The organism is Marseilla massiliensis (assembly GCF_023336985.1).
Taxonomy (GTDB): domain Bacteria; phylum Bacteroidota; class Bacteroidia; order Bacteroidales; family Bacteroidaceae; genus Prevotella; species Prevotella intestinigallinarum.
The window spans coordinates 1-115343 of record NZ_JAMBLP010000009.1; the positions used below are offsets into that span (position 1 = coordinate 1).

Genomic DNA, 115343 nt, shown 5'->3' on the forward strand with positions numbered 1-115343 from the left:
CACCCGATAAACATTGGGGCTTTTTAGGAGTACAGGAGTACAGGAGTTCAGGAGTACAGACAATAGTATTTGACTATCTTCCTGCAACACTTTCCCCCATGCTCCCAGAGCTCCCATGTTTCCATAACTATTGTCTGCACTCCGAGCAAAGAATTAAAAATTAAGAAAGGGCTGCACGATGATAGTCTATGCTATCGTCCTCTAACTCCATATAACTTCTTCTAACTCTCTCTAACTCCTTGCCTCTTTAACTTCAAAATATACACTAAACTATTGTCTTAACTCCTTAACTTCCTAACTTCTTAACTCCTAAAAAGGCTCCTTGAATTATCTGGTGAGCCGTGTTGTCATCCTGTGTGTTACGCAGTGCCGCAGGTGGCGGCGTACCGACGTGCCCTGGGGTGCTTTCGGCAAGGGCCCTCTCGTGCCGGTGGGGTGGGGACGGTGGTTCACTACACCCCGCGTAGGGCACATGGCGGCAGTTTCGGTCTCAGTCGGGTCTCGGTGGCATCTGTTGTTTGGCCAATGCTTCGCGTGTGTCGTCGCGTGCCCCTTTGCTTGTTGGTGTCGATGTGGTTGCGTTGCGAAACTTTTTCGGCGCAATCTCCTTTTGGTTGGCAATCGTTTTGTGTTTTCTTCGATTTGATGTAACTTTGCCGCCGTATTAGCAATGGATATCAAGGAAATAAATCAATTATACGCGGGGATGCCACAGGCTGGCGCCCTCGTGGCGGCTTTCGGCAAGGGCGGCGTGCGCTCGCTGGCCCTTGAGGGTCTGGTAGGCTCGGCGGCCCCAGTGGTGTTTGCCTCGGTGGCCGGCAGGTTGCCGTCGGTGCTTCTGTTTGTGCTGGCCGATGCCGACGACGCCGGTTATTTCTACCACGACCTCGTTCAGTTGCTCGGCGACGGCAACGTGCTCTTTTTCCCATCGTCATACCGCAGGGCCGTGAAGTACGGGCAGCGCGATGCCGCCAGCGAGATACTGCGCACAGAAGTGCTGGCGCGCGTGGCCGGCGGCACTGGCGAAGGCCCCTCTGTTGGGGGTGGCTTTCTTTACATAGTGTCTTATCCCGACGCCGTGGCCGAGCTCGTGGTGTCGCGCAAGCGCCTCGACAGCCGGCGCGTAGAGCTTTCCGTGGGGCAGTCGGCCGATGTGGGCCAGCTGTCGAAGACCCTCGTCGGTTTTGGTTTCAAAGAAGTAGACTATGTTTACGAGCCGGGCCAGTTTGCCCGCCGCGGCAGCATCTTCGACGTCTATTCATACAGTTGCGAGTTTCCGTTCCGCATCGATTTCTTTGGCGACGACATCGACTCCATACGTACTTTCGAGGTGGAGACGCAGTTGTCGCGCGAGACGCGCGACCGCATAGAGATAGTGCCCGAGCTGGCAGGGCTCGTAGAGGGCCGTGTGCCGCTGCTGTCGTTTTTGCCCGCCGACGCCGTGTTGGTGGCTCGCAACTTTGCCTTTGTGCGCGATTCGGTGGCCCGCATCTACGACGAGGGCTTTTCGCGCCAGGCCGTGGCCGAGCGCATGGAGGGCCTCACCGAGATGGAGCAGAAGGCCGTGCGCGAGCAGATGCGCAAGGATGTGCAGCTGGTTAGCCCCTCGGTGTTTGCCGATTCGGCCTCGGGGTTCAGGCAGATAGAGCTTGGGCGGCGCCACGCCACGCTGCCCGAGGCCACCATAACGTTTGACACTACGCCACAGCCGCTGTTCCACAAGAATTTCAACCTGCTGCACCGTTCGCTCGAAGACTATGTGCTCAAGGGCTACAGGCTGTTTATACTTGCCGACAGCCAGAAGCAAAACGAGCGCCTGAAAGAGATTCTCGGCGCACGCAACGATGCCGGCGGAGGCACGGCTGCCGCTGTTGAGGCCGGCCATGAGGGCGCTGCCCACGGCGCCGGGGCGGCAACAGTGGCGCCGGGGCAGGCATGCGCGCCTGTGTCGGGCATCGACTTCACGCCCGTCAACCGCACCCTGCACGAGGGGTTTGCCGACAACAGCCTGCGGATGTGCTTCTTCACCGACCACCAGATATTCGACCGCTTCCACAAATACAGTCTCCGTTCCGACAAGGCCCGTGGCGGCAAGGTGGCCCTGACGCTCAAGGAGATAAAGCAGTTTGAGGTGGGCGACTACGTGGTTCACGTCGACCATGGCATCGGCCGCTTCGGCGGGCTGGTGCGGATGCCGCAGGGCGACGGTTACCAAGAGATGATAAAGATACAGTATCAGCACGGCGACGCCATCTATGTATCTATACATTCGCTCTACAAAGTGTCGAAGTACAAGGCGCAGGACAACGGTGAGCCGCCGCGGCTGAGCCATCTCGGCACCGGGCAGTGGGAGCACCTGAAGGAGCGGACGAAGAAGAAGATAAAGGACATTGCCCGCGACCTAATAAAGCTATACGCCAAGCGGCGCCACGAGAAGGGCTTTGCCTACAGCGCAGACACATTCATGCAACACGAGCTCGAGGCCAGTTTCCTCTACGAGGACACCCCCGACCAGCTCAAGGCAACCAACGACGTCAAGGCCGACATGGAGCGGCAGCGCCCCATGGACCGCCTTGTGTGCGGCGACGTGGGCTTTGGCAAGACCGAGGTGGCCGTGCGGGCGGCGTTCAAGGCGGCATGCGACTCAAAGCAGGTGGCCGTGCTTGTGCCCACCACGGTGCTGGCCTACCAGCACTACCAGACGTTCAGCAAGAGGCTGAAAGACTTTCCCGTGAGGGTCGACTACCTCACGCGGGCGCGCAGTCCGAAGCAGACAAAGGCCGTGCTTGCCGACCTTGAGGCCGGTAAGATAGACATACTGATAGGCACCCACAAGCTGATAGGCAAGTCGGTGAAGTTCCACGACCTTGGGCTTCTCATCATCGACGAGGAGCAGAAGTTTGGCGTGGCCACGAAAGAGAAGCTGCGCCAGATGAAGGTCAACGTCGACACGCTCACCATGTCGGCCACGCCGATACCGCGCACGCTGCAGTTCTCGCTCGTTGGGGCGCGCGACATGAGCATCATACAGACCCCGCCGCCCAACCGTTACCCCATCCAGACGGAGATACACACCTTCGGGCCGGAGATAATCACCGACGCTATAAACTTTGAGATGAGCCGCAACGGGCAGGTGTATTTTGTAAACAACCGCATCAGCGAGCTGACACACATAGCCGAGATGATACGCAAATACATACCCGACGTGCGCATTGCCATTGGCCACGGGCAGATGAAGCCCGACGAACTGGAGCAAATCATCATGGACTTTGCCAACTATGACTACGACGTGCTGCTGTCGACAACCATCGTGGAAAACGGCATCGACATCCCCAACGCCAACACCATTATAATAAACGGTGCCCACAACTTCGGGCTTAGCGACCTCCACCAGATGCGCGGGCGCGTGGGCAGGGGCAACCGCAAGGCCTTCTGCTACCTACTCGCCCCGCCGCTGGCCGACCTCAACCCCGAGTCGCGCCGCAGGCTCGAGGCCCTTGAAAACTTCTCAGACCTGGGGTCGGGCATCAACATTGCCATGCAAGACCTCGACATACGCGGGGCCGGCAACCTGCTCGGGGCCGAGCAGAGCGGGTTTATAGCCGACCTGGGTTACGAGACATACCAGAAGATACTCAACCAGGCCGTGACAGAGCTGAAAAACGACGAGTTTGCCGACCTCTACAGCGAAGAGGCGGCTGCGGGCGAGGCCGGTGGCGACGCCTTTGTCGACGACTGTGCGCTCGAAAGTGACATCGAGATGTACTTCCCCGACCGCTACGTGCCCAGCGACAGCGAGCGAATGCTGCTCTATCGCGAACTCGACAGCCTGAAGGGCGACGATGAACTGGAGCGCTTCCGCGCCCGCATGGTCGACCGTTTCGGGCCGGTGCCGCAAGTGGGCGAAGAGCTCATGCGTGTCGTTCCGCTGCGCAGGCTCGGCAAGAGCCTGGGTTGCGAGAAGGTGATGCTCAAGCAGGGGCGCATGACTCTCTTCTTTGTGAGCAACCCGCAGAGTGCCTACTACAGGAGCAAGACGTTCGACAGGGTGCTTGAATACATAGCCGCAAACCCTCGGCGTTGCAACTTGCGCGAGCAGAACGGCAAGCGTTCGATGGTCGTCACCGGCGTGAATACGGTGGAAGAGGGGGTGGGCGTGCTCAAGGCCATGGCCGGCCCGGAGGCCTGACCCGGCCCCTGACGTGCCGCCAGTAGACTCGCCGGGCGTGGCCCCCGATGGTTTGTCGCTGGCCATGCACCCGGTATTGTTTTACCGCCAAGTCGGTGGCTTTCGGCCAAAAGGCCAATCCGTGATAGCGCGAAAGGCGCATCCCGGGCGGTATGAAGGCCTATTGGGGGTTGACAAAGGCCCGCAGGCAATTGCCTGCGGGCCTTTTTGCATGTCCGACGGCCGGAATGCGTGGTCTGCCAGGCCGTTTTTCTTTACGTTTTGGCCACCGAAAAGAGGGCCGTGAAGGGATTGCCGCCACAGTGGAGAGGCATCGGGGCGGCAGCAGGGAGGTTTGCTTCAACATGCCGCCGCTGTCATTCTGTCTTGCTGTTGCGTCAAAACGTCACACTTTTCGGCGCTGGTATGCTTGTTGCACTATCATGAGTGAAAGCCGAAGCGAAAGCTGAGGCAACAGTCAACAAGAACATTAACAACATAAATGATAGGAGATTAGATTATGACACCAGTTAGAAGAAGCTCAGAATGGATACCGGCAGTGTTCAACGATTTCTTTGATACAGACTTCATGCCGAAGGCAAATGCCACCGCCCCGGCCATCAACGTGAAGGAAAGCGACAGGGGCTATGTTGTAGAGCTCGCCGCTCCGGGTTTGAAGAAAGAAGACTTTGCCGTTCACATCAACGATGAAGGCAACCTCACGATAAAGATGGAGAGCAAAGACGAGAAGAAAGAGGAGGACAAGAACACCCGTTACCTGCGCCACGAGTTTTCATACTCGAAGTATGAGCAGACGCTGATATTGCCCGACGACGTAGACAAGGACAAGATTTCTGCAAAGGTTGAGCACGGTGTTCTCACCGTCGACCTGCCCAAGATAGAGGCCAGCAAGGCCAAGGTGGCCCGGCAGATAACCATCGGTTGATGGTGACGGCGGCTTGCCTGTACACTGACGGGGCATTGCAGCATGTTGATAGAGAATTGATGTATTGCCATGGGGGCCTGCAGCAAATGCGGCGGGCTTCCATGGTTTTTTTGTGCGCAGGCGTCGGCAAGGGCTTGCCGTTGCATGCCCGCCGTGTGTTCAGGCTGCGGCTGTGGCTGGCTTTGCCACATGGGCCGTGTGCCGGCGGCTTGGGCGGTGGGTTCAGACAATGTGCAGCAGGCGTGTCTCGGCGTTCTCCATGCGTGGTATCTCGTGCATGGCTTTGCCGTAGTGAACGGCCTGTATGGCCTTGTTTATAATGCCGTGGCCCACGGCCAGCACCGTCTTTCCGGCATAGTCGCGTCGCAGCATGCCGATGAATTCGGCTGCCCGCTGCTTAAGTTGTTCAATCGTCTCGATGTCGTCGGGCCACACCTCGTCTTTCAGTTCGGGTATGTGGCGGCCGGTGAAGCTGCCCCAGTCGCGTTCGCGCAGCAGCTTTGTGGTTGCTACGGGCAGACGGTGGGGCTCGGCAATGATGGTGGCCGTGTCGACGGCGCGCTTCAGGTCGCTGGATATTACAGCGTCGATTGTTGCCGATGCCATCTCGTCGCGCAAGGCCTCGGCCTGTCGTATGCCGTTGTCGGTCAGCCGGCCTTGTGTCTGTCCTTGCATTATCTGGTTTACGTTGTCAACGGTCTCGCCGTGTCTCGCTAAATACAGAGTGGTCATTTGTGGTGTTGCAAAGTATAAATGTTGCGAAAAAATTGTTCCTTACAGTTTTTATCCGTATATTTGCAATACGTTAAATCCATAGAATCATGAAAATATTAAGAAGTTCATTGTTGCGTGCCGTGTGCGCCATCATCGTCGGGGTGCTGCTCATCCAGTATCCGGGCGGCACCGTGACATGGATAACGGTGGCCATAGGCGTGCTCTTCCTGCTGTCGGGCGTGATTTCGTGTGCCACCTATCTCAATGCCGCGCGCAATGCCTCAACGTATAAGATTACCGATGCCGAGGGGCGCGTTATCAGTGGGGGCAAGCCCCCGTTACCCATCGTCGGCGTTGGCAGCGTGGTATTTGGCGCGTTGCTGGCCATAAAGCCCGACATGTTTGTGGCCGGGTTGATGTATGTGCTGGGCGCCATACTCATACTCGGGGCGCTCAACCAGTTTATGGCCCTGCTCGCCGCACGCCGCCTTGGGCGCGTGGCTTTTGTTTATTGGGTGTGCCCTTCGTTGGTGCTCCTTGTGGGGCTCTACGTCATCATCAAGCCAATGGAGAGCGCTGCGCTGCCGTTGGTCATACTGGGGTGGTGCAGCCTGCTCTATGGGGTGACGGAGATAATAAACTCGTGGAAGATTTATTCGTGGAAGAAACAGGTGGAGAAGTCGGCCAACAACGACCTCATCGACCCGTCATGACACGCCGCCCGCCACGGCATGGCGCTTTTTCAGCCATGCCGTGGCGGCTCACTCGTTGACGGCTATCCCCTCGATGTACTTTCTCAGTATGCGTATGCCGATGTTGTTTTCGCCGCCTTGCGGTATGATGAGGTCGGCGTACTTCTTCGTGGGCTCGATGAACTGCTCGTGCATGGGCTTTTTCATGCGCAGGTAGCGGTCGATGACCATCTCCACGGTGCGCCCGCGCTCGATCACGTCGCGCTGAAGGTTGCGTATGAACCGCTCGTCGGAGTCGGTGTCTACGAATATCTTCAGGTCCATCATGTCGCGTAGCTTCTTGTTGAGCAGCACCATTATGCCCTCGACAATCACCACCGGGCGGGGCTCCACGTGCTCTGTCTGGGGCAGGCGGCTGAACTCCGAGTATGAGTAGACGGGCATTTCTATGGGGCGCCCGGCGCGGAGTGCCTGCACGTGCTCTACGAGCAGTTTCCAGTCGAAGGCATCCGGGTGGTCTACGTTGATTGACTTGCGTTCTTCAGGCGTGGCCTGCGACTCGTCGTTGTAATACGAGTCGAGGGGAACCACCGACACGAAGTGGGGCGGCAGCGACTCTACTATCTTCTTTACTACGGTGGTCTTGCCCGAACCGGTGCCACCGGCAACTCCTATTATTGTCATCTTTGAATATTGTTATGCTGGCCCCGGGGTGGCTGCGCGGCATCAGCCTTGCAGCCGGATTGCGCCCGGGTGGTGCCGTTTGTTATAAATTGAGGTAATCGAACACTATTTTGTATTGCTTGGCTTTGTCTTCGGGGCTCATGGGATAGGCCCTCGATGAACTGGGCATGCGGTATAGCCGTATGCTCCGGCCGTTGAAGTCGAACTCCTTGTAATCGCCGACCTTGGGCTGCCCGATGCCGAAGTGGCGGCAGAATACATCGGTGGCCAGCTGCCCTGCCGTGATTACGGCCTTGCAGCACGGCAGCCGGTTGAGCATGTCGTCGAGGTCGGTGGGCTGCAGTATTTGCAGGTCTTTGTCGGAAGCCGTGTTTTTCGTCCTGTTCACTTTCACTGCCGTGTCGTACATGGCTATGCCTTTTTCAATGAGGAACGGCTTTATCAGCCCGAGATTGAAGCGCTTCTCTTCTTCCAGCAGGAAGTGGGTCTTGTCGCCGAAGAAGCATATCCCGAAGATGCGCCACATGTCGTTCTGGTAGTTTGGGTAGTAGAATGGCATGCACCAGCGCTTGGGGGCGGGTGGGAACGTGCCGAGCATGAGCAACCTGGCGTGCTCCGGCAGGAAGGGTTCGAATGGATGTTCTTCCATGATGCTGCTGTAGTTGTGTTATGTTTGCGTTGGCCGCTGTGTGATGGCCCGCCGCAATGGGGCGGCATGGCCTGCCGCAGGGCATATTCCTAAATTGTCGCTGTGCGGCCAGGTGAAATGCAGTGAAGCGGCGGCCACGTGGGCCCCGGGCCTTACGGCCGTTATCCTGCAATCCTTGGTCGTACAGCGACAATTGCCTGCCGCTACATGTTTGCGGTCGGCTTTATTTCTGTTGCTTCACGAGATATACCACTGTGGGAAGGTGGTCGCTGTATCCGTTGAGCCAAACCCCGCCGGCGTGAGTGCGCTTGGGGTTGCCTTTGTAGCGGCCTTCCTGTTGGAACATGTAGTCGCGGCGGAATATCTGGTGCTTGAAGTACTTCAGTGTGGAATAGTCTTTCTTGCCGTCGCGGTTGATGAGCGATGGCGAGAGGATGATTTGGTCGAACAGGTTCCAGCTGCCGTTGTAGAACAACGTGCCTTTGCCGGCCTTCAGTGTGTTCCACCACGGGTTGTACATGTCGTCGTCGCCCACTTCAGATATCTCGCGCTTGGCTCCCAGTTCTACGGCCATCGAGCGGTTCATCGGGTCGTCGTTCATGTCGCCCATCACAATGACTTTGACGTCGGGGTCTTCTTTAATGAGCGAGTCTTTCACTGCCTTTATCTGCTTGGCGCCCTGTTCGCGGTAGAACGAGCCGTTGAAGCGGCTGGGCAGGTGGTTTACTATGATTGCCACGTGCTCGCCGCCGAGCGTGCCGCTGACTGTAAGGAAGCCGCGTGTCTTGTAAGAGCTGTCCTTGGCCAGGGCCTGTACGTATGGCACGAGCTTGACGTTGCGCACGGTGAACATCTTAGGGTTGTAGAGCAGGGCGCAGTCAACGCCTCGTTTGTCTTCGCCTTCTATGTGGCAGAACTTATAGCCGCGCGCGGCGAGGGCCGGCTGGGCAACGAGGTCGGTCAGCGCCTTTGCATTCTCCACCTCGCTCACTCCGATGGCGGCGCATCCAACCTTGGGCAGCATGTCGGTGCCCATCTCAGACAACACGCGTGACATGTTGCGCAGCTTGTTTGAGTATTTCCGTCCGTTCCACTTCATGGAGCCTTCAGGCAGGTACTCATAATCGTTCTTACCTTCGTCATGGCAGGTGTCGAACAGGTTTTCAAGGTTATAGAAACCGATGGCGTAGACAGAGAACTTCTTCTCGCCTTGCGCCAGCCCGCGACTGCCTATGAACAGTAGTAGGGCAAAGAGAAACACGTATTTCTTCATGTCTAAACTGATTTTTCTGCAAATATCGCAATTTTTGTCGACATTACCATGCTGTTAACGTTTTATTCTTGCAACTTTAATGAAAAATTAAACGCGCCGCGGGCTGCTGTCGACGGCAAATTGCCGGGCTCTCATTTTTGTAAGAAAAAGTTGCAGCAAGGGGCATCTCCCTTAACTGTTTGGGCCCCAGTGTATTAAGGTGCATGCCGCTTTGGCGTGCCCTACGGCCTTTGCCGGTTTCCTGCCTGGGGCGTTATGTGCGGCCGTATGTCCCCGGCAGCATTGCAAAACAAGGGGGCTTACAATTGTGCGAGCTGCATTGTGAACAATTATCTGGCATGTCCGTCATTGCGCGCGCGAACATATATTTTTATGCCTTGTGCCATGCCAATGAATGCATTAGGCCCGGCATCGTCGATATTAATAAAAAATTATCGTCTTTTTCTTCTTTTATTAGAATTTATTTTGTTACTTTGCAATTTGGAATCATTTATAACTAAACATTCACAACCTATGCAGAAAAAGCTGAAATTAGCGGTGGCCGCCCTGTGTTGCGCCACGTCGGCAGCAGCCCAAGTGACAGGACAGACGGGGCATACTACCGACATGGAGAGCGAGCAGGCGTTCACTTTCACTGAAGCTCAGCTGGGAGAAGACGCCGACATGACCGACAATGTCATCATCGTCAACTCTAACAGCAACATCTATGCTTCGGAGGTGGGTTATCTGTTCAGCCCGGCGCGGTTCAGGTACCGTGCCCTTGACCAGAAGTACAACGAGATTTTCATCAACGGAGCGCCGATGAACGATGCCGAGTCGGGCCAGTTCAGATATTCGCAGATAGGCGGATTGAACAACCAGTCGCGCGACGTGGAGTACTCGCTGCCCTTCGAGAGCAACAAATTCGCCATGCCTGCACTGGCCGGTTCAAACAATTACAACTTCCGCCCCAGCCACTATGCAGCCGGCCACCGCTTTGCCCTGAGCGGCGCCAACCGCAACTATGTGGTGCGCGGAATGTATACCTACAACTCAGGCTTGTCAGAGAAGGGATGGGCCTTCACCGGGAATGTGACCTACCGCTGGGCAAACAGGGGGTATGTTGAGGGCACATTCTACAACTCCCTGTCGTATTTCCTTGGCGTGGAGAAGGTGTTCAACGACAAGCACAGCCTTGCCTTGGTAACATGGGGCAACCCAACCGAGCGCTCGTCGCAGGGCCCCGCCACCGACGAGAGCTACTGGATAGCCAACAGCAACTATTACAACCCATACTGGGGATATCAGGATGGCAAGGTGCGCAACTCGCGAGTGGTCAACGACTTTGCGCCAACGGCATTGCTGACATGGGACTGGAACATTAATGAGTCGATGAAACTGACCACTGCCCTCAGCGGTAAGTACGGCATGTACAAGAGCACCAAGCTTAACTACAACAACAGTGAGAACCCCCAGCCCGACTATTGGAAGAACCTGCCGAGCAGCTATTACAACGTTTGGGAGGCAGGCGACGAGGCCAACACCGACGAGGCGCTGGCCAACTGGAACAAGGCATACAACTTCCTTACGGCTTCAAAAGCCAACAGGCAGATAAACTGGAACAGGCTGTATGCGGCCAACAGGGGCGCATCGGCACAGGGCGCCGACGCCATGTACTACATTCAGGCAAAGAACAACGACCAGCTGGCCTTCTCACTCGCTTCGTCGCTGAAGACTGACCTGACCAAAAACACATCACTCGACATGGGCTTTGTGCTCTCTACCACGAAGGGAATGCACTACCAGACCATGGAGGATATGCTTGGGGCAAGCATTTACCATAATATAAACACCTACGCCCTTGGCACGTATGCTGCCGATGCGGAGCAGGTGCAGTACGACCTCAACAACCCCAACGCCGTTGTGCGCGAGGGCGACCGCTTTGGCTACGACTACAACATCAACGTCAACAAGGCCAACGTTTGGGCTACATACACATTCAAGAACGACGTGCTGACGGGATTCATCAGCGGTCGGGTAGGTGGCACGGCCATGCAGCGCGACGGCAAGATGCGCAACGGTATGGCCAAGGACAACTCGTTTGGCAAGAGTGGCACGGCCCGCTTCCTTGACGGTGGAGGCAAGGTGGGCGTGGCAGCCGACCTCGGCGGGGGTAGCATGCTTACGCTCGGCTTCGGATACGAGGCCAAGTCGCCTACGGCATCAGAGTCTTTCCAGGCTCCCGAAATAAACAACAACTTTGTTAAGAACCTTAAGAACGAGAAGGTGATGAGCAGCGAGATAGGCTACCAGCTCGACTGTTCGTGGCTCCATGCAAACATCAACGCATACTATTACAACATGACCGACGTGACAGAGTGGCAGCAGTTCTACTTCGACAACATCAATGCCTTCTCATACGTTTCGCTCACCGACATACGCAAAGAGGCATACGGAGTGGAGTGGGGCCTCGACTTCAAGATTACGTCTGCGTTCAGCATCAAGTCGTTTGGTACGATAAGCGAGGCGAAGAACCTCAATAACTCGGCCGTGCGTTACATGAACTCAAACCTCGGGGTGATGTATGACGACATCTGCATGAACAAAGGCATGCGCGAATATGGCACGCCGCTGTCTGTATACAACGTCGGGCTGAGCTACCACGCCGGCGGATGGTTCATCGACCTCAACGGTAACTACTACGACCGCATATACCTCAGCTACGCACCAAACCTGAGATACCAGAGCACGCTCGAGGCCAACGGCTACTTTGATGGCACCGACTATACCGTGCCGGAGCAGCTTGAGGGCAAGGGCGGGTTCATGCTCGACGCGTCAATAGGCAAGAGCATCTACCTCAAGCACGGGCAGCTGTCGGTAAACCTCATGCTTACCAACATCCTCAACAACACCAAGATAACCACAGGCGGATTCGAGCAGAGCCGCAGCGACGTGTCTTACAAGGACGACGGAAGCGTGAACAAGGAGCGCACTTATAAGTTCTCACGCAATCCTAAGCTCTACTACGCTTATGGAATCAACGGAATGCTGAACATCACTTATCGATTCTAAACACAAAGAACAATGGAAAAAGCAAAATATCTCTTACTGGCCATCGTGTGCCTGGCGTTCGCCGGATGCATGGACGGCGATTGGGATGAACCCTCGACGACGCCTTCGCCATGGGGAAACAACAGCATTGAGGAGACCAACGTCATCACCATTGCACAGTTGAAAGACAAATACTCGAGCGTGTTTAACGCCAGTGTAGACCAGGCTGTCAAGGTGGATGAGGATTTGCAGATCAAGGCTTGGGTGACAGGCAACGATGTCACAGGCAACATCTATCAGCAGATTTCGGTTCAAGACGAGACCGGGGCAATACTCATAGGCATCTCGCAGGGAGGCCTGAACGGCTATCTGCCCATCGGCCAGCAAATACTTGTCAACCTCAAAGACCTGTATGTGGGCGGCTACCGCAAGCAGTGCCAGATAGGGGCGCCATATAACAGCGGCATAGGACGCATGGACAAGTTCACCTGGCAGGAGCACTTCAAGATCATTGGAGACATCGACACAGCCAAGGTCAACTCATTGATAACAGACTTCTCGGCTGACATGGACATGTTTGAGAACTGCACCAAGCTGATGACCTTCCGTGGCGTCACCCTGTCGGAAGCCGACGGAAGGGCGGCTTTCGCCCCAAAGGACGGCAGCGTGGCCCTCACCGCCAACTGCGCCAACCGCAACATAGACGAAGCAAGCAACGTGGTGGTGCGCACAAGCACTTACGCTGACTTTGCCGCCATGCCCATGCCAACAGGCAAGGTAAACATTACCGGCATCTTCACACGGTTTAACAACACTTGGCAGATATTGCTAAGATCAGACAAAGACATTCAACCAGCAGAATAATATTACAACAACCAGACGATTATGAAAAAGATATTCAGAACTATAATGGCCGTGGCCATTGCCGCGCTCACGTTTACTGCTTGTGAGGACGTGCCTGCGCCTTACGAGAATCCTAACGGCCAGGGGACAAAAGACCCTGTGGAGGGCGAATACATCAACGAGACTTTCGCCAGCAACTTCGGCAAGTTCACTGTGCATACCGTCACCGGCACGCCGTGGGTGATAGACTTCGGAACTGCCAAGGCAAGCGGTTATGACAACTCTTCGCAAGTGACCACCCCGTCGGAAAGCTACCTCGTGTCGCCAATGATCGACCTGAGCAACTCCAAGGGTGCCCACATCGAGTTTGAATACATACTCCGCTACATCACAAACTATGGCACGGCCGACCCGTCGAAGATTGTTAGCGTGCTCATTACCGACGCTTATACCGGCGACCCCACCACAACCAATTGGGAGAACATCACCGGTACGCTGACCGAGGGCCGCGACTGGTCCACATTCTCTGACTACAGCTACAACATAGGCGAGAGCTATATAGGCAAGCCCGACGTGCGCGTTGCGCTGTATTACAAGTGTGGCGACGACTCACCAACATGGGAGGTGAAAAACCTCAAGGTGCTCGAGGGTACTGCAGGCGAGAATCCTGACACGCCGCAACAGGGCGAAGGCGACGGCACCGAGGCATCGCCTTACAACGTGACGGCTGCAATAGCCAAGGGAGCAGCTTCGGGCGTGTTTGTAAAGGGATACATCGTGGGCTATGTGTCGGGCGTAAGCTATGACCAGGGCGCTGTGTTCTCAGCCGACACCTGCACTGTGATGACCAACCTGCTCATCGCTGCCAGCGCAACAGAGACGGCTGCTGCCAACTGCATGCCGGTGCAGTTGCCTGCCGGCGAGGTGCGCGAGGCTCTCAACCTTGTGCAGAACAAGGCCAACCTGGGCCAGGAAGTGACACTCTACGGCAACATAGAAAACTACTTCCGCGTGCCCGGTGTGAAGACCGTGACTTACGCCAAGATTGGCGACAAGGAGGTTGGCACAAAGCCGTCGCAGGGCGGTGAGGGCGAATACCTCAACGAATCGTTCAGCAGCAGCTTTGGAAAATTTAATGTAAGCACGGTGAAGGGAACGCCGTGGGTAATCGATTTCGGCACTGCCAAGGCCAGCGGCTACGACAACGCCTCGAAGGTGACAACCCCGTCGGAGAGCTATCTCGTGTCGCCTGCCATCGACTTGACGTCGGCAAAGGCCGTCAGCGTTGAATTTGACTACATACTCCGCTATGTGACCAACAACGGGGAGCCTGTCGGAGGAGTGAACAACAAGGTGCTCATCACCGACAACTATACCGGCAACCCTGCCACAACCGAGTGGACCGACATCACCGGCACGCTCACCGAAGGCCGCGACTGGACTACGTTCTCTAAGTATTCGGCAGCAGTGCCGGCCAAGTTCATCGGCAAGAGCGGCGTGGTCATCGCCCTGTATTATTCTTGTGACTCAAGCTCGGGCACATGGGAGGTAAAGAACCTCGTTGTTGCCGAAGGCGAGCCCGGCGGTGGCGATAACCCCGGTGGCGGCGAGGTGAGCGGCGACACGTTTGTGGCCGACCTCAGCACCTTTGGTTATGAGAATGCCGTAGACGTTGAAAACGTCAACCTCAGCGACGGCACTGTGCTTACGTTTGCACAGGAAGGCGGCAACAACCATCCGAAGTATTACAACGCCACAAAGGGTGTGCGCATGTATGCGCTCAATTCGCTCACTGTGAAGGCTTCGGGCAAGACCATCGTTGGCATCAAGCTGCAGTGCGACTCCTATAACGGCACCGACTATGTGGGCAATCCGCAGCTTTATGCTGAGGCCGGCTCAACCAAGGTGAAGCCGAATGTGAGTGGCACCACTGTGACGTTCAGCGGCTTGAGCGGCAACTCGGTGAAGATTGTCAATGACTGGACAGGAAACAGCGGCGGCACGCAGCTCCGCGTCAAGGTGGTAGAGATAACTTACGCCGAATAACCAATAATATTTTCATTTAATTTTTTTCATAGCATATTTGTTTTCCCCATCCCCGTTAGTTCGGGGGTGGGGTTTTCTTTTGATGCGCTTGCCGATGCCGCCATGCCGACGCAGCAGCCAACCTACGGAAACGTTGGTGGTAGGGCGAAATGCGATGATGGGTGGCGGGCTTGCTTAGGGACGGCCGTTTTGTTTTGTCGTTTTTAGATGTTTAATTGTTGCCTGTGCATGTCTTTTTTCAACAAGGCAAACCGCCACAGGCATCATGTGTGGTTTTTGCATTGTTCCAGTGCGCATTATTTTCCGACAAGACAATAAGCTGCCGTGATGCCGTCGTAAACATACTTCTGGCTCGTTTGGATTGGCGGGCAAGCCCGACGTGAGCGCTCGCCCGTCGAATAGGCGAGAGCTGTTGGTTGCTTGGCCATGTAGGGCATGAGCACTTGGCTAAATGGTCGTGGCGTTCAATAAAACTTATTCCCGGTTTACCCGACAGCGTCCTGCCTGCGCAGGCAGAGCAGTGAGTGCGGTGGCGGCGGTGCCATTGCCGTTGTGCGGGCCATGGTGCGCCAGGTGTCTGCAAGTGGTGCGTGTAGTGGCGGGCGTTGTGACGGCATAAGAAAATGAGGCACAGTGGCGTCGGTGGCCCTGTATGGGCCTTTAGGCGTACACTCCAGACAACAGTGTGCGAAAGCACGGGGAAAAAGAAATAATGAATGCGTACAATATGATTGTGGTTGCAAATATGCAACTAAATTCAGCATCAACATTCTAGCCCTTCCTTGTATGCCACATCGGGCAGTCAAACAGGCCGTATGGCGCTTCGATATGGCCTGTTTCCGAATCCAAAACGGCCCGTTTCGTGGGCCCGAACGATGGCTGTTGCAAGTGGCTGGATGCCAGGCGGTTGGCCACAACGTGAGTTGCCGCTGCATTTAAGCATGAAAATGTTAACGGCAGCGCGAGCCAGCCAGACGCCGTAAGGCCAAATTGCAGATAGCCGGCATGCAAAAACTAAAAAATGGCGCCTGAAATTTTGGTATGCCGAAATTTATTTGTAACTTTGCAGCCCAAAGCGAATATATTCAATAACAAACAATAATTTAAAGTTAAAATGAAAAAAGGTATTCACCCAGAAAACTATCGCCCCGTCGTATTCAAGGATATGTCCAACGGCGATATGTTCCTTTCACGTTCTACGTGCAAGACAAACGACACTGTGGAATTTGAAGGCGAGACTTACCCGGTCGTAAAATTGGAAATCTCGAGCACCTCGCACCCGTTCTATACCGGCAAGAGCAAGCTCGTTGACACTGCGGGTCGTGTTGATAAGTTCATGAGCCGTTACGGTAAGGCTGCTAAGAAATAAGATACATCCTACCTTAATATATAAAAGGCGCGCCCGTGTAGTTGCAGATTCCCGGGAGCGCCTTTTTTACGTGCAATTGTTCCATTGATGATTAAAACATATTATTTCGCGTCATTGGCTCTTGCCTTGGCGGTGTCTGCAGCCTCGTGCAGCTCCGACGATGCCAACGGTGGTTCGGGTGAAGCGTCAGGCAATGCCAATGCAAACAGCACAATATTGACTGGCGAAGCCGGAAGGCTTGAGTTTCCAAAAGTACGCAACGACGGGCACAGCATGGTTGTTGTGCATTATACCGACGGTTACGGGCTCAACTATTCTGTCGAATGGGATTGTGAGAAACGGGCGCAACGCTGGACATGCTATGCCATGTACAATGCCAACAGCGTGACAAACTGGAACCGAAACAACTGGAAGAATGCCACATGGCAGGGAAAACAGTGGCATTCCGACCCGTTCCAGGAAGACCCCGACCTGCCGGAATACTGCCGTACCACGCTATCCGACTACCGTGGGTCGGGATTTAACCGCGGCCACATCTGCCCTTCGGCCGACCGCCTGTGCTCCATGGATGCCAACGGGCAGACGTTCTACCTGTCGAACATGCAGCCACAGTACTACAACTTCAACGCCGGGCTTTGGGAAAAGATGGAGGAGCAGGTGCGCTCGTGGAACCGAAGCTCATTCAGAGACACGCTATATGTTTGCAAGGGCGGCACCATCGAAGACTATGGGGCTACCAAGGGAGTGATGCGGCATACCTCGTCGGGCCTCATCGTTCCTCGCTATTTCTTCATGGCCCTGCTTTGCAAGAAAGGCGACACGTACAAGGCCATCGGATTGTGGGCCGAGCACATCAACGCAGACCATTCTTCCGACAAGCTGAGCGACTATGCCGTGTCTATAGACGAACTGGAGCAGCTCACCGGGATTGATTTCTTCTGCAACCTGCCCGACGACACCGAGAGGCGTGTCGAGTCAATATCAAGTGACAATGCAATCAGGGCCTGGGGGCTGAGGTGAGTGCTTCATTCAGGGCTCGCAGTGGGGCAGACGCAAAGGGTTGATATTAATAAAATGCTTAATTTGTCTGTCCAAAGTTTGGTTTTGAGCGGGAAAATCAGTATTTTTGCGTCACCTAACAACATGACACAAACTATTGTAATAAAGAAATGAAGACTGTTTATGATTTCTCTGTCAAAGACAGAAAAGGAAAAGACGTATCGTTGAAAGAGTATTCCAACGAAGTGCTCCTCATTGTAAATACCGCCACCAAGTGCGGATTTACACCGCAGTATGAGGAACTGGAGAAACTCTACGAGAAATACCATGGCCAGGGATTTGAGATATTGGATTTCCCGTGTAATCAGTTTGGCCAGCAGGCTCCCGGAACAGACGAGGCCATCCACAGTTTCTGTAAGCTGACCTATGGCACGGAGTTCCCACGGTTCAAGAAGGTGAAGGTAAACGGTGACGACGCAGACCCGTTGTTCAAGTTCCTCAAGGAGCAGAAGGGCTTTGCCGGCTGGGACATGAGCCATCCGCTGGCCCCGGTGCTCGACGACATGCTGTCGAAGGAAGACCCTGACTACAAGGAGAAGGCCGACATAAAATGGAACTTCACAAAGTTCCTGACAAACAAGCTGGGCATGGTGGTAGAGCGTTTCGAGCCCACCGAGAGCATCGACAACATTGCCGCCAAGATAGAGGAGCTGCTGAAAAAATAACCGGCTGAGGCCAAAAAACCGTAAAACAAGTATATGGAACAGAATACAGAGCACGTACGTTGCCTAATCGTGGGCAGTGGACCGGCGGGGTACACTGCTGCCATATATGCCGCGCGGGCCAACCTCAAGCCCGTTGAGTATTGCGGTATCCAACCCGGCGGACAGCTGACCCAGACCACAACGGTGGAGAATTTTCCCGGTTACCCGCAAGGGGTCGACGGAAACCAGATGATGATGGACTTGCGCGAGCAGGCCGAGAGCTTCGGAACCGACATTCGCGACGGGGCCATCGTAAAGGCCGACTTGTCGAAGGCTCCCTACAGGCTTACAGCCGAAGACGGCCATGAGATACTTGCCGATACCGTGATTATTGCGACGGGGGCTTCTGCAAAATATCTTGGGCTTGACGACGAAAAGAAGTACAACGGGCAAGGTGTGTCGGCTTGTGCCACTTGCGACGGCTTTTTCTACCGCAAGAAGACTGTTGCTGTAGTGGGAGGCGGCGACACTGCCTGTGAGGATGCGCTCTACCTGGCCGGCCTTGCCAAGAAGGTGTACATGATAGTGCGCAAGCCTTATCTGCGCGCTTCGAAGGTTATGCAGGAGCGTGTGCTTTCAACCGAGAACATCGAAGTGCTCTTTGAGCACAACACACTGGGGCTGTTTGGCGAAAACGGGGTAGAGGGCGCCCATCTGGTAAAGCGCAAGGGCGAGCCCGACGAAGAGAAGGTGGACATCAGCATCGATGGCTTCTTCCTTGCCATAGGGCATACCCCGAACAGCGAAGTGTTCCGTGAATGGCTTGACACCGACGAGGTGGGATATCTAAAGAAGATCGACGGTACGCCGCGTACGAAGGTTCCCGGAGTATTCGTGGCAGGCGACGTGGCCGATCCTGTATATCGCCAGGCCATTACGGCTGCCGGCTCAGGTTGCCAGGCTGCCATAGAGGCAGAGCGCTACTTGCTCAATGCATGACGGCAGGCAGCCTGTCGTGGCTGTATAAAATATGGAAGCGGCCCCACAGACAAGAGTGTCTGTGGGGCCGCTTTGCAATCGTGCGATGTGAAGGCGCTGCCTTTTCCCGGGGATTGTCGCAACCTTCAGCTGTTCAGTTTGTTTATTATGCCCGCCAGTTGCGAAAAGTCGCTTATGCGGTAGTCGGCTTCTCTCAGCTCTTCAATCTTTCCATTGCCGTAAGTCACGGCACAGGTAACGGCACCGGCTGCGCGTCCCATGTCAATGTCATACCTCGTGTCGCCAACCATGATGGCTTCATCGGCCCTGCTTCCTGTTTCACCAAGTATTTTTATTATCATGTCGGGAGCCGGCTTTGGGTGCTCTACATCATTAGCTGCCACCACGATTTCCACATAGCCATCGAGGGCCATGTCGTCAAGGAAAGCCAGCAGCGAATGGCGGCTGCGGCTGCTGGCTATGCATATCTTCATCCCGGAGTTGTGAAGTTGCTTTATTGTTTCGACAACGTTGGGGAACACTTGCACCTTGTAGTCGGCATTGTTGCGTGCAAATATCTCACGGTATGTCGACTCACACCGTGCTGCGGTAACGTCGTCCATGGGCATCAGCTGGCTGAAACACTGCCTCAGCGGCAGGCCAATCATAGCTGCGCATTGTGCGTCCGACTGCATGGGCAACCCGACTGCGTCCAAAGTTTGCTGCATTGTCCTCACTATCAGGCCGCAGGTGTCCCCTATGGTTCCGTCAAAATCAAGAATAACTGTATTAATCATTGTTCGTTGTTAAAGTGGTTGTTATGCTCTTTGGCTATGGTTGCTGCCTTGCCATCCCTCTGCCTGAAAAGCACAGAAGCCCTGCAAAGGTGAGGGCACCGTTGAGCAGCAGGAGTTCGTAGCCGAAGTGGTAGCCCGTAAGCACAGGCACCAAGTGGTCTATGGCAAGGCACACCAGAGGCGATGCGATGGCGATGTATGGCACGGCTGCGTCGAGCGTCTGCCGTTTGGTTAGCATGCCAAAGGCAAATAGACCGAGCAGAGGGCCGTAAGTGTAAGAGCACAGAGTGTATATCGCATTGAGCACGCTGGTAGAGTTGATTGCGCGGAAAAGCAAGATAAAGGCTATGAACACCACGCAGACTGCAATGTGCGCCCGGCGTCTGAGGCGTTCGTCGCCGCCTCGCCCGGCAATGTCGATGCAAAAGCTGGTGGTCAGTGCCGTCAGTGCCGAGTCGGCACTGCTGAACGCGGCAGCTACAATGCCTATGGTGAAAAGCACAACGACTGCAGTGCCGAGCTGGCCGGTGGCCGCAAACATGGGCAGGAGCTCGTCGCCGTTTGCCGGCAGTGGCACTCCCTTCTGTGAAGCCAATTGCACAAGCAACACACCCAAGGCCAGGAAAAGAAGGTTGGCGGGGAAGAAAGCGAAGCCATAGGTACACATGTCTTTCTGCGCCTCGCGCAAAGTCTTGCACGTCAGGTTCTTTTGCATCATGTCTTGGTCTAGCCCCGTCATCACGACAACGATGAAAGCACCGCTTACAAATTGCTTCCAGAAGTTCTGTGTCGACATCCAGTCGTCAAACACAAATATGCGGCTCATGGGGTCGAGGGCCACTGAGCGTGCCGCCTCGCCCATGTTCATGTCCATTGATGAGGCAACATTGGCTATGATAAGCATTAGTGACGTGAAAAGGCAAACGGTCTGGAACGAGTCTGTCCAGACCAAGGTCTTGATGCCTCCGCGGTGTGTGTACAGCCATATCAGGGCCACCATGCACGATGCCGTGGCAAAGAATGGTATGCCAAAGTCGTCGCACACGAATGCCTGGACGATGAGACATACCACATAAAACCGCAACGAGGCACCCAGAATCTTTGAAAGCAGGAAATACCAGGCCCCGGTCTTGTAGGCCATCTTGCCTATGCGCGATTCGAGATATGAATATATCGTGGTCAGGTTGAGCCGGTAATAGAGCGGCAGCAGTATGAATGCCACAATGAAGTAGCCGGGTATGAACCCGAGGCATGTCTGAAGGTAGGTCATGCCAGACGTTGTGACCATGCCCGGAACAGACACGTAGGTGACGCCAGATATGGATGCCCCAACCATGCCGAACGCTACCATGTACCATGGCGAACGTCGGTCGGCCCGGTAGAAAGTGTTGTTTGTTGCCCTCCGTCCGGTTACCCTGCTTACGGCAAAGAGCGCGGCGAAATACGCCAAGAGCGTAATTATTATTATCATGATGCAAAGTTACGAAAAAACTGCGTAATTGTGCGTTCGCTATTTTGCAAACTTCAATATGAGGGATAAACAAACTTGCTTTCATTTGGTGCCCTTGCATGGCTTGCAACTGGGTCTGGCGTTTATTCTGAAATCTCTATGCAGTTGCCTTCCGGGTCGGCCACGGTGCTCTCATAGTATCCGTCGCCCGTGGTCCTTGGGTTGCTCAGTATGGCGTATCCGTCGTTTCTCAGCCTTTCGGTTAATTCGTCTACCGCTTCTTTGCTGCCCACGGAGATTGAAAAATGGGCGAGGCCAGCCATGCCACAGCCCTGTTCTTTGACATACCTGCCGGGTGTGTGCATTAGTTCTATGCGCGTAGTGCCATCGCCAAAAGACAAGAAGTAAGATGTAAATCTCTTCGTCGGGTTGATGTATTTGTCGCCGCATGCCAAGTGAAAGTATCTTGTATAAAATGCCTTGAGCCTTTCGATGTCTGCTGCCCAAATCGCAATGTGGTCTATTCTCATGCCTCGATGTTCTTGTTTGTATGCTCTAATGAAACGTGCAAACAGCCTTATGCAATCGTGTGTCTCAACCGTTGGGGTTGCAACAGGCAATTAATGCCATGGTGCATAGGGCTGTTTGCCAGATGTTTTTATTGAAGTTCGCCGTGCTCTATCGCCGTCCGCTGAATCCGTTGCCGGAGCTTGTGGCGCCTTGGCGCGTGCCTGCGCTTCGCGTAGATGCGCCGGAGTTGCCACGTGTAGAGCGGAAAGAGCCGCTTTGCATGCTGCTTGAAGGCCTCGAGCTGCGGAAGTTGCTTGAAGGCGTATTGCTTCTTATTGTATTTGTTGTCGACGTGTTGTTGCGCCTCGTGTTGCTGAACGACCCGCTGTTCCTGGCTCCGCCGAATGTCGTAGTGCGCATCGTTGAGTTGGGCTGCCGTGTGGTTGTTGTGACGTCCGGCCTGCGGAACCCCGAGCTTCCGGTGCTTACTTTGTTGGCGTTGAACGTGTTCGACTTGCTTGAGTTGTCGCCAATGCGGAATGTGCCATTAGAAGAAGGGCGGTTGGCAGTGGTGTTTGTCCTGCTGTCTCTGAACGAACCGCTGCGGCGGCTGTTGCCGAATCGGTTGTTGTCGTTGCCGTTATTCACTGTGACGCGGGTCGAACTGTTGCCTCCGGCACGCTTGCCCCTGAAGTCACCCCTGTCCCAGCTGTCGCGCATTCCGCCGCGATGAGCCGAATTGTGGTAGTGGTCGCGGTGAGCGTGGTAATAACTTCGTCCGCCGTTGCTTCTCCAGCTGTGTCCTCCCCGGTATGATATATAAATGGTGGGCCGGCTGAAGTAGAAGTAGTTCCGCCTGGGATAGCGCGCATAGATGGCAAAGTGCCAGAAGCCGTCAGACCAGTACAGTGGGCGGTAGAAATAGGTTGCAGCGCAGAAGGCATCCCATTGCCATTGCAGCAGGATGTAGCTCATGTCGAGGTTTCGCCTGCGCCAGTAGTCGCTGTATACGTCGTCTACAGTTGCAACGCCCATGAGGTAGTCGAGGTTTATTTCGTAGGCGGCGTCATACTGGTCGGGAGTTAGGTTGAGTTCGTAAGCCATCTTGTCGGTAAGGAAGTAGGCTTCGCGACGTGCCTGCTCATAACTCATGGCCTTTGTCGAGGCTGTGATGCAGAGCATTGCTATGAGAGTCATTATTAACTTTTTCATGTCCTGACGTGTTTAATTCGTAAATCATGTTGCCTGATAGGAACGAACGGTATGCCGTGTGAAGTTTTCCACCATGGACAACCTGTTCTTCCATGGTGCAAAGTAAGAAGAAAATGCTGAAAAAAACAAGGGATTTCCCCTAAGCGTTACAGGGGGAATCCCTAATGGAAAATGTTTTCTGTCTAGAATTTCTTGCCGAAGACTATGCTTACAAACGTTTTCACCAGTATGGTGAAGTCCATTCGCAGCGAATGGTGCTCGAGGTAATAGAGGTCGAGCTCGAGACGTTTGAGCATTTTCTCCATGGTGTCGGTATATCCGTTATACAGCGTGGCGTATGATGTCACTCCCGGCCTGATCTTGTAGAGCAGTTCATATCGCGTGTCGTGCTCCATTATTTTGTCTATGAAATATTTTCGCTCAGGGCGGTAGCCTATGAAAGACATGTCGCCTTTCAGCACATTCCACAATTGTGGCAGTTCGTCAAGATGGTGTGCTCGCAAGAACTTCCCCACTTTGGTAAGCCTGTTGTCGTTTTCATTTTGGCAAAGAGCCGGCCCGTCTTTCTCGGCGTCAACCCTCATGCTTCTGAATTTGTAGATCATGAACGGCTTGCCCCCTTTGCCTATTCGCTCTTGGCTGAATGTTGCAGGTCCGCCGTCTTCCATTCTAATTGCGATGAAGCAAATTAAGAATAGAGGTGAGAAGACTATGATGGATATGGCCGCTATGATGAAGTCCAGGATGCGTTTTATGTAATCTCCCATTGCGAATGTTTGTCTCTGCTTGTTGATTTTGCTCTTTTCTTGTAATAAAGAACGTCGCGAGCGTGATAATATTGCTTATTAATGTTGAAAAAATTAAATTAATTTATTTTAGCCATTGTGCAGCCGCAAACATGGCGCAACAAATGTAATCGGGCCGTTGCGCTGCCGCCTCACGTCATATTGGGCGCTTGGTTTTCATATACCGGTTGCTCGTGGCTTTTACTTTGGTTACCTTCACGAAATAGCAAGGCAGGAAAACGAGGAAGAAATAGAGGCAAGACTTGGCGTGTGAATAACCCAGAATCTTGTTGTATACATTTAAATTGTATTTAATCAGTGATATTTTGTTGCGCGAAAGCGAGTCTTGCCGTATGCGGTATGACGCCAATGGCTTTTGTATGCCATAAGCTACAGTGCATTTCTTAAGTATGGTTAGCAGCAGGGCCCAGTCCTGGCGCTTGCGCAAGAGGGGGAAATAAAACTTTCCGTATTGCTGTGTGTCGTAAAGCAGTGTGAGGCAACCAATCTTGTTGTCGCGCTTCATCATGCCGAAGGTGACTTTCTTGGGAGATATGACAATGCCTTTCTCGTTGTTGTGCTGGTCGCACAGGATGTATGAAGAGTAGGTGAGGCAGCCTCCTTTTTGTTTCAGGAAGCTGACCTGCCTTTCGAGTTTGTCGGGAAACCACTTGTCGTCGCTGTCGCAGAATGCGATGTATTGGCCCTGTGCGTTCTTTATGGAGTTGTTTCTTGCATAGCCAGTGCCCTTGTTCTCGTCGAGAAAGAACACCTTCACCCTCTCGTCTTTAAGCATGTACGACCTTAAGATGGCCAATGTGGTCTCATCATCAGACTTGTCGTCTGTAATGATGAGCTCCAGATTCTTGTATGTTTGGTTGAGGATGCTGTCAATGCTCTCCGTCAAGATGCTTCCTGTGTTATAGGTGGGCATAATGACTGAAACAAGGTCTGTTTTCATTCGACTGGCTTATTTTTGCTGCAAAGTTAGTTATTTTTTTTGTACCGAGCCAACAAAAGGTTGAAAATTTGGCAAAGCCTTTGTTGTTGGCATTTCGCCGTTAGCCGGGCCTTGGCATGGTTGCATGTTTATTCGGATAAAGGCATAAAGCCCGTGCATTCAGACGCCAAGACAAGACGGCCGCTGTAGGCTCCGTTTTCCGTATGTTCCCGGTTGTGGCGCAAAACCTGCCGTTTGGCGCTGCGATACGGCCCGTTTCGGAGTGCGATACAGCCTGTTTGGGGAGTGGATATGTCACGTTTTGCAACCCATTGTAAGTCAGATGGTTGCCGTGCGCAGCCATTGCCGCTGACATTTCGTTAGACAGTTGGTGGCAGTGGGTGCCTGTCGGCGGGCGCGCAGGGCAAATGGTGTGGCGTTTGCAGGTGCCAATATAAGCATGCCGGGCCGTATTTGTCGGCACCGGCATAATAAAAGTATTGTTTTTGCGTTTATATTCTATCATACTAATATTGTAGGTCAATGTATCGTAAGTTGCTTGTTTTAATGGTGTGCGGCCTCGCGTCACAGCATTTGCGTGCCAACGGCATCGAGTGGTTGGACGGGTTGCAATACAAGGCAGAGCTGCAGACATCGCTCTCAGACGGCCATACGCCATTGTGGCTCAACGCCAATAAGTTCGGGCTTAGCTCTTTATCCTCATCAAACGGATATGTGCGTGCGGCGGTAGAGCGTCCGCTTGCTGTCGATTCGGCAAGGAAGTGGGGGATAGGCTATGGCGTCGACTTGGCTGCAGCTTATAATTACACAAGTTCGTTTATCGTGCAGCAGGCTTTCGCAGAGGTGAGGTGGCTAAAGGGAGTGCTGACGGTTGGCAGCAAGGAATGGCCCATGGAACTGAAAAACAACAGCCTGAGCAGCGGCTCGCAGACGCTTGGCATCAATGCCCGGCCTGTGCCCCAGGCAAGGATAGCGCTGCCGGAATATTGGGACATACCTTTTACCAAAGGCTGGGTTGGCATAAAAGGCCATGTGGCATTTGGCAGGATGACCGACGACGGGTGGCAGCACGAGTTTACTTCACGTGAGAAAAAGTATGCCGACGATGTGCTTTACCATAGCAAGGCAGGCTATTTGCGCATAGGAAACGCGTCGAAGGGCTTTCCGGTAGTGATAGAGATGGGCCTTGAGATGGCCTCGCTCTTCGGCGGGACCATGTATCGTCCGGATGGCGAGGGCGGCATGGAAGTGTTTCATGGGGGCACAAGCCTGAAGGATTATTGGAATGTTTTTATACCCGGAGGTGCCGAAGCCAACGAGGACATATACAGGAATGTTGCCGGCGACATGCTCGGCAGCTGGGTGATGCGCGTCAGTTATGATGCCGACAAATGGCGCCTGGGGCTGTATGCCGACCATTTCTTCGAGGACCATTCGCAAATGTTTTTCCTTGACTACAATGGATATGGGCAGGGCGACAACTGGAATGTAAGGCAAGACAACCGCTATTTCCTATATTATCTGAAAGACATCATGCTGGGGGCGGAATTGAACCTGAAGCACGGAACACTGTTGCGTGACATTGTTTTTGAATACTTATATTCAAAATATCAGAGCGGACCGGTGTATCACGACCGCACTCCGTCGATGAGCGAGCATATCGGCGGGCTTGACGACTACTACAATCACAGCTTGTATACGGGGTGGCAACATTGGGGACAGGTAATGGGTAACCCGTTATACCAGTCTCCCATATACAACGACGATGGCACCATCGGAGTAAAGAACAACCGTTTTTATGCTTTCCACCTGGGCATAGGCGGGCGCCCGCTCGCCAACCTGGGCTACCGGCTTCTGCTGACATGGCAGGAAGGATTGGGCACATACCGCGATCCTTACACCGAACCCAGGCACAACACCAGCTTCCTGGTTGAGGCAACATACGACTTCAAGGGGAAGACGCTCGGCGGTTTTGGCGTGACGTGTGGCTATGGCATGGACTTCGGCAGCATATTGGGCAATAACTATGGATTCCAGCTTACTGTCAGGAAAACAGGGTTGCTCGGGCTATGATAAACAATATGGAAATGAAAGACAGAATAAAGACCTTGGGGCTGGTTGCCGTCATGGCGTCGGTGATGGGGGCGTGTACACTTGAGACTTCGGGAAATGGCGACCTCGATGGCTTCTGGCATCTTGTCGCTGTCGACACTGTAGATACCGGCGGAGTATTGAATTTGTCGGACGAGCGGCTGTTTTGGTCGTTCCAGGGCAACCTGCTCAGCCATCGTGATGCAGACGGCAGGTGTGACGAGTTGATATCCTATTTTGAACGTCCCGGCGATTCGCTTTTCGTAACCAGGACATTCTTTTACGACAGACCGAACTCAGACCCGGCCGTAGAAGATGTGGGCGTGTTGCGGCCCTACGGCATCAACAAGCTGGGCGAGCATTTTTATGTGCAGCATCTTGACGGCGGGACAATGATTCTGCTTTCAGACAAGTTGAGGCTTTACTTGAAGAAAATGTAACGATACGGCGCTTCGTGCGATTGTGCATGTCCGTGAGGGTGCAACACTTTGCATTCCGCGGAATAATAAACCGCATTGTTTGGTCGTTGTAATATTAATAACGCTTTATGATATGAACAAGATAGAATCTTTTGTATATAGGCTGGTAAAGAACAATTATGTTGTAAAGAATGCGGTGAGGAACATATACCAGGGCTTTTACGACATACTGCCCAATTATGACTCCGACTTCGTTTCGCAGCCTATAGTCAGGAAGAACTGCTTCTTCGGATTCCACGACCTCGACCCCTTCAGTGCCGACGACAAGTGTGTGCTGTCCAACAGGCTTACCATACCCTTGCGCATGCCTACAAAAGACGATGTACTGGAAGTGGGGATGTGGGCCGGGCCCGATTTCGGCGAATGGACAAAGATAGGCGAGACACGTGCGTGGAATTACCACAAGGGGTGCCGGCTTCAGTGGGCCGGGCGTGGCAGGTGCATTTACAATGTTGCCGACGGAAGCCGTGTGAAGTCGGAGATGGTGGATGTGGCAAGCAGAGAAAGCCGCCGGATTGACTGGCCCATCGACTCGGTAAGCCCCGACGGACGTTTTGCGACATCGTTCAGCTACGAGCGCCTGCAGCAGTTTATGCCGGGTTATGGCTACGTGTATGGCGACGCCGACTCGTTTCTGGGCGAGCTGGCCCCGGCGTCGACCGGCCTGTTCCTTGTTGACCTTGAGGGCAACAGCCGCACGCTGTTGGTCGACTTGGCAGAGCTTGCCGCTTTCCGGCATGAGGCAGACATGGGCGACGCCCACCATTTTGTGACGCATACGGAGTTTTCGCACGACGGCCGCTATGTGGCCTTCCTTCACAGGTGGTATAAAGGTGTGAGGCGCAAGACCAGGCTGATAGTGTATGACCTGCATGAGAAGCAGATGTACGTGTCGCCTACAACCGGCATGGTGTCGCACTATTGCTGGAACAACGCCAACGGCATTGTAGCTTACTGCCGTATAGACGATGTCGATTCTCATGTTTATTTTTATGGGCCCGCCATGGATAGATACAAGCGGTGTGGCTATCCGAAGCTGAACTCCGACGGGCATCACCACTTTGTCACAGACAAGGAGTTTGTGGTTGACACATATCCCGATAAGTACAGGCATGCGCGGATATACAAAGTGAATGTTGAAACCGATGAGGTTTGCCTGTTGGCCAATGTGAGGAGTTACAAGAAGTTTGCCTCGCCAACGATATATAAGCATTGGTCGTGCGACCTTCATCCCCGTTGCAGCTCAGACGGCAAGTGGTTGTGTTTCGATTCGGTGTTTCCCGGCGAGCGAAGCCTGTGCATAATGCGGTTGGACGGCAATGTCGGCATTCAGTAGAATGCCGACATTATGTATTCCAAGGCTTTTGCATTGCAGTTGCAGTAGAAGCGCGACGGCATGTTTCCGGTAGATGCGTGCTCTGTGTCTTTCACAGCGATTGTCGGGTCGTAGACCACCTTCAGCCCCTGTTGCCGGCATTGCTCAGCCAGGTAAATCTCTTCGCCGAACAGGAATACCGGGTAGTTGATGATGCCGCATCTTTCAAAATACATTTTTGTGAGTATTATGAAAGAACCGTGTCCTCCGTATATCTCGCCTGCTTCATGGCTCTGGTATTTTTTCCTCCTGTAGGCTGTGCATCTATACAGATGGTAAAGCACGGGGTGGTTGAACAGGAAGCGAAGCATTTTCAACTTCTTCAACGAATAGCGTGCGGTCATCTTCGGGTTCCTGTCGCGTCGCTCTGTAGCCGAATATATCTTGGGGGCAATCCAGCCTATGCGCCCGCTGTTGCCGGCGCCATAATCGCTCGCGAGTTTATTCAGCGAGCATTTGTCCAGCTCGATGTCTACATTGCTTATTATTACGAAGTCGTAGGATTTGTAGTCTGTCTCCGACATCATTCTGTTTATCGCTCCAAAATAGCCAATGTTTTTGTGGAAAGGAAAAACAACGACCCTGATGCCTTCGGCCTTCGTGCTTATGGGCTTTATGTCTTCGGCTGTGTTGTCAGCAATGTATACGGTCACATCGGTAGGAGTGGCCTGCGTTTGGGCGGCGTCGACCACCGATCGTACAAACTTGTCTACGCATTCATACGAATTATACGTCACACAGTATATCGCTATTCTTGCCATATCATTTATATTCGTTAACGACATTGTATATTGCCTCTAAATATCCATATCCATGCGTTTCGTCGGGTTCGAGCGTAGCGCCTTCGGCCCATTCGTTCCAAGCATTAATGAATACATAGTTTGTTTTGTAGGTGCATGTGGTCTGCTTCACTTTGGCCCTTAGGTAGGTTTCAAACTGTTGCTTTGCCGGCGGCTCTACTATTGTTGACGCCAAGCCTCGGCGTGCGGTGTTGTCCCAGCCCACAAACGCGCCGCCGTAGGTGCCCACGGGCGACTGCAGCTGCAGCGACCTGTGGGCTACATCGTCAAACCTGAAAGGCTTGTTAAGCATGTGCGACGTGTTGAAAACCGCATTGAACAGCTTGACCACCCTTCTCCGTATGCGCTTATAGTTGAGTATGGCTGCAGGTTGCTGCATGTTTGTGCGTATAGGCTCGAATTCCACCCTGGCTTTGAACGGCAGGTTGCGCTTGTCTGTCTGCTTACCCCTCAGCGTCTCTACAAAGTGCATGCCGTTGAATCCGTTGCCGGCGGCAAGCTCATTCCAGCAGTCCATCATTTGCTTGGCGCAAGGAATGCTCTGCGGCTTGTATATCAGGAACATAGGGCAACCGTCGACCTTGATGTACCTTTCGTCTTTGAAAAACGGCAGCAGGTAGTCAAAGTGTTGCTTCCAGTCTTGCTCCATGCCGTAAGATTGCGGCATCAATATCTCGTGGTTCTTGCCGTCCCACGTCCTGGCCCACGGTTCGTTGGCCCACGAGAAGCAGAACCGCATGGGTATGTCTACATTGGCCAACAGCAGTTCTGCCGGTTTTTGCAGCAGCATCTTGCCACAGAACCAATAATGATACATGCACATGCCGTACACCCCATATTTGTTGGCCAGCCCGGCTTGCCATCTAAGCGTCTCCGGGTTTGTCAGGTCGTAATAATTAGAGTTGAGCGGAACTTTTGGCTGTTGGTGTTCCGAATATAGTGGCTTGGCTTTTCTAACGTTGACCCATTCGGTGAATCCCTTTCCCCACCACTTGTCGTTTTCGGGTATGGTGTGGAATTGGGGCAGGTAAAATGCTATGATGCGTGGCTTCATATCGATTGGTTTTGGTTGTTGCGTATTATCTTGGCAGGTATGCCGGCAGCTACGCACATAGAGGGTATGTCTTTGGTGACAATGCTGTTTGCGCCTATGATTGCTCCGTCGCCGATGTGTACACCGGGCATCACGCACACATTGTTGCCTATCCAGACGTTGTTGCCTATGACGACCTCGCCCTTGGATATCACCTGCCTGTCTTCCGGTGCAGCAAGCATGTCGTTGGCATTCGACTGCCCGTGTGAGTTGTCGGTTATGAGCACGTTGGTTCCCGTCAGCAGGTTGTCGCCAATGGTGATGCCGTTTACTGCCGTGATATGTATCCCGTTTCTTAGGTTGCAATTGTTTCCAATCCTTATCTTGACGCACGGCCGCTTGTCGCCCGGCTTTTCCCATGCCGTCAGTTGTGCGTCGGCGCTTATTCTTGTATGCTCACCTATAGATATCATGTCAAGCCCCTTCAGGTTTCCCGCCCTGTAGGCTATGACCGTGTCTTTGCCTATGGCGGCGAAATGACGCTTAAAGAACCCTGTGTATGCGTGTGAGACAGTTGCCCTCAACAGCATGGGGGCCGATGCCGGGAATATGAATGATAATATCCATCCGATAAACTCGGATGCACGTTTAATTATTCTCATTGTTTAAGATTTCAATATAGTAGTTGTAGACATTGTTTACACTCACTTCAACGGAATAGAGCCTGCTGACCACATCGGCTGCTGTAGCGATGGTTTCTTGGAAGACTTGTTGCTGGCTTCCGGCAATCTTGCACAGGTGGTCTGTCAGTTGCCCTTCCGTGTCATAGCGCAACCCTATTTCTTTGCCGCTCAGTTCAACGCCGTTGTCAAATTGTTCTTTTGTGCCGCCAGTATTGTGGCCAACCACAAGGCACCCGTTGAACATGGCTTCTGTCATGCAGAAGCCAAAGCCCTCAAATTCAGATGGTATTATTATGGCCAATGCGTGTTGCATCAACGAGGCGACGTCGGTGCGTGGCCCGAGAAACTTGATATGTTCGTTTATGCCGTGTGCTGCGATATGCTGCCTTATGTTCTGGCAGTAAGCGGCGTCTGTTGTCTCTCCTGCCACATACAGTGGTACCGGGTTGGGACCGCCCGACTTGCTCACATATTCTGTATAAGCCTTGACTAAAGGCAGCAGTCCCTTGCCCGGTTGTATTCTGCCGGCATATAGAAAATATCTCTCCTTGGCGTTGTTGGTCTTGACAGAGCCGATAGGGCACACCCCGTCGTAAATCACTCGTGAAGACGGCGTTGACTCAAGCTTGTGGTGCTTCCTGATGTCTTTTGTTATGCAAATGGAATAGTTGCCCGTCGACGTGAACATCCTGTGGTATGCTTCCTTGCTTGGAAAATACTTGATGTTGAAGTCTTTGTCGGCATATTCCCTGATATGGAATATGTGCGGTATGCCGAAGCGCTTTGCAATGTCATGCCCAATGTCCATTATGCTTACATTGGTATGTATGATGTCGATGTGCTTGTCTTTTATGTAGCCTGCTATTCTTTTGCATGAGTATGCGTTGAGCGCATGCCAGTAGAGCAGGCGAGGGATGTAGAGGATGATGTTCTTAAGCCCTTTGCATTTGGGGTAAACGTTTGGTCGGATCGGGGCATAGTATACTGTTGCGCCAATCTTGGCCAACTCTTCATATAGGCCATCCTTGCCGGGCAGCACAACCGTTGGCGATACGCCTTTTGCCATCAGTCCCGACAATAGGGAAGTGATGGCTTTGGATGCCCCTCCGAATGTGTTTGTTGAACTTAATATGTATAAGGCATTTATCTTGTTATGGTTCATCTCTTTTGGTTTGTAGGGTTATTGGTAGCTCAAAGGCCATGGCCATGAAATATACAGGTATGAAATTGCTGTACCAAAGGGGGAATGCCCTGGCAATGAAGTCGAGCAGTGCAAGGGCAAGTGCGGCTATCAGTGCACGCTTGTTTTTATGGTGCATTAATGCGGCGGTGTAGAACACGATGAGCAACAGTATGCCAACAAGTCCGTTTTCATAGAAAAACACCTTGTAGCCGGCATTGCCAAACGAGTAATCCATCTCCCGTCCAAACAGTATGTCTGATGATTGCAGGTATTGCGAATAGTCGGAGTCGAAGTCGGCCGTCACCCTGTTGTTGCCGGCAATTTCGCCGTCGTCCACCTCCAGGCGCAAAAGAATGAGGTCGTGGAATACATTGTCGCCGCCGTTGTAGAAGAATGCCGCCGCGATGGAGGCCGCCATCACTATCACTGTTGCTATAAGTTTTTTTATGAAGTTCTTTTTTTGCACCCAGTAACTCAGGAAAAAAAGCACTATCAGAAGTATGTAGGCTTCCAGCGAGAATGTCATTATTGTGGCAACCAATAGTACCACGTTCTGCGGCTTTCTCCATTTCCCGCACTGTGTCAGCAGCAACAGGTTGGTGGCAACACCAAGGTGGCTCGGCTCCAGGAATACCGAATGGAAGCGAGGTACGATGCTCATCAACGAACGGTCGTCAAGTAGAAAGAGGTAATAGTTGGAGAATGTATAGAAAGAGTCGTTGAACTCGGCATCTCGGCTTGGCAAAGGAAAACCGATGAGATACAAGAAGAACCACAGCATTGACGGGACAAGCAGTAAGGTCATTAGCCTTGTTATTATGTCCATCATCTTTTTTAGCTTGTCTGTTCCAATCCTGAATAGCGATAGGAATACTATTATGTGGAACACGTTTGCAATATATCCGCCCACGTTTCCGTTGTTTACAACCAGCTGATAGCATGACAGTACGGCAAAGGCAAATACAGGCAGCAGGAATGTGGTGTTGGTATAGATCTTATTGGATGACGTGGCTTCAACCAGCATGGACATCATTATGAACATGGCTGATATGATGATGTAGTATGAACCTAACGGCCACAGAAACCATGGATTGAGCGAACCGAAAAAGGCAATGACCATCCCGGCATAAAAGAAAGTGCTTGATAAGGCCTCTTTCTCTATCAAAAACAGTTTTTCAATATTTAGCACGGGTGGTAAGTCTTTGGTTTAGCAAATTCTTAATAAACTCTTTCTCCTTGTCGCTGGTGGAAAAATACCATCCGGATACCGCTCCGCTGATGACGCACAATGCGATGGTAACGACAAACCTGTAAGGCATGTCGATGACGTTTGCACATAATTCGCCAGTGATGGTGAGGGTGATGCACAATGGTATCAATGGAACTATTGTTTCTTTTATGAAGGATGCCGGTGACAGTCCTGCTGTCTTGGCCAAATATGGTATTCTGATCAAGGCGACGATTAATTCTACGATGGTATACGTCCACATTATTGCGGCTATTGTTCCACCGTTTGCCAAGATGAGATAGAAGAATGGCAGCAGTATCAACTTGGGCGTAAAGGTGATTATTGTGTATGTCTTTATTTTGCCCAACGCCTGGTTGGCCACATTGAGCCCTATGGTAATTTGGTCGAATAAGAATGCCAATATAATGAATCTGCAGAATGTGGCGGTGTGGTCCGGTACGTCTTTCAGCCAGAAACTGAGTATGGCCGGCATCTCAATCATTATTGGTATGGATATCATTGCCATGAATGCCGTTGAATACTTGCTTTCAAGGCCGGCCAGCCTGAGCATGTCTTCCCTGTGGTTGCCTCCCTCTGCTTTCAGTATTTGCGGGTTCATTGCATTGAGAATGGATGTTGCGATGAAAGATATTGCGCCATATACTTGAAACGAAATGCCGTAGGCAGCATTTATTACCGTCCCGAAGAAATGGTTGAGTATAATTCCTGTTCCTTGGTTTCTGCAAGCAATGGCCCCCATGCCGTATGATGTCCAGCCAATGAATCCTACAAGTTGCTTTATGCATTGCCTGTCTATCTGCTTTGGTTTGATTATTATGCAGCTTTCCTGGAAGTGCAACTTTGCGTAAGCCACATAAGCTATGAGGTTCAGGCTTAGCACCCCGGCCATCGCCCAGGCATAGGTTATAAGCCTGTCTATGGTTATATAAGATATGCAGATGGCGATGACCAGTTTCAGTACTCCATCAAAAATCTCGACCACAGATATGTACACAATGTTCTCCCTGGCAATGAAGAGCGCTTTGTATGGGGCCGTTATGATGGTGATGAAGAGCATGGCCACTGTTATTATATATACGGTGTCGGCAGCCTGGAGCCTTGCCGTTTCAATGTTCAGGACGTCAAAGACAATCCATTGCCTGCATACAAGCAGGGCACTTCCTATCACAACGCCTATAGTGATGTGCAGAAAGAGGCTGTTCGCGAATATTTTGCTTATATAATCGGTCTTGCCTGCGCCATGGTAATAGGATATGTAGCGTTGCGTCGTTATTACGAGAGCATTCGTGAGGAAGCCGAGCATGGCAACAACGCCTCCGACCACAGAATATATTCCATAGTCCGATACATTCAGTGCGTGAAGAATCAGGCGTGTGGAATATAGCGACAGGCAGATGTTGATTATTGCTTTTGTATATTGGGCAATTGTGTTTATTATGATGCGTTTTGCCGGTTCCATCTACTATTGCTTGTTTGCTCTATCCTTGTGCGTTCTTGTTTTTCAGCTGATTGATGAAGTCGTCCTTAAGAATATAGATGATGGTTCCGACGAAAGTAACAAACATCATTGCAAATACAAACAGCATTCTTTTGGGCCCGGCAGGCTTATGTGGCACCGACGAGCCCTGCAGTATGGTGAATGCCGGTGTGCGTTCTTGCACTTTGGCCTTGGCCATCTGCATCTGCGTGTTCATTGTCGTGTATGTGTTATACTTTATTTGCATGTCATTTTCAAGGTCTTCTTCCTTCGACTTGTAACTGGCCAGCGACAGGTTTGTGTTAGAGTCTGCAAAGTCTGAATACTTCTTGCGGGCATCTTCATATTCCTTCTTGGCTTCGTTGGTCAGCTTTGTGTAATAATCAAGGTCGGTCTTGGCTTTCCTTGTCCTGTATTCTATTATGAAGTCCTGCAATTTCACGCGTGCCGTGTCGGCCATAGTGGCGCATATCAGCTTGTCTTGGTCTTGTACGGTTATTGTTATCACATCCGTTTTTTTGTCCACAGAGCATGTTATATTCTTCCTGATCATGTCCACAATCGAGTTTTGTTTCTTTGTCAGGCAGAATTGGTCGACAGTGCCATTTGCCTTGCCTGCCAGTCCGTCGGTATTGTCGTCGTCGGGGAACATTTCGGCCAGCATGCCCTTGAGCCATACGAACGGGACGCTGTAGATTGATATCTTCTGGTGGTCTTTGAGGTATGTGTAATAATCCGTGGTCAGGTCGCCGTCTTCGTTTTTTACTTTGACATTGAACAGTCCCACGATGAAATTCGACGACTCCATCACGTCGGGATACAACGTCGGGTAGATGGCGTCAGACGACACCATGTTGCCCAGGTTCAATCCGAAAGACGATGCCAGCGAGCTTAGTGACCCACCGCTCGGGGCGCTTTCCATCTCGGGGGCCAGTGTTACAGAAGTGGTGTAGTATCGTGGTTGTGGCAATATCCAGATGCATGACAGACAAAAAGCCCATGCCAATGTCTTTACGAACAGCCTTTTTTTGCTGAAGAGCTTTTTTATTATCACCCTCAGGTCTATTGTTTCCTTGTCATTTGTCATATTGTTCTTTATTTAGGCGTGATACAGTCGGATGTGTGCACGGCGGCATGGCGCATTCCGCTGTCGTTGCGCCATAGCCGCATCATGCGCATCATTATCCTAATTCTTTATCAAGTTGGCTATTGTTGCTATCATCGTTGCCACAGATGCTGTGCCCGAACCGATGGCCACCATTTCTGCCACGGTGAGCTTCTTTGCCTCGGGTTTGCTGGGCACCACTATCTCACAGCCGGGCATTGGCTTGTTTTTCCGGCTTGCCTTGGCTATCGTACCATTCATGTATATGATGTATGTCTGGCTTTTCTTGGCATTGTTGCCCCATCCACCGGCTTGGTCGATGTAGTACTTTAGGTTTTCGCCATCGCGGAAGGCAACCGTATTCGGATACATCACGTCGCCGCTTATCTTCACCGTCCCCGAGTATTCAGGCACAATGATGCGGTCGCCTTCGCGCAAAACGATATCGTAATTGCTTCCCGGATGCTCCATTGCCATGTCGAGGTTGATGCCGACAGCATAGGTCTCTCCCAAGTCAAGCTTTTTTGTATCGATGGTGTCACCCTTGCCGCTTTGCGCCCGTGCCATCTTGATAACGTTCTCCATCCTCATGCGTTCCTCTGGCGTGATGGTTCGCACCAGGCGCGCCCCTTCCGGGTATGCCGTGTTGGTTAGTCCGCCGGCCTGCTTGATCACTTCGCTCAGGCGTTGGCTTTTCTTTGCCAGCGTATATGTTCCGCTGTACAGCACTTCGCCTTCAATCGATACGTTCTTCTGTTCGGTGTAGCCGGGTATGGCGCGAACGTACACCTCGTCGAAGGGCTGTAGCACAAATCCGGGCTCACCGTCAATCACGAAGCCGTCTTTCAGAGAGAAGGAGAATGTGCGGGCTATGGTGTCCGACACGCTGGTGGCCTTGGGGTTGAATATCCGGCGCGACACGTCGACTTTCATTACCGAAGCCGTGTTCTTCAGTCCTCCGGCTTGCAGAACGAAATCCTCAAGGGTTTCGTTGTCGGCATACTGGTAAGTGCCGGGGTACATGACCTCACCGTGTATTGTGATTATCCTTTCCTCCTGCAGTTCTTTCTTGCTCGGTATGTACAGCACATCCTCGTTTCTCAGGGGGATGTCGGGCTCTTTGCCGGCCATGATTCCAGCCACGTCAACCGACAGCACTTCGAGCGTCCGGTCGGGTTTCATGCGGTGCATGACGGCGCGGGCTGTGAATGCGTCCTCGGTCACGCCTTCGGCATGCTCAATGAGCGAGCGCACCGTGGAAATGCCGCCACCCACCTGATACATGCCCGGGCGGAACACAGCTCCTTTTATCTCTACCATGTTCGAGTATCGGGGTATGACGGAGTCTACATTCACAGAGTCTTCGTCATTCATCTTGAACGAGTTTATGTCAAATTCGTCAACATCGTATATCGAGTATTTCTGCCCTGCCTTGCGTATCACCTTTACAGATTTCCTGTATGCGTTGCCGGTGAAGCCGCCTGCATACTTTAAAAGCGAGCCCAGGCTCTCGTTCTTTTTCATTTCATAAAACATTGGGCGCTTCACTTTGCCGGCTATGTTGACCAGGCAGTCGTAAGGCCCTACCACGATGACATCGTTGTCAGTCAGGCGTATGTTTCCGTTCAGCTTGCCGTTGAGAATGTAGTCGTAGATGTCAACCACGGAGACAAGCCTGTTGTGCCTGTATACTTTTATGTTGCGCAGCGTGCCGATGTCGTTTATTCCGCCCGCCATATACAGTGCATGGAAGACGGTGGCAAAGGCCGAGACGGTGTATGTGCCCGGGGTTTCAACCTCGCCCATCACGTTGATTGTTATGGTTCTTGTCTGCCCGACGGTGAGCGTTATCCGAGAGCTGCTGTATCTTGTGCCTAACGTAGAGCGCAACCGTGCATTTGCTTCTGCCACGGTCAGTCCGCTCACGCTCACGGGCCCGTAGCCCTCTATGGTCACAGTGCCGTCGGGAGACACCGTGCTCTCTATGGTGCCCTGCGAAGCTCCGTAAATGTCGATGAACACAGCGTCGCCCGGGCCGAGCCTGTAGTCTTGGGGCGTGGCAATGTTCATGTTGGGTTCAAACGTCAGGTTGTTGTTGTTGAATATGTCGTGACCGAATATTTTGCGTTTGTTCTTGTCTTCCCTGTCTCTCATCATCTGCTCGAGGTACATCTGGTCGTATATCTCCGTCGAGTCAGGCATGAAAGAGCTCAGTTCTTTGTGCATCAGAAGATACTCCGGGTCGTTGCTGTCATACGTGTTCTTGACGGGCTCTTTGATGTTTCCGTCTTTTATCCTGTATTGTGAAACGTTGGCACTCTGCTTCTTGTTTCCGTTGTTCTTGCGCAGCCTGTCGGTGTTTTTGCCTGTCGTGGTTATGTCTTTTACGCCCAAGCCTTGGTTGTTCATCTGGCGCTCATATTTGTCTTTGACGCTCCTTATCTGGTCTATGGTTACGCCTCGTTGCATCAGTTTGGTGACAATTTGCGACTGTGATGTCCCTTTTTGCTGCTCTTCGATGACATACTCCATTATCTGTTGGTCGGTCATTGATGATTGCGCAATGGCGGCCGTCATCGAGACCACCAGCATAAATATGGAAACGAGGTACCTTTTCATTTTTTTTTGAGTGTGATAAATGCCTTTTTACGTGTAATTCCTTCTTTAAATAAACACCATTTTCTGAAAATTATTGCAAAGGTACGCAATTTTTCTGTCTTCTTATGTCGTATTTCACAGAAAATATATATCTTTGCATTGTTTTCGGAGGAAAACAAGTAACATATCATCATGGGCTTGACTGGATTTGACAGCGGGTTGAGATGGTACGTAAGCATGCGGAGTGACGACTGTATACTCCATAATCCATTCGGTCAAAAATTTATCTGGCGAAAACAACTACGCTCTCGCTGCCTAATCGAAGCATAGTAGATTACTGGCTTTATCCCGCCACCAGGTGGCGGGACGAGACATCGCTCAAAGGCTGTTGTTCCGAAGCTCTTTGGTCAAGCGGTGCGGTTTTATCGGGAATAGTCGTGCTATAGCCCCGGCGGCACGATGAAACAACAGGGGATAAGGTGCTGGTTGGTGGTCCGGGTCTTGCCATCACACGAAAACCAAAGTCCGGAATAAGCATGTAGAAAGCGTATGGTTTCCCTGTTTGGACGAGGGTTCGACTCCCTCCAGGTCCACAAAGGAAGTACGCGTACTTCCTTTTTTTTATGCCTGTTGCTCCCGTTTCGCTTTCATAGCTTCAGGCCTTGGCCGGTGCTGTTTGTGTGGCCTTTTGCCGGTTGTGGGCTGCACGGGCATGGTGCTTACGTGCATTTTAGGAGCTGTGGCGGGCGTGTTGCCACCATATTTATTATGGTTTGATTAACGGGTTGGTGACGGGCAGCCTGCATGGTATGGCTTTACGAAGGTGGCAATGTATGGTCAGCCAATGCCGGTATTTGTCGTTCGGAGAGTGAGGTGGATTCTCTTTTGCAGGCCGTTTTTTATATCCCGCAAGTCAGAAACACAGTCATAAACACGTTTAAAATGTAAAAATGGTAGCTTTTTCTGTGGATTTATTATAGCAGAATTGCCTTTTTATTAATAATTTTGCACCGAGAACTAAACCCAATAAACAAATAGCTTTATGTTAGGAACACCAGAAATCATTCTTATCGTGTTAGTGGTATTGCTGCTTTTTGGCGGCAAGAAGATTCCCGAACTGATGAAGGGGCTCGGCAAAGGAGTCAAGAGTTTCAAAGACGGGGTGAACGGAATAGCCGACGACCCGGCCAAGCCTGAGCCGGGCAATGACAAATAGGTGGCCCGGGGAGATGGCAACAGAAGGTAAGCATAGGTCTGGCAGCGGGCATACAGACGGCGCGGAGCTCACTTTTTGGGAGCATCTCGACGTGCTTCGTGGCAGTCTTATCCGCATGATTGTGGCTGCTATAGTGGCCGCGGTGTTGGCCTTTTGCCTGAAGGAACCCTTGTTCAGCGTGGTGCTGGCACCCGCCGACGGGTCGTTTTTCATTTACAGGTTGCTTGGCGGCGAGCCGTTCAGGCTGCACCTTATCAACACCGGGCTTACCGAGCAGTTTATGATTCACATGAAAGTGGCGCTCATGGGCGGCGTGCTCATAGCCTCGCCATATTTGCTCTACGTGCTCTTTCGCTTCGTTTCGCCCGCATTGTATGAGAATGAGCGGCGCGTGTCGGTTCGTCTGGTGGTTGCGGCATACATCATGTTCATGGTTGGCGTGGCAGCCAACTACATGCTCATCTTTCCGCTTACGGTGCGTTTCCTTGGCACATACCAGGTGAGTCCGGGCATAGACAACATGCTGACCGTCGGTTCTTACATCGATACGTTGCTGATGATGAGCCTTGTCTTTGGCATTGTCTTCGAGATACCTGTAGTCAGTTGGATGCTGGCGCGGTTCGGCATGTTGCGTGCCCGTTGGATGAGGCGTTTCCGGCGCCACGCTGTGGTGGCCATACTGGTTGTCTCGGCGGTGATAACCCCCACGGCCGATGTATTTACACTTGTCATCGTGGCCCTGCCTATATGGCTGCTCTACGAGTTGAGCATCGTTGTGGTTCGCTCGGCCGAGCTGTCCTCGTCGGCAGACGATGCTGAAGAATTGGATTCAACACAAAAACCAATACAAATATAAACAATGCTAAGAAAAATAAGAACCGTTTTGGAAGCGGTGATGTTCATGCTCGTCACCCTGCTGTTTGTCGACGTTTCCGGCGTGCTGCACCATTGGCTGTCGTGGCTTGCCGAGATACAGTTGTGGCCGGCATTGCTGGCGCTCAACGCCGGGGTGATAGTGGCGTTGGTGGTCGTGACCCTTGTCTTCGGGCGCATATACTGCTCTGTCATTTGCCCGTTGGGCATCATGCAGGATGCAGTATCCCATGTCCGCTCGAGGCATAAGAGAAACCGTTTCCGCTACGCGCCCGAGAAGAAAGCGTGGCGCTACGGCTTCCTGGCTGTCTTCCTTGTGGCTTTTGCCGCAGGCATAGGCTCGTTGGTTGCCTTGCTTGCCCCTTACAGCTCGTATGGGCGTATGGCCGAAAACCTGCTCCGCCCGCTGTGGGGCCTGGGCAACAATTTGCTGGCCGCCATCGCCGAGCGCCTTGACAGCTATGCCTTCTATTCGGTAGATGTGTGGGTCAAGAGCCTGCCCACGTTCATCATCGCCGCCGTCTCGTTTGTTGTCATTGGCTTTCTGGCATGGCGTGGCGGGCGCACCTACTGCAATACGGTTTGCCCTGTGGGCACGATGCTCAGTTTCCTGGCACGGTTCTCATGGCTGAAGGTGCACATAGATACCGGCAAGTGCAATGCTTGCGGCCTCTGTGCACGCAACTGCAAGGCATCGTGCATCGACTCAAAGAACCACCGCATAGACTATTCGCGCTGCGTGGTTTGCGGCGACTGCATCGACAAGTGCCACCAGCACGCCATCACATTCCGCCACGGGCGTCCGCAGCTGGCTGCCTCCGTGGCAGGCACAGGCGCCGGACACATCGACCAGGCTGTGGTCGATTCGGCACGGCGTTCGTTTCTTCTTGGCGTGGCCATGGCCACAACTTCTGCCGCTTTGGCCCAGGAGAAAAAGAAAGTAGACGGCGGACTGGCTGTCATTGAAGACAAGGTGGCCCCCGAAAGGGCCACGCCCATAATCCCTCCCGGCTCGCTGTCGGCCCAGAACATGGCCCGCCGCTGCACCGGGTGCCAGCTTTGCGTTTCGCAATGCCCCAACGGCGTGTTGCGTCCGTCTATCGGGCTTCTGTCAATGATGCAGCCCACGGTGTCTTACGAGCGCGGCTACTGCCGCCCGGAGTGCACGCGCTGTTCGGAGGTATGCCCCACAGGGGCCATCCGGCCTATAACCAAAGCCGAGAAATCGTCGGTCCAGATAGGCCACGCGGTGTGGGTACGCAAGAACTGCGTGCCGCTTACCGACGGCGTGGAGTGCGGCAACTGCGCCCGCCATTGCCCGGCCGGCGCCATCACCATGGTAAGCTCCGACCCGGCCAACCCTGCGGCCCCGAAGATTCCGGCCGTCAACGAAGCCCGTTGCATAGGCTGCGGTGCTTGTGAGAATTTGTGTCCGGCCCGTCCTTTCAGTGCCATTTATGTTGAAGGGCACGAACAACACAGGGTGATTTGATAAGAACCAAAACAAAGGCTAAGATATGGAAAAGAATATAAGCAGGCGTTCGTTCCTTAAGGTGTTGGGCGGCAGTGCCGTGGCATCGGCACCTTTGCTTGCCGGATGCAAAGGCGCCGGCAAGGATGAGTCAGCTTCGCAGCAGGAGCCGCCAAAGGGCAAGATGACCTACCGTACAAACCACAACAACGGCGACAAGGTGTCTATACTGGGCTATGGCATGATGCGCTTGCCTGTGGTGGGCAAGGGGTCGGCCCGCGAGCAGGCCGACGAGGCCATCGACCAGGAGATGGTAAACCGCGAGGTGGATTATGCCATAGAGCATGGTGTCAATTATTTCGACACGTCACCTGCATATTGCCAGGGGCTGTCGGAGCGGGCCACAGGCATCGCGCTGAAGCGCCACGACCGCTCAAAATATTTCGTTGCCACCAAGATGTCTAACTTCTCGCCCGACACATGGACACGCCAGGCGTCTCAGCAGATGTTTGAGAACTCGCTGAAGGAGCTGCAGGTCGACTATGTCGACTATCTGTTGCTTCACGGCATAGGCATGGGCAACGACGCCTTGGCCGAGTTCAACTCACGGTATATGGACAACGGCATACTCGACTGGCTTGTCGAGCAGAAGGCCAAGGGGCGCATACGCAACCTGGGATTCTCTTATCACGGCGACATAAAGATTTACGACATGTTGCTCAAGTGGCACGACGAGGGGCGCTATCACTGGGATTTCGTGCAGATAGAGCTGAATTACCTCGACTGGAACTATGCCGACGAGATAAACCCGCGCAACACCGACGCCGTTTATCTGTATGGCGAGCTTACCAAGAGAAACATTCCGGCGGTGATCATGGAACCGTTGCTGGGCGGCAGGCTGGTCAATGTGCCCGACTTTGTGGCTGCCAAGATGAAGGAGCGCGAGCCTGAGCGCAGCGTGGCCAGTTGGGCACTGCGCTTTGCCGGCACCCCCGAGGGAGTGCTCACCGTGCTCAGTGGCATGACATATATGGAGCACCTGAAAGACAACCTGCTCTCTACCACTCCGCTCAAGCCGCTGACAAAGGAAGAGAACGCGTTTCTAATGGAGATTGCCGACGACATATACAACCTCAAGACCATACCGTGCAACGAGTGCAACTACTGCATGCCTTGCCCTTATGGCATAGACATACCGGGGGTGCTGTCGCATTACAACAAGTGCATTGCCGACGGCAACATGCCAAACCGAGGCTCGATGGACCCCGATTACCGACGTGCGCGCCGGGCCTTCCTCGTTGGCTACGACCGCTCGGTGCCCCGCTTGAGGCAGGCCGCACATTGCATTGGCTGCGGCCAGTGTGTGGGCCACTGCCCGCAGCGCATCGACATACCGAAGGAAATGCAGCGCATCGACAAATTCGTGGAGGACTTGAAGCAACATGAACCAGCTTAAGCAATATCTCGACGACGGGCAGTGCCGCGGGGTGGCGCGCTCGGCAGGGGGCGAGACTGTGGTGTTTCGCCGCCGTGGGGTTATCGACTTGTTCGAGCTTTCCACCGCCCGGCCCGACTTTCTCTGTGGGGCCTCGGTGGCCGACAAGGTGGTGGGGCGCGGCGCGGCCCTGCTCTTTGTCCGTGGCGGGGTCGGTCGGCTCCACGCCCGCATCATCAGCAGCGGCGCTCTCGATGTGTTGAGGCGCGGCGGTGTGGAGGTGAGCTTTGATGCCGAAGTGCCCAACATCATCAACCGCACAGGCACTGACATCTGCCCCGTCGAGCGGCTTACGGCCTGCACCGAGAGCCCCGACGAGGCTTATCTGCTTATCAAGAATTTTATTGAAAACCAAAAACAAAAGTTATGAACATTGCAAGAACAACATCTGTCAGGTCGCTGTCATACGGCGACATCCGCACCTACGTTTGGTCGGCGGCTTTCGTGGCGTGCAACATCGTGCTGCCGCAGCTGTGCCATTTGGTGCCCGGTGGGGGATTGACGTGGCTCCCCATCTATTTCTTCACACTCGTGGCAGCCTACAAGTTTGGCTTTGCCGCCGGACTGCTCACGGCACTGCTCTCGCCGTTGGCCAACAACCTGATGTTCGGCATGCCGCCTGCGCCAATGCTCCCCATCATCCTTTCCAAGTCGGTATTGCTGGCAGCGGCAGCCGCTTTCTTTGCCCGCAAGGCCGGGCGCGTGGCTCTCTGGGCTGTGGCAGCCTCGGTGGTGGCCTACCAGGCCGTTGGCACCATGGTGGAGTGGGGCATGAGCGGTTCGCTCTCTGTGGCCCTGCAAGACATAATGATAGGCTGGCCCGGCATACTCATGCAGGTGTTCGGTGGCTATCTGGCCATGAGGCTCATACGCTGAGCGGCCTCACGCCAGCAGGCAAACATGCCATTATCGGCCATCTGCCCCACGTTTTATCATCCTGTTGCCGTGCACGTTGCTTGTCGCCTTTGGCTTAGGCGCAGAGGGCTGTGCCGGGACAATGCGGCCGTAATGATGCGGCGCGGATGGCGCAAGGGCTTGTTGGGCATGGCATATACATGTAAACAATCATCCTCCGGCCTGATGGCCTATTGTGAAAACAGTCTGCACGAATGCCTTTCGGCGTTGGTGCAGACTTGTTTTTTGCCTGTCGGCGCGGCTGTTTGCCTGTTTGTTGTAACTCGTTGATATACAGTATGTTTGTGAAACATGCCGTTTTGCATCATGAAAACGGCCGTTTCGGCGCGCAAAACGGCATGTCTTGGCACGCAAAACGCCACTTGTTGCAAACCGATAAGGCAAGCCCTGTCGGGGCATGGCTGCCACAGGGCAACACCGTTTTAACTTTTCGAACCCGACACCACTGCTGTTTCATGTTTCATTTTCAGTGACGACAGTCTGGGCAGCCTCGTTGTTGGCTGTCACGGCCGGTATGTCCCAATAGAGAAAACGGGGTTGGTGCCCGTTTGGCTTAGGCAGTCAGGCATGATGGCGGGCAACGGCAAGCAGCCTCTGGGGGCCTATTTCTCAATGCGTTTGCTTAGGTTGAGCGATGCCTTGCACAAGCCTATGACGCATATTGTGCATATTGCTTTAATCAGATTGTCGGTATATTCAATGACGACGCCTTTGATTAAGTCGATGATTGAGTAGCTTACGAAAAACAACAACGTAAGTACAAGCGGTTTGAAAAACTTGTTCACTGCTGCCATACGCATGGAATCAAAGTGGAAAATTTAAATTACAGCTCACTTGCGGAGAAGCGATTAAAGCCAAACCATCTGCGATGACATTGGTACTTTTTACGCTGTGTCACCATATAACGACAATTCCAACGCCTTCACGTCAATGCTTTCTTGATTGCAAGTCAGCGTGTTGGCTTCGCAATCCCTTTCGGTAGAGTCTCAATGGTTGTGAGAAGAGGTGATGGTTTGTTGCCAGACAGGTCTGTCGGGGGATAACGCCGTTTGGTCGATATGTGTCTGTATGCAAAGTTGTTTATAAATTCCCATATTTCAGCAACGGTTGATTCGGGGCGCTGTCTTTTTAACAATTATTAGTCGTGACACCGGTTTGGGCCTAAGTAGGTGTTCAAAATTAATTGCCATCAGATTGTGCGCTATTTCGTAGAAGCATGCCAAAGTCCAGAGAGAGTGTGTAGCTGGCTACGCTACCGATGAGACTTTGGCATGCGGCCCGAAAGAGCACACAAGATGGTGGCAAAGATATGGAGGACACCTGCAAGCTTAATTGTATCGGTTAATTTTGAACAGCTGCTTATGGCTTTGGCCAGGCTATGATATTGGCGCATGCCGTTGGTTGCTCGGCTTGAGGGCTTTCGCTGTGCATGGCTCAATATACAGGACTGTTGAAAACAAACCGATGCCAAGCCATTTTATTTGGCAACTGCGGCAACATGCCGCATCCGGGGCGTTTGTAAACGCCATGCAGTCGCAGTGGGCGGCACATACCACAACCGGCCTGCATCAGTATTAAACTGTGCAGGCCGGTTGCCTTGTGTTTTCCGGGGCCCTAAAAGCGTGTTTGCTCCGTTTGTCCATGCCCTCAAACTGCAGTCTCACCCATTGGCTTGCCGCCTGCGTTGGCATCAGTCGGGGTGGCTGTCCGTGCCGGTAGGCGCGGCTTCAACGGTCTTGTTCACCTCACTATATACTTCCGCCCTTCAATGATGTAAACCCCTCGGGGGAGTCGTTTGAGGGTCTCGCGCGTACCTTCGTTGGTCACGAGGGTGCCCGCAATGGTATAAACCTTCAGCTTCAGTCCATCGGCGAGCATTTCGTCGATGCTTAGCCATTCGCCCATGGTGAATGCCAACGGCGACTTGCGGCTTCCGGCCACGTCGTCGGTAAAGGCCAGCGACTCGTCGACGCTGTAGCCATCGCCTGTTGAAGTGTTTTCAACGACAAACGACAAAGGTTCGGGTTCGGCCCCGTTGCCATAGACAGTCAGGCAGTGCCTTCCTCCGACCATGCGGCTCACCCCTCGGCATTCGTTGCCGGCAAAGGCCACAATGCGCCAGTCGTCGCCGTCCAGTACCGCCTCATTGCGGTAGATTATGGCCGTAATGTTCATTGTCGACGGGTATTTGCGCATGTCTATGCGTTCGTCGGCAACCACGGTGGCTGGTGTTGCTGAGAGTCGGCAGGTGTCTATTGCCAGTGCCTTGGCATCTACCGACTTGTATAGATAGCCGTTGCCGGGCACCAGTGTTGCAATGGTGCCGATCCAACGGCCGTCGGCGAACTCGGCGAAACCCTCCTGGGCTGTGATGAAATCGCCCTCGGTGGCATTGGTGATTGCTGCCAGCGGCGACTCTTTGTCGAGCGGACAGGAAATCCAGTTCCATCCGGCCGCAACCGCAATGGGTTGTTCGGCCAGGTCGTGCAGCTTGCCTGAAGCATTGGCCACAAACGGAACGGCAGCTTCTATCTTGTATCCGTGGCCGGGCTCAAGGGCATGCTTTTCCTCGCCGTCGTCGGGGCCGTCGGGTAAAATGCTCTTGCCGTCGTGGCCGAGTATGGTGCTTGCATATTTGAAGTTGCCGGCGTCAATGCTTTCTCCGAGGTATGACGACAGCCAGTTCCAGCCTTCAAACAGCCTGAACGTCTGTCTGTAAGTTGAGCGTTTGAAGTGTGCGGCAATGTCGCTCTTACCGTTCACTTCTACGGTGAGCCTGTCTTTGGCTTCGATTGTGTCGCCGTTGACAGTCCAGCACCACAGCATATAGTCTTCATCGGCCACCGCTTTGAGCTTCAGCGTGTCGCCGTAGTCGTATATGCCGCTGCCGCTGCCCGTCACGCTTCCGCCTTCGTCGGATGCCACGGTCACGTGATATGCGGCGGCTTTGAAGTTGGCCACCACGTCGATGTTGTCGGTTGCAGTATGCTCGATCACAGAGTCTGACGAAACGGTTTCGCCATTCAGCGTCCAGTTGACAAACTTGTAGCCCTGTCCTGGTATGGCCTTCATGGCGACAGTGGTGCCATATCCGGCCTTGCCGCCATTTTCCTGTGTAGCCGTTGCGTTTGCCGCCGCGGTCGCCGGGCTTGTTGTCAGCACTATCTTTCCGGCCCGGGCGGGGCTTACTTCGGTGTCAATGCTCACCAGGCCGTCGCGGAACATAGTCCAGCCAGCCGACTTCCCGGTGGTTCCTTGGTAGCCTTCGGCGTCTGTTATCATCGCCGTTTGCACCGTGAGCATATAGTAACCGTTGCCTGCCACAGCGTTCAGGCGTCCAAGGTTCAGCCTGAACGTCTTGTTGTCTTCGGTCGATATGCCTATCAGTGAGGCGTCGAGGCTTTCGCCCTGCACCGACATGGTGATGTCGTCGGCCGTGAATGTTGACGGGTCAATGTGCTTGTTGAACATGACGTCGATGGTTTCCACCGGCTTGAATGCCACTTCTGTCGGCACGCCTTCTATCGAGGCCACCTCCAGTGGCAGGTCTGCCTGTGGCTCGAAGGTGAGTTCGTAAGTGCAAGGCACGCCGCTGTTGAAGTTGTCGGCAAAGTGTATTCTGTTCTCATACAGCGGTTCCATTCCGTCGCGCAGTGTGCGGTCGGTCTGCCAGAAGTTGCGCAGGCTCATCGGATTGCCGTCGTTCGTGCGTGTCACGCCCCTCAGTCGGGCCCGTCCGTAGGTCGGGTCGACGAGGTTGCCATAGTTCCATCCGCCAGCCGAAGGCGTGACGGCGAGCTCGTAGGTCGTCTCCGACGTCTGCGTAATCGTTGCTCCGGCCGCCGGTTCCACCTGTTCGGTGGTTCCGTCGGTAAGGTATAGCATGTCGGGAGTGTCGTCGGCATCGGCTATGTCGTTGGTCATGAAGCCCGTTATCGTGTCATTTTCCGCGCTGGCGTCGATGCTTCTGATGAGTTCGTGCACAGTCACCTCGTTGAGCAATGACAGGTTGGGGTTGCCGTAGCTGGTCACATGGGTGGCCTTGACGTCGTATTCGGTGAAGTGGCCAAGCAGCGAACTGGTTATCCACCATTGTGCGTAAGCCTGCCCTTTGGCCTTTATCGTGCCGAAGTCGGTGTATGCATCGCCGCCAAGGGCCATCACCTTGTCGGCTCCGTTGAGGCTGCTGCCCGTCAGCTGGAAGTCGATTGCCAGTCCTTTCTCGTTGTCAATTATCTCCGGTTGCTTTGTTACTATGCGCAGGTTTGTGGCGTCTCCGTTGCCCACGTTGTCGATGAGCAGTGCAAACTCAGCCTCTTCGCTCGGCTCGACGGCTTCTGTCAGCGGGTCGTCACCGTAAACGTCGCGCTGCATGAAGTATGTCAGCTTGAGGTCGGGGGTGGGGTTCACCGTCAGCGTTACGGGGTAAATCTCGCGTGTTGCGGTAAGTCCGTTGTATGGATCTGTATACGACAGCGAGCCGCTGAACACGTAGTCGGTGGGTTCCGTCGGCGCCGCGTGCTTGGTGGGGATATACAGTATTGTTGCCTTTCCGGTGGCTCCGGGTGCCAGTTCCCATCCGGCCCCGAGCTCGGCCTTGCCGTTGAAGCCGTCGATAGACTCCAGGCCGACTTGGAATTCGTTGGCTGTTGCAATGTCGCCTTCGGTGTTGTTAACGCGCAAAGTAAGTTTCACGTCTCTCATCGGCGTGTCTTCGTTGCCGTTAAATACCGTGAGTGTGCCTCTGAAAGCCTGCCGGGTGAACGTCATCCGCTGCTCGAACCGGAGCGTGATCGACGAGCATACCGAGCTCGACTCCTCCTCGGTGCGCCCCAGAAACTCATGGCTGGCTTTGAAAAACCTGTCCTGCATCGACTGGAAACCCTCGCCTATGGCCGTTGCCTCACTGTCTTTTATGAGTCTGGCGCTGGCCATCAGCACCTCTGTGTCGGGCGCGTTGCCGTCTGAAGTCCCGTTGAGCCGCTCAACAAGTGCGCGTAGTTGCGCTTCGGTGACCGATTCCGGCTTGTATGGCATGAGCGCTTCGGCATCAAGAGGCTGCCCTTCCACATGTTGGTCTATGGCGTGTTGCCAGAATGCGGCTATGGTAGGGTCGGGGCTTGTGTACCATACAGAATCGCCGAACAGCTCGAGTTTCACGGCTTTCCATGCCTCCAGCTCCTCTCGGAAATCCGCAGCGGCATCGGCAAGGGCGTCAATCCAGCTGTTTCCCGAGGCGTTCCCGTCAGCAGGCTGTGCCGTCGTTGGCAGCCCGCCGTCTTGCCGGCTGCGCTTCGGTCCGCCCTGTTGAGCCTGTCTGGCCTTGCATTTCTTGTACTCGTCGAGGTGCTTGTTGATGTTGTCTATGTTTTCGAGCATGCCTTCCACCGTCTCGATCAAGTCGTCATACTCGCCCGGCGGCGTATTGTAATCCTTGTAAGCACCAGATGCATCGCCAAATCCTTCGATGGCATAATCCCTTATTTTTGCCAGCACGGAGTCGCGCAGAGAGTACGGCCTGTTCTCCGCTTTGGCCCTGGCGCAGTCATACGCGAGTGTGGCCCCGTCGTTGACCCATCCTACAACGGGTATCATGTCAAACAAGTCGTTGAGGTTGTTTTCGAGCAACTCGGCATAACAAGGGTCGCAAATGGTCTTGTCGTTGTTCGACTCCACGGGCCGTGTCGTCTCGACGGCATCTGCGTTGCCTCCTCCCGAGCTGTTCGGGCCGCCCAGGCCTCCCCAGCTTCCGCTGCCGCCAAAGGCTTGCCCGATGGCGTTGAGTATAGCCGACGTGGCGCAAGCCTTCATTGCCATGCGGTGTGCCGACACGTTGTCGTAGAGTTTCGTGCCGCATATTATCTCGTAGTTGGCTTCCATCTGCGCCATGCATCCGTTCATTATCTGCTGTGGCGAAGCCCTTCTCTTGTCACGGGCGCGCTGCCCTCCGTTTGGATACCGTGTGATAAGCACGGGTATCTGTACGCTTTGGTTGGCACCGAGCGGGAACGGGCCCGTGTCGGCGAGGGCTTCAAAGAGCCACTCATCGGTTGGGGCGGGCAAGTTGAACCTTACGTTTTCGGTGCGCACCAGCCCGTGGTTGGTGAGCGTGAAGTATACAAGGCGCTGGTCTCCGGCCGCCATGTTGTCGCCATCGATGCTGTTCGGGCCCTCTATTACCACAACCGGCTTGGGCACGTTGGTCTCAAACTTCACGATGTTCTCAATGATATATTCGTCTTCAATCTCGGTTTCTACAAGCTCGTAGCTCACTTCTATGGCCCTGTAGCTGATGTCTACCACCTTGCGCGTTTCCACTCCGGGGTCTACCATGATGTTGTTTGAGTAGGCGTCGTGCTTGTCTGCGGTCACGCACAGGTTGTAGTAGCCTTCGGGCAACACCTTGGTGAAAATGCCGTCGGTGCCGGTTGTGCCGTTGGCTATGACCGCCCCGGTGTTCACATCCTTTATTACCACCTCGGCGCCGGCCACATGCGGGGCTTCGGCAGTGTTGTAAGTCCATTCGTCGCAGACGTCGACCACAAGCGTGCCCGTGGCTTCCGACACCGGCGTAATGCTGAACGCTACGGGCAGCCCGTCGCCGTTGGCGCAATTGATGCCTATCCGTCCGGTGACGGGCACATTGAGTTGTTGCCCGTCGGTGGGCTCCAGCAGCAGGTGGATTGTGGCCGACTCACCCGGTGCGAGCGCCGGCATCTGCATCGGAGTGGCCGCCGTCATCCATCCGCCAGAAGGCAATGCCAGCGATATGTCGCCTGTATTGCCACTCCCAATGTTGGTTATCGTGACAGGGTAATCGCGCGTCTGACCCTTGGTCATGGTTGTTGTTATCGACTTGGTCGATGCCTGCAGCTTGCCTTTCGGACTGCGGCAATAATAATAAATGGTGGTTTCCAGCGGCTCGCAGTCGGCCGACGACACCCTGATGCCAATCTTTTCCCATTCGTTGCCCTCGCTCACTGCGTTGCCGGTGATGGTGTATCCCAGGCTCATGGTGCCCCCGCCATCTACCGACTCGCCGCATTCGAGCTTCACGTCGCATCCTTCGGGCTTGCCCGTCACCTCGGCCTTCACCCCGGTGAGCGTCGTGCTGCCTGGGTTGTCGATGCCTATCGTGCCGCTGTGAGGTACGCCCAGCGTTACCTCGGCGGTAACGTAGCCGCTTGAAGAAAGGCGCATGCCATTGACGTCGAAGGCGCACTGTGCGTCGGTGAGACCCTCGCCGGGATAGCACGCCCCCACGGAGAAACGACCGGTCTGCAGGTCGAATGGAGTGAACTGCACCGAGAATGTGCCGTCATCGGCTGTAGTGGCGTTGATGGTGTGGCGATAGCCGTTGTTGACGACATACACCTCCACCTGTTTCTGGCCTGTCTTGCCATCCTCGGTGCGTCCGCTTATCACCACCGTTTCGCCCCTTCCGTACACCTTCTTGTCCGTAGACACCGTTGCAGAGAACGGAGCGCACACATTGACTTCGGCCGGTTGCGACGTGTTGTTGGTGTATATGGCTTCGTCGACGGCGCGGTCGGGGTTGGCCACGGCATAAACATTGTGGCGTCCTACGCCATCGGGCAGCCTGACCTTGCGGGTCAGCATGGAATGCCCTCCGGCCTCAATGGGCGACTGCAGATAGGCGCTCAGGGCAGGCGACAGGCCTTCGCCGGCAAAGATGTCTATCCTTGTGTGTACGGGCAAGGGCCTTACGCCAGTGTTGGCAATAGTCAGAGCCACGCTTACGGTGTCGCCGGCCGAAGCCTCTGCGGGGCTTACTTCAATCGCAGTTATCTGTGCGTCGGGCAGTGTGCGGTCGGTTACCACAAACCTCAGCGTTGCGCCCGAGAACCCATCGGCCGAGGCTTGCAGCGCCCCCACAAAGCCGTCGCCGGCCACGGCATTTGCTTCGGCCACGATGTCGAACGTTGCCGAGGCTGCCCCGGCGGGTATTTCGACAGACTTCGGAAACGATATGCCTTCGCTGTGGTCTGATGCCAGCGATACGGTCAGCGGCTTGTCGGTGACGGTGTTGCGGCCCACGGTCACCGCCATCGTGCCCCCTTCGGCCACCACCGAAGCCGAGGCCGACAGCGAGAGGGCCGGGCCGTCGTCGTCGTAGACCGTCAGCGGGGCGGTGGCAACCCCTGCCGACGCCCCGGCCCCTGCGCTGCAGCTGCACGAGGCAATATATACGCCTGCCGAGACGCTGTAGGTGCGTTCGCCGTCGGCATCAGTGTTGTCGATGGGGCCGAGGCATATAGTGGCCTCGGCTTGGCCCGGCTCCATGACCACAGAGCGCCCGGCGTAATACAGCCCACCCTCAGAGTCGTCGGAGAAATGTATGGTCACACGCTTGTCGATGTTGCTCGTGCGGCGCAGTGTGGCCGTGACGGCCAGGGGGCCGTCGGCTTCCGACACTGCCGTCGGTTCCAGTTGCATCTGCAGCATGGGCACATCGTTGTCTATGAGCGTGGTGTTTAGCGTGGCGGCGTCGTAGCCGGCGGCGGCAGCCGTGAACGTTACAACCTGCTCTACGTCGGGTATGTCGTTGTCGATGGCCCCGACCGTTGCCGTGGCGCTTGCCTCACCCTGCTTGATTATTACGGGCGATGGTATGCTGAACATGGCAGGCTTGTCGCATGCAATAATGATTTCGGTGTCTTTTGTCACAGCCTTGGGGGCCGAAACCGTAAGGCTTAGCGTTCCGCCCTCGGTCACATCGGGTGCCGATGCGGCAAGCGTGAGCGCCGGGCGGCGGTCGTCTTCAATGACAATAATGCCGGCCACATCGTCATATCCGTTGCCTCCGGCTGTCAGCCTCACCGTAGAGTCGGCGTCGGCCTTGCCATTGGGCGTGACGGTCACTGTGATGTATGTGCCCGACTGGCCAGCCCTGATGGTGGCCGACGGTGGCACCGACACACGCTCGTCGGCTGTGCAGCCAATGGCGAAAGTCTCTTCGGCCAGCCTGCTGCCCGTGCGCGTCAGCAGCAGACGCAGGCTCCTGGCTGTTTCTTCTGTGCGTATGGTGTCGGGCGAGAGCAGAAGCTTGCGGCTGACGGTGAGCGCCGATGCCGCCGAGGCTTCGTTGTTGGCCAGCATCCACGACGGTTCGCCCGTGTCGGATGCAGGCACGAGCTTCACCCTGACCGTGGCCTCGCCGCTGATGCCCGGCTGCTCGGGTATGCCAATCTCGGCCTGCCGGCTCAGCGTGCCCCCGGCGGCAAGCGTGCCGTCGTAGTAGACCGTGCCGGCAAGCTTTGATTCGCCGCCGGGCGATGCCAGGTATATCTGCTCGCTCCAACCAGCCGTGGTGGCTGCCTGGCCTATGTTCCTGACCCGCCAAGCCACGTTGAGCCTGTCGCCGGGTGACACTGCCGACGCGTCGGCGACAACGGCCGACACCTCGAGGTCGGCAGAGCGGGATATCGTTATGCTGCCCGCGCTGAAGCCGGTGGCCACGTTTGAGCCGTCGCGCGCACTGATGACTACGTCTTCGAGCACAAACCTAAGCTGCGAGTCGTCGCCCAATCTTTCGTCGGCAGTGAGCCCCACAGAGAGCAGACTGCCCGTGCGGCCCTTGAGGGGCTTGTTTGTCGGCGAGAAAACCATGGCCATATACTTGTTGGCTGCCATCTGTTTCATGGTGACAGAATGGCCGTCGGAGCGGTCGGTGAGGGCCGCCGTGGCGGCGTCGAGGCTGATGCCCTCGGGGACGTAGAGCGTAAACTGCACTGCAACCACGTCTTCCGAGTTGTCGAGGTTGACCGGGAGGTCTATCGACCGCCCCTGAGCCACCGACACATCGGGTATGGACAGTGTGTTGCCCTGTGCCAAAGCAGAGAGCACTCCGGCCAGAAGGGCAAATATTGTTAATGCAAAATGTCTTGCCTGCATAATATAAATGGTTTATGTCTGATTGTTTGTTGGTGTGTCCTCAGCCGCTGTTGCGGGGGCGGCTTGGGGCTACTTGTGCCGCAGTATGCGGGCCACTGCTTATGTGCTTGGCTGTCAGCGGGTTGCGAAACGGCCTGTTTGGCATTGCGAAACGACCCGTATTGGCGGCCGGAACGGCATGTATTGGAATGCCATACGGCCCGAACCGCATTTCAGCCCGGCTTTGGCGTGTGCCGGCCTGCATGCTTGGCGTGAGTCGGCATCGTTGGGGCAATCTGTGGGCAAGGTTCACTTGCCGATTACCTTCTTGGCAGACTTGCCTTTCATCAGTATGTTGACGCCCTTACGCATGGTGTCGAGGCGGCGGCCCGACATGTCGAACACGGCCTCCATGCCATCGTCGGTGCCGGGATGGCCCACTGCTGTCGGTTGGCCGTGGCAAACGGTGGCGTCGACGGCATAGGCCCTCTCGTCGGACAGTGTTGCTGACCTCACGTCTACTTTGCCGGTGTAGGTGCCTATCACGGTTGTGCCCTGCGGCAGCGTAGTGCCGTTGAGCGAGTAGCCTACTAGGTTGCTCCCGTCCACGGCCTGTTCCATGCCGTGGCCCGGCAGGGCCCAGCTGACGTTGCCTTCGGCCCTTACGGCCATTGCGGCTATGGGCACCGGCGATTGCAGCACCACAAGCCCGTCATGGACGAAGATACGCGCCTGTGGCCGGTCTCCGTCCGTCGTGGCTGCGGCAGGGGCCCGCCTGGCCTCTGTTGCCGCTGGCTGTTGATGGGCGAGCAGTATGTCTACCGTGCGCACAACGTCTTGTACGTTGATTGTTTCGTCGGCGAATGTGTTGGCGGCCGTGAAGTTGAACGGCCTGCCGCCGTAGTCGTCGAAGGCATAGAGTATGGTGGCCTGCAAGTCGGTGGCTGTCACCCCGTCGATGAAGTCGGCATCGCCCTCCTCGAATGTGAAGGCCGTGAGGCAGCTGCTGAGCTGCACCTCGGGAGCCGCCGCGGGGTAAGACACGTACAGAATGTCGCCGTTGGCGCCCCGGTAGTCGTCACGCCCGGTGGCCGACAGATGGGCCCTGCCGGTTGTCAAGTCAATGTCTATGCCCCAATAGCCGGCGTCGGAGCCGGAGCCATCGCCCGGGCGGCGGTTTTCGAGCCTTACCACCGCCACGTCTTTTTGCCCCTGTGACCTGTGGTCGTAGAGCATCAGCGACGGCATTTGTGCCGCCACGGCGTCGAAGTCGGGTGCCGACATGTCTATCGTCACCGTTGTGCCGCTGTGCTGCCGGGTCAGGTCGAGGGTGGTGATGGTGGCCGGCAGCGGCGGGTTGACATCAGATAGGTTGTTGCTCGAGGCCAGCAGCTCCGTCAGGTTGGGCATGACGGCCGACAGCGCCGACAGCAACCCGATGTTGCCCGTGAAGGCATTGCCCGACATGTCGATGGTGTGCAGCGCCGAACGGAAGCCGGGTTGTTCTGCGGCAATGGTGGTCATGGCCTGCACCATGTCTTTGGCCACGTCGCCCTCAAGGGCGTTGTCGGCCAGCGAGAGCGTCTCGAGGCGCGGCAGGGCGAGGGCGTCGGCAGGGAAGCGCCCGGTGAGCCCCTGTCCCGAAAGGTCTATGCCTACGATGTGGCCGCGGCTAACGTCGACGCCGGCCAGGGTGGCCACGCTGTCAATGCCGCCCGACATGTCCCACGGGGTGGGCCAGCCCCCGGCCACGAGAGCCTCGCGCAGCCGGCAAAGGGTGAGCCATTCAGACTCGTCGAGCGTGGCGCTGCCCGGCTCGACGGTAATGGTCGATGTGAATTGGCAGAACTGCAGCTCGCCCATGCTGCCGCTGACACTGTAGGTTAGCACGGCGTCGACCTCTGCGGTGTTGTCGATGAACATCGTGGGCAGGTTGCCGCTGCCGTCGGTGGCATAGCCGGTGAGTGTCTCCGGTATTGGGGTTGTGGTGAGCTTCCACTCGAAGGTCAGTTCAGGGCTTATCGTGCTGAAGTCAAGTTCCTGTGTGCCGTGGCCCGACTTCACGGTCTGTGAGGCCATGCCACTTATTGCCGAGGGGCAGTAGGCCACGCCGCAGATGGTGGTGGCCACGCCATCGCAGGTGGCCAGCCTGCCTATAGAGTTGTAAAGGTCTATGAGTTCGGGGGTGAGCTCGTCGCCCTCGCGGCCCAGTGCCAGGCCGGGGGCCGATGTCCCGGCTGCTGCCGTGAGGTGCAGGGTGAGCGCCCTCGATTCGAGTTGCGACACCACCTGGGCCAGCAAGCCGAGGTTTGCGTCGGTGATGCCCAGGGTAAACGTTGAGTCGGCGTCTACCTGCACTGTCAGGCTCTCGGTCACCGGCGCCAGGCCTACAAAGGCCAGCAGCGAGTCGGCCGAGGCGAAATGGCGCACGCCGGTGGCGGTTTTCGACAGTATGAATGTGCCGCCTATGGTCCAGTGCTGCCTGTCGTTGATGAGTATGGTGGCCCGGGCAACGTCTTGCCCGTATTCGCCATAGGCCGTAAGGCTCACGTCGTAGTAGCCGTCGGCAGCATAGGTGTGCATAGGGTTGGCGGCAGAGCTCGTGGTGCCGTCGCCGAAGTCCCACTCGTAGCGCACGGCTTTGTCTGACGACTGGTTCAGAAACTGCACCCTGCCCAGTAGCTTGTCGTAGGAGAAGCGTGCGTAGAGCCCGTCTTCAGACAGCTGGCTTACATATATGTAACCGCTGCGCACGGCCACGGCTTCGATGGTGCCGTCGGCATTGTTGACCACACCATGCGTCAGCTTTACCGCATGGTTGCGGTTTGTGGTGGCCGTGTCGGGTATGCTTACCATCACGTCGAACACCTTGCCGTTGGTGCCGCTGAACTCGGTGGTGCCCGTCAGTTCAATGCGGTAAGAGCCGTCGGCCAGTGCCGTCGCCTTGACGTCGTGGCCCGATGCGCGTCCAGACAGTCGCACGTCGGCCGTGTTGACGGTGAATCCGCGGGGGAACGTCATGTCGACCGACATGCCCGTGACGGGTGTGGGGTTTTCAAGGTAGACTGGATAGGCCACTGTTTGGCCCCTGAAAGCGTTTTCTGTCATTCCGTAGATGTTGACGCTGCCGCCCGACTGCCCCGGTTCGCCCGGATTGTCGGGGTTGTAATCGTAGCGGTAATGGGCAATGAGCGTGGCCTCGGAGTCGGGCATGACAAAGTTGAGGCTGCTGTTTGTCGATATGGTGTCGCCGTCGGCAGTCCAGCATACAAACGTGTACCAATCGTTTGCGTAGGCTCGCAGGCTGATGTTGGCGCCGGCCCGGAACCCATTGCCGCTCGACAGGTTGAAGTAACCGCTGCCGTGGGGTTCGGCCACAAGGTTGAGCCTGTGCATCAGCTGCGGTTCAGAGGGCTCGCCGGGATTGTCGGGCGAGTATGTGAAATGGGCCACAAGGTTAGGGTCGCCGGCCTTCATCACATACCTGAATGTGCTTGAGGTAGATATCACCTCGCCGTTTTCCGTCCAATGGTCAAACTTGAAGTCGCTCTTGGCGTAGGCCTGTAGGTTGATTGTGGTTCCGACTTCAAAGCGCGCCCCATTGCCAATGTTCAAGCTGCCGCCGTCGGCCGGGCTTGCCGACAGGCGCAGGGTGGAGTATTCGGGCATGTCGGGCTCTGGCGGTTCTGCCGGGCTCTGAGGGTCGTAGACGTAGCGGGCCACGAGCCTGGCGTCGCGGGCGGGCATGGTGTAGGCAAACGACGCCGACGTGGAGACCACGTAGCCGTCTTCCTCCCATGCCACAAACCTGAAGTTGCTCTTGTTGTAGGCCCTCAGCGAAACCTTCGTGCCTGGCGAATGGCTCGACTTGGAGCCAATGTTGAAACTGCCGCCTTCGGCCGGTATGGCTTGCAGGGTCAGCGTGTGGTTTACGCCTGGCTCCGGGGGGTTGGTGGGGTTGTATTGCCCTTTCATGCCGACACTGGCGAGCAGTGTCAGCATGAAAAGGATTAGTCTGTAACCTCTCATATAGAAAGATATTATGGGGTTGTCAATATACTATCGTTTTCTGTGTGCGGCCATTTATGCCGACCACGTAGATGCCTGCCGGCAAATTGATGCGCAGCGGGGTGGTGCCAAGCTTTCCGCTATGCAGGGTGCGTCCGTCGGCAGCCCATATACTTACGGCAGCGCCGGCCTCGCCGCTTACGCAGATGTAGCCTTCGGCGCCAGTCACAGCGGCTTCTGTGCCGGCTGGGGTGCCGTCGATGGCTGTTGGCGTCTGTCCGGTCGGTTCAAACGAGAGCTCGAAGCGGTTGAAGTCGGTGCCATCGGTGGCGCCGGAATAGAACGAATAGCCGTTGGAGCTTATGTCGGCTGTTGTGCCGAGCAGCTTGTCGTGCAGAAGGGCGGTGCCGTCGGCGCGCGTTACGCTGATGGTGTAGAAGCCGGCCTTGGCTGCCTTGTAGCCCATGGCCACAGTGGCGCCGGCGGCCACGGGGCGCTCGTTGATGGCGTAGGTGTTGCCATCGGCATCGGCTGTCATTACCTGCGGTACGTCGGCATTGATGCTCATGAACTTCGAGGCGTCGCACCCACGTTCGTAGCCGGGCTGTGCGTTGGGATTTACAACCACTCGCGTCTGGTCGCTGTAAGTGCCGTCGGTGATGGCTATGTCGAACAGATGGCGAGACGCGCCAGCCGGCGGGGCCATCCGGGGCGATGCCGCCTTGACCACGATTTCAGAGCTAAGTTGGCGCCCCTCCTTATGGAATATGATGTTGTCTACGGCCTCAGGCTTTTGCACGAAGAACGCCTGCATGGGCCTCAGTGCATACTTGTCGTCGACAATCGAGTAAGCCCTGTATGTATTGTCGGCCCATACGGTTATCGGGGCGGTGAAGTCCATGTAGTAGATGTCGAAATATGCCGGATATGGATTGCCCACATAGTTCCATCCGGCGTTGGCCGTCGAGGTGGCTTCGAAGGCAGACAGAGGCATGGTCACGTCGGTGGTGGCAAACACTTGCGGGTGGGCGCCGGCATCGGCCGGCAGTGTGATGGTGCCGTTGGCGTTGCACTGGAAGATATAGCCCTGCCCGGCGCGGAGCGTGTCGGTGTCAACGTTCTTCCAGCTGTTGCCTGTGCCGTTGGTGGCACGGGCGGCTCCGTCGTAATAGCGGAACACAAACGATGCGTTGGCGCTGTGGGTCACCTTGTCGAGGGCCACGTCGTGGAGCGGGGTAATGAAGTACCAACGGCTGTATTCTACATTAAAATATGTGTTGACGCTGTCGGCGGTGAAGTCGGCGCAGTCGTTTACCAATAGACCGGGGTTGGTCTCGCTGACGAAGAAATTCATCTGTGCCGTTTCCATCGGGGCATTGCCGCCCACGGTGAATTTGCCGCCATAGTAGAGGTCGATGTCGGGTTTGCCGTCCATGCGGCGGTTGTTGGTGAGCGAGAGGGCGCTCGTTATCTTCCAGTAGCCCACGTCTTCGCCTTCCAGGATTGAGCCAAACTGATACCAATAAATGTCGAGCTTGTAGTTGACCACTGCAAATGAGGGCACGATGAGCGTCATGTTGCCCTTCGACGCACCGTATTGGAACGGGTCGTTGGATATTGACGGCGGTGTGGCCGACTTGCATACAACAGTCTCAACGGCAGGGCAGTCTGCGAAGTTCCTGTCGTAACTGCCTATGTACGAAGGCAGTTCGATGTATTTCAGGTTGTTGCAATACTGGAATGCTCGATATCCTAAGTTTGTCATTTTGACCGGTAGGCAAACAGAGTCGACGCCACTGTACCCGAAAGCATAGTCTTCTATGGTTTTGACCCCATCGGGGAATTCAACATGGCGCAATGATTTCGTTTCGTAGAATGCTTCGTTTCTTATTGCGATAAGCTGTTTGGGCAGGTGAAGATCGGTGAGTTTGGTGCAACTTCTGCAGGTGTATCTATTGATGGAATTCAAAGCGTCGGAGAAGTGGAGCCTGTAAAGCGACGTGCATCCCTCGAATGTGCTTGCACTGTTATTTACATTATTGCCTTCCGGTGGCAGTTCGGTCACTGTATTTGGCATGATGAACTCTGTGAGCGACGTGCATCGGTAGAATGCCCCGTCGCCTATGGTCTGTAGCTGTGACCCCTCTGCAAACGTTATTTCCTTGAGGCCTGTCTCTGCAAAGGCGTAGCGTCCTATCGACCTGACGGTGGCCGGTATCTCTATGGTGTTTATTTTTGTGCCCCTGTAAGCATACTCTCCTATTGAGGTTGCGCCCTCCGGCAGGTCGGTGCGTATGAGGTTGCGCAGGCCGTTGAAGGCGTTGTCGGGAACAGCATCAAACTTGGCCTCGGCCAGGTCTATCCATACTAAATTCTTCATTTGCTTGATGTTGGCCCAGTCTGTCGAGTTGAGTGTGCCGCTCACCTTGAGCAAACGCACGTCGCCCAGGGTGTTGACCACATACAGCACCTCGACGCCAAGCGAGCCGGGTGTGGTGACGTTGATGTCGATGACGTCGGATGTGAGCTCCATCTTGCGTAGTTTGCTGTAATAAGTGTTTGTGGAATTGGATACTGTGTCAATCCATTGCACGGTGTATGTCCCCGGTTCGAGCAGCATGGTGTATTGGCTCCAGCCCGTCTGGTTGTTTTGTGAGAACACTTGCTTGCCGTTGACGTTGAAGTTGAGATAGTGGTATAGGTTGGAACTCGTGGAGTTGTCTATTCGGTGGACATACTTGTCAAACACAAACATAGATGTCTTGCCTATGGTGAACGTGCCCGTGAGGCATGACGAAGAGTTGTTTTTCTTTACGTTGCCGTTTTGTATGTAGCCGTCCTCTATTGTCCAAGGGTTGTCTTCGTCGTTGGTGAAAGTGATGGGCTCCGAATTGTCTTTGAGCACTACCGACAGAGAGTCGGCCCCGGCCTTTGTTACGACATGCAGATTGTAAGACGCCGAAGCAGCCGCATGCTCTTCTGTCTCGCCGACTCTGGCAGTGATGACGGTGGTGCCGGGGCCTACGAGCGTTACCATGCCGGTGGTCTGGTCGACGGTGGCTACGTCTTTGTCGCTTGACGAGTAGGCTACCTTTGCCGATTCAGGGCAAGTGAGGGTGGGGGCTGTAAATGGCTCGCCTATGGTGGCCGTGGCCTCATTCCGGCTGAAGCCCAGCTGCGGCTTGGGCTTGCCACCGCCGTCTTCGTAGGTTATGCTTATGCTGCCAATTGGAACATTGCCGCTGGAAACGGTAGGATAAATGAACACCGTGTCGGCCGAGCCCGTCCAGACACCATCGGCAAATGTACCGTTCGGAATTGACAGGTTGTCAGTATTGAGGCTCTTGCCTTCTATTGCTACGCGGCTTATGAGCTTGCCGGCGTCAACGCTTATGGCAATGCTCGAATTGGCATATAGCCGCAATTCGTTGCCGGAGTCGTTTCCCCACCAGCGCGTCCTTCCGGAGAGGGTGATGTTTACTTCTCCGTTGATGCACTCGGCGGGGTCGGCATTATATGCCGCACCATTGTCGTTGGTGCTGAGCGGCAGGCCGTAGGCTTCGTCGCCCGTGAAATCGAACGTGACAGTTGTCTCTGCTTTCATGCCGGTGCAGACTGCCATCAGCATGCACAGCAATGCAAGTTGTAATGTCTTTCTCATAATTATGGTGCTTTATAGTTTGTTTCCGAAAAGGTGAAAAGGCTGGCATGGCACAGGAACAAGCGTGGCGCATCCTATGCCTGAAGCGGACGCTTGGGGCCATGACTGACCTGCCGCCATAATGGTATCCATTGCCATGGATGCCATCAACGTTAATGTTGCAGTCTTTCCTTCCTATCAAAATTCTTAAAAGTTCTATTTATTATTTCCCAATTGTATCGTATGTATGTAATCTCTGATATGATTGTAATCCATTTTCCCTGAATAATCAGCAATGCTGCGGGCATTGCTGGATGCACGAAAGTGCATGTCGACGATGTGTGTATGATTTGTGATGCGGCTCTCCTGCCGCCATGAAATGTTCTTAATCCCTGCAAATATAGTTATATTTTTCTATGAATTCAGAGTAAACATGCAAAATGTTTGTCGGTTAAATAAAAATTAACATTTGTCGGCGCTGTGGGGATTGGGTGGTGTTGAGGCTTGCAACGGTCGGTAATTTGCATTAAGTGGAAGGCCGCGCCACTACATGTGGCGCGGCCTTCGTCGTGTGTGGGTATGCTGGTCAGGCTTTCACTTTTTATTTAAACAGTCGTCTATCATCTGCCTCAGCACATGGTAGTGGCCCTTGGTGGCAGCGTCTGAGCTGCGGGCTGCCGTGAGGCGTTCGTGCAGATTGCGCAACATACTGTAGTAGTAGACTTTGGTGTTGTCCGATGCCGAGTCGTACCAACGTGTGGCTTCGGTAACAAACGTGGTCTGAATGTTGCGGCGGTAGGCGCCTACGGCTTTGCCCGTGGCTGTCTCACGAAACGCAATAGTTGTCAAGTCCTTTATGTATTCCTCTGGCTTGTAAGCATTGTCTGCGTACGAATACTTGGCAATGTTGCCTATCTTCGTTGGCGAGAGCAGGTCGGTGACGGCCCTTCTGCCCAAGGGCATTATCAACTCGATTGGCGCGCTGCTGATTCGGCTCACGTAGCTTTCGGCTATGAGCCATGCCGGCTCTGTGAGCACGTTGCGGTCGATGTAGTCGAGCGCGGCCTTTTGTTCGGCCTTGGTCTGCGGGGTGTAGACAGCCCCGGGCTCCTCGATGCTCTTGTATGTGGTGTAAATGCCGCCGATGTTGCGCAGCACATGGCCCTCGTAGCGCATGAATTGGTTGACGACAGCCTGGTGGATGTCTTTGAGGTTGTCGTTGAGGTCGCCTTCTTCAGCAGTCCATTGCGGCAGCGCCTTGACAATTCTCTTCAGGTTCTTTATGCCGTATTCGCTTGCACGGACGGCGTTGTCGCCCAGGTCTTCGCTTTGGGCGCGCGGGTCGTTGTCGTAGCCTTCGCCACCAAACCAATAGCGGCGGCCTTTCTTGAGCTGCTCAATGGTTTTGCGGTTTAGCACGAGGCGGTCTTCCTCTTCGTCTTTAGTGTCGAATATTGGTTTGTAACCCCACTCAATGGCCCATTTGTCGTAGTCGTTGATGCGGGGAAACAGGCCCGCGCGGCCTATGTTGTCTTCGGGTTGCGCCACGTAGTTGAAGCGGGCGTAGTCCATTATCGACGCCGTGTGGCCGTGTTTCTCAACCCATTCTTTGTTGCGCAGGCTGTCAACGGGAGTAGCGTTGCTGGCTCCCATGTTGTGGCGCAAGCCGAGCGTGTGGCCAATCTCGTGCGAACTGACAAAGCGTATGAGCTGCCCCATGAGCTCGTCGTCGAAAGTCATCTTGCGCGCCGTGCTGTCCGAGCAGCCCGCCTGAATCATGTACCAGTCGTGAACCAGCTTCATCACGTTGTGGTACCAGCCCACATGGCTCTCAAGTATTTCGCCGCTGCGCGGGTCGTTGACGTGTGGGCCGTAGGCGTTGCTGATGGGTGAGGCAAGGTAACGGATGACAGAAAAGCGTGCATCCTCCATGCTCATGGTCGAATCGTCGGGCCATTCCTTGGCTGTGATTGCATTTTTGAAACCGGCTTGCTCGAAGGCGGCGTTCCAGTCGTTGACGCCTTGTATGAGGTAGGGGCGCCATTGCTTGGGTGTGGCGGGGTCGATGTAGTATACAATCTGTTTCTTCGGCTCCACCAGTTCGCCACGTTTCATCTTCTCTATGTCTTCGTCGCGTGGCTCAAGGCGCCAGCGGCAGATGAAACTTTTGCGCTTCACGCTCTGCTGGTCGTCGGTGTAAGGCTCGAAGTAGTTGACGAAGTATCCTACGCGCGGGTCAAACAGGCGCTTGCGCATGGGGTCTTTGGGGAGCATTACAAACGACGTGTTCATCTCGAACGTGACCACTCCGGCAGTCTGTCCGGCCGGCGAGGTGCCGTTTTCTTTGCTGTTGTATGTGCGTATGGTCTTTACCTCGGTGTTGATGGGGTATGTGTTTATTGCCTTGATAAACGAGCGGTCGGTGTTCATGGCACTCAGGCCCAGGCGCTTCTTTGTGTTGTTGTCTATGCCTACGGCAATGTTTTCTTTGTTGAACAGTCGGCTTATCTCAACTTTGTAAGATGCGTTCTTGGCCGAATCTCGTTTTGTCGATTCTATCTTGAATGACTCTACAATGGGGTCTTGGGCACTTGCCTTCACGGCGCGGGCAATTGACTGGGTGCTGTCGGCTGCAGAGAGGTATATCAGCGACCTCAGCAACAGGTTGCCGTTATTGGCGTTCTCCCAGTAAAAAGTCTGTTCGTTTACTTCTTCTCCGCCATATAAGCCTATGCCGGAAGGAGTGGAAACATAGCGTGTTATTGCCAGGAACGGACGGCCCATTAGTGAGTCGGGCACTAAGAGAAACCACTTGTCGCCTTCTTTCTGCACGCTGAAAAGCCCTTGGGTTACCGGGGCTTCTTTCTTTTCTGTTTTGTCGTCCTTCTTCTTTTTCTTCTTGGCCTCGGCTGGCTGGCCAAGTATCATGGCCATGGCCATGAGGAATATCACTCTTTTCATGCTTTTGTTTGTTTCGTTTTCTGTTGTTCTATATATTCGATAAGTCCGTCGCACGCGTCTTCCAATAGCTCTATCACCAGTTCGAAGCCATTGTCGCCGCCATAATACGGGTCGGGAACAGATTGTATGCCGGGATGCTCACGCAAGAATTGAGACATGCGTACCACCTTCTGGCGCTCTGTTTCGGTGGATGCCTTGGAAACGATGGCTGAATGGTTTTCGGCATCCATGGTCACAATATAATCAAACCGGTTGAAGTCTTTCTCGTTGAACTGTCGCGCTCTGCTGTCGAAGGTGTAGCCGTGGGCTGCCCCGTGTCGGCGCATCCTTATGTCGGGCAATTGTCCTACGTGCCAATTGCCTATGCCGGCAGAGTCGACTAAGTATTTGTCTGATAGTCCGCGGTCTTCAAGTTTTTTCTTCATTATGCCTTCGGCAGCCGGAGACCGGCAGATGTTGCCCAGGCAAATGAACAGGATGGATTCTGGTTTTGTCTTTGTTTTGAGTTCGGTCATATTTATTTATGCATATGTTTAAGGTGCAAAGTTAATAAAAATGAATGGGAATGTGTCTGTTTTGATTATCAAAATGCATATCATTATTTGTGCGTCAGAGGCATGTTGCATTCAAAACGTATGTGTTTTTCGGCAAATGGATGCAGTCGGTTGATATGATGCATAGTTGGTTGGGCTTGCAAGCGGGTGGATGTATGTGGGCGCCTCCACTTCCGCTATTGGCAAGCCATGATGGAATGAACATATAAACCAAAACAAGCGTATAATGAAAAATATAGAGATAGTTGTCAACGGCAAGGCGTACCCATGCAGGCAGACCATGGGCGCCATGCTCCGCTTCAAGCGCGAAACGGGCAAGGAGGTCACCGAGATGTCTGGTGGCTTGTCCGACGCGTGCGCCTACCTGTATTGCTGCACCGTGTCGGCGTGCAAGGCCGACGGCGTGGAGTTCTCCATGTCGCTGATGGAGTTTGCCGACAGCATTGCGCCCGACGACGTCGGGGGGTGGGTTGAGGCTGTGAACGCCACGGCGGCCAACGCCCCCGGTGATGATGGCGACGGTGAAAAAAAAAGTTAGGCATACTTGAATTGTTGGGCGTGGCCGTTGGCAACATCGGCCTGCCCTACAATGACTTTTGCAGGCTCACGCCCGAGGAGTTCGGCCATGTCTACGAGGCATACAGCAGTCAGCGCGAGGCCGACCGCAAGGACAGCTGGGAGCGCGCCCGCCTCATGACCACGATAATGATACAGCCGCACCTTAAAAAGAAACTGACGCCGCAACAGCTGTTGCCGCTACCGTGGGATGCGCAACGGGCTCACAAGGCCAACAATCCGCAGCCCACTGCCGCCGAGAGCAAGGAAAGGTTTGAGGAGATGCTGAGAAGAACGGGGGAGGGGTAAGACGAGGTGGAGTTACTTATATTTTTCCGGGTTTATTTTTCTGTCCAGTTCGTTGTCTGAAGCCTTTAAAAAGGCAATGAAACAAACTGAGAAAAAGAATATTGGTAAGCTGTCATTAATGAAACCAGAGGGTATTATGGCCACAAATGAAATTATTGAGATAAGTAACGGAGTATAGGAGAATTCTTTCTTTGGTGTCTTGCCGTCATCAACAATCTCGCAGCTGATTTCAATCTTGATTTCCTTTGGCTTGTTTGTAACCTCATCCTTTGGCTTGTTGGTAATCTCTTTCGTCTCCATGTCAATTCAGTGTTTAGGTTTTTGCAAATATACAAATAAAATGCGTAAAAGTGGCATTAAATCGTTAAAAGTATGAGCAAAGAAATAAAATTTAACGTTCGGCTAAACGTCGACGGCAAGGAGCAACTGGTAACCGCCGCAATGTCGGCGGAAGAACTGGGTAGAAACCTTGAAGAGGCGAAAGGCAAAGCAGGGCAAGTGCGTGATGCTTTGGTGACGTTTACACAGTCTGTTCAAAAAATGCAATATCTTGCCAATGCCGTCTCTCAGGTTACAGACCTGCTAAATGCCCTTACGGCAGACAGCCGCAAGTTTGACGACGCCATGAAAGCGGCCAACACCATGGCGGGCAAGAATGCCGAGGGTTTTGGCAGGCTCAAAGACCAAGTGGCGGAGCTGGGCAAGACAATCCCCCTGACGCGCGACCAGCTGGCCAACGGCCTCTACCAAGTAATCAGCAACGGAGTGCCCGAAGACAACTGGATAGAGTACTTGGAAAAGTCGGCCAAGGCGTCGGTCGGCGGCATTGCCGACGTGGGCGAGGTGGTCAAAGTTACTTCTACGCTCATCAAGAACTACGGCAAGGACTGGAGCGACGCCGGGAGCATACAAGACAAGATACAGCTTGCCGCCAAGAACGGCGTAACATCGTTTGAGCAGCTGGCGCAAGCCCTGCCGCGCGTAGGCGGCAACGCCGCCACCTTGGGCGTGGAGCTGGATGAGCTCCTGGCCACCTTTGCCACGCTTACGGGGGTGAGCGGCAACACCAGCGAAGTGGCAACGCAGATGGCGGCTGTGTTCACTGCGCTTGTCAAGCCGTCGAGCGAGGCCGCCGACATGGCAGAGAAGATGGGCATCACGTTCAATGCTGCATCCATCAAGGCCGCAGGCGGGCTTCAAAGTTTCCTTGAGCAGCTCGACAAGAGCGTAAAGACCTACGCGCGCTCAAGCGGCATGCTTGAGCAGGAGGTTTACGGCAAGCTGTTTGGGTCGGCCGAGAGCTTGCGCGCCATAGGGCCGCTGACGGGCAATCTCGCCGAGACGTTTGCCAAGAACACCGAATCAATGAAAAACAGCGCGGGCACCATAGAAGACGCTTTCGGGCAGATGGCCGACACGGGTGAAGCGAGGCTGCAGCGTCTACAGAATGCGTTTAGTGGCGTAACCGATTGGATTGCGGATGGTGTCAGCAGCATGCAGCCGCTTTTAACTTTCGTGTCACAATTGAGTATGACCTTTGTCTCTGTGGCTACACTCTACAAAGAACTAAAGGGGCTTAACATCGCTTTGATAGTGGCCAAGGTGCGCGCAAAGGCGTTGAGTGGCGCGATGCTGCTTTGCGGCCTCAGCGGCACGCGGGCGGCGGCCGGCGTAAGGGTGCTGGGCGCGGCATTGAAGACAGGCGCATATTCGGCCACGGCCCTCAAGATAGCCCTGAAGGGGCTTATGATAACCACCGTGGTGGGCGTGGCCGTGGTGGCATTGACATCGCTGCTGGAGCACCTTGTGGGCAAGATGGGCGAGGCATCGGATAAAGCCAACGAGCTCAGCGAGGCCGAAGACGCCTACAAGAGCGCGGCGGCAAACGCAAAGGTGGAGATAGACAAAGAAGCCAGGTCGCTGGCCGACCTCATCAAGGCCAAGAAGGACACTGCCGACGCGGTGGGCCACCTCAACGACACCTACGGCGACTTGTTCGGCCGCCACAAGACTGCGGCTGAATGGTATGACGTGCTAACAAGCAAAAGCCGGGCCTACGTCAAGCAAATTGGGTATGAGGCACAGGCAAAGGTGCTGGCTACAAAGCTGGCGGAAAAGCAAATCGAGCTCGAAGGCAATTTCGCCAAGCGCCGCGAGCTGTGGGCGAAAGGAAAGGCGCGTAAGGTTACGTATAACCCATTGACCAAGAGCTATGACACACAGCAGGATTCCAAGGAATATGCCGACCTGAAGGACAGCGCAAGGGGGTTGATACCCGAGATACAGGAATTGCAGCAGCAACTGGATATTGTGCATGTCAAGATGGGGGAGCTTCGCGGGGAGATGGCTGTCGGCGTTGGCGGCGAGGCGTTGACAATAGACAAGATGGACTGGCAGCAAGTGGCAGACGCCATAGCAAAGACGGAGCAGAAGCTGAAACTTACGACCGACACCAAAGAGATAGCAAAGCTAAAGGCATACAACGAGCAGTTGCACGCGCGCAAAAAGGCACTCGACCGGCTGACGGGGCTCGGCACCGGCGGGCACGCCACCCCCAAGTCCGCGCCACAGCCAACGAAAGCCGCCCCCGCCGTCGAGGGCAGCATGGACTGGTACGAGCAGCGGCTGGCTGAATTGCGCAAGCAGCTGCGCGCCGCCGCCGACGAAGAGACGGCAAGGGCCCTGCAGGCCGACTACAAGGCCACGGAGCAGGAATACGCCGACTTGAAGGTGAGCATAGGCGTTGAGGCTCCCGACAAGGCCGAGACAGACACCGCGCTCGACAAGCTGCGCGACGAGCTCAGGGCCGCACAGCGCGAGTTTGACGACGCCGTGACCGTAGAGGCCAAGGTTGAGGCGTCGGCCAAGGCAGACGACATACAGGCCCGCATAGACGAGGCCACGCGCGGGCAGCTGACCATCGGGGCCGATGTGGAGCCGTCGTACATAGCCAAGGGCAGCGCCGCCGACCTCCGCCAGAGCTACCAGAACGCGCAGGCCCGCGCCACCCGCATACAGCAAGACTACGAGATAGGGCTGATAGACAAGGACAAGGCCCTTGCAGACATAGCGGAGATAAACCTCGCGCTTGAGAAACTTGGCGACAATGGCATGAAGCCCATAGAGATAGGCGTGATGGGCGAAGACGCAGACAAGGCCGGCGAGAGCCTGCAGGAGGCCACCGCTGCCATAGGCTCCATGGGGCAGGCCCTCTCGGGGCTTGGCGGGGCCATTGAGATGCCCGAGCTCAACATCGCCGGCACGGTGGCTCAGGCCGTGGCCACCATGGCGCTGGGCTATGCCAAGGCCACCTCTACGGCGGGCAAGGCGAGCCCGTGGGAGTGGGTGGCCTTTGCGGCCACGGGCCTGGCACAGCTCACGGCCATGATAGCGAGCGTGAGGCAGGCCACGGCCTTTGCCACGGGCGGCATAGTGGGCGGCGGCTCGCCGTCGGGCGACAGGAAGTTCGTGCGCGTGAACAGCGGCGAGATGATACTCAACAAGACCCAGCAGGCGCGCCTGTTCGGCTTGGTGAGCGGCAGCCTCAGGTGCCTGCCATCGGCCGAGGTGCGCCCCACGGTCGCCATGGGCGACATATCCGGCATCGTAGAGCCCGCCGTGACCAATGTGAACGTAAGCCTGGGCCTCGACGCCCGCAAGATGGTCCGGGTGATTCATGAGACAAAGACGGTGGCCGGAAAGAGCGGCCGCAAGTACAGTTGAACCCCAAAAGCAAATGCAGATGAAGATACACGGAAGTTTCATCAACCGGCTTGGCGACACGGTGGCCGTAGAGATAACCACCCGCACCGGCGGCGCGGCCGACATGGAGATAGGCACCGAGGAGGCCGGGCTGTGGTTTGACGCCGATGCCCCGGTGGCCATCAGGGCCGAGGCCAACGGCACCGACGACGTGCTGCTGCGCCACTCGTGCACCATACGGCTGCTCTCGCGCAGCTTCGTGCCCTCGCTGTTCTGCGCGTCGTGCCTCGACGCCGTGGTTATGGTGAGCAGCAATGGCCGCTGTGTGTTCGCGGGCTACATAGAGCCCATGGCCTACTCGCAGCCGTTTGCCGAGGCCCTCGACACGCTTGAGATAAACTGCATCGACGCGCTCTCAGCCCTGCAGTATTTCCGCTACGGCGGCGCTGGCTCGCCGGACGTATCGTTCGAGGCCCTGAAACGGGCCGCGCGGCAGCGCAGTTTCGCCCATGTCATAAAGGCCGCCATCGGGGGCGTCGCGGCGGGCTTGGGCGGGGGCGTGCGCCTGCTCTACGACGGCAGCCGGGCCATTGGCTCCGACACAGGGGCGGGCGTGCTCTCGCGGCTGGCGGTGAGCGAGCTGCTGTTCCTGGGCGACACCGAGGACGACGCCTGGGGCATGGACGAAGTAGTAAGCGAGACGCTGCGATACCTCGACCTGCACATAGTGCAGCAGGGCACCGACTTCCTCGTCTTCTCGTGGCAGACGCTGAAGGCGGGCGGCGGCGAGCGCACCATCGCATGGCACGACCTCGGCGGCGGCAGCCCGCTGGCCACCACCCACCGCACCCACGCCATCACCGCCGCCACGGCGTGGGGCACGTCGGCGCAGGTGAGCATAGGCGAGGTGTTCAGCCAGGTGCTGCTCACGTGCAAGACCACCGGCGACGGGCGCATCATAGAGAGCCCGCTCGACAGCAAGGCGATGGCCCCCGCATACCCCCGCCGCCAGAAGTACATGACCACCTACAGGAGCGGGGGCGAGGGCTCGACGGCGCTCACGGCCTTCCGCGCCATGCTCATGGGCAAGGGCACAGAATACGACGCGGCCAAGGTGACGGAGTGGTACGTGCAGGTGATGGACGCGCCCTCCTGGACTTTCTACACCTACGACGGCGGCCGCTCCGACATGATGGGGCTCACGGCCGACGGCCGCCACCAGGAGCGCGTGGCCCAGCGGCTCGGCCGCGCGCCCGGGGCGGCGCTGCTGTCGGTAGGGCAGTGCGCCGTCGACGTGGCGGGCAAGGACAACTCGCCCACGTCGCCCTCCATGTCGGCGTGGCTGGTGCTGAGCACCCCGCTGTCGAGCCCCGGCGTCACTGGCGAGGCCCGGGCGGCCGCCGACATGTCGCTCGCGCTGCGGGCGTGCGTGCCCATGGCCGAGTATGCGGGCAACGTGGGCGGTGGCGCGTTCTCTCCGTCCGACGACGCCGTGACCAACTACATTGTGATAACGGGCCGGGTGACGCTGGTGCCCCGGCGTTCGGTGCCCGAGTGGGGCACGCTGCAGGAGGGCATCGACAAGTTCAGCCCTCAGGGCCCTGCATACCCCGACGCCTGGAAAGCCCGCTGGATGGGCAAGACCGTGGGCGGCTCTTACTTCACGCGCCGCTTCTGGGCGGCTGAGACCCCGGCCGACGAGCCCTCCGACGACCCGGGCGGCGCCTACGGCTTCTACCCGTGCGACGAGGCTTGCGGCAAGCTCTACGAGTTCCGCTACAGCTCCATAGGGCAGAGCAAGGACAACATATCGAAGGTGGGCGTGCTGTGCTGCATGCTCACCATCGGCGGAAAGTGCCTGGTGGAGAAAGGCGGCACAGGGCAGCCGGGCGACTTCGAGTGGCGCGACTACCGTCCGCGCAAGGCGTGCGGCAGCGACGAGGAGTATTACCGCCAGTCGTTCACCATAGGCATCGACCCGAAGATAGGCGACAGGCTGATAGGGTCGGAGTTCAGCGTGCAGGACAACAACTTCAGCCTGGGCATCGACGCGCGCGGCACGTGCATCCCCATGAGGCGCTCCGACGGGCTCAACGGCTCGGTGCGCTTCACCATACTCGGCCCGGTGAACACTATGTGGAAGGACACGCGCGTGAGCCGCGAGCCCGACTTCTGGCACCACACGGAGTGGGCCGAGAGCAGCGTTTGCCTGCTGGCCCACACCTCGGCCATAGTGGTTAAGGACTTGGAGATAAGGGTTGAGAGCGACGCCCGGGGCGGCACCACCGCCGACGGCGACATAGTGTACATGAGCGAGGCGCGGGGCGGGTTTGCAAACCGCAAGGACGACGTGGAGCTGCGCATACACTCGGCCCTGACGGCCCGCGAGTGCGAGGAGATGGGCGTGGCCAACGGCGCGCTGCTCTCGGTGGCTGTTGACACGGCCACGGGCGTGGGGGCCACCACCTTGCGCGACGTGGCCACCGGGCGCGAGGGCAAGCCCGAGCAGCTGTATGTAGACGCGTGCCACGAGGAGAACAGCGAGCCGCGCCTGCTGCTGGAGCAGGAGGTGGACGACGCTGGCTGCACGGCCTCGATGTTCGACCGCTACGTGCACCCGGCCATAGGCAGCGAAATGTATGTGCTCGGCATAGACCGCGACCTGATGGGCGCCACGGCCGGGCTGAAACTGAAATCGATGAGCCAATGATAGACGTAAAGACCATAATCAAGCCCAAGGGGGCGGCCAACGGCGCTGCGCCCACGGGGGCGGCACCGGCGGGCAGGGCGGTGCGAACAGCCGACGAGGCACTGCACGCCGCGCACGCCGACCGCGCAGGAAAGGCCGGCCGGGCAGACAGCGCTGCCTACGCCGACAAGGCTGGCGACGCACAGACGGCGCGGTGGGCGGCCGTGGCCGACGCCGTGAGCGACGCCGTGCGCGGCGAGTTCCTCAGCAGCAAGGCCGACGACGCGGCCGAGGGCATTATAACCTTCCTTAAGGGGCTGCTGCTGGGCGACGGCACGCGCGGCATCGACGCCGACGGCAACGCCACGCTGGGCGGCGTGACGGCCGAGGCTGCCGACATTGCCCGTGCGGCCATACGGCGCATGACGTCGGACGTGGCCTTTGAGCGGCTGGCCACCTTTGCCCGTGGGCTCGTGGCCACCATGATTGAAAGCCCCGGCTATGAGGCGGGGGCAAGGGGCTTCGGGCTGCACAAGACCGAGGGCGGCCGCTACCGCCTGGAGGTAGACGAGCTGCTGGTGCGCGTAAAGGCGATGTTCGACGAGCTGGAGGTGCGCCGCCTGTCGTACAGCGGCGGTTGCATGGTGCTCAGCGCGGCTGCCTCGCGAATATGCCGCGTCAGGCCTCTGCGCCACGGCGAGGGGGCCGGGCCCTATGCCTGGCGGTGCTACTTTGCCAAGGACGACGGCACCATGCGCACGCGCAACTGGTGGCGCGTGGGCGACCAGGCCAAGTGCCAGACGATGAACATCGACGGGCCCGAGGCGGCCCGGGCGCGCCTGCTGGCACTCGGCGACCGCCCCGTGTCGGCCGACGGCGACGGCACGCCGCTGGGCTGGCGCGCGCCGCGCACGGGCAACGCGGGCAACCGCTACTACTGGCGGCTGGTGACGGCCGTGGGCACGGAGACGCTTGACGACGGGCGCGAATACGACTGGGTGGAGCTGTCCAACGAGAGGGCGGTGACGCTGGCCGGCGCCGACGGCGGGTCGGTGGATTGCGTGGGCTACGACACCACCTTCGACGGTGGCGACGCCGACGGCATGAAATGGCACGCCGACGCCAACGACGCGCCCATGGCGGGCGACGAGATAGTGCAGCAGGGCAGCCAGACCGACCCCGGGCGGCAGCACCTGATACTGCTTTCGGCCGTGGGCGAGCGCGCCCCCTCGATAGAGGAGTATGCCGGCGTGGGCCGCTCAGACGGCCCCGGGCCCTACAGCCTGACGGGCCGCTGCATGACGTCGATGTCGCCTCGCTCGGGCAACGTGTTCCGTGCGCGCCGCTTCGAGATAGAGACCGACGGCGGGGCGGTGCGCGTGCCGTGCCACCGTGGCGCGTGGCAGGCGGGCATCCATTACTCCTACTACGACCAGGTGGGCCACGCGGGCGGCCTGTGGCTGTGCGTGGCCCCGGGCGGCACCGAGAGTGAGCCCGGCCACGGCGGCGGGTGGGAGCAGCAGGTGGCCCCGGGCAAGGACGGCACGCCCGGCCGCGACGGGGCCGACAACGCCGTGAGGGCATGGCTCTCGCCGGTGAGCCTCGTGGCCACGGAGACCGCCCCGGGCGTGTTCGAGCTGTCGGAGAGCGTCCTGGCGCTCAACGTTGTGCGCGGCACCGGCGATGACATCACGGGCGAGTGCCGCCTGGTGTCGGCTCGGGGCATGGGGTGCACGGCGTCAGTAGACGGCGTCGACACTGTGGAGGTGACCGGCGCGACGGGCGACGGCGGCACCATTGCCGTGGTGGCGGGCGTGGCACTGCCCGGGGGCGGGGTGGTGGAGTGCCGGGCCGACTATGCCATAAACCGCCTGGGCACGTTCCGCGAGACGATAGAGAACGACGTGAAGCGTCAGGTGGCGCAGCGCGAGTTTGCATATTCCGACGCCTACGGGAGGCAGCACACCGTGGCGGGCATGTCGGCGGTGGCCCAGAGCGCCGAGCAGGTGAGGCAGGAGGTGTGGCGGCGGCAGCCCGCGGGCAGCGTGGTGGCCAACGGCACGTTTGCCGACGGGCTGGAGCGGTGGAGCGTCGAGGGCGGCGTCGTGGCCGCTTGGTGGCAGGGCGTGCCCTGTGCGAGGCTCACGCCCGCCGGTGCGGCCACGGCCCTGCACCAGTCGGCCGCCGACATGGCTTGCGACTGGGGCTCGCTGGGCGTTGGCAAGGACGGCGTGCCGCTGAGGGCGCGCGTGTCTATGCGCGTGGCCACAGATGGCGGCTGCCGCCTGCGCGTAGGGTTGGAAGGCTCGGGCGTGGATGTTGAGGCCGTGGATGTCGAGGCCGGCGGGTGGCGCACGGTAGCCATTGGCGGCACGGACGGGGTGGCCTTGCGCCGTGCCCCGGGCGAGCTCGTGGTGGCATTGGAGCGGGGCGAGTGCCGCGTGACCGACATACAGGTGGTGCCCGACGTGGCCGTGATGGTGGGCACGAGGCTCACGCAGACAGCCGACGGCATAGCCATGCTCGTTGGCGGCATGGCCAAAGGGCTGCAAGCCACCGGCATCGACATAGCCAACCGTAAGGTGACCGTGACGGCCGACAGCTTCATGGTGAGGAACAACAGGGGCGAGGCCACGGCGGCCGTCGACGCCGACGGCAACCTTGTGGCGGGAAGCCTGAAGGCAGGCGGCAAGGCGGGCGGCAAGGCGAGCGTGGCCATGGGCGTCGACGGCGAGGGCAAGCCCTACCTTGTGGGCACCAACGCCCGTGGCGAGGTGGTTTGGCGGCTCGACGGCAACGGCTACGTGAACTCCACGCCCGACGTTGCCATGGCCGTGGCGGGCGGCAGGGCATACTTTGCCAACCGCATGGATGGCGGCTACGACATACGCTATGAGGTTGGGGTGCGCGTCACCAACAGGCAGCTGGCGCAGGTGACGTTCACCCCCGGCGGCCATCTGGGCTGCTACATCCAGAAGTCGCGCACGGAGCAGTCGGCGTGGGTGGCCTTAGCCCAAAAGGAGGCCGTGGCGATAGCCTCGGGGGCGTCGGGCGTGGTGACATTCTCGGGGGCATCCACCGTGGGGGGCTCCCGGGGGGCGGCCCCCGCCGTTCCGTTCGGCAACGGCGACACGCTCGACGTGAGGCTCTGTTACAAGGGAGAGGGCCGTGGCGTGGGCCTGGTGACGTGCGGGCTGGAGGCATGAAAAATTAGAAATCAGAAATGAAAAATAAAACGGCAATGGGGGAATGCTTATGACTGACGATGAGATTCGCGTATACGTTGAGGGCCGTATAAAAGCCCTTACCGACGGTATGGTAGACATTGCGCGGCTTCCGCAGGCAGAGCCCGACGCAGGCACCACGCTCCCGTTCGTAAAGGATGAGCGGTTGGTTGGCGCGCCTGTGGCACGGCTTGGCCCCGGCGAAGACGGCGCCCTGACCATCGCCGAGATAGACGAGGCCACCAAATATTAGGTTTTAAGTATTAAGTATTAACGTTTGACTCTTGACTATTAATTTTTTACTTTTAATTTATTTGTTATGGGAAAGTATCTGGACAAGGAAGGTGTAAAGCACCTTTGGGGAAAAATCAAGGCATTGGTAGACAATGCCAAACGTGACGCCATCAACGCGGCAAGGTACACACTGCCGGCCGCTAACGGCTCGACGCTCGGCGGCGTGAAGAGCGGCGGCGACGTGACGATAACGGGCGGTGTGGTTAGCGTTAACGACGACAGCCACAACCACGTGATAGGCAACGTAGACGGCCTCCAGGCGGCCCTCGACGCCAAGGCCCCGACGGCCAGCCCCACGCTCACCGGCACGCCCAAGGCCCCGACGGCCACGGCCGGCACCAACACCACGCAGATAGCCACCACAGCCTTTGTGCAGTCGGCCATCGGCGGGCTTAAAAAGGGGTTGCCCGGCGGCGTGGCCTCGCTCGACAGCTCAGGCAAGGTGCCCGCGGCGCAACTGCCGGGCTTTGTGGACGACATGCTGGAGTTTGCCGGTACGGTGAGCGGCGTGACCGTGGAGGATAACTTCACCTTGAACGCAGGTGCCGTGGTGGTGTTCAACAAGACGACGGGGAGTTTCGTTGCCAAGGCCACACAGGCCGGCAAGGTGACCTACCACACAGACTGGGGGAACCTGGATGGTTACCCTGACTCCGAGCAATACAGCGACGAGTGGGTCAGTTCAAATGGCAATCATTACGGGCGCAAGGCCGAGGCGGGAAAGATATACGTCGACGTGCTGAGCAACAAGACATACCGTTGGAGCGGTAGCGGCCTGACCGAGATTAGCGCGAGCCTGGCGCTGGGCGAGACCAGCTCGACGGCATATCCCGGCGACAAGGGCAAGGCGGCCTACGCCCACGCCATGGCCAAGGGCAAGGGGTTTGGCACCAACCTGTGGAAGTTTGCTACCAACGCCGAGGGCCACGTGATATCGGCCGCGCTGGTTACCAAGGAAGACATAACCAAGCTGGGCATCCCCGCCACAGACACTCGCTACGGCCTGGCAACGTCGGCGGCAAACGGACTGATGAGCAAGGAGGACAAGGCCAAGCTGGACGGCATCATGAAGTCGGACACCGTGCCCGCAATAGAGCTTATAGACGTCAACAACATGGACGCACTAAGCTTTCCGCAAGTGATAGATGGGACTAAGAGTGCCGTGTACAGGGTAAGGAATAATGGCAAAATAATCGGAACTCTTGAAATGTGGGTATCGTTTGGGGGCAGATATTTTACACAAAGGCTCTTAGGTGATATACCCGCAACGAGTGATGTCGCTGAAGATTTGCTGACTTACAGAATCTTTCCGGGGCTGAGGCCATTGCCTGGTGCCTCGCCGATGCAAGACGCACCGGGTTACTTCTCAATGTTCCGGGTCTGGGGCATAAATGTAGGTGGAGGCTCACTGTTCCCCCAAAACAACTGGAGCCCGTGGTATGACGAGCACCAGTTCCTCACCCGCAATTTCTACACGAGGGACGAGGCCATGACCACGGCCGACATTGATGAGGCCACCAAATCTTGAGTTTCAAGCTTCAACGTTCAACTCTTAGCTTTCAATTCTTGGCATGGGAAAGTATTTGGACAGGGAAGGTGTGAGGCACCTTTGGAAGAAGGCCGTGGGCATGTTCGCCACGAAAGCCACGGCCACCACGTCGGCGGCCGGCCTGATGTCGGCGGAAGACAAGCGGCGCGTCAACGCCGCGCTGCTGTCGCTGGAGCTCCCGGCTGGGGCCGACCTCAACACCATGGTCACGCCCGGCCATTACTACGGGCGTCGGGCCGACGTGGCAAACGCCCCGGCGGGCTTGTCGGGCACCCATTTCGGCATGGCCGTAGTGAGGCTCGGCCCTCCTTCTGTAGCCACGGCCACGGTTCTGCAGGTTGTCAGGGCCGCCAACAAGTATGTGATGGGCACCGTTTACTACCGCGAGGTGGCCTACAACACTTCGCCAGGCAAGTGGTACAAGGTGGACATGTCGAAGATATCGGCAATAGCAACAACTTAAATGTAATTGCATGGAACTGACTACGATAATGGAGATGGCCGCCTCGGCGATAACGGCGGTGGGCGGATGGGAGGTGGTGAGGTACATGCTCAACCGCAAGACCAACCGGCGCAAGGAAGAGGCCGAGGCCGACAACGTTGAGTTTGGCGTGCTGCGTGACGCCATGCTGTTCTTGCAGACGCAACTGAAGGAGAAGGAGCAGCGGTTTGCGGAGCAGAACGAGGTGGTGAGGAGGCTCAATGCCGACGTGCTCGAGGCGACCCGCCAGAAGGCGCAACTGGAGCTGGAGCTGCACCGATACAGGTGCGTGGTGAGGAACTGCGCTCACAGAGACCCGCAAAACGGCTATTAGCAATCCATGGTTCTTAACTCTTAATTCTTAATTCTTAATTCTTAATCTTTAACTTATGCGTAAGATAAACGAGATAATAGTGCATTGCACGGCCACGCCCGAGGGCAAGGACTTCAGCGTGGCAGACATTGACAGGTGGCACAGGGCGCGCGGCTTTGACGGCATAGGCTACCACTACGTGGTCTGCCGTGACGGCAGCGTACACAAGGGGCGCGACGTGGCCAAGAGCGGCGCCCACTGCAAGGGGCACAACGCTGGCAGCATAGGCGTTTGCTACGTGGGCGGCATGACCGCCGACGGGAAGACGCCCAAGGACACCCGCACGGAGGCGCAGAGGGCCGCTCTGCGCGCTTTGGTGGAGCGGCTGAGGCGTGAGCACCCGGGGGCAAGCGTTCACGGGCACAACGAGTATTCAAGCAAGGCGTGCCCCTGCTTCAACGTACAAACGGAGCTGTAGCCTATGAGACTGTTGGCATTGATGGCGTGCGCCCTGCTGATGGCGGGGTGCGCCACTACAAGGAATGAGGCCTACCGGGCGCGGCATGATGTGACACACACCGCCGCGCACCGTCATGACAGCACGATGAGAACGGCAACGCTGCGCGACAGCGTATATTTCCGCGACAGCATCAGCATAGTGCAGAAGGGCGACACCGTCACCAAGTATGTTGAGCGAACCCGATACAGGCTGTCGGCACGGGCCGACACCGTTTTTCGCTACCGCCTGCGCACCGACACACTGGTGGTGGTACGCTCCGACAGCGTCGTTGTGCATCGGCCCGTACATGCCGGAAAGCGGCTGCGGTGGTATGACAACTGCTTTGCATATATCGGCCGCCTGTGCTGCATCGCGGCCATCCTGTGGGCTATTTTCATTTACCTGAGGCGGAAAGCCTGATTCCTTTTTTCATGGCCGGAACCGCACCAACCCGCGAGGGCCGGTGCGGTTCCGGCTTATCCCACAGTGCTCAATACGTATTCTATCAGCTTGAAGTTGGCCTCGTTTATGGCGGTGAAGTCCTTTTTTATGTAGAGGTCTGTGATTTTCATTGACGGCTCTACGTGGTTGAGCATGTCGTTGACTACGTACTTGCTAATCCCCACGTTGTTTACGGCGATTGTCGCCATGGAGTGGCGTGCGGCGTAAAACTGCAAGCCTTCTATGCCAAGCTCCGCGCCTATTTCCTTGAGCCCGATGTTAACCGCCCTGTTGAAGTCGCTCGCAGACGAATATCTCTTGTGGAAGTTGAACACGCGCCTCCTTCCGCCCCTGTATTTTTCCACGAGTGCCTTTATGCATGGATGCACGCGCACGGATATTTCGGCATTGTCGGCCCGTCGGTCTTTCGTCTTTGTCCTTTCGTACGTGATGTATTCCCCGTCGTAATCAGTGGCGTTGAACAAGTCCACCGAGTTCATGCCCATGAGGAAGAACGAAAGCACGAAACAGTCCTTTGCCATGTCACGGCGGCACACGTCGCCTTTGCGTGTAGCGCTGTTTAGGTATGGCAGCATCATTATGCTTGTTATTTCGTCGACAGTCAGCGCTCGCTTTTCAGCCACGTTTTGCCTTGGCGGGGTGTACTTTTTCAAAGAGTGCTTGATTACAATCACGCCGTTGTCCTCATCGTTGTAATAATCGCGTGCGTCGTTGAACATCTTGGCGATGCAATTGGTGTACAGCGACCGCGCGCGCATTTTCCCTGCAAGTGAATCCTCAAATGCTTTCATGCTGTTTGCCGTGATGTCGGAAAACAGCACGTCGTCCTTCTTGAGGAACGCCTTCAGCGCGTTTACCGCCGTCTGGTAGTTCTTGCAGCCCTTTATCTTCGTTTCCGAAATCCATTTGTCGGCGTAAGCCGTGAACGTCATGTTGTTATCATACTTTTTCGTGAGCTGCTTTGCAAGCTCATCGATGTTCCAGTCGTTAAACTCCAGGTTAAGGGCGGTCGCCCGTTGCCGGTATGTCCTTATCAGCTCTTCCCCATGGTCTAATATCTGTGCGTTCTTGATTTTGAACGATGGCGTCAGGTCTTTCTTTGATGCGGTCATGGAAGTAGGCAGGAACTTTCTTTTGCGCTTGTATACCATCTGCACGAATACCGCCCATGTCTTGTCGGCTTTCATCTTTTCTTTTCGTACCATCAATTTAAAGGTAATCATAGGCTTTTGTTGTTTGGGTGCAACATAGGTGCAACATAGGTGCAACATTTTCATTTATTAGTGGGTTTTTCCGCCTACTTGTAGCCACTATGCCGTAGAACAAAAACAAGCGGAAAACCCTGTGAATCAAGGTTTTCCGCTTGTTTTGTGGGAGGGTGGAGGGTGGGGCTCGAACCCACGACATTCAGAACCACAATCTGACGCTCTAACCAACTGAACTACATCCACCGTGTTGTTTGCTTGAAAGCGAGTGCAAAGGTACGTGATTTATTTTAAATGACCAAATAAATCACGTACTTTTTTTGCATTTTTCTTATTTTGCGGGTTGTGCAGGAGCTTTAGGGGCTGCTGCGGGTGCATTTTGCTGTGCTCCGTTTGTTGCCGGTGCAGCTTCTTTGGTTTGGCTTGCACCGAATCCCGGCAGGTTGTTGGGATTGGTTGTCGGATTCTCCACTCCTTCCATTACAGATGTGTCTGTCAGGGCTTTGGGTGCTACGTAAGCGCAGGCGATGCTTATGACCACCATTGCAACAGCGAGGCCCCAAGTAGTCTTCTCGATGAAGTCTGTTGTCTTGCGTACTCCTCCGATCTGGTTGTAAGAGGCGAAGTTCGACGAAAGTCCTCCACCTTTAGATTCTTGTATCAGCACGATGCCAATCATAAGCAGTGCTGCCACGCAGATAAGAATTACTAAAACTGTGTACATTTTTAATTTATTTTTTATTGTTGTTTATTATCAATTTGTTCAAGAAGCGTATTTGGTCTGCAAAGTAAGCATTTTTTTTTGGATAATTCAAGCTTAAGCGCTGAATAATTTCCAATGCTTTTGAATATCGGCCTTGTTTTATGTAAATACGGGCTAAAGTTTCGGTGAAGTAGCCCTCGTCATTGTCTTTTCCGCTATCGTTGTCGTTGTTGTCTATTTCCGGCACGAATTGTGGTGTTTCTTTCAGGACAATCTTACCGCCATCGTTGTTTATGAAGCTGTCAATCAGGTTTTGGCCTTTCAGTTTCAATGGTTCCGGGTCGCTTTCGCTGCCGTCGCCGTCTTCGCTTTCCAAGAGGTAGGCCACATAATCGACGGCGGCGTCGGCCGGTGTAGGCCTTCGTTTCTTTTTCTCTTTCTTTTCCTCTTCTTCCTCTTTCGGTATCGACTCAAGGAAATTGTCGATGAGCGAAATCGTCCTGTTGTCTTTGCCTGTGGCCGTCTCTTTCGACTGTTCGGTGTTTTGCTGTACTTTGATTTTATAATGTGCGGCTTCCACCAACTGGAATATCACTGTGCGGTCGGTGATGTATATTGCGGCCCGGCGCAACTCTTCATCGAACGAAGGGTCGTGCAGCAGGTACAGGTTTTGCAGCATCAGCAGCCTTGCTGTCTGGAAATATGGATACAGGGCCAGCATGGATCTTAACTCGTACAGGGTGTCCCTGTCGAGTCGTTCCGGATGGTTGATCAGCTCTGTCAGTTCCATTTGCTTACCAATTGGCTACTGTTGCGTTGAAAATCTGGTCTGTAATCTCTTCCACCATTTGTGTCACCAACTCTTCTTGCACGGAGTTGAGCGTCTGGGTGTTGTCGTAAGTGGCGGTTGCGGTAAACTGCCTCTCGAAGTCTTCCGAGTGGTTGGCGTTGTTTGTAAAGCGCACGTTGACCGTCATCGACAATTCTGTTTGTGCTGAGAATCCCTCGCTCGACACTGCCTTGTTGCGTTGGTCATACCTGGTTATCTCTCCTTCTATCTTCATGTCGCCATCTCTCCTTACCTGTATCAGTTTGGTATGGTTGGCATAAAGATCCTTTAGCTGGTTGTTGAATATGCTGGCCATCGGGCCCCACACGTAGCTGGCCCGTATGGGGAAGTCGGCTATCTGTATCGTTTTCGTTTTCGTGTAATCGATGCTTGCACCGTTGAACTTATATGATATGGAGCATGCCAACAGCATGGTTGCCATGGCGCACGTAATCGCCGCTTCTGTGCAGCGGCGCAACCATGGTTTGCCGGTGTTTGCTTTTGTGTATTCCCGTATGGTCTTTTTCATTTGCTTTGTGTGGTTGGAGACGTCTGTTGGTTGCCGTGGCTGTTGTTGCCGTCGGTTATTCAAGTCCGTATTGCTTTATCCTGCGGTATAGTGTGCGGTCTGATATTCCCAGTTCCGATGCAGCTTTCTTCCTGTTGCCGCCGTTGCGTTCCAGGGCTTTTTCGAGCATTTGCCTGCCAATGTCGTTCAGGTTCAGGTTTTCGGGTTCGACATATTCTTCGGCTATCGCGTCTTCGGCCATGGTCTTTGGCTGTTGCTGTATCACTATCGGCCTTTGCTGCAGGGCCGTGCGGTTGTCTATCGGCAGCTTGCTGTCGTCGTTTTGCATTATGTGGCTCCCCTTCATCTCGTCGAGCTGCTTCTTGAGTATGCTCATGTCTTGCCGCAGGTTGTTGACGTTGCCTTGCAATTCGAAAAGTATCTTGTATAGGATTTCCCTTTCCGTCTCGAAGCTATGCTCGTTGTTGCCCGGTATCTTTGCCAGTTGTGTGCTTTCCTGGTCCTGGGGTATGAAGTTGGCCAGTATGTCGGCGGTGACAACCCGCTCCGGGCAAAGGATGGATATTTGCTCGGTTATGTTTTTCAGCTGCCTCACGTTTCCCGGCCACTTGTATTTCATCAGCATCCGTTTGGCGTCGTCTGTCAGGGTGACTTTCTCCATCCTGTACTTCTCGGCGGTTTGCATGGCAAACAGCCTGAACAGCAACACAATGTCCTCGCCCCTGTCGCGAAGCGGCGGCATTTGTATGGGTATAGAGTTAAGGCGGTAGTACAAGTCTTCGCGGAATCGCCCTTCGCTTATTGCCTTGCGTATGTTGACATTCGTGGCTGCAACAATCCTTACGTCGGTCTTTTTCACCTCGGTTGCCCCCACGGGTATGTATTCGCCCGTCTCCAGCACCCTCAGCAGCCTTGCCTGCGTGGCCAGGGGCAGCTCGCCTACCTCGTCGAGAAACAGTGTACCCTTGTTGGCCACCCCGAAGTAGCCGGGGCTGTCGTTGATGGCACCTGTGAACGACCCTTTGACGTGGCCGAACAATTCGCTGTCGATGGTGCCTTCGGGTATTGAGCCACAGTTGATTGCGAAGTATTTTTCGCGGCGGCGTGGTGAATTGTCGTGTATCACGCGTGGTATTATCTCCTTTCCGACGCCGCTCTCTCCGATGATGAGCACACTAAGGTCTGTCGGCGCCACCTGCAGGGCGACGTCGAGCACATGGTTCAACGCGGGGCAGTTGCCCACAATGTTGTATCTTTGCTTTATGTTTTGGAGCTCCGAAACTTTCATCTATTGTGCGTTTACAGCCTCAGACTGTGGTTGCCGGGGCGCTGTTTTCCCCCGTATGCCGCGTATGGCTAATTTTCTGCAAAGGTACATATTTTCTTCGATATAATGCCAGTATGGCACTCTTTTTTAATGAATATACGCATTTTGCGCTTGTGCGCAAACGGGTCGGCGCGGTGCCGGCAAGGGTATGTGGGCATGTTGGAAGCGGGTAAAAGCGCCAGGGGCGCATAGGCGGCGGTCTGCCTGCCGGTTTTGGAGTGTGAAAATACGCAGTAGGCCACTGCTTGCAAATATGCAACTTGACGACGGCCTGCCATGCCATTGATTTGTGCGCATTTCATGCCGCCCACCCGAATGGCCTGTTTCGCGCAGCGATACGGGCTGTTTCTGTAGGCAAAACGGCCCTTTTGACAATGCGGAAAGGCTTGTTTTGCAACTTGTTGAATACCAGGCTGTTTGCTCGATAAATCCTTGCAGCTGCCTTTAACGGCCAGGTGTTGGTTTTGGCATTGGATTGCAAGGCTTGTCTAAGTCGTGTCGGCAGGTGGTTGCCACCCATTTTGCTTTGTTCCACATTTCATGGAAAACGGGGCCTTGGGGCTGATTGCGCGTTTTCGGTTGTCGTTTGTTGTGCAAAGGCGGTGGCTGTTGACTCCGTTTGCCACTGCGGCTGGGCCCGTTTGTCTCAGGCCCAGCCGCAGGTGTTGGTTGTTGTCCGTTATTGTGCTCTAAATGGTGGTCAACTGCGCTTTTTGTCGAATTTGATTAGCAGAAGCCCAATGGCAGTCCATATCAGTTCGCGTATTCTCACGATGAGCGCTATCAGTATTCCTGCGTTTGCAGTGAGGGCGAGCCCCTTGGCCGACATAAGGAAGCCACCCTCGCGGCCGCCCAGCTGTAGCGGCATGAAGAATAGCATGTTGGCAAACAGCGATGTGAATGCCAGTATGAGCACACATTGAAGGAAGTTGGCATGGGGCATTATTACCAGGAGCACGAAGTATATTTCGAGTGCCGAGGTCACCCTGCAGGCCAGTTCGAGCAACACTGCCGAGACGAAAGCCCTTGGGTTCTGGTTGTGAAGGGCCGCAATCTGGCTGTCGATGGTGGCCAGCTGCTCGCTGTGGCGCTCGATGAACCCGCCCACCCGGCGCTTTAGTCCTGGGAAGTGGCTTAGTATGTTCATGCATCTCACGGCGATGCCTTTCTTATATCCCTTGATGAAAAACCAGATGGCCACTCCGCAAAGGGCGGCCACTATGGCCAGCATGATGCCCATGGCTATGTTCATGGGTTGCGTGGCCACGTAAAGCAGGCATGACAGCAGCCAGAACCACAGGTGCGAGAATATGTGAGTCATGGCGTAGAGAATCACCGACGCCGACGCACGCTCTGTCCCAATGCGTGGCGCGAGTGCCATTATACGGTAAGGCTCGCCTCCCATCAGTCCGCACGGTGTGGTGTAGTTGAGCGCAAATCCCGACACGGTTATTTTATACAGCCACCAGAAGCCCACCTCCTTGGGGCGCCTTAATGGCTCCCCGCGGTTGCTGCATCCAGTGCTTGCAATGATAATGTACCATGCCGAGGTGTTGAACATGTACAAGAATAGCCATAGGGCAACGACGGCCCCAAACCAATAGCCGGCTCGCCTGAGCCCGTCGAGCACTTGTGCGAAGTCGAGTTGCGTCACCATCACCACAAGCACAGCGATGCCGAAGATGAAGAACGCGTTCTGGTATTTCTTTTTCATTCTGCCTCAGGCTGTTCGTCTTCTTGTCTTTGCGGTTTGGTTTCGTGCTTGGGTTGCCTTTCTTCGTGCTTGGCCGGTTCTTTCTGCTTGGGTATGGCAAACCTTGTCTTCTCGCTTTCGTCACGTTTCTCGTGATACAGCTTGGGCAGCGGGTTGGCCATTGGTTCGTCGTAGCTTTTCCTGTTTCGGTATATGTCGATGGCGGTATATATGGCCTGTCGGAACGAGTTGGTGTCGGCAACGCCTTTGCCTGCAATGTCGTAGGCCGTGCCATGGTCGGGAGAGGTGCGCACGATGGGCAGTCCGGCGGTGTAGTTTACGCCTTCCTCCACGGCGAGCGCCTTGAACGGGGCCAGGCCCTGGTCGTGGTACATGGCCATTATGCCGTCAAACCGGCTGTAGGCGCCGCTGCCGAAGAATCCGTCGGCGGGGTAAGGGCCGAAGGCCTGTATTCCGCTTTCCTCAAGTTCTTGTATTGCCGGTATTATTGTTTCCTGTTCCTCGGTGCCAATCAGTCCGCCGTCGCCTGCGTGCGGGTTGAGTGCCAGCACCGCAATCCTCGGGTTTGATATCCTGAAGTCGCGTTTCAGGCTGTTGAAGAATATGCGCGTCTTTTCTACGATAGCCTCTTTTGTTATGGATTCGGCCACCTCCTTAATGGGTAGGTGAGTGGTGACCAGGGCCACCCTCATGCCGCCGTTCATCAGTATCATCAGTGCCTTGTTGCCTTCGCCCACACAGTCTTCGATATATTCGGTGTGCCCGCAAAACTTGAACAGTTTGCTTTGTATGTTCTTTTTGTTTATCGGGGCTGTCACAAGCACGTCGTACAGGTCGGCACGATAGTCGGTCATGGCGCGGTCGAGGGCCTTGAGCGCAGCTTCGCCGGCCTCTTTCGATGGCTGTCCCACCTCGATTTTCACTTCTTCTTCGAATGTGGTCAGCAGGTTGAGCCGTCCGTCACGTGCATCCTCGGCGCGGTTTATTATACTGAAGTTGGTTTGCAGGTTGAGCATCTTGCGGTAGTATGCAGCCACTTTCGGTGAGCCGTATATGATAGGGGTGCATATCTCGAACATCGCCGGGTCTTCAAATGTTTTCAGTATCACCTCGTATCCGATGCCGTTTGTGTCGCCGTGGGTTATTGCCACGCGTATAAGTTTATTGTCCATAGATGTATTTTTATTTTAGTTTCTTAGGCTGCAGCGTGTGAAGTGCGGCCTCTATTTGTCTTATCAGATTTCGTTTTGTTTTCTCGGGTGCATACACAAACCCTTCTGCCACTATTGTGCGGCCTCTCGAGCTGTCGGCTGTGGCTATGCATACGAACGGGCCCCCCATGGCGTCGCCGGCCATTTCCCACAGGCCCCTTAGCTCTGTAGCCCGCCGTCCGTTGCTCTTTGTTTCCTTGCCGTAGACCGGGGCCCGGCGCGACGTGCGCATGTACATGCCGTCTTCCTCGCCCGGTATGTTGGCTTTCATCACGCTGTCGCGCTTGGCTACCAGTGTCGGCATGCTTCGGTCGTAGCCCGGATAGGAGTAGACGCAAATGCTTTGCATGCCGCTGGCGGCATTGTCTGACAGCCACACAAAGCCTTTGCCGCGTTTGATGGATTGCATGTCGGCAGGTATCAGCATGCTGCACGCTGTCTGTTCGGTCACGGCCTTTGTGCCTTTTGTGTTGTTGCGTTTCTTCAGTTCATCCGTTTCGGCTTTTATTTCAAACCGGTTTATCAGCCTTGACAACGGCTCGGTGATGTGCTTGGCGCCATTTGCCGCCGTCAGAGCCGTTGGCATGTCTACGTAGACCAGCAGTTGCGGCTTCGAGTAAACGTCTTTCTCGTATCTTATGGCTGGCTTTTGGCTTTTGCCCGTGCGTGCAATCACGATGCACCGTGCATATCGTGTGGCCTGTGTAAGCACAGTGTCGGAGGTAAGCGTCACGTCGAGCGACTTTTCCTGTTGTGGCAGCCCGAGGGCGGGTCTTTCCAGCTCGTCGGCCAGATTGCCGCCCGTTTCCATGTCGTCGGCCAGCAACAACACAGAGTAGGGCTCCCCACCGCTCTGTGGCTTCAGTGAAATTGCGTTGTCGCATGCCGCCATTGCCACCCACAGGCAACCTATGGCGGCTGCGCGCACTGCGCGTCTGGCCATGGCAGCAATGCCCATCATTCGGTCTCTGCGGTTTTGTGTGCCGTCGACAGCAGGCCGCAGGCGGCAAATATGTCTTCGCCCCGGCTTGCCCTTATCGTAGTGAACACGCCGTGGCCTGTCAAGTAGTCGCGCAGTTCCTCCATCTTTGTGTCGTCGGCCCCGTGCAGGTCGACACCGGGTATTTGGTGAAACCTGATCAGGTTTACGCGGCATTCGAGCCCTCGGAGCAGCTTCACAAGCTCGCGTGCGTGCAACGGCGAGTCGTTGACACCGCCGAACACGATGTATTCAAACGACACCCTTCGCTGTCCGCTGAAGTCATATTGTTTCAACAATTCCACCACATCCTTTATTCCCATCTGCCCCTCGGCAGGCATCAGTTGGCGGCGTTGTGCCGGGATGGGGGAGTGCAGGCTTATTGCAACATGGCATTGGCTCTCGTCGAGAAACCGGCGCAGCTTGTTCTTTATGCCCACACTGCTCACCGTTATGCGTTTGGGGCTCCACGCGTAGGCATAGTCGGCCGTCAGGATCTCGGTGGCCCTGAGCACGCTGTCCAGGTTGTCCATAGGTTCGCCTTGGCCCATGAACACTACGTTTGTGAGCCTCTCGCGTTCCGGCAGCGAATATATCTGGTTCAGTATGTCTGCGGCTGTGAGATTGCCTTCAAATCCCTGCTTGCCTGTTTGGCAGAAAAGGCAGTTCATCTTGCACCCCACCTGCGACGATACGCACAGCGTGGCCCGTTCGCCGTCGGGTATGAACACCGTCTCGACATACTTCCCGGAAGCCGTCGGGAACAGATATTTCACCGTGCCGTCCTTTGATTCCAGCCTTTCTGCCGGCATCATGGCTCCCACGGTGTACGCCTCTTCAATCCGTGCACGGTTTGCTTTGGATATGTTGGCCATGTCTGCGATGGCCGTTACGTGCTTGTCGTAGAGCCATCCCGCCATTTGTTTGCCCACAAATGACGGCAGCCCGAGTGTGCGGGCTGTAGCTGTCAGTTCGTCGAGCGTCATGCCCATCAGTGTCTTCTTGCCGCTTTCCATGCTTGCATTCTGTGTAATTAGAATGCAAAGTTACTGTAAATCGGGCGAATATCAAAATAATTAGGCTATTTTAAGGGCAGTCGTTGCTTATAGGCGGGTAGGCTGGCTGTCATCGGCGAGGTTGTTGCTGTTTGCGGGCCTCGGGGTGTTTGGAATGCTATTACAGTGTCATTCAACCTTGTTTCCGTTTTTGTCGATATAGTACCACTCGTCGCTCTCCCAATAATGATACTCACCGCGTGAACCCGTGGCTTCCTTGCTTTTGCCCTTGTCGGTCACTTTCGCCTTGCCGTTTTTGAAAGGAAAGCCAAAGGCAAAGCGGGGCTTTATTACCGGCTTGCCCTTCTCGTCGGCGTAACCTATTCGCCCCCGGTTGTCCACTATGCGGTACATGCCGTCTTGTATGTAGTCGTCGCCATTGTCAAACCGGTATGGCCGGTAATGGACTGTGGCACAACAACAGCACAACAAAGTGGTGGCAAGCATTGTAATGACTCTATTCATGATGAAAAATGTTGCATGTTTAATGGCTGCGAAAAGCCCGTTGACTTGAATATTCACCCCTGCCCCGATGATTTACCGTATCCTTTAGTGGCAAGCCGGGCGGAGTAGTGTCTGTGCAATCTGTCTTTTCCCGGTCGCCGTGACGCATGATGATTGTCTTGCAAAGATACTTTATTTGCTTCATATAACGTTTCTTCTGTGCATTTTTATTTTAAAATAAGTAGGTGTTCAAAATTAATTGCCTTCAAATTGTGCGCTATGTAGGAGATGCATGCCAAAGTCCGAAGAGAGAGCGTAGCGGGCTACGCGACCGATGAGACTTTGGTATGCGGCCCGAAAGAGCACACAAGATGGTGGCAAAGATATAGAGGACACCTGCAAGGGCAATTGTATCTGTTGATTTTGGACAGCTACTTACAATACTCTGTTGGTAGTAAAGCATTATATTTTCATACCGAATGCATTTACAACAAGCCTATGACAGTTACTGATATATACGAAGGGATAAACAACAGCGTTGGGTCTTATTTCGAGTGGGCACAGGCTCACCCGAGGCACGGGCTTCTGGTTGTGGCCGGATTGGCTGCATTTGGGCTCGTCGGGTTGTTGCGTCAATGGGAGTGGGCGTGCCGTTGGCAGTACTATTACAAGCTGTGGATGTTCGACGCTTGCAAGCCGGAGACGTAGCGGAAGATACAGATTGCGCTGGTGTCTTTGTTGCTCATACTCATATTGGTATGGTATTTCATGTGGGTTTGATGCCCCATGGGATGTCTCGCTAATGCATGTCAGTATCTTGACACGTCTAATTTGATATACCAATTGCCTTTTATGGGTTTGTATATAGTGGTGTCGCTGTTTGCCTTGCCATACATCTTGTTCAGGTCTGTGTGCTCGGCTTTGTCTATGTCCTTGCGGTTTCTCAATCCGGCATCGTAGACAATGCTTTTTGATACAGTTGCTCTCATGGTTCCATGGCAGTAATACTGCATCGTGAGACTGAGGTTTTCGGCACCTGCCGTATATGGCCCGTCGCGGTCGACGAGTATGAAACCGCAACCTGTCTCGGCCAACAATGAGTCGAGCATCGTCCTGTCGGGTGCTGACAGTCCGTAAACGGGCGTGTCGGTTTCTTCGTCCGGGCCGTCAGGTGTATTGCTTTGGCGTGCTGCCGAGTCTGCCAGGGCTGTTTCATATTGGTAGAGCGGAGGGTAGTGGAAGCTGCCCACCGAGTTGTCGGCAACGATGTCGTAAATCCTGTTGAATGCCGCTTCGTGTTTTTCAAAGCTGTCCAGTATTTCATCGTCGGCTGGTGGCAAGGCCGTTTTGCAGCCTGCTGTTGATAATGCAGCCAGAAGTGGTAGGATGATAGTATTATTCATATTCGTTGTTGTTTGCTCGTTTGCTTTGCGGCGAGGTGCCCTTGCTGTTCCCGCCGGTTGTCTTTTTGGGGCAAGTTGAATCCTTATGGGCCCGCGTGACGGCATAAACGCCTGATCGCGGGGGCAGGGCCTTTGCCGGCAACTTGTGCTCATTCATTGTCGTTAAGTGGGCTTTGCTCAGCCATCTAGTTTGATTTCGTAGTTGAAATAAACCTGGTTGAAATTCGCGTCGTGTTCCCAGACATAGCCGTACAGGTAGAGCAGGGCGTTGTCAGCACCTGCCGGCGCCTCTGCAATGCCGTTTTCTGCAAGCAGGGCTTCAACTTCTGATACGTCAGGCAGGGCAGTTCAATGTCTAACAATGCCGCCAGGCGGGCCCGTTGCTGTTCGTCTATGCTCAAGCGGATGGCTGTGACGCTTGGCGGAACAGTTGCCTCGTATGTCTCAAATTTCGTTTTCTCATCCGGATGTCCTTCGAAATACTTGTCAATCTTTCTTTTTTCGGCTTTTGTTACAGGGCTGCACAGCGACAAGTCGCATGCCGACATTTCCATGTCAAAATTGAATCTGCTGCCTAATGCTTTCTGTAATACGGCTATAAAGCCTGCCGGATCGCCTTTATGAAGCCCGCCGCTGTCGAATAGTGAGCATTTGGCGTGCAGCTCTTTCACCATCCAGTAGCCCGCCTTGTATTGCGTTACCCAGTCTCCAACATTTTTTTTCCCATGCCATAGCCTCTTTACAGTCATTCGTTTCCTTTGCCATGCCATTTTGTTTCCACGGCACCGGTCTCACAGTTGCATTCGTTCCATTGCCCGGTTTTTTCGCCGTTGGCATATTGTCCGGTAACGAGATAGACGAGAGTGCCGTCGTTGCGCATCAGTTCATTGCGGTAAATGCCGTGCAGCATGCCGTTCTTGTAGTGTCTCAGTATATTCGAACGCATTCCGTGGCCGTCGTCGGTCGTCTTCCATTCCATTCCGTCTTTCTTTCCGTTGGCATAGTTCGCCTCATACACAGGCTTGCCGTCGGTTTTGTCGAAATGCCGCTCCTTGCCGTTTTCCACGCTCATTTTGTAATTCTTTTCAGTGTCCAATGCACCGTTGCTGAAATATGTCCTTACCGTTCCGTCAATCTTGCCGTTGCTCATCGGGGTCTCTTTCATCACCGTCTTGCCCCCTACATGGTATTCCGTGAACAGTCCGTCGCGCTTCCCCAAGGCATAGTTACCCGCCTCGCGCAACTCGCCGTTGCGGTAGCGGCGGTATTCTCCGTCCATCATTCCGTTTTTAAACTTCACCGTTTCCAGGTCGAGTCCGCGTTTTATTCGGTATTCGCCTTTGAGCGGTTTGCCCGATTCCCTGTTGTAATACCCCGTGCGTTGGTGTTCGTCGAACACGGTAAGCAGATCTTTACACTCGGTTATTTTCTGTGCCGTTGCCGCTATCACTGCCCCGACGAGGGTCAATGCCATTGCAATTCGTTTCATAGGCTGTATTATTATTTATTGTCGTGAGTCGCATTACGGGAAGTATTGTATGCGTATATACCAGTTCTTGTCAATTGGCTTATATATGTCAACCATTTTGTATGAGTCGGAGTCGTGTCTTGCGAAAAACACTTCGTTGAGGTCTTTGCCCTCTATGAGTTCCGAATGTGGCGGTGTCTTGCTGTAAATGATGTTCTTATACAGCCCGAACGATGTGAATGCCTTGCAGTAGTATGTGAACTCTACGCATGTGTCTTCGGCCGCCCCGGTATCGTGCTTACCCTTTTCCGGGGCGTGAAACCCTATCCACAGGCACCGTGTTTCCTCGACAAGCGAATCAAGGCGTGGGCTGTTGGCTTTGAGAAAAGCGTAGAGCAACGAGTCGTCAGCTGCCAGCAGGCTGTCTGGCCCGTACCCATTGCTAGTGTAATACATGTCGCAATTGCTTTGCCACACGGTTTCTGCTGTTTGTTCGAAACTGCTTCTTTTGGCGTTGAATATGCTTATAAGTTGACTGTCTGTCGGCATTTCCGACCAGTCGGCACATCCATACAGAAGCATAGATAGTATGATTGCCAGTGTGATACGTGTAATGTGCATCTCGAAAATTAATGTCGTTTATGTCGCTCCGGGTATATCGTGGTGTCACAGCCTCATGGCTTGATGTCTGTCAGGTGCATCACACCATAGTGTTGCTCGGGGCATTCCAAGTAGAAATATCTTGTCACTTGAGTGCTGTCAGGCAGTTTTTGGAATCTCATTGCTATTTTGTGCATGTTGTTTATGGTGCCGACCGACTCAAATGTTGTTGTCTCCAGCCATTTCCAACTTGGCCTCCCGTTTCCCCACAGCATGTTTCCTAACATATTGCCGTCGGCCAGTCGGGCCTGCAAGGCTGGCGAGCAATAGGCTTGCAGTATTTCATCGACTGATTGGCGTGACTGTTCCGGCAGCGACAGCTCATGCATGCACAGTGCCAGGAACTCAGAGATAAAGCTTGCCTCTGTCGACAAATCCCCATCCATAACATCGTCGTGCGGGTATTGGCATACTGGATATGACGGGGTGAAAGCCAATATTCGCGTTGTGCAGTCGTCTGTACCATATTCGCAACAAGAAGCGTATGCGTAACAAGTAGTGGGAGAGAAGTATAGCGGGCCGACCGTCAACTCAGTCTGTCCGACCGAGTGTTCTGCCATAAAGCTTTGGGGTGACACAACGAAATCTTTGATAACAGGCCTGCCGTCTTTGCTTATTGTGATTCGGCTGGCATATATGGCATACCGTTGTGCTCCGATTCCGCATGTGTCGAGGTGTTCATGACCGTGGTAAAACTGCTCGATGCTCATATGCCACGCCCCGAAAGTGGTGTCGACATGTTGCGGTTGGTTTTCAAAAGCCCCGATATCTGCAGGCACCAACCTGCTTACGGTGTCGTTATGCAGTATGTTGCGTTCCGCTGCAAGGCCTTGCCGGTTGTCCGAAAGGCTGTAGTTGTCGTTAAGCATACAAGCTGCTATAAAAACCAGAGGAACTATTTTCATTGTCGTCGTCGTCTTTTGTTGCTTTCTCCCTGTTGTCGGGCCGTTGCGCGCAGGCTTAGCCTTGGGGGCTTCATTCCCAAGGTGGTTTTACCAGTCTGTTGCTTTATCCGGCTCGCCATGGCCGTTTGCCTTGCCATGGCTTTGGGTATCGTGTATTGCGGCATGCCGGTGGCCAACCGTTGTGTCCTATGCCGGCAGGCAATATGCAGCCATGTTCAGAACACATCGTTGCCCCACCATTTGTCGAATGTGCGCGGGCATACCTTGCGTATAGACTCTTCGTCGTCCTCATCCCACTCAAAATCAATGTCATACGTGCGTAGCGGCATGGAATAGCGTTCTGCTGCAACATTGAAATAGTCTTCGTCGTCGGTCCGCTCCTCGAGAACCTCAATGACGGCATAGTCAAGTTCCTCTTGTTCAGGATAGTCGTTGTCTTCCGGGTCTTCGAGTTTGGCGAACACGTCGCACAGCGAGTCGGCATCCTCCAATGCCTTGTAGAACACCTCGCGCCCCCGGGCAATGAGCCAGAACCGGAAATAGTCGAATGAGTCATCGCTGCATCCGCCGAGCACAACGTATGCCACAGCCCACAGGTCTTGCCTGTACGACATGTTGCAAAAGTGCGTCCACCAATACATATAGCCAAACAGCTCGTCTTCAGACAGCGGGGCCAGGCATTCCTTGAGGCGCCGTCCGTGGTTGGAATCTTCAATAATCGACCAAAATCTGCCTTCGGTCATCAGCTTGGATGGGTCTTTTTTCATTTTGTTGATTTTAGGGTTGCTTTATTGTTCATGTTGCCTTTGGCCGCATTTTACGGCCTAAGGCACCCCGGCTCTACCGTGGATATTCAATCTTGATGCTCTTGCCGTCCAATGCAATGGCGTCGCTTATGGTTATGGCCAGCTTCTGTTCTGCCGAAAATCCCAAGGTCTCGCCATCGTTGAGGGTCACGTCGCCATCCAATACATAGGCCGTTATGTTAAGGAGAAAGTCGCGCATGTCGTTCAGGTCGGCATTGTCGGCATACACCTCCATCTCTTCCTTGCCGAACTTTCTCATGCCGTAAGTGTATATGCCCGAGTGTTCGGCTGTGCGGTAAACGCCAAACCACACCCAGTCTAATATCGGCAGGGCGTCGTCATACTTCTTCATCAGCGAAGCCACATCGTTGTAAAAGCCCGGATGGAACACAGCCCCGTCGGTATATACGGCGGTGGCTCCATCCTGCCTGAGGCATGAAGCCACGATCTTGGTGAACAGCTTGCCGCGCTCTATCAGTCCGGCCTCCTTGCCAATCACCGAGACAATGATTTGGGCCTTGTGGTTTTTGGCCGCGTCGACGGCTTCCGGCCACATGTAGTTTGCGGCTGCGTAATGCTCGGCCTCGCCGTTCGGAACCGGGGCCGGCATAAAGGCGGCTGCCACCGTAATGTCGCCGAGTGTGCAAACCATAGCGTCGTCGCTGTCGTTGTCTGCCAGTTCGATGCCCCAGTCTGCCTTGCAGTCGTTAATGAGTTTTGCTTTGTCCCACTGGCATTCAGACAGTAGCACGAATGCCACAAATACTCCTGTATGGTTGTTTTCTTTTCCCATGCTAAATTGTTTTAATCTTGTTAGAGTTTCTTTTACAGCACAGTGTGAGGAATCTGTCATTGGCCAGTGATGCTATCCGGGCCATTTCCCTTTTGCTAACTTGCTGTGGCAAATATAATAAATATTCCCCAAACATTCGAGTGCCGTTTAGTTTTAATGTCAAAACGGCCAATGTTTGGCCGTCTGTTTGGCTTTATGCCCTCTTGCGGCAATATGTGCTTGTGCTGTTGTGACCCGTTGTGTTTGTAGGCAGTGTTTTTCATGCAGTTGGGTTTTGTTGCGTCGGCTCTTGCAAAGTGGGCGTGGGGCAAGTTGTCACAGCCCGTTCGCCTACCGTAAGCGCCCAATATGGCAGCTATGTTTGCCGGCATAAGCAGAAAAGACTGGGCTGTTGCAAAAACGATGGAGGCTGCTATGTGTGGTTTTGCTTGGTCAGTTGTGCACTGCCTGCCGCCGTACGGCCTTGATGTGGTGTCTTAGTCCGGGTTCCGCCTGAGCCATGCGTTCTGTTCGCAGCCTTGCGGCAGTCTATTGTTTTATGGTGGCTTCCACAATATTGCTGCCGGCAACGTTTGCCGAGTCTTTTTCCGAAAGAGTCGGAATAGTGGCCCGCAGGCAAGTCTTTGAGCACGTATTCGTTGCACTTCCGGCCGGCCTCAATCTTGTCGGTCGTGCAGTGCTAATTCTGTTTATTAGTTTTCAATAGTGTTGTTTGATTTTGGGGATATTAGAATAAAGGTGAAATCTCTTGTCTTTCATGTTGGTTTCTGTTGAAGATTTTGGTGGGGGAATATGTTGCGTTTTGCCATGGTGCAATGACGCGGAATATCAGATGAATTGCAAAACGTGCCGTTTCGGGCTGCAAAACGCACTGTAATGCACAATAAAACGTGCCGTTTCAGACGATGAAACGGCACGTTTTGTTACTCAGTTGATTGTCAATGACTTACAGGGGCGGCTATTTCTTTATGGTGGCTTTTACCAGTTTGCTGCCTGCCACGTTTACGTAGTCCTTGCGGAACGACCCCGAGTAGCGGCCGGCGGGCAGGTTAGAGAGCACGTGCTCGTTGCACTTGCGGCCCGCGTATATCTTGTCTGTCGATGCTGTGGAGATGGCGTTGAGGAGCGTGTTGACTATCAGGCCGGCCAGGCTGGTGCTGTTGCTGTCGTCGTCAGAGTCTACGCTGGTGTCGAGGGTTATGGCTCCCTCGCGCCCGTAGAGCGTGCGGCCCGTCTTGGTGGAGCGCAGGCGGTACTCTATGTTTACCGTTATCTTGCCGCAAACGTTGTCGCGCCGCCAGTCCTTTATTATGGTGAAGAGGGCCGCGTCGGCGCCGAGCACATCGTGGAACTTGCCCAGGTCGCCGTCGACGAACAGCTCGGCGTCGTATGCACTCTCGTGCTGAAGCATCTCCATCGTCATTTCCGGCGGAAATACATAGTAGCCCTTTTCGCACAGCGGATGGTAGAGCGAGGTATAGAAGTAGTCCTTTGCTTCGGCGTGGTTGGTGTTGTTGATGGGCGGCATGATGACTATCGACAGCGGTTGCTCCTCATACATGGCCGGATATTGGTCGGCGAGGGTGGGCGGTGAGGTGGTGACGCAGGCCGTGAGTGTGGCGCATCCCACGATGGCGGCTATGGTTTTCTTCATTTTTCTATCTGTTTTATTATCCGTGAGATGTACCTTTCTGATTCCGGGTAGAGCTTGATTTCCTGCCGGAGGAAGCTGAGGCCCTCGTCCTTCTTGCCCGTCTTGTAGAGCAGGTATCCGTATTCGGCATACAGACCCGGCGGCACCACGCCGCGCTTTCCGCCCTGATACTCGGTCATGCGGCGGTAGGTGTCGAGCAGTTTGGCCTGCAGCTCCTCAGTCTGCCGCTTGTTGTACTTGTAGATGGCGTTGTCATAGTTGTGCCACGAGTACAGACTCTCTGGCCCGGTGCAAGCGCATAACAGGAGCGCGGCGGCGAAAATCCACTTCAGGTTATTGCTCATGGCAGCGTGATTTGTTTCACCTCTTGAGTGGAAACCACAATCTTCTTCCTGTAGAGAGTCTTGTCGCCATGGCTCACGGTGACGGTGCGGGTGCCCGTTCCTATGCCGTATTGTGTGCCGTGGCGTGCAGACTTCTTGCCCTTCACCACGCGTGCCGTGAACGGTTTGCCGCCGTCAATGGTCATTTGCACGTCTTTTCCGGCATACTCATTGGGGCTGACAAACAGCAGGTAGGCCCTGTCTTCCTTGCCGCTCTGCTGCTCCACGGGCAGGTTGACCTTGCAACCGGCCATCAGCAGGGGCAGCGCGAGCATTATGATAGTCTTTCTCATTGTTCTTCCTCTATTATGTAGTTGCCCATGTTGGTGGCGTCAATCTTTTCGGACGTGTCCACCGTCACCACCGAATACTCCGTCTCGGGCGTGTTGCCTCCCGTGGCTGTCACCGTAGCCTGCCCCACCTTCTTGCCCGGCAGGGGAATCATGATGCCGGTCTGCGGGTTCTTCACCTTCTTCCCCTTGGTCTTTATGGCAAACGTCCTGCCATCCGTTATGCCCTGACTCTTGCCTCCGGCTATGAGCACTCCGTCCGTGTCGTAGGATATGAAGTAAGTCTTCCATGGGCTGTCGGCACACTTGTTCACAATGTTCTCCACCAGTTGGCCTATGGCTTCCGATATGGCCTTGTCGCTCAGCGTTGCGTCATAGCCGGCCTGTCCGCCCACTCCGAGGGTGGTCTTTGTGGTCACTTCGGCCGAGCCTTTGGCCTCGTCGGCGTATATTATGAGGCCGGTCGACACATCGACCAGCCTTACGGCCACGGCAGCATCCACGGTCTGGGTCTTCTGAGCGGAGAATACGCGGTTCTTGCCCGTCTCCTTCCGTCCGTATTCTGTCACCGAGCCGATGATCATGTAGTCGGCTCCTATGGTCTGTGCCGTGCCGTTGCCTTTCTGGCATTCGTCAAGAAGAGAAGCAAGGTCGTTTCTCTCCAGCAGTATAAACTTGCCGGTGGCGGCAAGCTTGGCCGACAGTATGTCAAGCGCCTGCTTGCCCATCGGGTCGTTCTCCTTGTCGTAGAATATGCCTTTTGCATACTGGGTCTCGTTCGAGAACCTGCCAATGGCCACCTTGCGCTTCAGGGTCAAGCCATTGTTTTCCACTTGCTGTGGCGTCTCTATGACTTCAGTCTCGCGCTGGGCCGCAGCATTTGCGACCAGAAGCATTAGCAAAAATATGAATAAAAGCCTGTTCATATCGTTGTATTTTTTGTTTTTGTTGATTTCGTGTCTTGTTCGGTTACGATTCAAAACGTTTGATGTATGTATGCGGTTGTGCCGCAATGGCATATTCAGACGGTCAGTGAGAGGGCGTGCCCTCTATTTCCCCGTGGTGTCTGAACTGATTGCAAATATACAAAATAGTTTAGAGTAGACGGGTATTTTATACTATATTATATTTCTGTTTTTTCGGCTCTTGCTTTTCTTGAAGTAGTTTTGATTTCATTAAAGTTGTCTTTTAAGTAGGTGTTCAAAATTAATTGCCATCAAATTGTGCGCTATGTAGGAGATGCATGCCAAAGTCCGAAGAGAGAGCTTGGCGGGCTACGCGACCGATGAGACTTTGGTATGCGGCCCGAAAGAGCACACAAGATGGTGGCAAAGATATAGAGGACAGCTGCAAGGTCTATTGTATCGGTTTATTTTGAACAGCTACTTATCACAGTTGCATTGAATGTCTTTGAGGCCATATTTGCATGTTTGTTTCATCACATGGCCCGCCATGCTCGTTGGCAAACAAACAAATCGGCCTCTAAAATATGCCTCTATCCGGCGGTTGAAAAGCAAAACGGCCTCTTAAAGACTCCGGCTGCCGGGCCGACACGGCCGTGATGTTTCTTTGAAATGCCTTGTCGGGCGTGCGGTTGTGTCGTCATTGGCGTGGCACGTGGTGGCCGAGAGGCCGTTTGTGAATGCGGTGTGAATATGTGGCGTCCAGATAATGATGCCTTTCAATCGCGGCTTTCACACAAAAACTAAATGGAACTTAAAGAATCACAAACAAGTAATTTATGCCAAAACATCCGTAAATGATATATCCGTTTACTCGGTTGAAAATATTAATTTTGCAGCGAAAATGAATTGCCGGCCGCCTTGCCGGGCGAGTGAAGCCACTGAAGACGGGCGGCAAACTGAAAATATAAACAGATAAAACGAATTATACAATGAAGACTATCAGCAACACTGAGTTTGGCGGAGAGCGCCCGCTGTTCGCATCACACGACCTGCACATCGACAATGTGACCATCCGTGAGGGTGAGTCGGCCATAAAAGAGTGTAGCAACATCATTGCGACCAACTGCCGTTTTGAGGGCAACTACCCCTTCTGGCATGTACATGGGTTTACCATCGACCGCTGTTACTTCGACGTCGGAGGGCGTTCAGCACTGTGGTATTCTGACCACCTGAAGATGACAAACACCAAGATAGACGCCCCGAAGATGTTTCGCGAGATGAACGACATTGACATCGAGAACGTGGAGATGACCGATGCCGACGAGGTGTTCTGGCGGTGCAAGCGCATCAACGCCAAGAACCTGAAGCTGCAGGGCGGGACCTATCCGTTCATGTTCAGCGAAGACATCACCATCGACGGGCTGGAGAGCGAGAGCAAGTATGTGTTCCAATACGTGAGGAACGTAGAGTTGCGCAATGCGCGCATAACTACCAAGGATGCTTTCTGGGAGGTTGAGAACGTCACCGTCTACGACTCTGAGCTCAACGGAGAGTACCTGGGGTGGCACTCGCGCAACCTTAGGCTGGTAAACTGCCATATCACGGGCGAGCAACCGCTCTGCTATGCCCACGACCTGGTGCTCGAGAACTGCACCTTCGGCCCCGACTGCGACCGCGCTTTCGAATACTCCACGCTTCAGGCCGACATACGCGGCTCGATAACCAACATAAAGAACCCCACGTCGGGGCGCATCGTGGCCGACGCCATCGGCTCTGTCACCATCGACGAGAACATCAAGGCGCCGGCCGACTGCGTGATAGAGACACGGCCGTAAGGCTGCCGCCTGTAGGCATAAGCCGTGAGGTAGTTTTCTTCAACCACCCAAACCGAATCTAATGAGCATTGGCAACTGCACACGGGCAGCGTCGCGCACAGCCATCATCATAGCCTATTTCCTGGTCTATGTGGTGTGGGGCTCCACCTATTTCTTCATCGGTGTGGCCCTCGAGGGGCTGCCGCCGTTTCTTCTCGGGGCTTTCCGCTTCACGGCGGCAGGGCTCATCTTGCTTGCCGTCTGCCGCCTGCGCGGTGAGCGCGTGTGGCGCACGGGACTGGTGCGGCGTTCGGCCGTGAGCGGTTTGGTGCTGCTTTTTGTCGACATGGCCGTCATCATGCTCGCCCAGCGATATGTCAGCAGCAGTCTGGTGGCCATAGTCGCCTCGTCTACCGCGGTGTGGATAATGCTGCTCGACGTGCCGGCGTGGCGGCAAACATTCAGCAATCCCGTGGCCGTGGCCGGCATACTGATGGGCTTTGGCGGTGTGGCACTGCTCTATGTCGAGCAGCTGGGCTCCGGCGGCAGTGCCGTCCACCATGAGCGTGGGGTGCTGCTGCTCGTGGCCGGGTGTGTCTCGTGGGCGCTGGGCACGCTCTACACAAAGTACCGCTCGTGCGGCACAGAGGCGGTGGGCGGCTTTGCCGGCTCGGCCTGGCAGATGCTTTCGGCCAGCGCTGCGTTCTGGGTTTGCGCGCTGCTTGGCGGCGATGCCGAGCAGACCGACCTGGGCGAGGTGCCGCGCCGCGCTTGGGCTGCATTGCTGTATCTTGTGACATGCGGGTCGATACTGGCCTATACGGCCTACGTATGGCTGCTGAAGGTGAGGCCGGCAACCGAGGTTGCAACCCACGCCTATGTCAACCCGGTGGTTGCCGTGGCCATTGGCGCGGGGGTGGGCGGCGAGCATGTCACCATTGTTCAGCTGTGCGGGCTGGCCGTGATACTACTCAGCGTCATGCTGGTGAGCAGGCGGCGCTGACGGCTGACTTTCCCGCGGCTGTGGCGCAGGCTTGCCGTTGGCTGTCGGTTCGGTAGTGGTTGATGTTTTTGCCAACACAAGACAAATGATGATAAGTAGCTGTTCAAAATTAACCGATACAATAGACCTTGCAGGTGTCTTCCATATCTTTGCCACCATCTTGTGTGCTCTTTCGGGCCGCATACCAAAGTCTCATCGGTCGCGTAGCCCGCTACGCTCTCTCTTCGGACTTTGGCATGCATCTTCGAAATAGCGCACAATTTGATGGCAATTAATTTTGAACACCTACTTACATGCCTCTGAAAGTGCATGCAGGCATGCCGTCAGGATGGGGCCGGGCCGCCCCGGTGGGGCCTGCATGCCGTTGGCCATGGCAGCGGGGCACATGTTGCACTGCAATAAGGGCCGTTTTACAACCCGAAACGGCACGTTTCGCAATCCAAAACGACCCGTATTGCAACCCGCTGACTGTCAGTCTGTTGGCCTGCTAGGCAGACTTGCGTGGCGGGCACGCAAAAGTAGGCATCGGCCGTGTGGCCGGGGGCATGCCGGCATGGGCACGGCCTACGGCCAGCATTTATAACATAAATACAAAATACACACATGGAAAATATCCGTAAAGGGCATGGCGGCATGGCCATGCCCGTAAGGAAGAAAGAGCGTTTCGCCATACTCGACATATTGCGCGGCTTCGCCCTCGTGGGCATAGCGGTGGCCAACTTCCCCGAGTTTGCGCTTTTCACCTTTCTCAAGCCCGACGCCGTGGCAGCCATGCCTACGGCCGGGGCCGACCGATGGGTGCGTTTCTTGCAGTATGTCTTCGTGGATGGAAAGTTTTACACCATCTTTTCGTTGCTCTTCGGCATAGGTTTCTCTATCATTATAAGCAACGCCATGAGGCGCGGGGCCAGCGGCTTCCGCATATTCTACCGCCGTATGGCCATACTGTTGGGCTTCGGCTTTGTGCACCTCATGTTTATATGGAGCGGCGACATACTCATGCTGTATGCGCTGATGGGTATGTTGCTGCCGTTGTTCCGCAACTGTTCCGACCGCACACTGCTGTCGTGGGCGGCCGTATTGCTCTTCGTCCCGGTGATAATCGATTTCGCCTGCGAGTTTGCCGGCGTAAGTCTGTCGGCCGGCGTGGTGAGGCTTCAGCAGCACTATTGCGCCAAGTATGGCATCACCGACGACAATTTCGCTTACTGGCTGCGCGATGCCGACAGCTATGGCGACGTGTTCCAGTTTCTGGTGCAGGGAGCCTTGGTGCGCGTGCAGGAGTTTGTCGACGGCAACCGCTACTTCAAGGTGATGGGATTGTTTCTAATCGGCTTCTGCATAGGGCGGCGGCGCATGTATGCCCACACCGTGATGCGGCGGCGCATGCTGCGCAGGGTGGCGCTGGCTGGATGCTTCGCAGGGTTGCCTTTGTCGGTGGTATATGCGTGGAGTGCTGTCAACGGCCACCCGTGGGGCAACGCGGCCCACAGTCTTCTCTACTTTGTCAGCGTCTACATAGTGGGCTTTGCCTATGTAGCCGCCATCTGCCTTGTTTACAACAGGCATCCCCGGGCAAGGGTCTTCAGCCTGTTCTCTGCTCCCGGGCGCATGGCCCTTACCAACTACATTGGCCAGTCTGTTTGGGGCATGGCCATATATTACGGCATTGGCCTGGGCCTGGGGGCATCCATGGGCCTGTCGCTGGTGGTGCCGGTGGCCGTTGGCGTGTGGCTCGTCGAGGCGCTTTTCAGTCTGCTGTGGCTGCGTTTCTTCAACTTCGGGCCGCTCGAGTGGATATGGCGCATGCTCACCTACGGCAGGCGTTTCCCGCTGCTGCAGAAGCAGTGAGGCCGGTTTCGCCGGGGCCGCGCCCCGGGTGTGGCTGCCGGTGCCGGCTCTGCTGCCCTGTAGGAGGGGCCGATGGCTGTTCCCGCATGTTTCGTCGCATAGCGTAGACTATGGCTAAGCATGAGGGAACATTCGTCATGCGTCAGTGGCCCATGGTGGCGGCGCCCCGGCCTGATGCCCCGGCGGCGCCCCGCCGATGGCTGTAGTGTCAGCTTATCTTGGCAATGAACTCGGTGAGGAGGCGGCCAAGGCTTTCGGCCACAGAGCAACTCATGTCCATCTCCGACAGCGAGGTGGCCACCAGGCCCGACACGTCGTCGATGCTCTGGCGCATGCTTTTGCCTTTGTCTGTCAGTGAAATTATGCGCTGCCTCTGGTCGGTGCAGTTGTAGCCGCGCATTACCAGGCCCTGCTTTTCAAGCCTTTGGAGCAGCGGGGTGACCGTGTTGCTCTCGAGCATGAGCCTGGCAGAGATTACGTTTACGGGCACCCCGTCTTGTTTCATGAGTATCTTCATCACAAGATATTGCGGATAGGTGATGCCCAAAGGCACAAGGTAGGTCTGGTATGTCTGTTGGATGAGCCTGTTGAGGGCATACAGCTTGAAGCTTACCTCGTCGTCTAATTGCTGAGATGGTATATTTCCCATTGTGTGGTTTTGTTTGCTTGGAACTGCAAAGTTACACAGTTTTTTCATTGGCGGGCCTTTTTCGCGTTTAAAAGACCCTTTTCCTGCCAAAAAGGTCAAGTCAGTCGTGTGCGACTGAAAAGCTTGCGCGTTGGCGCGCCTTGGCCGGGTTGTTGCATGAAGGCAATTGTCGGGATGCAACAAGCGCAACCGGCAGAAAGGAACATACAGAATGGAAAAGAAACAGATAGACTTCGTGACACACCCGCAGGGAGTTCACATGGTTGGCGACGGGTTCAGGGTGCACAACTTCATACCGCAGGTAGATGGTCTCGGACGCTACGACATGGACCCTTTCATACTGCTCGACTACAATGCGCTGATGCATGTTGAGCCTGGCGTGCAGAGAGGGGTGGGGCCGCACCCGCACCGCGGCTTTTCTACGGTGACGGTGGCCTACCATGGCAGTGTGGCCCATCGCGACAGCAAGGGAAACCATGGCGTGATACACGCGGGCGATGTGCAATGGATGACAGCGGCCGGTGGCGTGTTGCACGAGGAACTTTTTGAGAAGGAGTTTGCATCGAGGGGAGGCGATTTCCAGATGGTTCAGCTTTGGGTGAACTTGCCCGAAAGCCATAAGGCCGACGCGCCGTCGTACCAGGCAATAAGGCATGAAGACATGGGCTTCTATGCTTTGCCCGGCGGCAAAGGGGTGGTAGAGGTAATCAGCGGAGAATACAAGGGCGTGGCGGGCCCGGCAAAGAGCGTCACCGATTTGAGCCTTTTCAATGTCAGGATGGGCAAGGGGGCTGCGGCCGACTTCGCCTTCCCGAAGGAAAACACCACGGCATTGCTTGTGATTAGCGGTGCTGTCGAAGTCAACGGCGTTGATGTGCCGCAAGACAACCTGCTGAAGTTCAAGCGCAAAGGCGAGGAGTTCAATGTCGTTGCGACCGAAGACGACACTGTGGTGCTGCTGTTTTCCGGTAAGCCTCTCAACGAGCCAATCTATGGCATGGGGCCTTTTGTGATGAGCAACCACGAAGATTTGGTCAAGGCATTCAGGGATTTCGGCAACGGAAAGTTTGGTGAGATGTGATTATAAATTATAAATGATATGGCAACAAAAGAAAGAAAAGTTATTCAGAAAGTAAAAGGCGTAAGGGCAGTAGACGGAGCCGGCGTTAGCCTGGTGAGGGTTTTGGGCAACGAGACGGTCTATGATTTCGACCCGTTTCTGATGCTCGACTCGTTTGACAGTACAAACCCCGACGATTACAGGCGCGGTTTCCCGGCACATCCGCACCGTGGCATAGAGACAGTGAGCTTCATAGCCAAGGGCCGCATGACCCACAAAGACCATCTGGGCAGCAAGCAAACCATTGGCGACGGCGAGGCGCAGTGGCTCACGGCCGGCTCGGGGGCGTTTCACTCTGAGCAGCCTTCGGGCGACAGGTTGCTGGGCTTGCAGCTGTGGCTCAACATGCCGAGAAAGCAAAAGATGGCCGCCGCACCGGCATACCATGGCATATTGCGCGATGAGATAAAGGAATTCAAGCTCGACGGAGGCACGCTTAGGCTGCTGACGGGCGAGTATACAGGGCAAAAGGGATGGCAAGGCAAGTATGTCCCGCTCGATTATTACGACATAAGCATCGATTCAAACGCCAGGCTGGCCATCGATGTGAAGCCGGAAAACACCGTGATGCTGTTTACCTTGTCTGGAAGCGTGGTTTCGGGCGGCTCGCACATCAGTGAGAAAACCGCAGCGCGTCTCGTTGACGGCGATGCCGTGACAATTGAGGCCGGTGAAGGCGGAGCCAGGGTGATGCTCATGTCGGCGCCCCCTCTGCATGAGCCAGTGGCGTGGTATGGGCCTATAGTGATGAACGAAGAGCGTGAACTGAATGTGGCCCTGCGCGAGCTCGAGGATGGAGAGTTTCTGAAAAGCAATACTAAATATCTTTAAAAGCTGCGCTATGCTTGTGTATTCAAACGATTAACTGTATATTTATATGTGTTAAAAATAATGTTTTAAATTATTTTCAGGATAAGTGCGGCCTTGGGCCGGTGGCAAAAGCAAGTTGCCCAACCGGCCCGGCCGGCGTCATAGCAACCTCACTATGAATGAAAGGTTGAATAAAATAAGGAATTGGAATTATGAAATTTGAAAAGGATTTTCTTCGCAGCACCGACCTCGGACTGTTGTTGTTGCGTATCGCTTTAGGTGGTCTGATGCTGTTTCACGGCATGCACAAGTTGATTTACGGCGTTGGTTTCATTGGCGACATGCTTGCCGCCATCGGCCTTCCATCGTTTATTGCCTATGGTTCGCTGCTTGCCGAGCTGGTGGCATCGCTGATGATAATCTGCGGTATATGGACTCGCTTGGCTTCAGTTGTCTTCGCCGGCAATATGGTGGTTGCCATACTCATGGCTCACGCCTCTGAGATGTTCTCTTTGTCGCCCATGACCGGCGGCCTGGTCATAGAATTGCCGCTGCTTTACCTGTTGGGTGCGGCAGTGTTGTGCCTTACCGGTGGTGGCCGGTTTGCGGTCACCAAGGGGACAGTACTTGACTGAGGCATGTTGCTGAAGCGGGGCTGTGAAGTGTTTTCCTGCGCCGTTCCCATGCAATGTTGTTATGATATTTATAAACAAATCCCCGGCCGGGAAGCCCCGGCCGGGGATTTGTTTGTCTGCAGTGTCGGCCTGTCGGCTTGTGGCCGGTGGTGGTGTTGCACTCACCTGCCTGTCGTGTCGTTTGGCAAGGCTTGTCCGTCGGCTTTGAGCTTCGGGGCATACCGTCTGGTCCAGTCGCTCCAACCGCCAACTTTAATGAGGTCGAACGAAGCCAGGGTCTCGCCGGTGTCCCAGTTGTCGAAGTAGCCGCGGAAGTGCTCGGAGTTGCCTCTTTGGTATAGTTCGTAGTCGCGTATGATGATGCGGTAGCCGTCGTCGTAGTCTATATAGATGCGTCCGTTGCGCACTTCCCACACAAATTCCACGTCACTGACAATACCGCTGTACCGTGCGTAGTCTATTTCGCGCCCGTAACCGCCGTTCGAGAAGTCGCCGTCTTGCACAAACCATATCTCCGTGTCCCAGCTGTCGCCGCCTCCGTAGCGGTCGGAGTAGTAGTCGCCTTGTATGCTTCCCTGCCAGTATCCGTTGAGGTCGTATGCTTGTTGCGTGTCGTCGTCGGTGCACCCGGACATTGTTGCCATCGCCACAATGGCTATGGCAATGGCTTTGATGTAGTGTCTTGTCTTTTGCATAAGTCGTTGTCTTTTGATGATTGTTTGCAAATTTAATTCAAATTCCATTCACTTCGGTTGTGAAAGGCCTATTTCATGTTAGGGGATTCCCTATCGCACTCATGCGCGTCCGGCTCTTCCTGCTCTGTTTTTCGCTTGCCGAAGTCGGGCTCTATCTTGAGGAATGCCGACACGACAAACGTCATCGAGCATGCCACCATGACGATGATGAAGAACATGCGGTAGCCAACGGCCTCTTGCAATGCACCGGCAAAGAGGCCCGGTATCATCATCGACAGGGCCATGAACGCCGTGCAAAGGGCGTAGTGGGCCGTCTTGTGCTCGCCGCGGCTGTAGTATATGAGGTACAGCATATAGGCCGAGAAGCCGAAACCATAGCCGAATTGCTCTACAAACACGCAGGCGTTGATTACCAGTAGGCTGTCGGGCATGGCGTAGCTCAGGTAAACATATACTGCATCGGGCAGCGTAATGGCGCATACCATGGGCCACAGCCAGCGCTTGAGTCCGTCGCGGCTGGCTGCTATGCCGCCGAGAATGCCTCCAAGGGTCAGGCCTATCACCCCCACGGTGCCCTGAACCAATCCGTATTCGGCGGGCGAAAGGCCGAGACCTCCGTTGTGTCCTGCGTCGATGAGAAACAGGGCCGAGACCTTGGCGAGCAGCCCTTCGGGCATCCGGTAGAACAGCATGAAGCAAATGCCGGCCACGACTTGCGGCTTGATGAAGAAGGTCTTGATGGTGTCACCCAGTTCGCTTATCAGCTTGCCTGCCCCCATCTTGCCCCTGTCGTTGTCTTCGGTAGGTTGCGGCAGGGCCCAGTTGTGGTAGAGCCAGAGGGCAATGAACAAGCCCGCCATGAAGTAAAACATCAGGCTCCACGAGTATCTCACGCTCCGGGTGAGCACTTCCAGGTTGCCGGCAATCATCACCAGGACGCCTTGTCCGAAGATGGTGGCTATGCGGTAGAATGTCGATCGTATGCCGACAAACCACGCCTGCTGGTGCTGGTCGAGCCCCAGCATGTAGAAACCGTCGGCAGCTATGTCGTGAGTGGCGCTCGAAAATGCCATCAGCCAGAAAAAGAACAGGGTGCCTTGAAGCCACCATTCGGCAGGGATGGTGAAGGCAACTCCGCCCAATGCGGCCCCAACGAGCAGCTGCATGGCCACAATCCACCAGCGTTTGGTCTTTATAATGTCGATGAACGGACTCCAGAATGGCTTTATGACCCATGGCAGATAGAGCCACGAAGTGTAGAGGGTGATGTCTGTGTTAGACAGTCCGAGCCTCTTGTACATTATTAATGATATGGTCATTACGGCCACGTAGGGTATGCCTTCGGCAAAATACAGCGTTGGAACCCATGTCCACGGGCTGCGTCGTTTGGTTGTCTTTGGTGTCGTTTTCATTGTGACTGATAAGTCTCCTTGCTTTTACCTTGTTGTGATGGCGTAAGTCCTATCTGTATATCTCCTTGATTTCAGCCCCTCGGTAGTAATGTAGCAGTATGCGGTCGTAGCTGTATCCCTGCTCGCCCATTACCGCGGCGCCTATCTGGCAGAGCCCCACGCCGTGGCCCCAGCCGGCACCTACGATGGTGAATCGGCCCGGTATGCCGTCTGCTATATCGCTTTTGTCAACCACGAATGCGCTGCTGTATAGGTGGCTTTCGCTCAGGGCGCGGCGTATTTCGAGCTCTTTTCCTATAGTGAACTGTTTTTTTGTGCCCACTATTCGCAGTTTCCAGATGCGTCCGCTCTTCCCTCTTGCCAGCGGAACGAGGTCGGTTATTGCCCCGAAGTCTTCGCCGAGGTTCTTGCATATAAGCTCCGCCAGTTGGCTCTGGGTGTATTCCACCCTCCAGCGGAAGAAGTCGGGAGTCTCCTGGTCGTAGTCGTTGAGCACTTGAGTAAGCACTTTCTTGTCGGCGGTGTTGCAGAATGACTCTGGTGCAGAGCGTATCCAGCGTTCCGCTTCGTCTTCTTTCGTCAGGTCGGGCAATGCTCCCTTTGCCCCGTCTCTTATTGCGATGAGGTAAGGTTTCGGGGTGTCTTCCCAGCAATATTGGAATTCCTCGGTCACTCCGCCGCAGCATTTGCTGAACCGTGCGTCGCATATTTCTTCGCCGTATGCCAGTATCTGGCCCCTTGTTGCTTTCACAGCGTTTTCCACCGAGGGCGTGCCGGCCCTCGTAATGCCCTGATACCGTTGGCAATGGTCGTCGGCGCAGACGTCAAAGATGGTATGGTCTTCACGGTCATACCATTTTATGGCTTCGTCGTCGTGCTTTGCAAACGAGAAGAAACCGCCCGAGTTGCCACGCTGGCTGCGCCTCTTCTCCATTTGGGCAAGCAGCCAGCTGCGTGAGATGACGGCGTGTGCCTTCAGCAGTTCGGCCGACGACGTGGCCCTCATTTCGCTGGATATCACACTGACGAGATACTTTTCAACCGGCAGTCGGTTTATTGCAGTGATGCTGTCTGCCTCGACCACGAGGTGGAGCGAGCCGTTGAACGTCTGTGTCTCCTTGCGTTCCCAATGAAAGTTCACGCCTATGGTTACCTCATGCAGCGAGAACGAGGCGTCGGGGGCCAGCGGTGTGAATGTGAGTTCGCGGTATTGGTTGCCCCGCCACACTATCCCGCCTTCGGAAAACTCTACGGTCTGTTCGCCCACGATGGTCTCGCCCTTCGCCGAGTAGGGGGCGTTGAGCGTGAAGTCTATTCGCTTCCGGCTCATGATGCCTACGGCCACATGTGGTTCCTGCATGGCTTGGTTGGCGCATCTGGCTGCTTTTGCGGCAGCCTTCACTTTGGTTATGATGTCGGCCACGTCGGTTTCCGAGCACGACACTTCCCTGAGTATGGCTGTTGCGGCCTTGGGCGTCAGCCTGTCGAAGTCTTCCTTGCGGGGCGTTATGAGCAACCCTGACATGTCGAGTGCCCCCGGGCTTATTATCATCTGTGACTCGCCGCTGGCGTAATAGCAGTCGGGGCGGTGCTTGCGGCGCGGGAACACCACCGAGAGAACCTCATTGCCATTGTGCCAGCACACTATGTTCATCATGGGCTCGCGCTCGCCGTCGCGCAACGGCAGGGCGTTGTAGAGCATGTCGAAGAGCTGTCGGCCGTCGTCATTGTTGTTGGACCTGAGCAGGAAGGCTGCGCATGGGTATTCTGCTATTAGCCATATACCGGTTCCGTCGGGCCGTGTTTGCACAGGCGTGAGGCTGCGGCACAGCCTTTGCCAGGCCGCTTGCAGGGGCAGCAGTCCGCTTGTGCCGGCTTGGAAGTGTGCGTGGTCGGGGGCAGAGGCGCCGCAGAGGGGGCCGTTGTAGAACACCGTCAGCTTGGGATGTCTTTCGAGCAGGCTCAGCATCTCGCCATAGTTGCCGCGTATGGCTTGTGGTTCGTGGTGCAGTGATGGTATGGTGAAGTGCATGGGCAGTATCGGGAACGGGTTGACAAGCAACTCGTGGCCTTGCCCTGCGGGCGCCGTTGTCTGTTCGTCGGGCCTGTTTGCCGCGCAAAGGAAGCACGGCCGTGAGCCGATGTCTTTTTTGTCGATGCTTGCTCCGGTTGAAACCATCCGCGCCGGATTGTATTGTGCCTTGAGCGTAAGGGTGTCGCAGGCCAGTTCGCGTGTGCTGACGTCAAGCAGCTGCCGGTAGCGGCGGCGTGCGTCGGACCACGTCTGCAGTTGCCTGTCGAAGAACCTTTGCAGGCTGTCTGTCTCTGTTCTGTCGGCCTTTCCCTCGTTCATCTGCTGCCTCGCCTCTATCTCTATGGTGCGCAGCCGGTCTTTGTACAGGTTGTTGGCGTTCACCTTTTCTATCGGCAGGGCGGCGTCGCTGTTGCCTTCCCACCGCCGGCAGAGATACAGTTCGTCGAAAATGCGCCCTATGCGGTAGTGTCGTGAGAAGCGGAGCCCCATGGCATAGTCTTCGCCGTAGCTCGTATTGGGAAACGGTGTCTGCCTGAGCAGCGGCGTGAAGAATGCCCTTGGCGCGCCAAGTCCGTTTATCCGCAATGCGTTGTTGGCCCCGTTGGCCTCTGTCCATTCGGTGTGGGCTATGAGTCCGGGCGGAAGTGTGTTGAGGTTGAAGTCGCACATGCGGTAGGAGCCTATCACCATGGCAGCCTTTTGCTCACGGAACGCGTTGACAATGCGTTGCAGCGTTGCCGGCGAACTGTAAAGGTCGTCGCTGTCAAGCTGCACGGCGAAGCGCCCGCAGCGCCTGTCGGCCACGGCCGTGTTCCAGCATCCGCCGATGCCGAGGTCGGTTCGCCCGGGTATGATGTGTATCAGTTTCGGGTCGTCCACACCAGACAGCAGTGCCGTGGTATTGTCGGTAGAGTGGTTGTCGACCACTATCACGTTGTAATCGAAGTCGGTTTCTTGTGACAGGGCGCTTTTCACGGCGTCGATTATGGTGCGTTCACGGTTTCTGACAGGTATCACCACAGAAGCCTCCACGTCGAAGTACTGCTCGTCGAAGTCGGGTGTGATGTAGCCCGACGGGTCTATTGCGGCCCCTATGTCGGTCAGGTGGCTGGTGGCGGCTTGCTCCATCTCTATCTGGACATCGCGGTTGGCGGGGTTTACATAGTCAAATTGCTTGACCCCGCTGGCCCTCGTGTCGGTTTCCTTTTCGGTGTACAGGTATTCGTTGAGGTGCACAATCCTGCCTTTCCGGCTTAGGAACAGCCGCAGGTCGTACAGTCCTGAATATGTGTAATGAGGCCCGGTGGAGCGTGCGGCGGCATATTTGCGCAAAAGCCGTGTGCGCATGAGCATCACAGAACCGAAGTCAAAATCGTCGCGTATGCTTCCGTATTGGTAGTCGATGGCTGGGTGTGGTCTCACCGTGCCGTTGTCTTCTGCCATGTGGTCGGCATATAGCATGGCGGCACCAGAGTCTTCGGCAGCCATCACCATGCGCTCTACAGCGCCTTCGCCTAATGTGATGGATGTGGCTTTAGTGCACAGAAGCACATATTCGGCCTCGCTCGTACCGGCCATGGCACCCATTGCGTCGCTGCCGGTGATGGTGCCTACGGCCATGGCATGGCACCCTTCGGGTATGTCGTCGATGTCGTCTGTTTCGTCAGGCAGCAGCAACGTTATCTTCCCTACGGCTGTGCTGCGGCTCAGGTCGGCCACAATCCGGGTGGCCTCGGCTGCGTTGCGGCACGCAAGGAAGCAGTCTGTCTTGATTGTCATGTATGAATTAGTTGTTAATTTGCGACAAAGTTACAGAAAAAAAACGTAACCGACGAATATTGGGATGGCGAATGAGCGCGTGTGCAAAGAAAACTTTCTGTGGCCTGCGGCCGACGTTCAGCCGGCGGGCGGGTGGTGTGCCTGCTGCCTGAATAACCCCCGTTTTGCCGTGCTTTTACCGCTATTGTTGCGTCTCGGTGGGCTGCAAAGGCTCCATAACATGGCTTATGGATGGGAATCATGTCTTGTTTTCGCCAATAATTCGTATCTTTGTTTGCTGAAACTGCAATAAAACCGAAATGATATGGATAAGTTTAGGAAATTGGTTGCCATAGAGCCTGTGGGCCTTGAGCCGTGGGCTGAGGAGCGGTTGCGCTCAATGGCAGGAGATGTTGTCATGTTTGGCGACGTACCGCAAGGTGATGATGAGATTGTCAACCGTATAGGAGATGCCGATGCCGTGTTGCTCAGTTACACGTCGGCATTGCCCGGTGAGGTGCTGTCCCGGTGCCCGGAGGTGCGTTACGTGGGCATGTGCTGCTCGCTGTATTCACCGGAGAGCGCCAATGTCGACATACGTTACGCCGAGGCCCACGGCATTGCCGTCACCGGCATTCGCGACTATGGCGACGAGGGGGTGGTCGAGTATGTGGTCAGTGCGCTCGTAAGGCGGCTCCATGGCTTTGGCGTGGAACCATGGTTTGGCGAGCCCAGCGAGATAACGGGACTGAAAGTGGGCGTTGTCGGACTGGGTAAGTCGGGCGGGATGATTGCCGACGCAATGCGCTTTTTCGGTGCAGAGATAGGCTATTTCGCTCGTAGTGAAAAACCGCAGGCCAAGGCCAAGGGTTACAGTTTCATGCCTTTGGGCGACCTGTTGGCGTGGAGCGACGTGGTGTTCTGCTGTCTCAACAAGAACACGGTGCTGCTGGGTGACGATGAGTTTGCCCGCCTCGGAAACCACAAGATTCTGTTCAATACCGGACTGTCGCCTGCATGGCAAGGTGAAGCCTTCGCCAAATGGATTGATGGCGACAACGTTTGTTACTGCGACACGGTGGGGGCGCTCGGTTGCGAGGGTCTGCTCGGCCATCCACACGTGCGTTGTGCATGTGTTTCCACCGGCCGCACGCGCCAGGCCTCACACCGTTTGAGCGAGAAAGTGCTGGCCAACATCGAGGCGTTTTTGGCGTAAGTTCTTTTTAGGAGTTAAGGAGTGGGGTTTTAGGAGTTAAGGAGTGAATTTTTAGGAGTTAAGGAGTTAAGTAGTAAAGGAGTTAAGACAATAGTTTTGTGAGATGAAGTTAGAGGGAGTTGTAAGAAGTTATAGGGAGTTAGAGGACAATACTGCCGCATCCAAGGCATACGTCTTAACTCCTTTACTACTTGACTCCTTAACTCCAAAAAAATCAATTCTTGGCTTCTAAGCTATTGTCTTAACTCCTTTACTACTTGACTCCTTAACTTCAAAAAAATCAATTCTTGGCTTCTAAGCTATTGTCTTAACTTCTTTACTACTTAACTCCTTAACTCCTAAAAATTCACTCCTTAACTCCTAAAGCCCCACTCTTTGCCATATTTCCTTTTCAGCAATCTATACGAAAACCACTGGCGACGCAATGTTTCGTAGGGTGCTCACCACCGACCACGCCGCAATCTCGGCCGTTGCGCTGTAAACGTCGACCACGGCATGCACCTGGCTGTTGCGTATCTCTACGCGCTGCGTGTCTCCTTTGAACCCCGGTGTGGAACGCATGGCCACATGAAGGTTGGCCGGCCCTACCGAAGCGCGGGCAGCAGCCACTGTGACGTTGACTTTGGTTGGGAACAACCTTATGGCCTCGGCTGCCGTGCCGCTGAACACGGTGCGGGCTTCCGTCTGCAGCGAGTCGTCGTAGACGGGTGTGCCGCGCAGGGCGTCGGGGCCTTTCTCGTTGAAAAACTCAGCTTCGGCACCGCCCATCAGGGCTGCCGTCTGCAGCACGTCGAAGCCTCCCGTGGCTCCCGACACTATGTATATGCGGCTGCCGTGGGCTTCGGCCGTGCGGCGGGCTTCGTCGTAGAAGGCATCGTCGGCAAAGGCGCCTATGGAGAGGCATACCAGCGACGTGCCTTGGCTGAGGGCCGGCAGGGCCCATTGCCTGAGGGCCTTGGGCGACGCCGCCTCGACAATGAAGTCGGGCCGCAGGGCCAGCAGTTCGTCGAAAGTGCCGGCCACGCGGCACTCCTTGCCTGCGGCGGCCAGTTCGTCGGCTGCCGCCCGGGCTTTTTCGGGCGTGCGCGAGTATAC

General features: G+C 55.2%; 88 protein-coding genes, 1 tRNA gene, 1 other RNA gene and 1 pseudogene (1 of these 91 running past the window's edge). 39 read left to right on the forward strand and 52 right to left on the reverse strand.

The genetic code is table 11. The annotated features are described in order from the left end of the window. Positions 1-670 precede the first annotated feature (670 nt). Both mfd and M3089_RS08045 read left to right on the forward strand, forming a co-directional pair. Complete coding sequence (gene mfd, locus M3089_RS08040) at positions 671-4189, forward strand: transcription-repair coupling factor (RefSeq protein WP_249083204.1); 3519 nt, start codon at positions 671-673, stop codon at positions 4187-4189. Between the two features lie 499 nt (positions 4190-4688). After that, positions 4689-5114 (forward strand): Hsp20/alpha crystallin family protein, encoded by a 426-nt coding sequence (locus M3089_RS08045; RefSeq protein ID WP_205109332.1) that lies wholly within the window; start codon positions 4689-4691, stop codon positions 5112-5114. 222 nt (positions 5115-5336) lie between these two features. Here M3089_RS08045 and M3089_RS08050 read toward each other — a convergent pair whose 3' ends face one another. Next, complete coding sequence (locus M3089_RS08050; RefSeq protein ID WP_249083206.1) at positions 5337-5846, reverse strand: histidine phosphatase family protein; 510 nt, start codon at positions 5844-5846, stop codon at positions 5337-5339. An 89-nt stretch (positions 5847-5935) separates the two neighbouring features. Between M3089_RS08050 and M3089_RS08055 the strand changes: the two genes are divergently transcribed. After that, positions 5936-6541: an HdeD family acid-resistance protein gene (locus M3089_RS08055; RefSeq protein WP_249083208.1), complete on the forward strand. Its 606-nt coding sequence runs from the start codon at positions 5936-5938 to the stop codon at positions 6539-6541. Positions 6542-6589: 48 nt separating this feature from the next. Here M3089_RS08055 and udk read toward each other — a convergent pair whose 3' ends face one another. The 3 genes from udk to M3089_RS08070 form a co-directional block, all read right to left on the reverse strand. Next, positions 6590-7204, reverse strand: a complete 615-nt coding sequence (gene udk, locus M3089_RS08060) for a uridine kinase (RefSeq protein ID WP_249083210.1) — start codon at positions 7202-7204, stop codon at positions 6590-6592. A gap of 82 nt (positions 7205-7286) precedes the next feature. Further along, positions 7287-7853, reverse strand: a complete 567-nt coding sequence (locus M3089_RS08065; protein WP_249083212.1) for a uracil-DNA glycosylase family protein — start codon at positions 7851-7853, stop codon at positions 7287-7289. A gap of 223 nt (positions 7854-8076) precedes the next feature. Next, the gene (locus M3089_RS08070) at positions 8077-9126 is read right to left on the reverse strand and encodes an endonuclease/exonuclease/phosphatase family protein (protein WP_249083213.1); all 1050 of its coding nucleotides are present in this window, start codon (positions 9124-9126) and stop codon (positions 8077-8079) included. Positions 9127-9639: 513 nt separating this feature from the next. Here M3089_RS08070 and M3089_RS08075 point away from each other — a divergent pair. The 7 genes from M3089_RS08075 (at position 9640) to trxB (ending at position 19116) form a co-directional block, all read left to right on the forward strand. Continuing rightward, complete coding sequence (locus tag M3089_RS08075; protein ID WP_205109341.1) at positions 9640-12177, forward strand: porin family protein; 2538 nt, start codon at positions 9640-9642, stop codon at positions 12175-12177. 12 nt (positions 12178-12189) lie between these two features. Next, complete coding sequence (locus tag M3089_RS08080; protein WP_205109343.1) at positions 12190-13020, forward strand: DUF5689 domain-containing protein; 831 nt, start codon at positions 12190-12192, stop codon at positions 13018-13020. 21 nt (positions 13021-13041) lie between these two features. Next, on the forward strand, positions 13042-15045 hold the full coding sequence (locus tag M3089_RS08085; protein WP_249083215.1) for a DUF6359 domain-containing protein: 2004 nt from the start codon (positions 13042-13044) through the stop codon (positions 15043-15045). A 1114-nt stretch (positions 15046-16159) separates the two neighbouring features. Continuing rightward, positions 16160-16414: a type B 50S ribosomal protein L31 gene (locus M3089_RS08090; protein ID WP_205109347.1), complete on the forward strand. Its 255-nt coding sequence runs from the start codon at positions 16160-16162 to the stop codon at positions 16412-16414. Positions 16415-16501: 87 nt separating this feature from the next. Next, entirely contained in the window at positions 16502-17434 is a 933-nt protein-coding gene (locus M3089_RS08095) for a DNA/RNA non-specific endonuclease (protein WP_249083217.1), read from the forward strand. Positions 17435-17583: 149 nt separating this feature from the next. Beyond that, positions 17584-18138 (forward strand): glutathione peroxidase, encoded by a 555-nt coding sequence (locus M3089_RS08100; RefSeq protein ID WP_249083219.1) that lies wholly within the window; start codon positions 17584-17586, stop codon positions 18136-18138. Between the two features lie 33 nt (positions 18139-18171). Then, positions 18172-19116 carry a thioredoxin-disulfide reductase gene (gene trxB, locus M3089_RS08105; protein WP_249083221.1) on the forward strand — a complete coding sequence of 315 codons (945 nt, stop codon included), beginning with the start codon at positions 18172-18174 and terminating at the stop codon, positions 19114-19116. A 125-nt stretch (positions 19117-19241) separates the two neighbouring features. Here trxB and M3089_RS08110 read toward each other — a convergent pair whose 3' ends face one another. The 6 genes from M3089_RS08110 to M3089_RS08135 form a co-directional block, all read right to left on the reverse strand. Next, entirely contained in the window at positions 19242-19892 is a 651-nt protein-coding gene (locus tag M3089_RS08110) for an HAD family hydrolase (protein ID WP_249083222.1), read from the reverse strand. A gap of 34 nt (positions 19893-19926) precedes the next feature. Next, positions 19927-21363 carry a sodium:solute symporter gene (locus M3089_RS08115; protein WP_249083224.1) on the reverse strand — a complete coding sequence of 479 codons (1437 nt, stop codon included), beginning with the start codon at positions 21361-21363 and terminating at the stop codon, positions 19927-19929. Between the two features lie 122 nt (positions 21364-21485). Next, the gene (locus M3089_RS08120; RefSeq protein ID WP_249083226.1) at positions 21486-21872 is read right to left on the reverse strand and encodes a VOC family protein; all 387 of its coding nucleotides are present in this window, start codon (positions 21870-21872) and stop codon (positions 21486-21488) included. Positions 21873-22020: 148 nt separating this feature from the next. Next, entirely contained in the window at positions 22021-23064 is a 1044-nt protein-coding gene (locus M3089_RS08125; RefSeq protein ID WP_249083228.1) for a hypothetical protein, read from the reverse strand. A gap of 182 nt (positions 23065-23246) precedes the next feature. Then, a complete protein-coding gene (locus M3089_RS08130; protein ID WP_205109362.1) occupies positions 23247-23831 on the reverse strand; it encodes a sugar transferase in 585 nt (194 codons plus the stop codon). A gap of 175 nt (positions 23832-24006) precedes the next feature. Further along, entirely contained in the window at positions 24007-24810 is an 804-nt protein-coding gene (locus M3089_RS08135) for a glycosyltransferase family 2 protein (RefSeq protein WP_249083230.1), read from the reverse strand. 522 nt (positions 24811-25332) lie between these two features. Between M3089_RS08135 and M3089_RS08140 the strand changes: the two genes are divergently transcribed. The 3 genes from M3089_RS08140 (at position 25333) to M3089_RS08150 (ending at position 28716) form a co-directional block, all read left to right on the forward strand. Further along, positions 25333-26883 carry a capsule assembly Wzi family protein gene (locus M3089_RS08140; protein ID WP_249083231.1) on the forward strand — a complete coding sequence of 517 codons (1551 nt, stop codon included), beginning with the start codon at positions 25333-25335 and terminating at the stop codon, positions 26881-26883. Positions 26884-26897: 14 nt separating this feature from the next. Beyond that, a complete protein-coding gene (locus tag M3089_RS08145; protein WP_205109368.1) occupies positions 26898-27341 on the forward strand; it encodes a lipocalin-like domain-containing protein in 444 nt (147 codons plus the stop codon). Between the two features lie 112 nt (positions 27342-27453). Then, positions 27454-28716 carry a hypothetical protein gene (locus M3089_RS08150; protein ID WP_249083233.1) on the forward strand — a complete coding sequence of 421 codons (1263 nt, stop codon included), beginning with the start codon at positions 27454-27456 and terminating at the stop codon, positions 28714-28716. Here the strand turns inward: M3089_RS08150 and M3089_RS08155 are convergent. The 8 genes from M3089_RS08155 to M3089_RS08190 form a co-directional block, all read right to left on the reverse strand. After that, positions 28710-29516 carry a glycosyltransferase family 2 protein gene (locus tag M3089_RS08155; RefSeq protein WP_249083235.1) on the reverse strand — a complete coding sequence of 269 codons (807 nt, stop codon included), beginning with the start codon at positions 29514-29516 and terminating at the stop codon, positions 28710-28712. The two genes, M3089_RS08150 and M3089_RS08155, sit on opposite strands and share 7 nt — an antisense overlap. A 1-nt stretch (position 29517) precedes the next feature. Beyond that, a complete protein-coding gene (locus M3089_RS08160) occupies positions 29518-30609 on the reverse strand; it encodes a glycosyltransferase WbsX family protein (RefSeq protein WP_249083237.1) in 1092 nt (363 codons plus the stop codon). Beyond that, positions 30606-31250, reverse strand: coding sequence for an acyltransferase (locus M3089_RS15860; RefSeq protein WP_205109375.1), 645 nt, complete (start codon positions 31248-31250; stop codon positions 30606-30608). The genes M3089_RS08160 and M3089_RS15860 overlap by 4 nt, the downstream gene beginning before the upstream one ends. Continuing rightward, on the reverse strand, positions 31237-32433 hold the full coding sequence (locus tag M3089_RS08170) for a glycosyltransferase family 4 protein (RefSeq protein WP_249083239.1): 1197 nt from the start codon (positions 32431-32433) through the stop codon (positions 31237-31239). The genes M3089_RS15860 and M3089_RS08170 overlap by 14 nt, the downstream gene beginning before the upstream one ends. Then, positions 32423-33619 carry a hypothetical protein gene (locus tag M3089_RS08175; RefSeq protein ID WP_249083240.1) on the reverse strand — a complete coding sequence of 399 codons (1197 nt, stop codon included), beginning with the start codon at positions 33617-33619 and terminating at the stop codon, positions 32423-32425. The genes M3089_RS08170 and M3089_RS08175 overlap by 11 nt, the downstream gene beginning before the upstream one ends. Before the next feature lie 10 nt (positions 33620-33629). Further along, positions 33630-35162, reverse strand: a complete 1533-nt coding sequence (locus M3089_RS08180; RefSeq protein WP_249083242.1) for a lipopolysaccharide biosynthesis protein — start codon at positions 35160-35162, stop codon at positions 33630-33632. Positions 35163-35181: 19 nt separating this feature from the next. Continuing rightward, the gene (locus M3089_RS08185) at positions 35182-36267 is read right to left on the reverse strand and encodes a chain-length determining protein (RefSeq protein WP_249083244.1); all 1086 of its coding nucleotides are present in this window, start codon (positions 36265-36267) and stop codon (positions 35182-35184) included. Positions 36268-36366: 99 nt separating this feature from the next. Further along, on the reverse strand, positions 36367-38904 hold the full coding sequence (locus M3089_RS08190) for an SLBB domain-containing protein (RefSeq protein WP_249083247.1): 2538 nt from the start codon (positions 38902-38904) through the stop codon (positions 36367-36369). Positions 38905-39077: 173 nt separating this feature from the next. On the opposite strand from M3089_RS08190, the gene ssrA reads away from it, so the two are divergent. The 7 genes from ssrA (at position 39078) to M3089_RS08225 (ending at position 44814) form a co-directional block, all read left to right on the forward strand. Next, positions 39078-39479: a transfer-messenger RNA gene (ssrA, locus tag M3089_RS08195) on the forward strand. Between the two features lie 446 nt (positions 39480-39925). Then, positions 39926-40099 carry a Sec-independent protein translocase subunit TatA/TatB gene (locus tag M3089_RS08200; protein ID WP_205109387.1) on the forward strand — a complete coding sequence of 58 codons (174 nt, stop codon included), beginning with the start codon at positions 39926-39928 and terminating at the stop codon, positions 40097-40099. Between the two features lie 13 nt (positions 40100-40112). Beyond that, positions 40113-40955 (forward strand): twin-arginine translocase subunit TatC, encoded by an 843-nt coding sequence (gene tatC, locus M3089_RS08205; protein ID WP_249083249.1) that lies wholly within the window; start codon positions 40113-40115, stop codon positions 40953-40955. Positions 40956-40958: 3 nt separating this feature from the next. Next, positions 40959-42464: a 4Fe-4S binding protein gene (locus M3089_RS08210; protein WP_249083250.1), complete on the forward strand. Its 1506-nt coding sequence runs from the start codon at positions 40959-40961 to the stop codon at positions 42462-42464. 25 nt (positions 42465-42489) lie between these two features. Continuing rightward, the gene (locus M3089_RS08215) at positions 42490-43899 is read left to right on the forward strand and encodes an aldo/keto reductase (RefSeq protein WP_249083252.1); all 1410 of its coding nucleotides are present in this window, start codon (positions 42490-42492) and stop codon (positions 43897-43899) included. Beyond that, positions 43886-44308 (forward strand): DUF1893 domain-containing protein, encoded by a 423-nt coding sequence (locus M3089_RS08220; RefSeq protein ID WP_249083254.1) that lies wholly within the window; start codon positions 43886-43888, stop codon positions 44306-44308. The genes M3089_RS08215 and M3089_RS08220 overlap by 14 nt, the downstream gene beginning before the upstream one ends. Further along, entirely contained in the window at positions 44305-44814 is a 510-nt protein-coding gene (locus M3089_RS08225; RefSeq protein ID WP_205109397.1) for an ECF transporter S component, read from the forward strand. The genes M3089_RS08220 and M3089_RS08225 overlap by 4 nt, the downstream gene beginning before the upstream one ends. Positions 44815-45455: 641 nt before the next feature. Here M3089_RS08225 and M3089_RS08230 read toward each other — a convergent pair. From M3089_RS08230 to M3089_RS08255, 6 genes are all read right to left on the reverse strand, one after another. Further along, entirely contained in the window at positions 45456-45647 is a 192-nt protein-coding gene (locus M3089_RS08230; protein WP_249083256.1) for a hypothetical protein, read from the reverse strand. Between the two features lie 946 nt (positions 45648-46593). Further along, positions 46594-54768 carry an InlB B-repeat-containing protein gene (locus M3089_RS08235; RefSeq protein WP_249083258.1) on the reverse strand — a complete coding sequence of 2725 codons (8175 nt, stop codon included), beginning with the start codon at positions 54766-54768 and terminating at the stop codon, positions 46594-46596. 288 nt (positions 54769-55056) lie between these two features. Further along, a complete protein-coding gene (locus tag M3089_RS08240) occupies positions 55057-58776 on the reverse strand; it encodes an InlB B-repeat-containing protein (protein WP_249083260.1) in 3720 nt (1239 codons plus the stop codon). Positions 58777-58798: 22 nt separating this feature from the next. Then, on the reverse strand, positions 58799-62416 hold the full coding sequence (locus M3089_RS08245) for a leucine-rich repeat protein (protein WP_249083262.1): 3618 nt from the start codon (positions 62414-62416) through the stop codon (positions 58799-58801). A 573-nt stretch (positions 62417-62989) separates the two neighbouring features. After that, positions 62990-65356 (reverse strand): zinc-dependent metalloprotease, encoded by a 2367-nt coding sequence (locus M3089_RS08250; RefSeq protein WP_249083264.1) that lies wholly within the window; start codon positions 65354-65356, stop codon positions 62990-62992. Continuing rightward, on the reverse strand, positions 65353-65871 hold the full coding sequence (locus M3089_RS08255; RefSeq protein WP_249083267.1) for a low molecular weight protein-tyrosine-phosphatase: 519 nt from the start codon (positions 65869-65871) through the stop codon (positions 65353-65355). The genes M3089_RS08250 and M3089_RS08255 overlap by 4 nt, the downstream gene beginning before the upstream one ends. Before the next feature lie 265 nt (positions 65872-66136). On the opposite strand from M3089_RS08255, the gene M3089_RS08260 reads away from it, so the two are divergent. Beyond that, positions 66137-66448: a hypothetical protein gene (locus tag M3089_RS08260; protein ID WP_205109411.1), complete on the forward strand. Its 312-nt coding sequence runs from the start codon at positions 66137-66139 to the stop codon at positions 66446-66448. Between the two features lie 20 nt (positions 66449-66468). Further along, positions 66469-66774 (forward strand): hypothetical protein, encoded by a 306-nt coding sequence (locus tag M3089_RS08265; RefSeq protein ID WP_249083269.1) that lies wholly within the window; start codon positions 66469-66471, stop codon positions 66772-66774. 12 nt (positions 66775-66786) lie between these two features. Here the strand turns inward: M3089_RS08265 and M3089_RS08270 are convergent, their stop codons facing one another. Beyond that, entirely contained in the window at positions 66787-67074 is a 288-nt protein-coding gene (locus M3089_RS08270) for a hypothetical protein (protein ID WP_249083271.1), read from the reverse strand. 72 nt (positions 67075-67146) lie between these two features. Here M3089_RS08270 and M3089_RS08275 point away from each other — a divergent pair, with 72 nt between their 5' ends. The 9 genes from M3089_RS08275 to M3089_RS08315 all read left to right on the forward strand — a co-directional run bounded on the left by M3089_RS08275 (position 67147) and on the right by M3089_RS08315 (position 79945). Beyond that, positions 67147-70497, forward strand: a complete 3351-nt coding sequence (locus M3089_RS08275; RefSeq protein WP_249083273.1) for a phage tail tape measure protein — start codon at positions 67147-67149, stop codon at positions 70495-70497. Positions 70498-70516: 19 nt separating this feature from the next. Next, positions 70517-73186 (forward strand): hypothetical protein, encoded by a 2670-nt coding sequence (locus M3089_RS08280; RefSeq protein ID WP_249083275.1) that lies wholly within the window; start codon positions 70517-70519, stop codon positions 73184-73186. Beyond that, complete coding sequence (locus M3089_RS08285; protein WP_249083277.1) at positions 73183-76371, forward strand: hypothetical protein; 3189 nt, start codon at positions 73183-73185, stop codon at positions 76369-76371. Before M3089_RS08280 ends, M3089_RS08285 begins: the two co-directional genes overlap by 4 nt. Positions 76372-76414: 43 nt before the next feature. Then, a complete protein-coding gene (locus tag M3089_RS08290) occupies positions 76415-76642 on the forward strand; it encodes a hypothetical protein (protein ID WP_205109422.1) in 228 nt (75 codons plus the stop codon). 66 nt (positions 76643-76708) lie between these two features. Then, positions 76709-78211 (forward strand): hypothetical protein, encoded by a 1503-nt coding sequence (locus tag M3089_RS08295; protein WP_249083278.1) that lies wholly within the window; start codon positions 76709-76711, stop codon positions 78209-78211. Positions 78212-78254: 43 nt separating this feature from the next. After that, a complete protein-coding gene (locus tag M3089_RS08300) occupies positions 78255-78695 on the forward strand; it encodes a pyocin knob domain-containing protein (protein ID WP_249083280.1) in 441 nt (146 codons plus the stop codon). Positions 78696-78705: 10 nt separating this feature from the next. Then, positions 78706-79047 (forward strand): hypothetical protein, encoded by a 342-nt coding sequence (locus M3089_RS08305; RefSeq protein ID WP_249083282.1) that lies wholly within the window; start codon positions 78706-78708, stop codon positions 79045-79047. Between the two features lie 55 nt (positions 79048-79102). Then, a complete protein-coding gene (locus tag M3089_RS08310) occupies positions 79103-79504 on the forward strand; it encodes an N-acetylmuramoyl-L-alanine amidase (protein WP_249083284.1) in 402 nt (133 codons plus the stop codon). Between the two features lie 3 nt (positions 79505-79507). Then, positions 79508-79945 (forward strand): hypothetical protein, encoded by a 438-nt coding sequence (locus tag M3089_RS08315; protein ID WP_249083286.1) that lies wholly within the window; start codon positions 79508-79510, stop codon positions 79943-79945. A gap of 56 nt (positions 79946-80001) precedes the next feature. Here the strand turns inward: M3089_RS08315 and M3089_RS08320 are convergent, their stop codons facing one another. The 11 genes from M3089_RS08320 to M3089_RS08370 form a co-directional block, all read right to left on the reverse strand. Beyond that, complete coding sequence (locus tag M3089_RS08320; protein WP_249083288.1) at positions 80002-81210, reverse strand: tyrosine-type recombinase/integrase; 1209 nt, start codon at positions 81208-81210, stop codon at positions 80002-80004. A gap of 153 nt (positions 81211-81363) precedes the next feature. Further along, positions 81364-81439, reverse strand: a tRNA-His gene (locus M3089_RS08325). Positions 81440-81523: 84 nt separating this feature from the next. Beyond that, positions 81524-81916, reverse strand: a complete 393-nt coding sequence (gene secG / locus M3089_RS08330) for a preprotein translocase subunit SecG (protein WP_205109435.1) — start codon at positions 81914-81916, stop codon at positions 81524-81526. 7 nt (positions 81917-81923) lie between these two features. Continuing rightward, a complete protein-coding gene (locus M3089_RS08335) occupies positions 81924-82685 on the reverse strand; it encodes a tetratricopeptide repeat protein (protein WP_249083289.1) in 762 nt (253 codons plus the stop codon). A 4-nt stretch (positions 82686-82689) separates the two neighbouring features. After that, positions 82690-83166, reverse strand: a complete 477-nt coding sequence (locus M3089_RS08340; protein ID WP_239483762.1) for an LptE family protein — start codon at positions 83164-83166, stop codon at positions 82690-82692. 142 nt (positions 83167-83308) lie between these two features. Then, a complete protein-coding gene (locus M3089_RS08345) occupies positions 83309-84541 on the reverse strand; it encodes a sigma-54 interaction domain-containing protein (RefSeq protein WP_249083291.1) in 1233 nt (410 codons plus the stop codon). A gap of 739 nt (positions 84542-85280) precedes the next feature. Beyond that, positions 85281-86294, reverse strand: coding sequence for a lysylphosphatidylglycerol synthase transmembrane domain-containing protein (locus tag M3089_RS08350; RefSeq protein ID WP_205109443.1), 1014 nt, complete (start codon positions 86292-86294; stop codon positions 85281-85283). Further along, positions 86291-87466 carry a 4-hydroxythreonine-4-phosphate dehydrogenase PdxA gene (gene pdxA / locus M3089_RS08355; RefSeq protein WP_249083293.1) on the reverse strand — a complete coding sequence of 392 codons (1176 nt, stop codon included), beginning with the start codon at positions 87464-87466 and terminating at the stop codon, positions 86291-86293. Before pdxA ends, M3089_RS08350 begins: the two co-directional genes overlap by 4 nt. A 10-nt stretch (positions 87467-87476) precedes the next feature. Further along, positions 87477-88466, reverse strand: coding sequence for a DUF4837 family protein (locus tag M3089_RS08360; protein ID WP_249083295.1), 990 nt, complete (start codon positions 88464-88466; stop codon positions 87477-87479). Continuing rightward, positions 88463-89500 carry a 23S rRNA (adenine(2503)-C(2))-methyltransferase RlmN gene (rlmN, locus tag M3089_RS08365; RefSeq protein ID WP_249083297.1) on the reverse strand — a complete coding sequence of 346 codons (1038 nt, stop codon included), beginning with the start codon at positions 89498-89500 and terminating at the stop codon, positions 88463-88465. The genes M3089_RS08360 and rlmN overlap by 4 nt, the downstream gene beginning before the upstream one ends. Before the next feature lie 168 nt (positions 89501-89668). Next, entirely contained in the window at positions 89669-90004 is a 336-nt protein-coding gene (locus M3089_RS08370) for a WG repeat-containing protein (protein ID WP_249083299.1), read from the reverse strand. 477 nt (positions 90005-90481) lie between these two features. Here M3089_RS08370 and M3089_RS08375 point away from each other — a divergent pair. Continuing rightward, positions 90482-90763 (forward strand): annotated as a pseudogene (locus M3089_RS08375) (Imm17 family immunity protein). A gap of 29 nt (positions 90764-90792) precedes the next feature. On the opposite strand, the gene M3089_RS08380 reads toward M3089_RS08375, so the two are convergent. From M3089_RS08380 to M3089_RS08430, 11 genes are all read right to left on the reverse strand, one after another. Next, entirely contained in the window at positions 90793-91386 is a 594-nt protein-coding gene (locus tag M3089_RS08380) for a DUF4948 family protein (RefSeq protein ID WP_249083301.1), read from the reverse strand. Between the two features lie 185 nt (positions 91387-91571). Beyond that, positions 91572-92135, reverse strand: coding sequence for a hypothetical protein (locus M3089_RS08385; RefSeq protein WP_249083303.1), 564 nt, complete (start codon positions 92133-92135; stop codon positions 91572-91574). Beyond that, positions 92132-92875, reverse strand: a complete 744-nt coding sequence (locus M3089_RS08390) for a toxin-antitoxin system YwqK family antitoxin (protein WP_249083304.1) — start codon at positions 92873-92875, stop codon at positions 92132-92134. Before M3089_RS08390 ends, M3089_RS08385 begins: the two co-directional genes overlap by 4 nt. A gap of 33 nt (positions 92876-92908) precedes the next feature. Then, entirely contained in the window at positions 92909-93475 is a 567-nt protein-coding gene (locus M3089_RS08395) for a DUF4948 family protein (RefSeq protein ID WP_449566841.1), read from the reverse strand. A 53-nt stretch (positions 93476-93528) separates the two neighbouring features. Continuing rightward, complete coding sequence (locus M3089_RS08400; RefSeq protein WP_249083308.1) at positions 93529-94419, reverse strand: hypothetical protein; 891 nt, start codon at positions 94417-94419, stop codon at positions 93529-93531. Between the two features lie 215 nt (positions 94420-94634). Continuing rightward, on the reverse strand, positions 94635-95186 hold the full coding sequence (locus tag M3089_RS08405; RefSeq protein WP_249083310.1) for a DUF4240 domain-containing protein: 552 nt from the start codon (positions 95184-95186) through the stop codon (positions 94635-94637). A 73-nt stretch (positions 95187-95259) separates the two neighbouring features. Next, entirely contained in the window at positions 95260-96018 is a 759-nt protein-coding gene (locus M3089_RS08410) for a DUF4261 domain-containing protein (protein WP_249083312.1), read from the reverse strand. Between the two features lie 958 nt (positions 96019-96976). Beyond that, positions 96977-97672, reverse strand: a complete 696-nt coding sequence (locus tag M3089_RS08415) for a GNA1162 family protein (protein WP_249083314.1) — start codon at positions 97670-97672, stop codon at positions 96977-96979. Beyond that, the gene (locus tag M3089_RS08420) at positions 97669-98016 is read right to left on the reverse strand and encodes a DUF4810 domain-containing protein (protein ID WP_249083316.1); all 348 of its coding nucleotides are present in this window, start codon (positions 98014-98016) and stop codon (positions 97669-97671) included. The genes M3089_RS08415 and M3089_RS08420 overlap by 4 nt, the downstream gene beginning before the upstream one ends. Then, positions 98013-98348 carry a hypothetical protein gene (locus M3089_RS08425; RefSeq protein ID WP_249083319.1) on the reverse strand — a complete coding sequence of 112 codons (336 nt, stop codon included), beginning with the start codon at positions 98346-98348 and terminating at the stop codon, positions 98013-98015. Before M3089_RS08425 ends, M3089_RS08420 begins: the two co-directional genes overlap by 4 nt. Next, positions 98345-99271: a CsgG/HfaB family protein gene (locus M3089_RS08430; RefSeq protein WP_249083321.1), complete on the reverse strand. Its 927-nt coding sequence runs from the start codon at positions 99269-99271 to the stop codon at positions 98345-98347. Before M3089_RS08430 ends, M3089_RS08425 begins: the two co-directional genes overlap by 4 nt. A 968-nt stretch (positions 99272-100239) precedes the next feature. Here M3089_RS08430 and M3089_RS08435 point away from each other — a divergent pair. From M3089_RS08435 to M3089_RS08445, 3 genes are all read left to right on the forward strand, one after another. Further along, entirely contained in the window at positions 100240-101085 is an 846-nt protein-coding gene (locus tag M3089_RS08435) for a DUF3737 family protein (protein WP_249083322.1), read from the forward strand. A 61-nt stretch (positions 101086-101146) separates the two neighbouring features. Then, positions 101147-102067, forward strand: a complete 921-nt coding sequence (locus tag M3089_RS08440) for an EamA family transporter (RefSeq protein ID WP_249083324.1) — start codon at positions 101147-101149, stop codon at positions 102065-102067. Positions 102068-102670: 603 nt separating this feature from the next. Continuing rightward, positions 102671-103918, forward strand: coding sequence for a DUF418 domain-containing protein (locus tag M3089_RS08445; RefSeq protein WP_249083326.1), 1248 nt, complete (start codon positions 102671-102673; stop codon positions 103916-103918). A gap of 208 nt (positions 103919-104126) precedes the next feature. On the opposite strand, the gene M3089_RS08450 is transcribed toward M3089_RS08445, so the two are convergent. Next, the gene (locus M3089_RS08450) at positions 104127-104567 is read right to left on the reverse strand and encodes a MarR family winged helix-turn-helix transcriptional regulator (RefSeq protein WP_249083328.1); all 441 of its coding nucleotides are present in this window, start codon (positions 104565-104567) and stop codon (positions 104127-104129) included. A 211-nt stretch (positions 104568-104778) separates the two neighbouring features. On the opposite strand from M3089_RS08450, the gene M3089_RS08455 reads away from it, so the two are divergent. The 3 genes from M3089_RS08455 (at position 104779) to M3089_RS08465 (ending at position 107132) form a co-directional block, all read left to right on the forward strand. Beyond that, complete coding sequence (locus M3089_RS08455; protein WP_249083330.1) at positions 104779-105648, forward strand: pirin family protein; 870 nt, start codon at positions 104779-104781, stop codon at positions 105646-105648. A gap of 18 nt (positions 105649-105666) precedes the next feature. Continuing rightward, positions 105667-106518, forward strand: coding sequence for a pirin family protein (locus M3089_RS08460; RefSeq protein WP_249083332.1), 852 nt, complete (start codon positions 105667-105669; stop codon positions 106516-106518). A gap of 191 nt (positions 106519-106709) precedes the next feature. Further along, entirely contained in the window at positions 106710-107132 is a 423-nt protein-coding gene (locus M3089_RS08465) for a DoxX family protein (protein WP_249083333.1), read from the forward strand. 161 nt (positions 107133-107293) lie between these two features. Here M3089_RS08465 and M3089_RS08470 read toward each other — a convergent pair whose 3' ends face one another. The 3 genes from M3089_RS08470 to M3089_RS08480 all read right to left on the reverse strand — a co-directional run bounded on the left by M3089_RS08470 (position 107294) and on the right by M3089_RS08480 (position 113053). Next, positions 107294-107827, reverse strand: coding sequence for a hypothetical protein (locus M3089_RS08470; RefSeq protein ID WP_205111862.1), 534 nt, complete (start codon positions 107825-107827; stop codon positions 107294-107296). Positions 107828-107895: 68 nt separating this feature from the next. Then, positions 107896-109239 (reverse strand): MFS transporter, encoded by a 1344-nt coding sequence (locus tag M3089_RS08475; RefSeq protein WP_205111864.1) that lies wholly within the window; start codon positions 109237-109239, stop codon positions 107896-107898. Between the two features lie 49 nt (positions 109240-109288). Next, positions 109289-113053, reverse strand: a complete 3765-nt coding sequence (locus M3089_RS08480; protein ID WP_249083335.1) for a DUF4922 domain-containing protein — start codon at positions 113051-113053, stop codon at positions 109289-109291. 304 nt (positions 113054-113357) lie between these two features. Here M3089_RS08480 and M3089_RS08485 point away from each other — a divergent pair, with 304 nt between their 5' ends. After that, positions 113358-114248: an NAD(P)-dependent oxidoreductase gene (locus tag M3089_RS08485; protein WP_249083337.1), complete on the forward strand. Its 891-nt coding sequence runs from the start codon at positions 113358-113360 to the stop codon at positions 114246-114248. Positions 114249-114647: 399 nt separating this feature from the next. Here M3089_RS08485 and M3089_RS08490 read toward each other — a convergent pair whose 3' ends face one another. Next, on the reverse strand, positions 114648-115343 hold the 3' portion of the coding sequence (locus M3089_RS08490; RefSeq protein ID WP_249083356.1) for an aspartate dehydrogenase domain-containing protein. Its footprint extends 96 nt past the window's final position; 696 of the gene's 792 nt are visible here — the last part of the coding sequence; its start codon lies beyond the right edge, outside the window; it ends in the stop codon at positions 114648-114650.

What these genes read in the sequence shown, in the direction of transcription:
- mfd (WP_249083204.1), top strand. Translation starts at nt 671, where the DNA reads ATGGATATCAAGGAAATAAATCAATTATACGCGGGGATGCCACAGGCT.
- M3089_RS08045 (WP_205109332.1), top strand. Translation starts at nt 4,689, where the DNA reads ATGACACCAGTTAGAAGAAGCTCAGAATGGATACCGGCAGTGTTCAAC.
- M3089_RS08050 (WP_249083206.1), bottom strand. Translation starts at nt 5,846, where the DNA reads ATGACCACTCTGTATTTAGCGAGACACGGCGAGACCGTTGACAACGTA.
- M3089_RS08055 (WP_249083208.1), top strand. Translation starts at nt 5,936, where the DNA reads ATGAAAATATTAAGAAGTTCATTGTTGCGTGCCGTGTGCGCCATCATC.
- udk (WP_249083210.1), bottom strand. Translation starts at nt 7,204, where the DNA reads ATGACAATAATAGGAGTTGCCGGTGGCACCGGTTCGGGCAAGACCACC.
- M3089_RS08065 (WP_249083212.1), bottom strand. Translation starts at nt 7,853, where the DNA reads ATGGAAGAACATCCATTCGAACCCTTCCTGCCGGAGCACGCCAGGTTG.
- M3089_RS08070 (WP_249083213.1), bottom strand. Translation starts at nt 9,126, where the DNA reads ATGAAGAAATACGTGTTTCTCTTTGCCCTACTACTGTTCATAGGCAGT.
- M3089_RS08075 (WP_205109341.1), top strand. Translation starts at nt 9,640, where the DNA reads ATGCAGAAAAAGCTGAAATTAGCGGTGGCCGCCCTGTGTTGCGCCACG.
- M3089_RS08080 (WP_205109343.1), top strand. Translation starts at nt 12,190, where the DNA reads ATGGAAAAAGCAAAATATCTCTTACTGGCCATCGTGTGCCTGGCGTTC.
- M3089_RS08085 (WP_249083215.1), top strand. Translation starts at nt 13,042, where the DNA reads ATGAAAAAGATATTCAGAACTATAATGGCCGTGGCCATTGCCGCGCTC.
- M3089_RS08090 (WP_205109347.1), top strand. Translation starts at nt 16,160, where the DNA reads ATGAAAAAAGGTATTCACCCAGAAAACTATCGCCCCGTCGTATTCAAG.
- M3089_RS08095 (WP_249083217.1), top strand. Translation starts at nt 16,502, where the DNA reads ATGATTAAAACATATTATTTCGCGTCATTGGCTCTTGCCTTGGCGGTG.
- M3089_RS08100 (WP_249083219.1), top strand. Translation starts at nt 17,584, where the DNA reads ATGAAGACTGTTTATGATTTCTCTGTCAAAGACAGAAAAGGAAAAGAC.
- trxB (WP_249083221.1), top strand. Translation starts at nt 18,172, where the DNA reads ATGGAACAGAATACAGAGCACGTACGTTGCCTAATCGTGGGCAGTGGA.
- M3089_RS08110 (WP_249083222.1), bottom strand. Translation starts at nt 19,892, where the DNA reads ATGATTAATACAGTTATTCTTGATTTTGACGGAACCATAGGGGACACC.
- M3089_RS08115 (WP_249083224.1), bottom strand. Translation starts at nt 21,363, where the DNA reads ATGATAATAATAATTACGCTCTTGGCGTATTTCGCCGCGCTCTTTGCC.
- M3089_RS08120 (WP_249083226.1), bottom strand. Translation starts at nt 21,872, where the DNA reads ATGAGAATAGACCACATTGCGATTTGGGCAGCAGACATCGAAAGGCTC.
- M3089_RS08125 (WP_249083228.1), bottom strand. Translation starts at nt 23,064, where the DNA reads ATGAAAAAGTTAATAATGACTCTCATAGCAATGCTCTGCATCACAGCC.
- M3089_RS08130 (WP_205109362.1), bottom strand. Translation starts at nt 23,831, where the DNA reads ATGGGAGATTACATAAAACGCATCCTGGACTTCATCATAGCGGCCATA.
- M3089_RS08135 (WP_249083230.1), bottom strand. Translation starts at nt 24,810, where the DNA reads ATGAAAACAGACCTTGTTTCAGTCATTATGCCCACCTATAACACAGGA.
- M3089_RS08140 (WP_249083231.1), top strand. Translation starts at nt 25,333, where the DNA reads ATGTATCGTAAGTTGCTTGTTTTAATGGTGTGCGGCCTCGCGTCACAG.
- M3089_RS08145 (WP_205109368.1), top strand. Translation starts at nt 26,898, where the DNA reads ATGAAAGACAGAATAAAGACCTTGGGGCTGGTTGCCGTCATGGCGTCG.
- M3089_RS08150 (WP_249083233.1), top strand. Translation starts at nt 27,454, where the DNA reads ATGAACAAGATAGAATCTTTTGTATATAGGCTGGTAAAGAACAATTAT.
- M3089_RS08155 (WP_249083235.1), bottom strand. Translation starts at nt 29,516, where the DNA reads ATGGCAAGAATAGCGATATACTGTGTGACGTATAATTCGTATGAATGC.
- M3089_RS08160 (WP_249083237.1), bottom strand. Translation starts at nt 30,609, where the DNA reads ATGAAGCCACGCATCATAGCATTTTACCTGCCCCAATTCCACACCATA.
- M3089_RS15860 (WP_205109375.1), bottom strand. Translation starts at nt 31,250, where the DNA reads ATGAGAATAATTAAACGTGCATCCGAGTTTATCGGATGGATATTATCA.
- M3089_RS08170 (WP_249083239.1), bottom strand. Translation starts at nt 32,433, where the DNA reads ATGAACCATAACAAGATAAATGCCTTATACATATTAAGTTCAACAAAC.
- M3089_RS08180 (WP_249083242.1), bottom strand. Translation starts at nt 35,162, where the DNA reads ATGGAACCGGCAAAACGCATCATAATAAACACAATTGCCCAATATACA.
- M3089_RS08185 (WP_249083244.1), bottom strand. Translation starts at nt 36,267, where the DNA reads ATGACAAATGACAAGGAAACAATAGACCTGAGGGTGATAATAAAAAAG.
- M3089_RS08190 (WP_249083247.1), bottom strand. Translation starts at nt 38,904, where the DNA reads ATGAAAAGGTACCTCGTTTCCATATTTATGCTGGTGGTCTCGATGACG.
- M3089_RS08200 (WP_205109387.1), top strand. Translation starts at nt 39,926, where the DNA reads ATGTTAGGAACACCAGAAATCATTCTTATCGTGTTAGTGGTATTGCTG.
- tatC (WP_249083249.1), top strand. Translation starts at nt 40,113, where the DNA reads ATGGCAACAGAAGGTAAGCATAGGTCTGGCAGCGGGCATACAGACGGC.
- M3089_RS08210 (WP_249083250.1), top strand. Translation starts at nt 40,959, where the DNA reads ATGCTAAGAAAAATAAGAACCGTTTTGGAAGCGGTGATGTTCATGCTC.
- M3089_RS08215 (WP_249083252.1), top strand. Translation starts at nt 42,490, where the DNA reads ATGGAAAAGAATATAAGCAGGCGTTCGTTCCTTAAGGTGTTGGGCGGC.
- M3089_RS08220 (WP_249083254.1), top strand. Translation starts at nt 43,886, where the DNA reads ATGAACCAGCTTAAGCAATATCTCGACGACGGGCAGTGCCGCGGGGTG.
- M3089_RS08225 (WP_205109397.1), top strand. Translation starts at nt 44,305, where the DNA reads ATGAACATTGCAAGAACAACATCTGTCAGGTCGCTGTCATACGGCGAC.
- M3089_RS08230 (WP_249083256.1), bottom strand. Translation starts at nt 45,647, where the DNA reads ATGGCAGCAGTGAACAAGTTTTTCAAACCGCTTGTACTTACGTTGTTG.
- M3089_RS08235 (WP_249083258.1), bottom strand. Translation starts at nt 54,768, where the DNA reads ATGCAGGCAAGACATTTTGCATTAACAATATTTGCCCTTCTGGCCGGA.
- M3089_RS08240 (WP_249083260.1), bottom strand. Translation starts at nt 58,776, where the DNA reads ATGAGAGGTTACAGACTAATCCTTTTCATGCTGACACTGCTCGCCAGT.
- M3089_RS08245 (WP_249083262.1), bottom strand. Translation starts at nt 62,416, where the DNA reads ATGAGAAAGACATTACAACTTGCATTGCTGTGCATGCTGATGGCAGTC.
- M3089_RS08250 (WP_249083264.1), bottom strand. Translation starts at nt 65,356, where the DNA reads ATGAAAAGAGTGATATTCCTCATGGCCATGGCCATGATACTTGGCCAG.
- M3089_RS08255 (WP_249083267.1), bottom strand. Translation starts at nt 65,871, where the DNA reads ATGACCGAACTCAAAACAAAGACAAAACCAGAATCCATCCTGTTCATT.
- M3089_RS08260 (WP_205109411.1), top strand. Translation starts at nt 66,137, where the DNA reads ATGAAAAATATAGAGATAGTTGTCAACGGCAAGGCGTACCCATGCAGG.
- M3089_RS08270 (WP_249083271.1), bottom strand. Translation starts at nt 67,074, where the DNA reads ATGGAGACGAAAGAGATTACCAACAAGCCAAAGGATGAGGTTACAAAC.
- M3089_RS08275 (WP_249083273.1), top strand. Translation starts at nt 67,147, where the DNA reads ATGAGCAAAGAAATAAAATTTAACGTTCGGCTAAACGTCGACGGCAAG.
- M3089_RS08280 (WP_249083275.1), top strand. Translation starts at nt 70,517, where the DNA reads ATGAAGATACACGGAAGTTTCATCAACCGGCTTGGCGACACGGTGGCC.
- M3089_RS08285 (WP_249083277.1), top strand. Translation starts at nt 73,183, where the DNA reads ATGATAGACGTAAAGACCATAATCAAGCCCAAGGGGGCGGCCAACGGC.
- M3089_RS08290 (WP_205109422.1), top strand. Translation starts at nt 76,415, where the DNA reads ATGCTTATGACTGACGATGAGATTCGCGTATACGTTGAGGGCCGTATA.
- M3089_RS08295 (WP_249083278.1), top strand. Translation starts at nt 76,709, where the DNA reads ATGGGAAAGTATCTGGACAAGGAAGGTGTAAAGCACCTTTGGGGAAAA.
- M3089_RS08300 (WP_249083280.1), top strand. Translation starts at nt 78,255, where the DNA reads ATGGGAAAGTATTTGGACAGGGAAGGTGTGAGGCACCTTTGGAAGAAG.
- M3089_RS08305 (WP_249083282.1), top strand. Translation starts at nt 78,706, where the DNA reads ATGGAACTGACTACGATAATGGAGATGGCCGCCTCGGCGATAACGGCG.
- M3089_RS08310 (WP_249083284.1), top strand. Translation starts at nt 79,103, where the DNA reads ATGCGTAAGATAAACGAGATAATAGTGCATTGCACGGCCACGCCCGAG.
- M3089_RS08315 (WP_249083286.1), top strand. Translation starts at nt 79,508, where the DNA reads ATGAGACTGTTGGCATTGATGGCGTGCGCCCTGCTGATGGCGGGGTGC.
- M3089_RS08320 (WP_249083288.1), bottom strand. Translation starts at nt 81,210, where the DNA reads ATGATTACCTTTAAATTGATGGTACGAAAAGAAAAGATGAAAGCCGAC.
- secG (WP_205109435.1), bottom strand. Translation starts at nt 81,916, where the DNA reads ATGTACACAGTTTTAGTAATTCTTATCTGCGTGGCAGCACTGCTTATG.
- M3089_RS08335 (WP_249083289.1), bottom strand. Translation starts at nt 82,685, where the DNA reads ATGGAACTGACAGAGCTGATCAACCATCCGGAACGACTCGACAGGGAC.
- M3089_RS08340 (WP_239483762.1), bottom strand. Translation starts at nt 83,166, where the DNA reads ATGGCAACCATGCTGTTGGCATGCTCCATATCATATAAGTTCAACGGT.
- M3089_RS08345 (WP_249083291.1), bottom strand. Translation starts at nt 84,541, where the DNA reads ATGAAAGTTTCGGAGCTCCAAAACATAAAGCAAAGATACAACATTGTG.
- M3089_RS08350 (WP_205109443.1), bottom strand. Translation starts at nt 86,294, where the DNA reads ATGAAAAAGAAATACCAGAACGCGTTCTTCATCTTCGGCATCGCTGTG.
- pdxA (WP_249083293.1), bottom strand. Translation starts at nt 87,466, where the DNA reads ATGGACAATAAACTTATACGCGTGGCAATAACCCACGGCGACACAAAC.
- M3089_RS08360 (WP_249083295.1), bottom strand. Translation starts at nt 88,466, where the DNA reads ATGATGGGCATTGCTGCCATGGCCAGACGCGCAGTGCGCGCAGCCGCC.
- rlmN (WP_249083297.1), bottom strand. Translation starts at nt 89,500, where the DNA reads ATGGAAAGCGGCAAGAAGACACTGATGGGCATGACGCTCGACGAACTG.
- M3089_RS08370 (WP_249083299.1), bottom strand. Translation starts at nt 90,004, where the DNA reads ATGAATAGAGTCATTACAATGCTTGCCACCACTTTGTTGTGCTGTTGT.
- M3089_RS08380 (WP_249083301.1), bottom strand. Translation starts at nt 91,386, where the DNA reads ATGAATAATACTATCATCCTACCACTTCTGGCTGCATTATCAACAGCA.
- M3089_RS08385 (WP_249083303.1), bottom strand. Translation starts at nt 92,135, where the DNA reads ATGACTGTAAAGAGGCTATGGCATGGGAAAAAAAATGTTGGAGACTGG.
- M3089_RS08390 (WP_249083304.1), bottom strand. Translation starts at nt 92,875, where the DNA reads ATGAAACGAATTGCAATGGCATTGACCCTCGTCGGGGCAGTGATAGCG.
- M3089_RS08395 (WP_449566841.1), bottom strand. Translation starts at nt 93,475, where the DNA reads ATGCACATTACACGTATCACACTGGCAATCATACTATCTATGCTTCTG.
- M3089_RS08400 (WP_249083308.1), bottom strand. Translation starts at nt 94,419, where the DNA reads ATGAAAATAGTTCCTCTGGTTTTTATAGCAGCTTGTATGCTTAACGAC.
- M3089_RS08405 (WP_249083310.1), bottom strand. Translation starts at nt 95,186, where the DNA reads ATGAAAAAAGACCCATCCAAGCTGATGACCGAAGGCAGATTTTGGTCG.
- M3089_RS08410 (WP_249083312.1), bottom strand. Translation starts at nt 96,018, where the DNA reads ATGGGAAAAGAAAACAACCATACAGGAGTATTTGTGGCATTCGTGCTA.
- M3089_RS08415 (WP_249083314.1), bottom strand. Translation starts at nt 97,672, where the DNA reads ATGAAGAAAACCATAGCCGCCATCGTGGGATGCGCCACACTCACGGCC.
- M3089_RS08420 (WP_249083316.1), bottom strand. Translation starts at nt 98,016, where the DNA reads ATGAGCAATAACCTGAAGTGGATTTTCGCCGCCGCGCTCCTGTTATGC.
- M3089_RS08425 (WP_249083319.1), bottom strand. Translation starts at nt 98,348, where the DNA reads ATGAGAAAGACTATCATAATGCTCGCGCTGCCCCTGCTGATGGCCGGT.
- M3089_RS08430 (WP_249083321.1), bottom strand. Translation starts at nt 99,271, where the DNA reads ATGAACAGGCTTTTATTCATATTTTTGCTAATGCTTCTGGTCGCAAAT.
- M3089_RS08435 (WP_249083322.1), top strand. Translation starts at nt 100,240, where the DNA reads ATGAAGACTATCAGCAACACTGAGTTTGGCGGAGAGCGCCCGCTGTTC.
- M3089_RS08440 (WP_249083324.1), top strand. Translation starts at nt 101,147, where the DNA reads ATGAGCATTGGCAACTGCACACGGGCAGCGTCGCGCACAGCCATCATC.
- M3089_RS08445 (WP_249083326.1), top strand. Translation starts at nt 102,671, where the DNA reads ATGGAAAATATCCGTAAAGGGCATGGCGGCATGGCCATGCCCGTAAGG.
- M3089_RS08450 (WP_249083328.1), bottom strand. Translation starts at nt 104,567, where the DNA reads ATGGGAAATATACCATCTCAGCAATTAGACGACGAGGTAAGCTTCAAG.
- M3089_RS08455 (WP_249083330.1), top strand. Translation starts at nt 104,779, where the DNA reads ATGGAAAAGAAACAGATAGACTTCGTGACACACCCGCAGGGAGTTCAC.
- M3089_RS08460 (WP_249083332.1), top strand. Translation starts at nt 105,667, where the DNA reads ATGGCAACAAAAGAAAGAAAAGTTATTCAGAAAGTAAAAGGCGTAAGG.
- M3089_RS08465 (WP_249083333.1), top strand. Translation starts at nt 106,710, where the DNA reads ATGAAATTTGAAAAGGATTTTCTTCGCAGCACCGACCTCGGACTGTTG.
- M3089_RS08470 (WP_205111862.1), bottom strand. Translation starts at nt 107,827, where the DNA reads ATGCAAAAGACAAGACACTACATCAAAGCCATTGCCATAGCCATTGTG.
- M3089_RS08475 (WP_205111864.1), bottom strand. Translation starts at nt 109,239, where the DNA reads ATGAAAACGACACCAAAGACAACCAAACGACGCAGCCCGTGGACATGG.
- M3089_RS08480 (WP_249083335.1), bottom strand. Translation starts at nt 113,053, where the DNA reads ATGACAATCAAGACAGACTGCTTCCTTGCGTGCCGCAACGCAGCCGAG.
- M3089_RS08485 (WP_249083337.1), top strand. Translation starts at nt 113,358, where the DNA reads ATGGATAAGTTTAGGAAATTGGTTGCCATAGAGCCTGTGGGCCTTGAG.